A 115,343-nucleotide genomic window follows, 5' to 3' on the forward strand; every position below is an offset into this window, starting at 1 on the left:
TGAGAAACCCATGGGTGCCATATTTCCGGGAACTCACTCAAGAAATGGATACTCGCTTCTTCACCATCCGCTTGGTTGTCTTCCATCCAAGCAAGAAGTGAGTTCATTTTGTCGTTAGTGAAACCACGTTTAGTGAAATAGTCGTAAGCCTCTGGTGCTCTCGATGCGAAGTCTTCTGTAGTGACTGTGTGCACTGGTGAAGGCGGGTACATGGTCGCTTTAGGTGAATCACAGTCTTCTTTAGTGGTACAAGTTAGGAACTCTTGTTCATTAACACCACTGCCAAAGTCAACTTTAACCATGTCGTATTTACCTAGAACGGCAGTTGGCGCCCAGTAGTAACCAAACCAAGCTTCTTCGCGCTCATAAGCTTTTGCGATAGAGCCAGATAAGCCAGCACTCGAGCCTGGATCAACAATCGTGAAACCACTGTCTTCCAGCTCAAGAGCGTTAAACAAGTTTCCGGCGCTGATCTGACAGTTCCAGCCTGCTGGGCAACTGTAGAATGCTGATGTATCTGGGTCTTCAGGGTGCTTAAATAAGCTAGCGTTTTTACGTACACCTTCGATGGTTGCCATCTCTGGGTATTGTTTAACTAAGTAAGCTGGAACCCAAAAGCCTTCTTCACCGCCATTCACAAGTGCTTTACCTGCGTAGCGAAGACGTTTTTCTTGGACACCTTTGTCCAATGCATCTTTTAAGCTGTTGCTCCAAAGCTCAGGTGCAACGTCAGGCTGACCTTTTTCAATCATGGATGTGCCTGTTGGCATGGTGTCGCCAGGGATAAGTTCAGCATCACACCCATAACCATGTTCTAGGATGAATTGGTCGATATTGGCGATCAGTGTTGCAGAGTTCCAGTTCATATCTGCGATTGTTACGCTGCCACATTCTCCAGCGTTAGCATTACCGCTGGCTGCTGCTACTAACAAAAATACGGAGCTTAACTTGTATTTCATATTGAGTTTCCTTTCTCTTTAATAATACAACTAAGGTAACCAAGGTAAATTGATTATCTAAATTGCTCGATGGTGATCCTTTCCGTGTATTTGAACCATTTGAGCAGAAGGAGGGATGGGTGAAGTTTGAATAGATAAACGTGCAAAGTCAGTGAAGTGTGATTTGCCAATTTATCCACTGTGTTTCAACAGCCATCGGATAACTTTGTCAAACTATTACAAATTCGTCAAAAACCACCTCTATTTATAATCTTAGGGAATAATCGTACGAATTCCATCTTTGATGCGATTTACATGGCACTTTAACCGTCTGTGTCACATTACCGCTAAAGTTAGGCATAGGGCTGTTGATTTCTGAAGGGATTTAAAGGTGGTAAGACCATGGTTGGCGTGTGTGAAATGCGTTGAATGGTTTTTAAAATCTTATTTTCAATAATAATTTCGCCAAAAACACCCAATTTGGTTTTGGGGTATTTAGAGCTGTCACGGCATGAAATTTAATAGGATAGGTGGCTGTCATGGTATCAATGACAGCCATACAGTTGCGTAAGAAACTTATAGTTGTACAAGAAGCTATAGTTGTACAAGAAGCTATAGTGGCACGAAAAAGTTACATCGGCAGGTTTAAAAACTCATTTTGATACAGCTTGTTTGCCAAGCTATCGCGAAGTTTAGTTGGAAGGAATTTCATTCGATTGATTTGTCTTACCAACTCTTGTGCAAAGCTAGGAGTTTGTTTCATGTTCATCACACTACCCATTAGGTTGATACTCTGTGCATCAAGCAGCTTTTTCGCTTGTTCTAGGTGGTGAGTTGACGTTTCACCATAGGCGACAACCATCAATGTGCTGTCACAGGCACTCGCAACAGACTGTGCAGGGATATTCCCTTTGTTAATGTTGAGAAGCGGTGAGGTATCAATGATGACTCTATCGTATTTCTCTAACCATTTGTTCACTACTGTTTGTAGCGTTGTCGGGTCTTTATAAGCAAGCTGTGTTGATGCCACTTGAGGTGCCGGGACACCAATGAACATCCGGTGAGACTCAACATGTTCTATTAACTGCCCCTGTTGACTGTCTTCTAACATGTTCAAATCTTTGAAAGCGGGGTTGTATAAGTTGAGGTCAACATAAAGCGTGGAGTGACCAGCAAGAAGAAAACGTTCCGCTAATGCAGTTGCAACAGAGGTTACCCCGTCACCTGAGTGACAGGCCGTCACACAAATCGATTTCTGTCCGTTAAGTTCAGAAGCTAAATACAGTTGCTCGACTTCGGCATGGGTTGCTGAAATAGTCATTATAAAGCTCCTATTAGTACGATGGTGGTCGTAATACGTAGTATGTCATCTAATCCGACACGTGCTTTTTCGATAAAGCTTTCACGACGATCTGGGATGTAAATGGTGTCACCAGCGCGTAGCACCGGTAAGTTGTAAATATTGGCTGTTTTGCTGAACTCAACAAGGTCGAAGGTACGAGCTTGACCTTGGCAACAAGACATATTCACAATGGTAATTTTCTCTACGTAAGCATTGTCAGTAGGGCCTGCCGCTTCTGCCAATATATCTAGAATGGTCATGTTGTCGTTAAACACATAGCGACCTGGGTTGTTAATCGCACCAAGCACACGAACTGTTTCTTCTTTCGGTGTGTCTAACCAGTTCTTACCTTTCTCTGGGATATAAATGGTGTCACCGGTGGTTACATTGGGCAGTAATGATTCGTCACCGGTTTCAAAGTACAGTGAAAGATTGAGTTTGCTTACTTTAGAGTAGGTTTTATCACGATGCGTGACACGAACGTTGTGTATATCGGCATCCTTAGTAGGGCCGTCAGCCGCAGACAAGATATCAAGGAAGTGCATGTCTTTGGTGAAGCGGTAACGACCCGGTGCATTCACTTGTCCAAAGATATAGATCGAAGCATCAGAGCTTTGACGTACCCATTGAGATTTATTGTCTGAAGGGTCTTGTGGTAAGTCGTGGACACGGACGATAGAGCCTGCTCGAATTTGCGGCATTAGATCTCGTGGCGCGCCATTTCTGATGAAATCATCAAGATTAAACACAACCATCTTTCTACCCGTCACAACTTCAATTTTTGAGGTGTCCGCTCGTAACGTAGGACCGCCGACGTGAGCCAATAATCCCATGAAGTTCATTTCATCTGACCATTCAATACGACCAGGTCGGTTTACTTCACCGATAACGTTAACCGCTCTATCTGGCGCAATTTTCAACCAGGACTTCTCGTTCATGTCGGTTTTCTCTGGAACGAAAATAGCGTCACCGGCTTTAATGCTCGGTGGGTTAGAATTAGGTAGACCTTCTGTGTAAGCCGCTAAATCGAATTTAAGGACTCTGCCATCCGCCTTGATCACACGTATTTGGCGCGATTCTGCAAATCGAGTCGGACCGCCAGCATTCGCAAGGATATCCATGAAGGTGGCGTCTCTTTTTCCTTCAAAAGCACCGGGAGCGGCAACTTCACCCATGACGTAAACCATGTTTGCGCCGGATTTGATCTCTTCTTCTTGCTTCGGCACAAAAATGGTTGCACCCGGGCGTAAGATTGGAAGTAGGCTTTCGTCACCAGAATCTAAATAACGTTTAAGGTTGAATAGCGTAGGCGTGTTGTTTGAAATTACTCGTATTTGCTCAACACTGGCATAACGAGTCACACCGCCCGAGCGCATTAGTACGTCGACAAGATCGGTGCTCTCTTTATAAGTGAACGAACCCGGTGCGTTGACCTCGCCAAATACTTTGATTGAATTACGAGAGTCAGCACTATCACCAGAGTTAGCAAGCTTGGCAGCGTCGAACTCTTGTTCAATATTGCCTACTAATGGCGATGCTGGAACAAAAAGCGAATCCAGTGATTGCAGAGTAGGTAGCGTTGATTCGTCACCTGAATCAAGGAAACGTTTGTAGTTAAACTCTTTCTTGTCCGCGCCTCGCTTAAGAATCAATTTGTCCAGTTGTGCTCCCGGACGTAATCCACCGGCTGCGTAAAGCGCCATTTGGATGCTAGAGCCCAATGACAGTGTGTATTCGCCAGGCTGTTCTACATAACCTTGAACGTAAATAATGATTTGTTGTTCTTTGACGTACACCGAAGCATTCGAAAGATCTTTATAAGCGGTTGCCAGTGATTCTAGAACGACTTTGTTAAGCTGCTCACTGTCATAACCGGCAACAAATACGGCGCCAACTTCAGGAAGTGTAATGCGGCCACGTTTATCCACTTGGAACCCTGTGTTTAACGTACTTTCACCGGGTACGTTAACTTGGATAAGGTCACCGACTTGAACCGCGTCTGAAAACTCTTCGCTCGCATTCACGACATTCGTAAAGCATAACGATAGAGTGATGATAAAAGCGAGCAATGATTTCATAATCCACCTCCCATCTTCTCGGCATTTTTAGGGGAGATAACTTCGATACTTACTCGACGGTTCGTTAAACGAGTGCCGTCTGACTCACCTTCAAAAAGGGGGACGGTTTCACCAACAGATACTGCCTTGATTCGCTGAGCACCTAAGCCAAAAATAGTCAGGTAGCGTTCGACTTGTTTAGCACGTCCAAGTGCCAAATCATCGTTAAATTTTTCGGTACCCGTGGCATCGGCATGACCCGTAACTACAAGGTCTAGAGATTTATGCTCTTTCAATAGTGTGGTCGCCTCGGCAAGTCGTCCCATGTACTTGGGATTGACTTCGGTAGAGTTTTCTGCGAATTGGTTGTCAACGTTAAGCAGGTCGTACAACTGTTCGATAACCGACAATTGCATTCTAAATTGGTTTTCATTTTTTGGTGGTTCACAGCGGGCTTGTGAGGTCACATAGTCCAGTTGGACTTCAAGTTCATTTAAGCGTTTTCTTTGAATGACTAGGTCGTTGGCCGCATCTAGAAGCAGGCCACCTTGCAGTTCACGAGCGATACGATTTTGCTTCTCTATCGCTTGCACAACAGCAGCGGGGAAGCACCAACGGGCGCCTTCTTGAATCAAGGCATCAAGATGTAATTTAGCCAGTTGCCAATCAAAACGTAGTCCGTGTTCAGGACCAAGAGGTTCGTCTGGCATCACAGGAGAAAAGTCAGAATTTTGATAACTAATAGAGTCATAACTTTCAGCCAAACCGCCGGTGCCTTGTTCAGGGTAGCTAGTACAGCCACCTAGAACCAAAGCAGACAGAGAAAGGGCTATGTAGTTTTTCAGTATTTTCATGCCAACGTCCTATGTTTTTACTTTTTATTATTATGTTTTGTTACTTCTAGCTTAGTGGATCTTCATGAATTTGTAGGATTTTTTGAATTTACTGGGATAGCGTGGCCAATACGTAGCAAGTTCATAATTTCAAGAGGCTGGCCAGTCACATTTTCAAGTCGCATGTTGCGCTCACGCTCAGTTAGGCGTTTGAACATGTAAACAATCGCGCCAACACCAGATGAGTCTAAAAACTCAACTTGGCTAAAATCAACTTCGATTTCAGGGTGGCCATCATTTGAGATTACATCGTCAATATCGGTCTGAGCATCACGGCTACCTGCTGCATCTAAATCACCGAAAATAGAAAGAGTCAGTGTCGTTGTATTTAAATCAATCTTACGTAGTTCCATAGCGATATCTCCTTTTGAGTATGTATGGACAATTGCACTGAATATGCCAACTTTTATGTTTATATTTTTCAATAACTTAAATAAAACGCTAATCTCTATCTCATATTGAGAAAGTCGGTTTCTCAATATGAGAACTAAAAATGGGTGAACATTTGAGACCCATAAGTCATTAATTATATGAATGAAATTGAAAGTTAAATAAGGTTGATGTGTGGATCGCATCTTCTAGCAAAGGTTGTCTACCTACGTGTCAGAACGCTTAGGATTAAAGGCGTTTGTTGACCACTACAGATATCAATACGGAGCAGATGATGAGATTAACTAAATTGGCGATAGCAACTCTATGGGCGTGTTCGCTTTCTTCTCATTCATCCTATTTACCTCCCGACCATTTGGTACTCGCCAATACATACCAGCAAGGCATTGATGTTTCTGAATACTGGAAGAGTGAAAAGCTTGATGGGATTCGGGCTCTTTGGGACGGACAACACCTTTATACTCGAAACGGGAATCGCATTTACTCACCGAAGTGGTTTACAAAAAACTTGCCTAAGGTACATCTCGAAGGGGAGTTGTGGGCAGGAAGAGGTAAGTTCCATTTAGTCCAATCTACCGTCCTTGATCATACGCCTAGTGACGTAGCGTGGCGCCAAATAGATTTCATGTTGTTTGATATGCCAGGGGCAGCTGGTGATTATCAAAAGCGCTATTACAACATCTTGCATTGGGTAAGCACGATTGGAGAACCCCATGTCAGCTACATCGAACATGTACCGATTCACAATGAAGAAGCTCTTTTCCATCAACTCGATAATGTCGATGAGAGTAATGGTGAAGGTTTGATGCTTCGTAAGATCACCAGTCGCTATCAAGCCGGTCGAAGTAATGACCTTTTAAAGCTTAAAAGGCATCACGATGCAGAAGCCACGGTTATTGGTTACAAAGGCGGAACAGGGAAGTATAAAGGGATGATGGGTTCGATTTTGGTTCACACAGAAGAGGGTGTTGAATTTTATATTGGAAGCGGGTTCAGTGACCAGATGAGACTTGCACCGCCTGAAATTGGCAGTCAAATCACCTTCCGGTATAACGGCTTTACGCAAAACGGAAAGCCCAAGTTTGCGCGCTTTGTTCGAGAAAAGAGTGAGTATTAATCTCCTGAGTATAAACTAATCGCCCCTAAATTATTTACAGCCGTAAGCGAAAAGAGCCCTGAAAATCAGAGCTCTTTTTGTATGTAATAACGGCGATACCGGTTTAGCGAGTACGAATCTAACGAGAGCTAAATTCTAGCTGAACATCATCGTCTTGTTTATGCATCCAATGCAAACGCATACCCAGCATAATGGCAGCTGATGTTAGGCCGACAATGAAACCAATCCAGAAGCCATGTGCGCCCATAGGTTCAACAATCCAATCTTTCATTCCTAAGATGTAGCCGATAGGAAGACCAAGTAACCAATACGCTACGAAGGTAATGTTGAAGATCGAACGCATGTCTTTGTATCCACGCAAAGCACCTGCAGCGATAACTTGGATTGCATCGGTACATTGATAAACCGCAGCGAACAATAGCAATTGCATTGCAACGGTAACTACTGCCGTGTTCTCCGTGTAAAGTAACGAAACCTGCTCTCTAAACAATACTGTTAATGCCGCTGTCATAAAGGCGGTTACCAAACCGACGATGATACCCACGTGTGTTGCGATCTTCGCACCTTCAGTGTTGTTTTCACCCAACTTATGGCCAACACGAATACTCACGGCGGCACCGATACTCATTGGAATCATAAATACGAGAGAAGAGAAGTTAATCGCGACTTGGTGTGCGGCAACAACCAATGAACCTAATGGGGCAACTAATAAGGAAACCACAGCGAATAGCGTGACCTCGAAGAAGATAGCGGCAGCAACTGGAAAACCAAGTCTAAACAAACGAATTTGAGCTTTAAGTTGAGGTTTGTGGAACGTCCCGAAGATGTTGATTTTAGCCAAACGCTTTGATGTTAAAACATAAGCGAACAACAGTGCAAACATCACCCAATAGACGATAGCCGTTGCAACGCCACAGCCAACACCACCAAGAGCAGGGGCTCCAAGTTTCCCGTATACGAACATCCAGTTTAGCGGAATGTTTAATAGCAAGCCGATAAAACCGATCACCATGGCAGGCTTAGTTAAAGACATGCCATCCGTAAAACTTCTCAATGTTTGGAACAGCAAAAACGCAGGCACAGCAAACATCACCGCGTTCATATAGCCGATGGTCTTATCTGCCATGAGTTGCTCAATGTCCATCCATTCCAATATCAGCTGCGTTTGGAACAGCACGCCAATGATAGGTAACGAGATGACGAGTGCCAAAAATGCACCTTGCTGAATCTCAAATGGGATTTTGACTTGGCGGCCTGAACCGTTCAGTTGTGCAACAACAGGAACCAACGCCATCAAAAGACCTACACCAAATAAGATTGATGGTAGCCAGATACTTGCTGCAATCGAAACCGCTGCCATATCGATAGCACTTACACCACCGGCCATCACGGTATCAACAAAACCCATTCCAGTTTGTGCAACAGATGCGATCAATACTGGGGTCGCAAGTTTGATTAGATTCGAGGATTCTTCTTTGTAACGATGCACAAACAACTCCAAATAAGAGGGAAAATTAGAATAATAGTGTAGGAAAGGACATTCTGAAGGAATCAGAGGCAATGATCTTAAGCTTCCACTGGACGAATCATAAAGAAATGTCACAATAACTGCTATGAAAAACTGTTATTAGGGCGTGTTGATCGTTCGAGCTGATTTTTGCAGCGAATTGCTGGGTATTAATACAAGGCAGAGGCTTTGATGTGTAGCTAGCCTACATGAGAAGCCGATAACGTAGTATAAATGACCAGCAAACGCTGCCCGAAGGGTTCGGCTAAAAGCGTTTTACTCTTTGTTGAGGGAGATTTGCTTAGGATGCTAGGCTACTTCCCCCTCGCCGCGATTAAAACGCTTTTATCTCGAACAAAATTTAACCGCGAAAGGTCAACACGCCCTAGAATGCTAAATAGGAATCTTATGTTTACAGGTATCGTTCAAGGCATGGCAACACTGGTTGCAATAAACAAAAAAGAGCTGTTTCAGACTCATACCATTGAGTTAACAGATGAAATGGTTGAGGGATTAGCAATTGGTGCCTCAGTAGCTCATAACGGTTGTTGCTTAACGGTAACGGAAATTTCGGGCAATCAGATTGCTTTTGATTTAATGCAAGCCACATTGCGATTGACGAACTTGGGCCAACTGAATGTTGGTGACAAAGTGAATGTTGAGCGTGCAGCAAAGTTTGGTGACGAAATTGGCGGACATAGTATGTCTGGCCACATTACTCTGATGGCTAACCTCGTTGATGTGATTAAGACAGAAAATAACTGTACGCTTTGGTTTGAGCTGCCGCAAGAATCAATGAAGTATGTGTTGAGCAAGGGCTACATCGGCGTTGATGGTTGTTCATTGACAATCGGTGAAGTGGAAGATAACCGCTTCTCTGTTCACCTGATCCCAGAAACGCTGAATCGCACTCTGTTTGGCGGCCGTGAAGTAGGCGACCAAGTAAACATTGAGTTTGATCCTCAAACACAAGCGATTGTTGATACTGTTGAACGCGTACTAGCAAAGCAGAAATAGTAGTGACGGTTTATCAATAGCATTTGCCCCCAAAGCGACACCAAGTAAAAGTCGAAGATATTAAAAAAGAGCACATTAGGTGCTCTTTTTCTATTTTTGTCTATTTGTGTTTTTCTAGGCTAGCCTCAAAATCGAGGGGAAGCTCTAAATCGAAGCGTAGCTCCAACTCGACAAGAGAGTAGGTGTTAGAAGACTTGTTCGTCGTCTGCATCAATCGAGAGATTAATTCTGTCTCTGACTTCATCTACCTGCATATCGAGATGAATGGCATTGCAACACGCCGGACAATCGTCATAAAAATCTTGGTTCCCATTAGAAGCATCGAGCATTATGCTGATTGCATGCCCACAGTGGGGGCACGAGACATGTTTCTCTGTGTATTTATGCATGGCTAATTCTCCTCACTGTATCTTGTCCAAATCGTATTAGCTTTAAAGATCGCAGTAGCTTGTATAGATCGCAACAGCTAGCTGTGATTGGTATTAAACGGCCTGTATCTTCTGAATACACGCCTCAGTTTGTGCTAAATATTCGCCGCCAAATTGATTGCAGTGGTTAAGAAGATGGTACAAGTTGTAAATGTCTTTCCGATCAGTATAGCCAACGTCGAGTGGATTGACGCTCTGGTAACCTTCATAAAACTCTTTTGGAAACCCATCAAACAATTCCGTTAACGCTAAGTCACATTCATGATCGCCCCAATAACAAGCGGGGTCGTAACAGATTGGCCCAAAGGCTGAATTCGCTACGTTGCCATTCCATAGGTCACCATGAAGTAAAGAAGGGCGAGGATTGTGGCCAGCAAGACGCATGTTCACCACATCAACGATGTCATCAATATCGCCGAATTCAATGCCTTTCTCTTTTAGCAATTGCAGTTGGAAGCCGATGCGTTGCTCAGAGAAAAAGCGACCCCATTTCTTATGCCAAGGGTTAGGCTGAAGCGTACTACCGATATAATTATCTTGGTCACAACCAAACTCTTTTTGCTCGCCCCATTTATGAAGCTGAGCAAGCTGCACGCCGAAATCAAAGCTGTTATTACCTGTATCAAGCGGCTTAGTTGGCAAGTAATTGAGAATAATGAATGAGCATTCTTTGGTTTTACCAATCAGTACCAACTCAGGCACATAAACGGTGGAAGTTTCTCTTAACAAGCGTAAGTTCTCAGCTTCGATTTCAAACTTAGGTAAAAATTCTCGCTGGTTCACTTTTACGAAGTAGCGTTCATTACCATCGCTAATCATATAGCAATCGTTAATGTCACCACCAGAAACCTTGGTACGTTCAGTAATCTGAAAGTTGAATAGAAGAGTATCTGAAAGTTGTTGAGAAATGGCCTGCCACATAGGAAATCCTCAAAGACTGAAAGTTAAAAAATTGAAGGTTAGAAATACTGTTTGTTAGCCATAGTTTAGGATAAATTTGAGCAATTTATAGACGTACTCGTCAATGTTCTTATCTGTTCTTGATCTTATGTAGAAGCAATTGGCTGATTTGTGAACTCGGGCTGATTCAAGCTCTTTGAAATACAAACAGAAATTGGCAAGGCAAAGTTATAGAATTGTTTGGAACTGGCCTCACAATCGAAACGGTTTTGGTCGAAACAAACTGGAAAAGTAGTTGGAGCTTGTTATTGTCTACGCATCAACTTAAATGTGCTATTAGAGTAGGTTGAAACGACTATAGTTAACGATAGGGCACGTGATCATCTCAACTTGCTAGCTAGCTCTCTATAACTCTTTAAGAGCCGAGTAATGATGGCGTGCTGAGTCTGCAAGTATCTTGACCAACAGACATCTAGCGACACGTATATATTCAGCTATTGGTTTAATATTTAAGCTGAAACACTAACTAGGATCATTTTAATACGGTTTTTGGTAATAAAGTGATGACAAATCGCTTCATTTACATAGTATTAAGCAAGTACGTATTAATCTGCTCTTGAGCTTAAAACGGAGATTTATTGTGGTTGTAGAAACCGATGGCTATTTGGCTCTGATCGAGCACTTATCGTTTAATCTGGATGTCTTTACAAATAGTAATGGCGATACAGGCAATGAGAGTGTTGAAGACATCATCACAGACATGATTTCAACAAACATCATGGCTATTTTTGAGCAAAATCCAGAGTTGCATTCGAGTGTTCGTTTTCAACTTTTGAAAGAAGCCGATGCTGTGGTAGCGGATTTAGGCGAAGTATTAGCGGGTGTATGGGCTAAGAAAGCGACCAACGAGCAAATTGTATTTCTAGATGAATACATCGCGCTAGTGAAGAATCTATTTGATTCTGCTGTTGCTAAATACGACTAACTATTTGTCCATTTCCTCATTAGTCATTTTTTCACGATGATTATGTTCACGATGATAGGCGTTTACGTCGTAGCTTTAAAAGTGACTTCGTTTAGCGGTTAAGACTTTAAACCGCTATAAACGCCTAAAGTGCCAAAACTTAGAAGCCCAATAAGGGTTATCCAACCTCGATATGATGACACCTTTCGATGTCGAAGCATGTAGGAATTGATTATTTCCTAAATACACACCTACGTGTCGTACCGTCATCGATGTTTTGAAAAATACCAAATCACCGCTTGTTGCTTGACCATACGCTATTTCTTTTCCCTTTTTGCTCTGATCTTTTGTGGTTCTCGGTAGGGCTTGTTGTGTCGCATTTTGCACGGCAATTTGAACAAAAGCGGAGCAATCTACGCCTCGAAATGATGTTCCACCAAAATGGTATGGCACACCTTTCCACTGTTCATACACACTCATATAAGCGTTTGTAGTCAATTGTTCTGACTTTGATAAGGGTTTCTGTGCGGTTTGACTAAGCTGAGAAGGCGATGGTGACGAGCTACAAGCAGCCAATGTTGCTAAAGTTATTGTAACTACAGCCATTTTTCTGAATTTCATATGTAACTCTTCTGACAAAAAACTGAAATAAAAACGTCATCAAGGACTTCTAGTATACGAACTAACTTAAGGATATCTCTTTTCGTAGTCAAACTGGATTTCACATGCCCGACACAAATTTATCAATAAAACCCTCACGTTATACATTCTCGCTCATTCAAACCGTCACTGCTGTATTTATTTCCATTCTTTTACTCGTTAGTTTTTTATCATTGGTTAGCATTCGGGGAGTTGAACGAGTCGGAGGACATTTTGACGCACTTTCAGAACAAGCTTTACCCCTTGCTTTACACAATGCCGAATTAACGCAAAGCGTATTAGAGCAAGTAAAACTTCTCACCTATAGCACCCAGTCAACCGACTTAGATGCGCTGAATTCGACAAGGGTTTCAATTGACCAACTCGCAACAGAGAGTAATACCACGCTTGAGGAACTCCTTTTTATCTCCCAATCTTTTCCTGATGCGATCTCTTTAGAGCAACAACAAAACCTTATTGATGATATGGCGCAACTGCAAACCATGACTAATACGGTATTGCTGGCGCAGATTGAGATTCAAAGTAAGCAAAATCTGATCGACAGTAAAATGGGCGAGTTCCGTTATGGCGTTGGATCTATCGGACCAGAAATGAACCGAATCAGCTCATTCTTGGTTGAAGACAACCCAGAAGCGAGCGATGCAGCGAACCGATTTACATCCAGTGCGTCTGCTATGGCGAACACCTTCTTGATGTTGATGATGCAATCTGACATTGATAAAGCACAAGACGAATACCGTCAATTGAGAAACCGAATCGCAGGCCTTAACTTGGCTTACAGCGATTTTGCCGATTGGCACCCAGACATTGCTGAGTTCGCGAGCTTGACGGCGCCTTACGAGATGGTTAAAGAAGGCTTCACCGAGCAAGGGATAATCAAACAAATCCTCTTGAAACTCGAACTGGTTCAGCAGCAAGAGCAAAACTTAACGCAAGTCATCACCCTAGCGAATACCGTCATCAGCACACTGAATCAGTTGTCTTCTACAGCCTCCCAACTGATTGATGAAAGTGAACTCGTTGTAAATCAAACCATCACCAACATTGATCGTGTGTTGTTTATCAGCGGGCTAGTGATAGCCATAATCATCGTGCTCTCATGGTTTGTATTACGTCGCTGGATGAATAAAGGGCTTAAAAACATTACTCAACAACTGAGTTCGCTGGCAGATCATGATTTCTCTAAACAAAGTGAACTACTGGGGCCGCTAGAGCTACAGGTTATTACTTCGAAACTAAATACGGTCGTAAATTCCACCGCGGACTCGGTTCGTTTAGTAACGCGTAACTGTGAAACGCTTTATCAAACGGCTGAAGTAAGCCATGACGCCGCAGAGCAAACCAATTCAAGCTTGAATGAGCAGAACGAATCGCTACAGAATATGATCACCACAATTACAGAACTTGAAGCGTCCATTGGTGAGATTGCTCGTATCTCTAACGCATCGAATGACGACGCGCAGATAGCAGAAAACGAATCAGTTAATGGTAGCCAAGTGATCGGCCTAAATCAGAAGCGATTACAAGCACTTGAGCAATCTCTTAGCCTGAATCAAGAATCGATGACGGACTTGGATATTCGCGTTAAACAGATTCGTGAAATGGTTGACGTGATCAGTGGTATTGCTGAAAACACCAACTTACTCGCATTGAATGCCGCAATAGAAGCAGCGCGAGCAGGGGACCAAGGTCGCGGGTTTGCCGTGGTTGCCGATGAAGTACGAAAACTGGCGAGTGGTACCTCTCAGCAAACCACTAATATTCGTAATATGATGAACGAATTGGTGGCGGCGGCTGATCGCTCACGTGCTTCTGTAACAGAATCGAGAAGCGAAATGGCGAATGCACTGAAAACCAGTGGCGATGTAAAACAAGCCTTCGAGAAAATCGAATTCGCGGTTAGCCAGATCAAAGGCCGTGTTGAACAAATCATGGTGGCAACCGAACAACAAGCCCGTGCGACTGTCGATGTAACGCATTCTATCACTCGCGTGTCTGAGCAGGGTGAGAATACTAAGCTGCAACTTGAATCTATGATCGAGAGTTCAGAGCAAGTTGGTGAGATAGCAGGGCACCAACAAGCTATGCTTCATAAATATGTACTGAAATAAAAAAGCGTGCTCAAATAAACAAGCGTGCTCAAATAAACGTGCGTGCTCAAATAAACGTGCGTGATAGTTAAGTTAGTGTGCGCAAGAGCTTAAGCACTAACAGCACTTAATCACTAACTACGCTTATAACGACTATCGATACAGAAGCGCCCTTAAATTCTCACAAGAATCTAAGGGCGTTTTGTTTTGGCATTCAGCTAAGTTTGTATTTAAGCTAACTTCGTTATTAAGATAAGTTTGGTCTCAAGATAAGCTTGAGCCTCAAACGAATTCAAACCTAGTTTTTCGTCGTCGGGAATTGAGTAAATGGCTGACGTAGCATCAGATCTAACCGTTGTTCTTTACCATCTTGAATCTCTGGAACGCCAATCTGAACGTTATCGTGACCAAGCTTTGGTTGAGCGCGGTAAGTCTTAAACCAGATGTCCCACACAGATAAAAAGAAACCGAAGTTTGAGTGGGTTTCTTTCACGATAACCGAGTGATGAACGCGGTGCATGTCTGGGGTCACAATCACTTTTCTCAATCGCTTATCCATCCACAGCGGAAGACGTGCATTACTGTGGTTAAACATCGCACTCGCATTAAGAACAATTTCAAATATCACGACCGCAATGACAGGGACACCAAGTGCGATTACCAAACTCACTTTGATGAGCATTGAAAGAATCATCTCAATAGGGTGAAAGCGCGTTCCGGTTGTGACATCGATATCTAGGTCCGCATGGTGAACTCGATGTAGCTTCCACAACCAAGGAACACGGTGAAACACCAAGTGCTGCAGGTAAATGGCGCAATCTAACAGTAATACGCAGATCAGAATGGTGAGTTCTTTCGGAAGTGACAGGGTATTGAACAGACCCCATTGGTTTTCTTGCGCAATGACCGCCGCTTGGAATGCTGCAATAGGAATTAGAGTGGCTAATAGAAAGCTGTTCAAAGCAACCAACGCAAAGTTATTCCCCCAACGAAACCATTTGCTTTGAGTCAGTGTTTTACGCGGGAAACGGTATTCCCAAAGCGCACACAATCCAAAAACGACAATAAAACAAACAAGGCGAAGCAGTGATGGGTCTTGCATGGGAATTCCTTCTATCATTCTAAGGACACTGTAAGTACAATCGTGCCACTTTTCTAGAGTTATCGTTATTGTCCATGAGAATCCACGCTTTTCACCGTTTATATCAACATCGTTTGTCCATTGCTACCAAACCGTTTAATGCGCGCGGGTGTAAAGTCGTGCGATGTGAATTCTGTAAAATCAAACAAGACAGCTGTATCTGTGAGCATCAACCTAACGTTGATACGAACGTCGCGACTATGTTGATCTTGTCAGACAACGAAATCTTAAAGCCAAGTAACACTGGCCGTTTGATTGTTGATACGGTTAAAGACAGTTACGCCTACCTTTGGCATCGTACTGAGCCAAATCAAGAGATGTTGGATGTCCTCAAAGATGACAAATACCAACCTGTGATCGTATTCCCTGAAGACTATACCGACGACAAAACACGCGTAGTTCAAGATCTGCCACAAATGCGTGACCCAAACAAAACACTGTTGCTGATTTTCATTGATGGCAGTTGGCGCGAAGCACGACGTATCTTCCGTCGTTCAGAGTATCTGCAAGATTTACCGGTGTTGTCGATTGAACCGGAATCGGTTTCTCAATACATGATGCGTAAGTCAGACAACGAACAACATCTATCAACGGCCGAAGTCGCGAGCTTAGTTTTGAAACAAGCCGGTGAAGAGCAGGGCGCTAAGACTTTACAGCTATGGTTTGAAGCATTTCGTGAAAGCTACATGTTGAGTAAGACACGTTATAAATCGGATCCAACCAAACCAAGCCTGAATGCTTTCATAGAGCATACTAAAAGTGAGACGTCACTCTAACCTTTAACCGCTTTGTGCTGACTTGTTGTTCAAACAGATTCGAACACGAGATAAGTTTGTTATCTATCACGGTTTGTAGGGGGAGTGTTATGGATAATGCTTCCTAGTTGTTTAATTTAAAAATTTTATTTGCCCGAATTTAGGGAAAAATTGGAGAGATTTCATGTATTACGGCTTTGATGTTGGCGGCACAAAAATTGAGTTTGGTGCGTTCAATGAAAAACTTGAGCGAGTAGCAACCGAACGCGTACCAACGCCTACTGAAGATTATCAACTGCTACTTGATACGATTGCCGGTTTGGTCAAAAAGTACGATAGCGAATTCTCTTGCGAAGGCAAAATTGGCCTTGGTCTTCCTGGTATGGAAGATGCGGACGACGGCACCATGCTTGTTGTTAACGTACCGGCTTCAACAGGTAAGCCATTACGCAAAGACTTAGAAGCGTTGATTGGTCGTAGTGTTAAAATCGAGAACGATGCGAACTGTTTTGCGCTGTCTGAAGCGTGGGACGATGAACTGAAAGATGAACCATCAGTAGCTGGCCTAATTCTAGGTACTGGTTTTGGTGGTGGTTTGGTTTTTGATGGCAAAGTATTCTCAGGACGTAACCACGTTGCTGGCGAGCTCGGCCATATGCGTCTTCCTATTGATGCATGGTTCCACCTTGGCGACAACGCACCGTTACTAGGCTGTGGTTGTGGCAAGAAAGGTTGTTTAGACAGCTACCTATCTGGTCGCGGCTTTGAACTGATTTATGAGCACTACTTCGGTGAGAAAAAGAAAGCGATTGAAATCATCCAAGCGTACAACGAAGGCGAAGCAAAAGCAGCTGAGCACGTTGACCGTTTCATGGAGCTATTGGCTATCTGTTTCGCAAACCTATTTACTGCACTTGACCCGCATGTCGTAGCACTAGGTGGTGGACTTTCAAACTTCGAACTTATCTACGAAGAGATGCCAAAGCGTGTTCCTAAATACCTATTGTCTGTAGCGAAATGTCCAAAGATCATCAAAGCGAAGCACGGTGATTCAGGCGGCGTTCGTGGCGCAGCATTCCTTAACATTAAGTAATCGTTACTTACCGTTAAGCGAATTAAGGTTAGATAGTTAAAAGCATAAATAAAAATGCCGCAATCTCAAAAGAGGTTGCGGCATTTTTTATTGTTCAGTGTTTTCGTTTCTTTAGCTCTTAATTTCTTAACTTCTTAGTTCTCAAGTCAAAACGCAAAGCTAGAAACTACAGATCGAGAAAAAGAAGCCAGAGGGCTTATTTCTTCTTTTTTCCAACACCAAGGTTGTCTTTTTGCTTCAACGTAAGCTTAGTGAAGCCTAGCTTACGGAAATAGTTGTCTTGGTAGTTACGAACCGCTTTAGTATCAGAAATAAACTCAAGCTGTTGCTCAGTTTTTAGATACTCAGTGATGTCGATACCTTCAGCTGCAGCTACAGCTTCTTGGATCGTGCGGTGTTCTTGTTTCGAAAACAGTAACTCTTTGTCTTCGTCTTTGTAAGTGTACAGAATGGTACGAGCCATGATGCTCTCCAATAGAATTATTACTTTGCGCGCACTCTACATAAAAACAGTACGTGGCTCAAGGTTATGATAAAAAATCTTAAGATTATCGTTCTTCAGGCCTATCGCTATTTAAGCTTTCTGTCTTTTAAGGAACGAACTGGTTGTCTTTTACGAAACGAAAAGAAAGCCCCGTAACATCGAAAGCTCGATAGAAGAGGCTTCATCTATGTTCTGGCAAAGAGCGCTTCTAAGTCGATTAAAAAGCAGCTAAGTTAATTAAAGATCTGGTAAGTCAACTTAGCTGATTAAGCTTTGAATTAAACGCGCCCCTGCAGAGGAATGATCGTCACTGTCTCACCAACTTTCACCGTATCAACCGCTGGTGAGATTTCAATTAAACAGTTTGCTTCGCTCATTGAACGCAGGATACCTGAACCTTGCTTACCCGTCGTTTTCACCTCAAGCACACCCGATTCATTCATCGAGAACACACCACGGCTGAACTCGGTACGACCTTGGCGTGAACGCAACTGTTCGGTCGCTACCGCGTTCGCTTTAACTGGTGTCCAGTTGGTTTGACCTTGTAGCTTACGGATCGCTGGCTCTACAAAGTTAATGAACGACACCATCACAGCAACTGGGTTACCCGGTAAACCGAAGAAAGGTTTGTCTTCAATTTTGCCGTAAGCAAGAGGGCGACCCGGACGCATGTTGATGCGCCAGAAGTTAATCTCACCCAGCTTATCTAATGCGAGTTTGATGTAGTCAGCATCACCGACAGACACACCACCTGAAGTCAGAACCATATCGGTCTCTAACGACGCAGCGTGAAGTACATCCATCATCTTTTGTTCGTCATCTTCAATGATGCCGTAGTCAACAATGTCACAACCTAGCTTTTGAAGCATGCCGATGATCGTAAAACGGTTCGAGTCGTAGATAGAGTTCGGCTTCTGCTCGCTACCCGGTGCTTGAACTTCATCACCCGTAGAGAACACACCGACTTTTACCTTACGTAGAACAGGGCAGCTACCAAAACCTAACGACGCCATCATGCCCATTTCAGGTGCTTCGATGCGTGTACCACGAGTAAAGACAGGTTGGCCGATTTCTAAATCTTCACCAGCCATACGGACATTTTGTCCAATTGAGATTTTCGCACCTGGGAAGCTAACCTTATCGCCATCTTGGACGGCTTGTTCGCGCATCACAACAACATCAACGCCTTCAGGCATTGGTGCACCCGTCATGATCTTAACGGCTTCACCTTGTTGAACAGTTTGCTCGTAGCTGTGACCAGCCATAACTTCAGCAACCAGTTGGTAACTATCCAGTTCTAAATCTTCACTACGAATTGCGTAGCCGTCCATTGCTGAGTTGGTGTTTTGAGGCACATTGATTGGCGAGATTATATCTTCAGCCAAAACACGACCATAGCCCTGCAATAGTTCAACACTCTCTGTGAGGTCGAGCGCGTCAATGCTATCAACAATCTTTTGTTGGCCTTGAGTAACGGTTAAACCAGCAGGAGAGAACGAATCACAACACACTGCGGGCGTGTTGTCTCTTGAAGACGAACAAGAAGCGGTTTCGCTTATTTTCGAGGAACCGTCAAACGACTGAGCATATTCAATAATGAAATCACGAATCGCTTCTAAGTCACTGATCGCCATTTGTGGCAGTTCGGATTCCACTTGGCTGTCTGCAGCAATGGCAATAATGTTGTCATCGTTCGGGTATAACCAAGGTTTACCGACTTCATCTCTGTGCAATTCAATTTTAGGGAAAGCAATGTTCTTGCAGCCTTCAACCAGAATCAAGTCCAGCGTGTTGGTATCGAAACGTGTCAGAAGGTAATCAAAATCAGCTTCGGCTTCTGGCGTTTCTGTCATCATCACGTGACGGTTACGAGAAGCGATCAACATTTGATTCGCGCCCGCTTTACGTAAGCGGTAACTGTCTTTACCCGGCTTATCGACATCAAAATCGTGGTGTGCATGTTTAAGAACACCCACTTTTAAACCCGCATCAGTCAACAGCGGAAGCAGAGCTTCAAGTACGGTCGTTTTGCCTGTACCGCTATAAGCAGCAAAGCCCAATAGAGGAAGGTTAGGGCGTTGTTTTGAATCTTTCATTATTGAAGCGTTCCGAATTGGGTGAGTTCTTCTGGCGTGTTCAGATTAACAAAGCAGTTAGGAGAATCGCTAAAATCGACATATTCCGTGACACATTCTTTGTATAGCAAGATGATTTTACGATCACCACGCTCCAAAAACGCTTCTAGCTTTGGCAGAACACGTTTGTGGAATAGGGTGAATACAGGTTGCTTAAATTCGCCATCATGCGCGACAAGAATGTCGCTGTTTTCTTTAACTGCAGAACAAAAACGCTCAACAAGGTCGTCACTGATTTGTGGGCTGTCGCAAGGGACAAAGCCGACCCAGTCTGTACTCGCGTTTTTAAGGCCAGCATGAATGCCGCCCAATGGACCTGGATAGTCAGGGAAGGAATCGGAAACAACCGGAGCAAATGCTTGGTAACTGTCTAAGTTACGGTTGGCATTGATAGTGATGCTGACATCTTGCTGTGACAGCTTGTTTATAACGTATTGAATAAGCGGAGAACCGTTGAGCTCAACAAGTCCTTTATCTTTTCCGCCCATGCGGCTGGCCTGTCCGCCAGCCAAAATAACCCAACTAGTTTGCGTTGGAAGCAGCATAAATATTCTCTTGTGCTTTATCTTTCTGAATAACTTGCAGAAGCGGCGATTCGGTCAAAGTATTGTCTTTGATCCACCATTGCTTCTTACATAAGTCGGTTAACGCGTTAGTTTGGTGGCTAGTGATGACTAAACTCGCGCCTCTTTGAAGAAGATCTTCGGCCATTATCACCAATCTTTCAATAGATTCTTTGTCTAAAGAGGCACTTGGTTCATCCATAAGCAAGATTGACGGCTTAAGAATCCAGGCTCGTGCCATTGCAACGCGTTGACGCTCACCACCAGACAACACAGAAATGTGTTCATCTGCCAAGGTTTCTAAACCTACCATTCTCAGCGCATTAATTATTTGAGCTCGCTTATCTTTTTGGCTCTCTTTGTTAAAGCGAATGCCATAAGCGACATTTTGGTACACCGAACCATCAAAAAGATAGGGGGTTTGATGCAGGTAGATAATGTCTTTGAACTTGAGCCTAGGGAATAAGATCTGCTGCCAGCTTTGTGTCGGAGACTTAATGCGGCCAGAGCTTGGCTGAATCAATCCAGACAATATTTTAAGTAGGGTCGTTTTACCCACACCATTATCTCCTTTGAGATAAACGGCATCGTTGGGGCCGATCGACAATTCGGGAATATGGAACAAAACACGCTCTTTGTAGCGCATTGAAATTTGCTGCGTTGTTATTTTTATACTCATGACAGCGTTCCTAAGTTCTTAAATAGCCTTTTCCTCTCACACTGGAAAGGAAAAAGTTAAGGGCTAATGCCAATGCTAATAACACCATACCGAGGGCGACGCCTTGAGCGAATGCGCCTTTGTGGCTTTCCATAGCGATAGCTGTTGGGATGTTTCTTGTCATCCCCATAATGTTGCCACCGACCATCATTGAACAACCAACCTCAGTGACGATACGAGAGAAGGCAGCTATAGTTGCCGCTAAAAGAGGGAAGCGCGTTTCCCAAATTAAGGTACATGCCACACGTGTTGTTGATACACCAAGCGTGCGCGCCGTTTCAACTGCTCGGCGGTCACTGGCTTGGAGAGCGCCGTGCATCATCGCGACTAGGATTGGGAAACAGATCAGCATCTGACCTAGAATCATCGCCTTTTGGGTGAACAGTAATTCCCAATCACCGAGTGGGCCAGAACGAGAGAGCATCATGTACATCAACAAACCGATAACCACGGTTGGGATAGCTTGCAGGGTGTTGATCACCGATAACAATGCCCACTTCCCGGGGAACTCGGTATAAGCCAATAAGAAAGCCATAAGGATTGCAGGAACAATCACTAATGAGATGGCGGACAAAGATACGCTGAAAGATACCGCGACGATTTTCCACAATTCGTGGTCAAAACTCACTAGTAGGTTCATTGCATCAATCGTTGTTTGCCATAGGGTCATGAAGTATCTCGTGTGAATCGATAATAGGTCTTTATCGGTAATGACTGATGTTAATCATAGCTGACACAAACTATTTGAGCTTGAATTGGCCAGCTATTGTTTTTAAGAGTGTTTCGTTAACTGTTTAGCTAAGTGTAGTGCTTGTTGGTTTTGGCTAGACCTTCAACGCTACGCTTTACTTACAACCAACGACTCATTGCTTACAACCAACTGTTCTGCGCTCGCAACAAACTATTCTGCGCTCGCAACAAACAGCTGCTTGCCGTGCAGTTTAAAGTCGTTAATCAATTTCTGACCTTTAGGGTTAACCAGCCAGTCACTGAATACTTTCGCAGCTTGGTAGTTGATGCTCGGGTAGCGTTCTGGGTTAACAAGAATCACTTGGTAAGGGTTAAACAGGTTCTTGTCACCTTGGAAAAGGATTTTAAGATCCAATTTGTTTTGGTAAGCCAACCAAGTACCACGGTCTGTCATGGTGTAGCCTTGCATCTCTGACGCCATGTTCAGAGTAGGGCCCATGCCTTGACCAACACTGCGATAACCACCGAAGTTTGGTTCCATTTTAGTTTGTGCCCAAATACCCATCTCTTTCTTATGAGTACCAGAGTCGTCACCACGAGAAACGAAGGTCACGTTATTGTTCGCGATTGCTTTGAACACATCAGTCACTGCTTTTTGAGATTCAATCTTCGCCGGATCGCTTTGAGGACCAACAATGACAAAGTCGTTGTACATCAGCTTGCGAGGTAGAACCCCGTAACCTTGTTCAACGAAATTCGCTTCAGCCTTTGGTGCGTGAGTCATCACTAGGTCTACATCGCCATTCTCACCCATACGAAGTGATTTACCTGTACCCGCCGCTAGAACATCAACTTTGATACCAGAATCTTTTTCGAACTCAGGCAATAAGTAGTCAAGTAGACCTGAGTGGTAGGTACTTGTGGTTGTTGCCAATTTGATATGGGTGGTGTCTTCCGCGCTGCTAGCCGTGTAACTGACGATAGATAGAGCTGCAATAGTTATGGGAATTGCTTTCATTATTATTATGTCCATTCTGTTATAAATGAATGACATGCCTTCAGTTTTAAAGGGCTCAAAAAAGGGCATGTGCATAAGACGCTAATTGTTGTAATTAGAAATCTACACCTTATAAGCAATCTTAATGCCAATAAATAATGCATCAGATCTCATTAAATTGCTGTTATTTCGGACAAAACTGCGTCATTTAGCCCTCTAAAATGAATCAAAACATGAGCTAGGACAAAATGTCGCACATTGTCCCTGTTGCACAAAAGGTTAATTGGTACACTCTGTCCCAACTTTCCCCACCGGCTAATCATTATGTCTTTACCTAGTTCATCTGCACCCAACCTCAACCCGAACACATTGACTCAATATCAAGCGTTTTCCGTCTTGGTTGTGGATGATGAAATAGGTATGCAAGCTATTTTAAAGAAAGCACTGGGTAAGTTCTTTGGCAAGGTATCGAGTGCGGGGTCGGTTGAAGAAGCCGAAATACTGCGTTCGAGCGAGCATTTTGATCTGATTGTTCTTGATATCAACCTGCCAGGTCGGTCTGGTATTGAGTGGGAAGAGGCGTTTAACGACAACGACAAACGTGCCGATGTGATTTTCATGACAGGTTATGCTGATTTAGAGATGACGATATCTGCGCTTAAGCTTGGTGCTTCAGATTTTATTCTTAAGCCGTTCAACCTCGAACAAATGATACAAGCGGTTCTGCGTTGTATGGACAAGCGCCTTGACCAAAGAATGCAGTATGCGTTGAAGCGTGATGTTAGCCGTCATATCAAGACCGAATTGATCGGCAATTCAGACAAGACTAAACAGCTCAAATTGCTGATCAGTCAATTTGCACCGTCGAGAGCATCAGTTCTTATAGAAGGTGAGTCAGGTACAGGTAAAGAGCTGGTTGCTCGTGGTGTACATGAAGCCAGCAAGCGTAGTGGCCCATTTGTGCCAATCAACTGTGGTGCAATTGCGCCTGAACTTCTAGAAAGTGAGCTATTCGGGCATACCTCTGGCGCATTTACCGGCGCGAAGAAAAACCGTGAAGGTCTATTCAGAGTCGCAAGTGGTGGCACCTTGTTCCTTGATGAAATAGGTGAAATGCCACTGCCAATGCAAGCAGCGCTGTTACGCGTACTAGAGCAACGTACTATTCGTCCAGTTGGCAGTGAGAAAGAAATTGCCGTTGACGTACGTGTGGTGGCGGCGACTAACCGAAACCTTCAAGAAGAAGTCGATAAAGGCCACTTCCGTCGCGATCTGTTCTACCGACTCAATGTACTTAAGATTGATGTTGTGCCATTGAGAGAACGACCGTCTGATCTGATAGAGCTTGTTCCATACTTCACTCGTCTTTTATCAAGTGAACTGGGTATGCCGGTTCCAAACTGGGCACATGAAGATATCTTGGCAATGAATGAATACGAATGGCCGGGAAATATTCGCGAACTTAAGAACCTAGTCGAAAGATGCATTCTTTTAGACAAGCCACCAGCACACTATTGGCGCGAAATTAATGGTGATCCAGCCCCAATCAGCATTTCAGTGACGGTGTCACATGGAGCAGAAATACCAAACTTGAATAATGTAGACGCTGCTGAGGGTTACCCGAACACTTGGACACTCAAAGAAGTAGAAAAATCTCACATAGAACAACTGGTGAGTTTCCATGATGGCAATAAGTCTGCAGCTGCGAGAGATCTCGGTGTGGCGCGTAAAACACTAGAGCGTAAGTACAAAGAGTGGAACACAGAAGGCTCAGAATATGCCGATTAGACGTCATTGGTGGACAAAGTGGGCGTTCAGGTTCAAAACCATGGTGCGTTATCGCCTGCTATTTCTAACATCCGCTCCCATCATTCTTACCTTGTGTGCGCTTGTCGCTATAACACTGTATTGGTCAGTACATTACACGTGGCAGGGTGCTCTGATTGATGTCGATGAACGTTTGGATGTTGCCGACAACAGTATCCATCTAATTCAGAACCAACAGGCCTATAACGTTCAAGCATTTGCTGAGTCTTACAACTTCCGAATCAAACTCACGAGTGATATTTCGAAAGAAGAGCTCACACGTTGGGTTTCTGAAAACAAATCTCGCTATGAACTCGATTTCCTGCGCTGGCGTAGCGTCGAGAGCATGGAAAAAAAACTTGAATACCTCAATATGACACACAAAGAATCGTTCTTTAGTGTATTGAGCAAAAACGAACTCAACGATTTAGACCAAAACCTTGCCAGGCAAGCCGAAGTCCCAATGCTCAATAGTCAAAACGTTGAAACTCGGGGTTTGGTTAGCCGCACCGTTGTGTCGATTCGTGACAAGAATGATCACGTAATTGGTTTTCTTGATGGGGGGATCCTCCTTAATAACAGCACACAGTTGGTTGATCAGATCAGCAATCTCATTTATCCGCAACGCGAGGGGTTCAATCGTCGTATTGGCACCGTTACTGTGTTTCTTGATGACCTACGTGTCAGCACTAATGTACCGTTAAGCAGCGAAGAAAGTGCAGGGCGCGCCATTGGTACTCGTGTTTCTCACGAGGTTCATTCTAAAGTATTGAATGAAGGCAAAGAGTGGCTAGATAGAGCGTATGTTTACGACGCTTGGTACATTACTGCGTATCAACCGATTCATGACCAATTCGATAACGTCATCGGCATGCTTTATACCGGTTATCTGATTTGGCCATTAGTGGAAACATACTTGACTAACCTTGGCGAAATCAGCATTACGATTGTGTTGTTGTTACTGGCTTCTGGTTTGATCGTTCACCGTGGTGCTCGTGATCTTTTCAATCCCATTGAACGCATTCATAAAGTCGTCAAGCTAGTGCAGATGGGGCAAGACAAGCGAATTGGTACTCTTGGTTTGAACGATCAACACGAGCTGACTTTGCTCGCTAAACAATTCGACAAGATGTTAGATTTGCTGCACGAACGTAATCAAGAGATCCAACAAGCTGCTTCAGAACTCGAATGTAAGGTTCATTCTCGAACTGCTAGCTTGAAAGAGAAAACCGAAGAATTAGAACTGCATATCAAGCTGTTGAATCAAGCTCGAGACAAGCTGGTGGTCAATGAAAAGTTAGCCGCGCTAGGAGAATTAACCGCGGGCATTGCCCATGAGATTAATAACCCTACAGCGGTGATTCTTGGCAATGTCGAATTAATGAAGTTTGAACTCGGTGACGAAGTCGCTCGTGTAGACGAAGAAGTCCACGCCATCATGGAGCAGATTGACCGAATCCGAAACATCACACGAAGCCTGCTTCAATATAGCCGTCATGGTGGTGTACAAGATGAGATTACTTGGCAACACATCAATCCAATCGTTGATGAGAGTATTACGCTTGTCAAAACGGGGGCTAAGAAGAAGGGCATTGTGTACGTATCCCAACTGCACGCGAAAACGTCTGTCGAAGTGAACCGCAACCAATTGCTGCAGATTCTGGTTAATCTACAGATGAACGCGATTCACGCTATGGACGGAAAGGGCACATTAACTATTTCAAGTGAAGACTGGGTTGAAAATGGCGTGTCTCATGGGGCTATTGTTCATGTTGAAGACGAAGGCTGTGGTATCAAAGAAGAGCAACTGAAACGTATTTTCTCGCCTTTCTATACCACCAAACGAGACGGTACAGGTTTAGGTTTGTCAGTATCTCAAAGTATCTTGAGTCAAACAGGTGGCGAGATACGTGTCGAATCAGAAGTAGGCAAGGGAAGCCGCTTTAGTATCTACCTTCAGCAAAAAGCGACACCACAGTTGTTGGTCTCAAACCTATAAGTTTTAGCTTTAAGATCGAATCCAACCATATTATCACCTGATAATATTTCTATTGCGCTTGGGCGGTTACATGAACGTTTCAGCCCAAGCACGAAAATTCCGCACTACTAAACTATCGCCAACTAAATCTCAACCTCTGCCCGTTTGACGAGCACCTCCTTTTGGTTATGTAACACAGTGTATATCTTTTGATCTTGATGCATATCATCTGAACTGTACGAATTTTTGATACATTGACCCCAAATTCATAATCAAAAAATATAATAAAGTCAGTCAGCTATGAAATTAAGTAATCTATCTATTAAATCAAAACTTATCTCCATCGTCATTTTATCGGTTGTTCTATTGGTAATGGCGTCATCTTTCAACCTAATGCAACAACGTGAAAGCTCAATGCAAGAGCGCCAAGATAAACTCAGTGCTCAAGTCGAAACCGCGGTCAGCTTAGCGAGCTATTATTACAGCCAACGTAACGTGCTCGGTGAAGAAGTAGCAAAGAAACAAGCGCTGCAAGCGATTGAAACGCTTCGTTACGACACCACTAATTATTTCTGGATCTTAAACCAACAACTCAACGTTGTTATCCATCCATTAAAACCTGAACTCAATGGCAAGAACGCAGGTAACTTTAAAGATGGTGCAGGTAAACACCACTGGCGTGAGATGGTCAACATTTCACGTACCCCAGAGGAGAAAGGGTTTCTTGATTATCAATGGATGAGCCCGCAAGGTGAACTCAAAGACAAGATCTCATATGTACAGCTATTCCCTGAGTGGAATTGGATTGTTGGCTCGGGAATCTTAGTTGCGGATATTCAAGACGCTTTCTATGCATTAGCGCTCAAAGAAGGACTGGTCGCGGTTGTATTATCAGGCCTGTTGTTTGCTATGGGCTACGCGATTTCTAACAATATCCTTGTGCCACTTAACAAGCTTATCGACAACACCCATAAGATTGCAGATGGGGATCTTCGTGTACGCATGAACATGAAACGTAAAGATGAACTGGGCGATATGAGTAATCAAATTGATACCATGCTCAACAAGTTACAAAGCACGCTTCGTACAGCGAATGAATCAGCAGATTTATCCAGTAATATGGCGAGTCACATTGCACAAGCCAGTGAAGAGGCTGCGACCAGTGTTAACTCACAGCATGCTCAACTTGAGTTGTTGTCGACAGCGATGACAGAAATGAGTGCCACCATTTCTGATGTCGCTGTTAATGCTGAAAATACTGCCGCAAGCACCAATAAGGTTGTCGAGCACGCAAATCAGAACGACCAGAACATGCAAGTAACGTCTAAAACCATATCTCAAGTTTCAGAAAACATTTCGACCGCGAACGATCTCGTCAGAGACTTGCAATCTGGTGTCACAGAGATAAGCCAAGTGGTGAGCGTGATACGTGATGTATCTGAGCAAACTAACTTGTTAGCGCTTAATGCGGCAATAGAAGCAGCCCGAGCAGGTGAGCAAGGAAGAGGGTTCGCGGTAGTCGCAGATGAAGTCCGTAACCTCGCAAGCCGCACTCAAAACTCAACCAATGAAGTTCAATCGACGATTGAAAAACTGACTCAGCAAGCCGAGCGTACCTTTAAAGCAATGCAAAGCAGCAATGAGAAAGTCGATCACAGTGTTGTCGCGTCTAACGAAACTCGCCAACAACTCGATGTGATAGTGAATGAGCTTCATAACGCCAACGACATGGTCGCACAGATCGCCGCCGCATCGGAGCAACAAAGCACGGTAGCAACCGAAATGAGTGCAAGTGTCACAGGGATTCATCTTGCGGCTAACGAAGTACTGCAAGCTTCACAGTCGTTAGCTGAGGATAGTCAGAAAATGGCCAACACTACCGAGCACCTAACCGATCAGTTGAAGTACTTTAAGGTTTAACCGCTAAGGTTTTTCATAATGAACTATGCCAGTCACAGGTTTCTTATCTTCAAGAGATGAATCCGAGAAGCCCATAACAAGACACCTCCGCACTTGAGACAAGTTCGGAGGTGTTTTTGTTTGTAGATGACTGGATTGCTAACTCGCTCAACAAAAGAAGAGCATTAAGCCAATCTTGTTAATGTGCAGTCACTGAAATCTTCGGAGGGTTGATATTGTGTTTTCTAAACTCTTTCATCACACGCAAGGTAATATCGGTTTCAAACAGCTTCTCATACGCCGTGTCGACCACATAGGCCTTACAAGTTAGCTGTATCGCCAAGTAATTATCCGTGATCGTCTGTTTGACCAGAACCGTAACAGGCTTCGGCAAATGGATGTAACGACTAGAAGACGCCGCTTCTTGAATCAAGTCTCGAGCTAGGGTGATGTCTTCATTCATACCGACATAAAATGGAATCACCACCTGCATATCCAGCGCGCCATAGTTACCACTGGTCGTTACTTCGTTTAAGAACTTGTTGTTCGGGATCGTGATGATGTCATCGTTCAGGGTTCTCATTCGAACAGAACGCAAACCGATGGTAATGATGTCGCCATAGTTACCTTCAAACGTGACGCGGTCACCAACTTGAAAAGGTCTGTCAATCATCACAGTGATACCGGCGATGAATGATGCTGCCAAGTCTTTAAGCGCAAAGCCGACCGACACGGCGAGGGTACCACCAATCAAAGCCAGTATTTGATCGTTGATTCGAAAGCTCATCATGAACACGATAAGGCCGGTGCTCACGTAAATAAAGAATTGAGTAAACGACTGCAGTTTTTGTAGCAGCATTCGATATTGCACGAACTGACTACCAAAACTGGTCACCAACGAATTGATGAACTTAAGCAACAACCACATTGCGGCAATAACGATCATGGAGAAGAACACGCCGCTCCAACGCACTAAACTCGCAATCTTTGAGATGTTTTCTACGTTAGCTAACTCTTCCGTCGCGAAGGTCGGGAAACTGACAACACTTGCCAAGCCAACAAATAGTAGGATAAATAACTTCTTCATTTTACTTCACCAGTAGATGTTGACGGTCGAGAACATTAGTAATGTGGCGGAACCAGTGCTCAGAAATTCGAGCCTTTTCTTCATGCCAACCAATATAACCACGGCTTTCAAAATAACGTAGAATCCCGGTTATCTCTGCAATGCTCAGCTGAGTACATTCAGACAACACTTCCGGAGACGCTATCTCCAGTTGTACGATAGAGCGAAGTACAGCCAGCATAGGTTTTGGCATATTCTCTAGTTCCTGCGCTTCAGGAACATGGAACAGACGCACCACGGCTTGATCTGTCTCTTTATTGCGGTTCAAAGAGAGCCTAAAGAATCGCAGCGCAACGGTAGGGTTGCCATCAGAGTAGTGCCATAAGATTCGATAGAAGCCTTGGCGTGCACGTTCTTCTTCACTCATGTCATCTTGATCCCACTGCTTAGGGACAACTAAACCATCAAACGATAACGGCTTTTCAAGATCGGTATTGATGCGGCTAGTCAGTAGCTCACCAACTTGTTTCTCTGTCCAACGTGGTAGGAAACACACCAAGTCAAACAGCAGACGCTCGCCACGCGCTCTATCAACAAATCGCCAGCTTGATTTGGCAATCGATATCACGACACGGTGATTCTTTTTAGAACGACGGAGAAGGTTGGTTAAACGAATCAAATCAGACAAGCCACCGACCATTGGCTTAACCAATCGTTGGGCATTATCAATCGCAATTAGGTACGTGGTGTTACTTTTACGTAGGTGCGCCAAGATCTGAATCTCAGTCGCTTCTTCTTCCAAGCCGATGCTCACGGCTAGATGCGCTAAGAGCTCTTGGTAACCCGCGTAAGGGCAACTCACGTAAACAGGCTCTGCGTTGGATACTTTATGCAGCAAGGTATAAAGCAGCGTTGTTGCACCCACACCACGTTCGCCTGAAACAATACAAATAGCAGGGCTGTCCGACATCAAATAACGAGAGAGTTGCTTAACCTCATCACCCGCGTAATCAATTAAGGTGCTATCGATATTACCCGGCAGAATGTACTCATAGGTTTTGTCTCCTTTGATTCGAACCAAGTTTTGTTGGTTTTTATCAAGATCAGACTGCTTAGCCACTTCGATTCGAAAGAGATAGGCTAAGGCCTGACTAAACAACGTGTAACTAGAAAGCAATGCCATGATTCGATGTTGGAAGTTGTAAACACTCAACCAGACGATTCCAATTGCCGTCGCCAGTATATTAAGTAAGAAGGTTTCCTTGCGGTTTACCGCCCAGTTAACCCACACCGGACGATCGGAGATGTGTTGCAGCGTATCGAAGACTTTCGCTCTCCATAATCTAAGTACCGATATCGTGACCAGCACGAACCAGAAAAACAGCGCACTGTAGATCCAGCTGTAAATGGTGCCTTTACCCAGTGTGATGCTCGATATCTGCAAAGTCAGACCTGCAACAATAATACTCCAAACATAGCGACGAATAGTCGATAGTCTCAGCGCGATGACTTCTTGATTTGATGTGCGACCCAAGCGATACGCAAATTCAAGAATAAAGCTGATAGCAATCGAACCACCTAGAATCCACCACGTGAATATTTCTAGGAAAATCAGGTGCTGCAGGCTAGGGATGCTAGAAAGCACTCTCAAAGAAAGTGTGATAGCGATTAACCAAGCAATCGCACGCTCAGCGCGGCTGATATACCAAATCACACGAACCAGAAAAGGAGGGTTCGTTTTCGCTTCGAGAAAGTTAACTCTAAACAACTCAATCAAGCGAGTGCTGTTGGCAAGCCACCATACTAAACCGAAGTAAATGAACAGCACCTTTAGAGAAGCCCAAATGACAGGCACTGGAGAAATAAAAATGTCTTTAACTAATGCTTTAAAGCTACGAATTTGGAAGTAAACAAGATACTCAATATTGAGCTTGGTTAATTCCCACTCTTGTTTAAATTGAGTCACGCCGTATGGGCCAAAACCGGTTAAGCGCTCTTTATTCGCGGAGTTGGTCTGCTCTAACAGGTGCTGCTTACTTACGTTCAAGCTATTCAATGTGACGTAGCTCGTTTGCACGGCAAACCATTGATCGGCGTCGTTGTTATCTCTATAGGCTTTTACCTGTTGCTCGAAGGTTTTGATTTCCAGCTTTTGAACTCGCAGAACTTCGGCAAGTAAAATGTTGACTTGGCGTCTGTCCGACTGCTCCATAAAGAGGGGATCAGGTAGGGAATCAATACGCTTATCCAGATCTACAGCACTATTAGATACCTGAGGCTGAGATTGTAAGTCATATTCCAAGTTGGCATGACTCGGCCAAGAGAGAATGGCCAAAGTGAAGATTAAGAAGCGCGAAAGTGAACGCATAAAAGTCTCTTAGAATTATGAGGTTAGGATTACTATAGTTAGTTAATCTTACTTTGTGAAATCCAACCCCGTATCGGGGGCGAGTACTTTATTCCCGTTTCGGCTGATTTTGTCATGAAATTGTCAGAGATTAGGCTAGTCTTGCCTATGTCTGTTGTTGCTTTGATCGGGTTAGTTTTACTGTGACCAATCAGCATACGATATATTCAATGGTTGGCATGATTTGGGACGTTATATACCGCCCATTATAGGGCGCTGTTCGATATTTTGTTTTTCCTGAAAATAGATGGTTTTTTAACGACAAATAGAAAATCAAAAATGTGAGTCAGCTCAAACTATGATTTGGCTAGGTTATCACTCACTTAATGGCGAGTAATTGCAATCAAGACTTGCAGTTAAAGCCCCGAAGAAGTAACGTTGCGGCGTTTTTCACATTAAAAAGGTAACGGCATTGATCTCCACAGCAAATATCACCCAACAATTCGGCGCTAAGCCACTTTTCGAAAATATTTCAGTTAAGTTCGGCGAAGGCAACCGCTACGGTTTAATCGGCGCGAATGGCTGTGGTAAATCGACGTTCATGAAGATCCTATCTGGTGAACTTGAGCCAAGTGCAGGTAACGTAAGCTACGATCCAAATGAGCGCGTTGCTAAGCTAAACCAAGATCAGTTTGCTTATGAAGAATTCACGGTAATCGACACGGTTATCATGGGTCACAAAGAGCTTTGGGCGATTAAGCAAGAGCGTGACCGTATTTACTCTTTGCCTGAAATGAGCGAAGAAGACGGCATGAAAGTGGCTGACCTTGAAGTTCAGTTCGCTGAAATGGACGGTTACATGGCAGAAGCGAAAGCGGGTGAGCTTCTTCTTGCTGTAGGTATTGAAGAATCACTGCACTTCGGTCTAATGAGCGAAGTGGCACCAGGTTGGAAACTTCGTGTTCTATTGTCTCAAGTACTGTTTGCAGACCCGCATATCATGCTTCTTGACGAACCAACGAACAACCTGGACATGGACACCATCAAGTGGTTGGAAGATACGCTAAACCAACGTAACTGCACAATGATCATCATTTCGCATGACCGTCACTTCCTAAACTCAGTTTGTACACACATGGCTGACCTTGATTACGGCGCACTTCGTCTGTTCCCTGGTAACTACGATGAGTACATGACAGCAGCGACACAAGCTCGTGAACGTCTACTTTCTGATAACGCGAAGAAGAAAGCACAAATTGCTGAACTTCAAACGTTCGTTTCTCGTTTCTCTGCTAACGCATCTAAAGCGAAACAAGCGACATCTCGTGCTAAACAGATCGACAAGATTCAACTAGATGAAGTAAAAGCGTCTAGCCGTCAAAACCCATTCATCCGTTTCGAACAGTCTAAAGAGCTATTCCGTAACGCACTTGTGGTTGAAAACCTATCTCAAGGTTTTGAAGAAGACCTATACAACAAGTTCGATGCGATTTTCGAAGTTGGTGAGCGTGTTGCTATCATCGGTGAGAACGGTGTGGGTAAAACAACACTACTTAACACACTAGCGGGTGCTCTAGAAGCGCGTACTGGTGAATATAAGTGGTCTGAAAACTCAAACATCGGTTACTACGCTCAAGATCACGCACATGATTTTGAAGAAGATCTAAACCTGTTTGATTGGATGAGCCAATGGCGTCAAGAAGGCGAAGACGAGCAAGTTGTTCGTAGCTTCCTAGGTCGTATGCTGTTTGGCCAAGACGACATCAAGAAGTCGGTAAAGGTTATCTCTGGTGGTGAGCAAGGTCGTATGCTTCTTGGCAAGATCATGATGCACAAACCAAACATCCTGCTAATGGATGAACCAACGAACCACATGGATATGGAATCTATCGAAGCACTTAACTTGGCTCTTGAGAACTACAAAGGCACATTGTTCTTCGTTTCTCACGACCGTGTATTCGTAGACTCTCTAGCGACTCGTGTTCTTGAAATCAAAGACGGCAAGATCAACGACTTCCGCGGTACTTACGCTGAGTTCTTGAAAGCACGCGCTTAGTACGCATTAAACATGAATACGTAATACAACGTTAGTACGTATCCCTGATTAAAAAGGCCTCTATCTTTATGAATAAGATAGAGGCCTTTTGTTTATTTATATCACTTCACTTGTATCAGTTTTTCCATCGCAAATACGCCGAGCGGTGGTCTCAAATGCTTGCTGCTAATCAATATTTAAACTGCGCCACAATCTTCTCTAGCTTCACACTCACGTTCGATACTTGTTCACTGCAACGAACAGACCCAGATACCACTGTATGAGTATCACTCGCTAAGTGCGCGATATCAGTGATGCTGCGGTCAATCTCCGCTGATACCATGGATTGTTCTTCAGACGCTGTGGCAATCTGGCTGTTTAAGTCGAACATCTCGCCAACCTGAAAGTGTATCCCTTCAATCGCATTTACCACATCTTTGGTTTGGTGTTTAACTAACCCCGTTTGTTCTAGGCTTACCGACATCTTAGCGACCGTTTTTGCTATTCCAGACGTTAGGCCATGAATAGTCGATTCAATTTGATGGGTTGAATCGTTAGTCATTAGCGAAAGTTCTCTTACTTCAGACGCCACGACTGCAAACCCACGTCCATGATCACCAGCACGCGCAGCTTCTATCGCTGCATTTAGCGCGAGTAGGTTAGTTTGTTCCGCAATGCCCTGAATCGTAGTAACGACTTGGTTGATTTCACGACTCTGATCTTCGAGCTGAACAATTAGGTTTTGAGACTCTGCAATATTCTCGGCCAGCACATTAATGCTGTCATTGGTTGCGTGGGTTTCTTGTAATGCCTGATGTGCATTGTCTTTGATCTTCTCAGCGTTCATCGCCGCATTTTCTATGTTCGCCGTCACTTCATTACTGGTCATCACCAACTCATTAACTGCCGTCGCTACTGATTCAGATTGTTGCTTCTGCTTTTCAGCATTGCTCATACTTTTGATTGCCGCTTCTTCAGAGCTACACGAACTATCGGTCAACACTGTCATCACGCCAGACAGCTCTTTAATATTGCCATGCAGTTTATTGATGAAGGTATCGAAGGAGTGCGCCAACTGAGCAAGTTCATCATTGCCTTTGGCATTCATGCGCACGGTTAAGTCACCATCTCCATTGGCAATTGATTCCATCATCACGTTTATCGCTTTGATTCGCGCAAGTATGTTGCGACCAATAAACACCAACAGCAAAGAGAGCAGCGCAACAATCGCCGCACCAAAAAGGTGTAGTGTGTTTTTGGTATGTGTACTTGCCGCTGTGATAGCTTGGCTTATCTCGGTTTGTACGGCTTCAATGGCTTGTTCTGTTTGGTGGACGTTGCTACGTAAGGCACCTCTAAGACCGAGTTCTGCCGACAAACCTAAATTTGTGTTGGCCAATAGGAGCGTTTCAACCGCAGCTTTGTAGTCCGAATAGGCTTGCTCTGTTGCAACCGACGTTTGAGAGTAGGGTTCAAACTCTTTAAGAGCATCAGCTAGCGCCATATGTGTTTGGTCATTGATATGAGCGAGATAATGGAAGTCTTTTTCAATCAACTCCAACAACGCAAGCTCTAAAGCCAAACTTGATTCAGATTCGATCGCTGATTTTAACGCGGTTCTTTTGCCATCTAACGCAGCGACGAAACCTAAAGGCGCGGTCGTACGTTCAATGTTATTTACTTGTTCGACAATTTGGTGAAACTGCTTTTGATATTGATGAAGAGTGTCCGAAATCCGTGTCATTTGGTCAGACAAGTGAAGCTCGTGTGAAGCTAGAGTTTGGTTCAAAGTCACCAATCGTTGATTCAGGGTGTTGGCGGTTTTGTCAAAGCGTTTTGCGTATTTGTTATCGTGGCGAGACAAGAAATCTTTTTCGTGTCGCCTCAGGGTGAGTAGGTCAACAGAGCTCCTCAAATTTTCAGTAGCAGCACGTTCCAAAGATTCAAGCTTGTCTAAGCTGAACTGCTCATAGATGGCATAGATAAAGACTGAAACAAACAGGGTGAGGTTGATTAGAATGAATTTACTGCGTATTGAAAGAGACAGCGAATGACGCTGAGGTTCTGATGGATTACTCATGGTTAATTCCCTTTAAGCCAGTGACGTTAATATTCATCTTTGTTTTGTAATTAATAGATTCATTAAAATGATGAATATGTAACTAATAGCCTATCAGGTTGTTAAAGCAAGATTCGTTTACAACTAAGGTCGAGGGAGCCGTTATTTATCTACAAGCGAAAATCAGTGGGCACCGTTGATAGAAACCTCCAAGCTATATAGCTTACTAGGCATATCTTGAAATAAACTTTGAACAAATAAAAAATGCCACTCATCAAGGTTGTGAGCGGCATTGTTGTTTAGCTATATTGTTCGCCTAAAATCAACTTTAATTAGGCATGAGCTGGGCTTTTGAATCTAGCTTTCAGACGAAGCCTGTTCGCCTTTTACATCGAATTCAATCTTCTCTGCGCCAGTGAACACTTGGAAACGCAGGCCTTTAGCGCGAGCAATGGTTGTGATACCAAATTGCTGAGCCAAGTCTAAGCCCATTTGCGTTACGCCAGAGCGTGATAGCAGAACAGGAATACCCATCTGCGCCACTTTGATGACCATTTCAGAAGTCAGGCGGCCAGTAGTGTAAAAAATCTTATCTTCACCAGACTCTTTGTTAAGCCACATCTCACCAGCTAACGTATCTACCGCATTGTGACGGCCAACATCTTCAACAAACGATAGAACCTTGTCGTCTTTGCAAACAGCGCAACCATGTACCGCGCCAGCTTTCTTGTAGGTGTCGTTGTAATGAGTCAGTGCTTCTAAAGCCGTGTAAATTTCAGATTGCTTAATCTTGGTCTGAGGCACTTGGTAATCTTCCAACTGCTTCATCACGTTACCAAACATGGTGCCCTGACCACAGCCAGAGGTCACCGTCTTCTTCTTAAGCGCTTGCTCAAGTTGGCTCGTATCTTCTTTGGTGATAACCGCTGCAGAGCTGGTTTCCCAATCGATGATGATAGATTCAACCGCTTCAGGGTCAGAAAGGAAGCTTTGGTTCTTCAAATAACCCAAGACTAAAGATTCAGGGCGCGAGCCAAGCGTCATCAGGGTTACGATCTCTTTCCAGTTCAACATAACGGTAAGAGGGCGTTCACAAGCGATCTGTTTGGTTAGCTTCTCACCATATTCATCAAACACTTCAACTTCGATTGTTTGAAGTGGGTTTTCGCTAGTTTTTATTATGTTTGGTTTTACCACAATCACTTCCTACTTAATGAGATAGGGTTGTAACAAGAGGGTCTAACGCCGTTCTTGTTCATCGATTCTTTAACTCATGCTTAAAGCAAATCTTATTCCAAAATAACGGGTATTCAGGAAAACATGAAGCATTCGATTAAAATAGCGCAAAATATGAGAGTTCACCGAGTGGAGTTGTCTGAAATAACCAGTATCGACTAACGTTATAGTGACAACTTGATAACGAACGCTATAGATACGCTCTCGCAGTTAATCCGTATTGGCGTGTTTATTGCTTTATGGGGTGTATATGATTGCGCACAGTACAAAATGTCCTAAGTGCATTCAGACCAAAGAAAATCAATTGGGTGAAGTATGTCTGAGATAAAAGAATTCAAAGAACAATATGAAAAAACAGAAGCAGCTTGGCCAATCGGTGTCCAAAGAATAGAGAAAGAGATCAAAACAGGTATCTGGGTAACGACACAATGGGAATTGAAGGGGTTTGAACTGTCGCCAGAAGACGATGCCCAAGACGTTTGTTTACTCCAATTACATAAAGACGAGCGTACAGACTATCGTTTCAACCTAAGCTCTCAGCAACCTAAGCTTTTCTTAGTGATGGATAATGTCGATTCTGGTGTTAAGCCAGTTATTCAGTTACTTACAGCATCACAAACTGTTGCAGGGCAATACATGGACGGTGACAACCAAGTCCTTTCATACGACATTCCGCTACCTGTGCAAGCTTGGATGGAAGCCTTCATAGGCCGTCATGGTGAGTTGCTAGAAGCAAGACGTAAGAAACGTAAAGGTGCGGGTAGATCAAATGGCAACTAACTTCTTTAGCCGTTGGTCTCAACGAAAGCTTGACGAATCCACTGACGAAGCTTTGGAAGTAGAGCAAACACTGGAAGCACCGGAACTCACTTCCTCTGATTCTTCATCTTCTGAGATTTCGTCTGCTGATCTTTCTTCTGAAATGGAAGCAGCAGCGCCTCAGTCTTTAGATAGTGATCCTTTAGAAACCAATGAAGAAGTTCATGCTGCTGACGTTCAAGATCCCGCACCAGAAGCCACTGAAGACTTGTCTGTTGCTCAATTATTGGTATCAGAAGCCTCAGAAAGCGTAAAAAAAGCCGCATTGCGTAAATTATTCCTCTCAGAAGAATTCAATGTTCGTGATGGTTTAGATGATTACGACGACGATTACAGTAATTTAAAGTCTCTTTCTGAAGGGGTTGCGGAAACCCTGCGTGATTGGGTTAAAGATAAAACGGAAGAAGACACTACGCCAGAAGAAGACCAAGTCATTGATAATAAAGATGAAGGCTCAGTTTTAGAAACTTCTGAAAGCGATCTTGAGGCATCTGATAATGAACTTGAAACTTCAGAAAGTGCCGAAATAACCGAACAAGAAAAAGGACTGTATAAAAACACAGTATTAGATAAAAGCGCTACCACATCAGACGAAGATGACCTGAAAGAGATGGGACAAAATATACCACACAAAGAATAGGTACATTTTGACTAAATACTCAATGAACCGCTTGCGACAAAATGTCCCAAGCGGTTTTTTTATACGCACAATAAACGCTATAAAGAATTAAACTACTGATATATAAGGTTTATTAAATTGGCATGGCATTTGCTAAATAACGTTTATTATCAACTTTTTTGTAGATAGACGAATTCATAGTCTGACGAGCGAGACACTGGCTAAAGGGTTAGTTGTTAACGGATTACTCAGCAAGTTCTCTATCGCTTACTACAATGAAGGTTGAACAGATTATCCATGTCCAAAGATGGAACTGAGCAATGCTTAAACAATTATTAGAACAAGCAACTTCAAATAACGCTAAAGCAAGACTGTATGCATTTGAAAATACAGTTGAGTTAACAAATCTGATTCCACCTACTGTTAGCTACGAAAGCGGCGGTAATACTCTTGTTATTGGTCCAACTGCGATCATTGAAAGTGCTGCGGCTCAATTACCTCAATTGACGAGCTTAACCTTATTGTCGACAGACGGCGAAAAGGGCAAAAACCCAGAACTGTACTTCGCGAATTCGGTTCAAGTATCCGGTTTCCTTGGTACGTTTGAAGTTATGATTGAGAGTAAAGGCACATCAAGCAACTTAGCGAAAATCGCGATTAATCACGATTGTTTCGATGTTGTTCTAGACCTATGTCTGAATAGCTGCATGACAGAAGAAGTGCCTGTACCGGGTTATTACCCAGTGGGTCGAGGCTATCCAAAACTGGCCGAAGCACTGGAAGAGATTCCAACGCTAATGGGTACATTTGATAAGCCTAAGTTCTTCCGTTTAGACACTGACCTTTGTGCGCACAGTTCTCGTGGCGTAAAAGGGTGTGAACGTTGTGTTGATGCTTGTCCTGCTGGCGCGCTATCAAGTGAAGGCTCAGACAAAACAGGTCACAAGATCGAGATTAACCCTTATCTATGTCAAGGCGTCGGAACTTGTGCAACAAGCTGTCCTACAGAAGCGATTACCTATGCGCTTCCAAACCCTGACGATACTCAAAAGTTCATTGAACGTACGCTAGCTAACTATGAACATGCGGGCGGTCTGGATCCAATCGTACTTATCTGTAGCTCTCGTCATGAGACTTACAATGTAATGGCGCTAAAAGCACTACCAGATAACGTTATTCCAATCGTTGTTGAAGAACTGCCTTCTATTGGTATTGATACTTGGTTTGCAGCGCTTGTGAATGGTGCGACTCAGGTTCTGTTTGCTGCTTCTCGTTTTATGCCAGAGACGATCATTCGAGTTCTGAATAACGAAGTAGGGATTGCTCAAGAGCTACTAGACCAAATCGGTGTTCCAAAAGAAACCATCGATATCCTGTATTTAGAATCTCTCCGTGAAGGGCCTCCAGCACTGTGCGTTGATTCTTTCGACCTTGCACTTGGCGATCTTCAAGGCAACAAACGTCAACGTCTATTCACTGCACTCGATGCGATGTCTTCATCTCGAATTCCTGTAGAGAATATCGTTGAACTTCCTTCGAATGCACCATACGGCACGGTTTCGTGTGAAAGCAAAGATTGTACGTTATGCATGAGTTGTGTTGCGGTTTGTCCTACACGTGCTCTTCATACCGACGGTGCTTCTCCATCACTTAAGTTTGTAGAACAAGACTGTATTCAATGCGGTCTGTGTGAAAAGGCATGTCCTGAGAATGTTCTTACTCTGACACCTCGTATGAATTGGGTGAAAGAAGAACGTCAACAAGCAGTTGTGATTCATGAAGAGAAAGCGGCGGAATGTTTACGCTGCCATAAGCCATTCGCTCCACAGTCTATGATTGACATGTTACAGAACAAGTTACGCGGTCACTCTCATTTTTCAGATGAAACTGCGATTAATCGTATTGCGATGTGTGAAGACTGTCGTGTAGTGGACATGTTCGACTCAATGGCTCAAGACCCATTGAATCAATTGAAATACTAGGAGTTGGCATTGGATACTAATTTGGATCAGGCACAAGAGCCTGAGCTCGCAAAAGAATTAAAGCAAGAACAGACACTAAGAACTGAAATCTATTTGGTTCTTTCTGCATTGTTCCGTAGCGCACCTTCTGAAGAGGTCATTGATTTCCTAAAGACGTTAGACATTGAAGCGTCTGAGAGTGCAATGCAAAAAGCTTGGATTGCCATTCAACAAGCGGCAACGGAATCAAATCGCGAAGCGTTAGAAGACGAATATCAAGATCTGTTCATTGGCATTGGCCGTGGAGAGATAGTTCCATTTGGTTCTTGGCATAGAACTGGCGCCATGATGGAAAAACCATTAGCAGAGATTCGTCATGATTTAGAGCTTTTAGGCATTGAACGTGATGATCAAGTGAAAGAGCCAGAAGATCATATTGCTGCATTGTGTGAAGTAATGGCAATGCTAACTGGTGAAGAAGAAGCGCTTCAACAAGCCGTTTTCAATAAGCATCTTGGCCCTTGGTTTAACTCTTTTACGCGTCAGCTTGAAAGTGCAGAAAGTGCGAACTTCTACAAATCGGCAGCTCAGCTGTGTGAAGCATTCCTAACGTTAGAGCAAGTGCGTTTTAGCGTTAATACAAAAAGCAGTAAACATAAATTAAAAATTGATGTGAAAAACGTCACTGATTACGAGTAATCGAGCAGTACGCGATTATATCGATAGAGGGGCATTAAGCCTCCAAAAAGATCTACCGCAAGGTAAGGAAGCAATGATGAAAGATAATAAAGAAATAAACACAAGCCGTAGGGACTTACTCAAAGGCTTAACAACTGCAGCCGTAGCGGGTGCAGTTGTCGCTGGAACAACGAAGGTGGCAACTGCTTCAGAAACGGTTGAAATGCCGAAAGAAGACATGAAGAAGACGGGCTATCGTGAAACGCAACACATTCGCGATTACTACGACACGCTTTAGGAGATAACGGATGAAACTTGTCAAACGCTCCGATAGTGTGAGCAAAGAAACCAATCAACTGGGTGTGTCTCGACGTGCCTTCATGAAAAACACCTCTCTAGCGGCTGGTGGTGCGGTAGTAGGCGCTGGTCTATTCGCTCCGGGTATGATGAAAAAGGCGGAAGCTAAGTCAGTCGACCCTGAAGCGAAAACAGAAGTGAAACGCACTATCTGTTCTCACTGTTCTGTGGGTTGTGGCATTTACGCTGAAGTTCAAAACGGTGTTTGGACGGGTCAAGAGCCTGCATTCGATCACCCATTCAACGCTGGTGGACATTGTGCGAAAGGCGCAGCTCTGCGTGAGCACGGCCACGGTGAGCGTCGCCTTAAGTACCCAATGAAATTGGAAGGCGGTAAGTGGAAGAAGCTTTCTTGGGAACAAGCGATTGAAGAGATCGGTAATAAAGCGCTAGAACTTCGTAAAGAGTCTGGTCCTGATTCCGTTTACTTCTTGGGTAGTGCAAAACACAGTAACGAGCAAGCTTACGCATTCCGTAAGATGGCGTCGCTTTGGGGCACCAACAACGTTGACCACCAAGCGCGTATTTGTCACTCAACCACAGTAGCCGGTGTTGCAAACACTTGGGGTTACGGCGCGATGACAAACTCGTTCAATGACATGCACAACTGTAAGTCGATGCTGTTCATTGGTTCGAACCCTGCAGAAGCTCACCCGGTTGCGATGCAACACATCCTAATCGCGAAAGAGAAGAACAACTGTAAGATCGTTGTTGCGGATCCTCGTCGTACGCGTACTGCTGCGAAATCTGATCACTATGTTTCTCTACGCCCGGGTTCAGATGTTGCGTTTATCTGGGGTCTGTTATGGCATGTCTTTGCTAACAAATGGGAAGACCAAGAGTTCATCCGCCAACGTGTATTCGGCATGGACGAGATCCGTGAAGAAGTTGCGAAGTGGAACCCAGCAGAAGTTGAGCGTGTAACAGGCGTTAGCGAAGAAGACGTTTACCACACTGCAAAACTGCTTTCAGAGAACCGTCCGGGTTGTATCGTTTGGTGTATGGGTGGTACTCAACATACTACGGGTAACAACAACACACGCGCTTACTGTGTACTTGAGCTTGCGCTAGGTAACATAGGTAAATCAGGTGGCGGTGCAAACATTTTCCGTGGTCACGATAACGTACAAGGCGCAACTGACCTTGGCGTACTATCAGACACGCTACCGGGTTACTACGGCTTGTCTGAAGGTTCTTGGCGCCATTGGTCTAAAGTTTGGGATATCGACTTTGACTGGGTCAAAGGACGTTTTGACGACAACGCATACGGTGGTCAAAAGCCAATGAACAGTGCAGGTATTCCTGTCTCTCGTTGGGTTGATGGCGTGCTTGAAGACAAAGACAAGATTCGCCAACGCGAAAACATCCGCGCCATGTTCTACTGGGGTCACGCGGTGAACTCTCAGACTCGTGGTCCAGAGATGAAGAAGGCGATGCAGAAGCTGGATATGATGGTTATCGTTGACCCATACCCAACAGTAGCAGCAGTAATGAACGATCGCACCGATGGCGTTTACTTGCTTCCAGCAACCACTCAATTTGAAACCTACGGCAGTGTAACGGCGTCAAACCGTTCTCTACAGTGGCGTGACAAGGTTGTTGATCCTCTGTTCGAATCTAAGCCTGACCACGAAATCATGTACCTTCTTTCTAAGAAGCTTGGTTTCTCTGATCAACTGTTCAAAAACATCCGTGTTGAGAACAACCAACCATTGATTGAAGACATCACTCGTGAATTCAACAAAGGTATGTGGACGATCGGCTATACAGGTCAAAGCCCAGAGCGTTTGAAAGAACACCAACAAAACTGGCACACGTTCCACAAAACAACGCTTGCTGCAGAAGGCGGCCCAGCGAATGGCGAGACTTACGGTCTGCCTTGGCCATGCTGGGGCAACCCAGAGATGAAACACCCAGGTACGCATATCCTTTACGATACGTCTAAACCTGTTGCTGAGGGCGGCGGTAACTTCCGTACTCGTTTCGGTGTCGAATTTGAAGGTCAAAGCCTATTGGCTGAAGACAGCTACTCAAAAGGCAGCGAAATCAAAGATGGTTACCCAGAGTTCAGTGACAAACTGCTGAAACAACTGGGTTGGTGGGACGACCTAACAGCAGAAGAAAAAGCCGCTGCTGAAGGTAAAAACTGGAAAACTGACGTTTCTGGTGGCATCCAACGTGTTGCCATTAAGCATGGTTGTATTCCGTTTGGTAATGCGAAAGCGCGTGCGATTGTTTGGACATTCCCAGACCGCGTACCACTGCACCGTGAGCCACTTTACACGCCACGTCGCGACTTAGTTGCTGATTACCCAACTTGGGATGACAAAGAAGCGATTTTCCGTGTTCCTACGCTTTACAAGTCGATTCAAGACCAAGACAAGTCTGGTGAATACCCGATTATTCTTACTTCTGGTCGTCTGGTTGAGTACGAAGGAGGTGGTGAAGAAACCCGTTCAAACCCATGGCTAGCCGAACTTCAACAAGAGATGTTCGTTGAAGTGAACCCGAAAGATGCGAACGACATCGGTTTCAAAGATGGTGATGATGTTTGGGTTGAAGGTGCTGAGAAAGGTCGAATTAAGGTGAAAGCGATGGTTACTCGTCGTGTGAAACCTGGCCTAGCATTCCTACCATTCCACTTCGGTGGCAAGTTCCAAGGCGAAGATTTGCGTTCTAAGTATCCAGAAGGCACTGATCCTTACGTTATTGGTGAAGCTGCAAACACAGCAACCACATACGGTTACGACCCTGTCACGTTGATGCAGGAAACGAAAGTAACCCTTTGTAATATTCGTAAAGCGTAAGGAGTCTTAAAATGGCTAGAATGAAATTTCTTTGTGACACCAAACGTTGTATCGAATGTAACGGTTGTGTCACTGCATGTAAGAACGAAAATGATGATGCTCTGGAATGGGGTATTCAACGTCGCCGCGTTGTAACACTGAACGACGGTGAACCGGGTGAAAACTCTATCTCAGTAGCGTGTATGCACTGTACTGATGCACCTTGTATGGCAGTTTGCCCAGCAGACTGTTTTGAACATACAGAAGACGGCATCGTACTTCACAATAAAGATCTATGTATCGGTTGTGGTTACTGCTTGTTTGCTTGTCCGTTTGGCGCACCTCAATTTCCTAAACAGGAAGCCTTTGGTGAGCGCGGTAAAATGGACAAATGTACCTTCTGTGCTGGCGGTCCAGAAACAGAGCCAGGTTCTGTGGAAGAGCGTCAGAAGTACGGTGCGAACCGTATTGCTGAAGGCAAGCTACCAATGTGTGCTTCTTTATGTTCAACCAAAGCACTGCTAGCGGGTGATGCAGAGAAAGTCTCTGATGTATTCCGTCAGCGTGTTGTTGAGCGTGGTGCGAAGGGGGCAGGCTGGACAGACGGCAATGACCTTTCTTACGATGCGATGAAGAGCTAGTTAGGAGAGACATATGCTTACAATGTTTAAGCGTCTCTTCCTTGTTGTGCTGCCAATGTTGGCAGCACTAACAATGCTGTCTCCTATGAGCCATGCATCAGAGACTAACGCTTCACAAACTCAATCGAGTAGTGCAGAAAGAGAAATCACACAACTTGCTGGCGCCGATTTTTGGCGACAAGTAAGAAACGGTGAAGAAGGTTACACCACATCTCAATCTGCTGAGCACGGTGTGTTGATCAGTACTCCAGGTCAAACGTGGTACATATTGAAGGAGAAGTGGATGTCACCAGCCGGTGCTGTCGCTATCTTTGGCAGTATTGCTTTCGTTACCTTAATGTACGTTGTGATTGGCCCACTAATGCTGAGTGCGCCAAGAACGGGTCGTAAGATCAAACGTTGGTCGCGACTTGACCGCGCACTGCACTGGAGTATGGCGTTTACCTTCTTAACACTGGCTTTCAGTGGTTTGATGTTGGTTTACGGTAAACACTTCTTGAAACCTTATATCCCAACCGATTTATGGGGCTTCATCGTTCTATTGGCGAAGCAATACCACAACTACATCGGCCCGATTTTCTATGTGCTGTTGATGGCTGTTCTTATCAAGTGGTGGCGCAAGTCGATCTTCAAAATGGTCGATATCCAGTGGTTTATAAAACTGGGTGGTATGGTCGGGAAACATAAAGGTTCTCATCCATCTGCAGAGTTTTCTAACGCGGGTGAGAAAGCGCTATTCTGGCTATTGATTGTTATGGGTAGTGTCGCTGCGATCAGTGGCTTGGTGTTAGATTTCCCAATCTTTGGCCAAACACGACGTGATATGGAGCTTTCGAACTTAGTTCACATGCTTGCTGCTCTGATCCTTATCTGCGGCTTTGTGTTCCACATCTACATCGGCTTGTTCGGTATGGAAGGTGCACTTGAGGGTATGGTAACAGGCGAAGTTGATGAAACTTGGGCTAAAGAACACCATGACCTTTGGTACAAAGAAGTGATGGAACAAGAGAAAAATGGCGCTGAGCAAAGCGCAAATGTAGCAACAGAGAAAACGGAAGGGGTGAATAAGAATGAACAAACCTCATAAAGGTATTTGGGTCGCTTACATCCTAAGCTGCTTTACACCATTTACTTGTCTTCTCTCTGGTGTGGTCGCGATTATCTACGCAGGCTATCGTTTAGATAAAGGGGAAGACGGCGAAGTCGTGGATACGCATTATTACGGCTTAATTCGCTCTTTCTTCTTGAACCTGACGTTCTTTGTTGTGCTTATCGTAACGGTAGCGACCTCTAATGGCGTGTTGATCGGTGTGAACGATTACTGGTATCAAAACCATATAATCGATGATATCGCTTACTACATTCCCTATGTCGGTATGTTGTTTGGTGGTGTGGCGATTGTGGTGTGGTTTATTCGTATGTATCAAGGCATGCAGCGCTTAAGTCAAAACCTACCGCAAAACCCGACAACAGGACCAAACCTGTAGTGAGTATCAGACGAACTAGATAACAACTTATCTAGAACGATTTACTCAAAGCAACCATCGTATAGAAAGCCCAGTGATTCGAGTCACTGGGCTTTTTTTATCCACCTAAAACAAGTGTCTAGTCAACTTAGAAGAAGATTTTTAGCTAATTCTTCAAAATATTTGGGGTAGCTCTAAAACAGAACCAAACCTGATATTGACCGCGCCAATATGGTGCAACTCCCTTAATTGGTGCAATTAATTTTAAACATCCCTCCATATCAAATATCCAAAAAAGTGCAGTGGTAATTTTAACCCTTTTAAATCATAAGCTTAGAATAAAAACTTGTTGCACGGAAATTACGTGAGCGTGTTGGAACGCATCTTGCGTTCACTGTTGAGTCTTTAATTAATTACGACATCAATTCGCACGGTTCTAGTGCAATTGAGACAAAGCTAAGGGAGAGAGCTTTAATGAGTCAAACGGTTACCCAAGTTCATAGCGCAGTAGAGAGCTTGACGCAGAGTTCAGACACTCTATTTTTATTATTAGGCGCCATCATGGTCTTCTTAATGCACGCAGGCTTTGCATTTTTGGAAGTCGGTACAGTAAGAAAGAAAAACCAAGTCAATGCGCTGGTTAAGATCCTTTCGGATTTCGGCGTTTCTGCCATTGCCTATTTCTTTATCGGTTACTGGGTGGCTTACGGTGCGCATTTCTTTGCAGATGCAGAAACCTTATCGCAAGGTAATGGTTACGAGCTGGTGAAGTTTTTCTTCTTGATGACGTTTGCAGCGGCGATTCCAGCGATCGTTTCTGGTGGTATCGCTGAGCGTGCACGTTTCTATCCAATACTCATCGCAACACTTTTCACCGTTGGGTTTGTTTATCCATTCTTTGAAGGCATCATTTGGAATGGTAATTTTGGTTTCCAAGATTGGCTTGAAGCACAATTCGGTTATGGCTTCCATGACTTCGCAGGCTCTGTAGTTGTTCACGGCGTTGGCGGTTGGATTGCTTTGGTCGCGGTTTACTTCTTAGGTATGCGTAAAGGTCGTATTCGTGCAGGTAAACACACTAACTTCGCACCATCTAACATCCCATTCTTAGCACTGGGTTCTTGGATCCTATGTGTGGGTTGGTTTGGCTTCAACGTGATGTCAGCTCAAGCTATCAATGGCATCAGCGGCCTAGTAGCCATGAACTCACTTATGGCGATGGTCGGCGGCATTCTAGCGGCTTTAGTCGCAGGTAAAAATGACCCAGGCTTCATCCACAATGGTCCTTTGGCTGGTCTCGTAGCGATTTGTGCAGGTTCAGACTTAATGCACCCACTTGGCGCTCTCGTTACGGGTGGTGTAGCGGGCGCATTGTTCGTTTACCTGTTTACTTACATGCAGAACAAAACACAGATTGATGATGTGCTGGGTGTATGGCCATTGCACGGCGTGTGTGGCGCTTGGGGGGCATTGCAGCTGGCATCTTCGGCCAACAAGCACTCTGGGGACTAGGTGGCGTGAGCTTTGGTGCGCAAATCATGGGAACACTTGCAGGTATTATCGTCGCTCTAGTCGGTGCATTGGTTGTATACGGTGTTCTAAGTAAAGTGACAGGCCTACGTTTAAGTGAAGAAGACGAGTTCAACGGTGCGGATCTTTCAATCCATAAGATCTCTTCGATTAACGAAGACTAACGTCATCAATCTTGATGAGTGTTAAGCCCATGCTAGACACAAATTAAATTATAACTAAGCGGCTTCGGCCGCTTTTTTGCGTTTATGGGAAATAGAAAGCAATACGAGTCAGTCAGAAAGGAGATTGAGAAAGAACGAAGGAGAACAAGCGAGTTATGTCACAAATAATCAATGAATTCAGTTGGCTAAGACTATGGTCTAATCCCTAAAACTATTGTTGGAATTTGAACAGTGCTAAGCTGTTACAAAGTGACATATTGAAAAGGACGTTATATGCATTTCCCATATCGAAATATCGTAATTCTTACTGGCGCCGGCATCTCTGCGGAATCAGGAATACAAACATTCCGAGCACAAGACGGATTATGGGAAAACCATAAAATCGAAGACGTTGCGACACCTGAAGGGTTCGAGAAAGATCCGGATTTGGTACAAGCGTTCTATAACAAGCGTCGTCACGGCCTGCAAAGCGAAAGCATCCAACCAAATTCGGCCCATAAGGCGCTAGGTGAGCTCGAAGAGAAGCTAGATGGCAAAGTAACGATCATCACTCAAAACATCGACAACCTGCACGAGAGAGGCGGTAGCAACAATATTATTCACATGCATGGTGAACTTCTTAAGGCACGTTGCAGCGAATCAAACCAAGTTCTAGAGCACAAAGACGATATCCATACCGGTGAATTGTGCCATTGTTGCCAGATTCCCGCGCAAATGCGTCCACATATTGTTTGGTTTGGTGAAATGCCATTGAGAATGGGCGACATTTATTCAGCGTTAGAAGAAGCGGATTTGTTTATCTCGATCGGCACATCAGGTGTGGTTTATCCAGCCGCAGGTTTTGTGCATGACGCGAGAATGCATGGTGCGCATACCATCGAGATAAATCTCGAACCTAGTGCGGTTGAAAGTGAGTTTAAAGAGAAACGCTACGGTAAAGCCAGTATTGAAGTGCCGAAATTAGTGGGTGAGCTGTTGTGTTCAGAGAAGGGCTCTTTAACCGCTTAACTAATCTTTATCCACTATATATGGCAAATGTACATTGACCTAAAGAGAATTAGAGTCGTATGTATGTTTGCCTTTTTTGTCTCTATTTTTTACCTGTCTTACGGCCAAATCAGCCACTAAATAATGGAGTAATTAAGCTCGTTGATCTGTTCGCTGCGCTTTTTTCATTTCGTACATCGCTTTATCTGACTCATCAAGCGCCTGTTTAAAGTTCTCTCGACTCGTTACTTCAATACCGTAAGAGAAGCCGATGTTCTCTCCATGTAATAGGTTCGTCACTTGGGTTACAAACTCGCCACCACGGCCAAGTTGTGCAGTCGCGACAAACTCATCACCGCCAACACGAAACACCATTTCATCTTCTAAGGCGGCTTGGTTGAGCGCTTGAGAGAAGCGAACGATCATTAGATCGCCAACTTTATGGCCTTTACGGTCATTGACTCGCTTTAACCCATCCAAATCGAAATATATGAGTTCGAATTCTTTCAGCGTGATTGCGTCAAACTTCTTACGATTATACAAGCCTGTCAGCTCATCTTGCTTGCTTTGATCTTTCAATTTGGTTGTAAGTTCAGTTATACCGTAAGCAATAAGTAGGAAGGCTATTTGCAACAATCCATCTTCAAGAAAGGTGTCGAGTAACTCGTTTCGGTCGGCCCATTCATCGAGGTGTTTGAGCTCTGTGAACACATCATAAAGCAAGTTAAAAATAAGTAGTAAAGCACCATAGCGAAGGGCTTTATGAGGGCGAATAGCATGACGAGCAACGTAGTAGATGTACATTATAATCACGAGCGTGTTCGTTTCAAAAAACAGATCGTAATTGGAATCTATGTGAATAAAAGAACTCAGCCCAAGCATCAAGAATGACGCGAGAAGCATCAGTGTCACAACCAATAAAATAGGGTTTGTTGGCATATTAAATCGCACTCTATATTGTTTGATGCAATCCTATATAAAGTGTAGATAAAAATAAAGCGGCTTACGCCGCTTTATTAACCTATCAGTAACAATCTAGTTGTTTACTTTAAGTTTTTGGAAGTACTCGTCATAAATAACGCTCGCTTCGCCAACTTCATCTTGCCAAACGCCGTTATCCATCACTGATTGCGGTGGGAAAACGTTCTTATCTTCAGCAAATTCTTTAGGAAGAAGAGGGTAAGCCGTTTTAACTGGCGTCGGGTAACCGATCTCTAGAGCAATCTTAGCGGCGTTTTCAGGGCGAAGAAGGAAGTCGATCATCTTATGTGCCGCTTCAGTGTTCTTAGCGCCTGCTGGAATCGCTAAGCTGTCCATCCAGAAGATAGCGCCTTTCTCTGGCCAGATGATGTCAATCGTTGCGCCTTCTTGACGTGCCATGTAAGCAGAGCCATTCCAAAGCATACCAAGAGACACTTCACCCGCTAGGTAAGGGTTCGCAGGGAAGTCTGAGTTAAATACCAATACGTTTGGCATTAGCTTACGAAGTTCTTCGTACGCTTCTTTGATTTCTTCAGGGTTCGTTGTGTTTGGAGAGTAACCCAGTTTAGACAGTGCGATATGGAAAACCTCACGAGAGTCATCCATCATCATCAGTTGACCTTCCCATTGTGTATCCCACAGATCGCCCCAGTTTTTAATTGAAGACTTGTCTAGCATATCTGAGTTGATACCAATACCCGTTGCGCCCCAGATGTATGGGATCGAGTAGTTGTTGTTTGGGTCAAATGGCTTATCTAAGTAATTTAGGTCCAAATCTGCAAAGTGGCTTAGCTTAGTTTTATCAAGCTCTTGAAGCATGCCTTCTTTACGCATCTTAGAAACGAAGTAAGTAGAAGGAACCACTAAGTCGTAACCCGTACCTTGAGTTTTTAACTTAGCGTACATGCTTTCGTTAGACTCATAAGTTGAGTAATAGACTTTAATGCCAGTCTCTTCTGTGAAGTCTTCTAGTACTTCATTTGGAATATATTCAGACCAGTTGTAAAAATACAGTTCTTGGTCAGCTGCGAAAGAGGGTGTAGAAAGTAAAGTAGCAGCACACAATGCGCCGGTATACAGTGTTTTTTTCATTACTGTTCCGTTCATTTGTTTGATTTGGAGCTGGGTATTGAACCCAAAGTAAATGGATTTCTAAAAATCGCGCTAAATTATAGCAGTGATATAACAAAATAGGCAGCCTAAGCTGCCTATTCGTTGATATTCTTATTTTTAACTTGTTGATTACCTAACTAGGCTTGTTAAGTAAACCAGTTACTTATTAGCCTCTGTTGACCAGAGCAATTAGATAACGAACTCGTTTACTGACCGGCTTTAAGCTTCATGAAGTAATCTTCGTACTTCACTGTCTTATCGCCAACCGCAGCTTGCCATTCCACACGGTCAAGGTCTTCTTGTGATGGGAACAAAGCAGGGCTGTCTTTGAACTTCTCGTTAGACGCTTTAACTGCCGTTAGGTAGCCTGTGTCACGAGATATTTGCTCTGCGATTTCTGGGCGAAGTAGGAAGTCGATCATCTTATGAGCCGCTTCTACATTTACTGCGCCAGAACTGATAGCGAAGTTATCAACCCAACCGATGCCGCCTTCTTTAGGGAAAACCAGTTTAATCGGCAGACCTTCATTTTGCGCTGCAGCAGCAGAACCGTTCCAAAGCATACCAAGACCCACTTCACCAGACATGTATGGCGCGCCAGGGTTATCTGAGTTAAACACAAGAACGTTTGGCATCAGCTTACGCAGTTCAGCGTAGGCTTCGTCGATTTCTTGCTCGTTAGTCGTGTTACCTGAGTAACCTAACTTACGCAGTGCGATGTGGAACACTTCACGCGTGTCGTCCATCATCATCAGTTGACCTTCAAGCTCTGGCTTCCATAGATCAGCCCAGCTTTGGAAATCTTCTGGATCGTACATGTCTGTGTTAACAGCTAGGCCAGTGATCGCCACTACGTGTGGAATAGAGTAGTCATTGTTCGGATCATATGGCTTATCTAAGTAGTTTGTATCTAGATTCGCAAAATTGTTCAGCTTGGTTTTGTCGATCTTTTGAAGCATGCCTTCGTCGCGCATTTTAGACACGAAGTAGGTTGAAGGAACCACAAGGTCGTAACCTTTATTGTGCGTTTTCAATTTTGCGTACAAAGTTTCATTCGACTCGTAAGTCGAGTAAATCACTTTGATGCCAGTCTCATCCGTGAACTGTTCTAAGATCTCACTGTTGATGTAAGGTCCCCAGTTCATGAATACCAATTCTTTGTTATCTTTTGCAAACGATGGTGCAGATAACATTGAAAGCGCACATGCACTACCAGCTAATAGAGTAGCCCATTTTTTCATTGACGTTAGCTCCAAACTAAACGTTGCCCGAAGGCACTAGATAGAAAAACAGAATGGCAATTTACCATTCTGTTTATGAATAACACTTTTGTTAAACTTGAATCTTATCAAGTCCGTCTCAGTAAAGAGTAGGAGACTTACTTGATTTTTTCTCTCGCTAATAACTGAGAAATAATCACCAGTATTAACGACACCACTAACATTACTGTTGCTAGAGCGTTGACCTCTGGAGATATACCGACTTTAACCATCGAGTAAATCTTCAGTGGCAAGATTTCATAGGTTGGGCCCGTTACGAAAGAGCTAATGATCACATCGTCCAAAGACAGAGTGAAGCTCAATAACCAACCCGCAGCCACCGCTGGCTTAGCAAGAGGCAGGATGATCTGTTTTAGAATCGTCCATTCACTTGCACCTAAATCTTTTGCGGCTTCTAACATCTTCACATCAAAGCCATTCAAGCGACTGTAGACCGTGACAACAACGAACGGCAGACAGAAAGTAATGTGCGCTGCAAGTAGGGTAAAGAACCCAAGTTGCACACCCATTACCAAGAATAGCGCAAGAAGCGAAATCGCCATTACGATATCTGGTGACATCATCACGATGAACAACATGCCATTGACGATGCCTTTACCTTTAAATTGGTAACGGAATAGGGCTACTGCTGTCAGGCTGCCAACAATCGTTGCGGCAGTTGCTGAGAACACCGCGACGTTGATCGAGTGCCACGCAGCCTGCATTAGGCTATCGTTGTTAATCAGCGCGTCATACCACTTGGTGGTAAAGCCACCCCATTTCATACCAAACTTATTGGCATTAAAAGAGTTGGCAATTAATACGATAATAGGTAGGTATAGAAAAGCGTATACCAGCGCCATAAAGCTGAACTTAACTGTGCGACCCATTAGTCTAGCTCCACTTTCTTATTCAATAACTTGCCTGCACGGTAGTAGGCATAAAGCATCACGGCCATAGCGGTAGTCAGTGCAATACTGGTTGCGGCGCCAAACGGCCAATCACGGGCATTAAGCACTTGGCTCTTAATGACGTTACCGATCAACAGGTTCTTAGCACCGCCCAACAAGTCTGAAATGTAGAACATTCCAAGCGCAGGGAGCAATACAAGTAAACAACCACCGATAATACCTGGCATCGTTAGGGGTAGAACAACCTTCAATAGCGTTTGAAGTTTGTTTGCACCTAAGTCTTTAGCCGCTTCTAAATAAGTATCGTCTAGCTTTTCGATAGCTGAGTACAACGGCAAAATCATGAACGGGAGTAGGATATACACTAAACCGATCATTACTGCCGTTTCTGAATACATGATACGAAGTGGCTTATCAATAATGTCTAACGCCAACAAACCTTTGTTCAACACACCTTGAGTACCCAGAACCACTTTTAATCCGTAAGTACGAATTAAAGAATTTGTCCAGAATGGCACAATCACTAAAAACAACATGATTGGACGCCATTTCGCAGGCATTTTTGCCACGATGTAGGCAAATGGGTAACCAATAATTAAACAAAGTAGGGTTGCGACTATCGCCATATAGAAAGAGTGCATCAGCACTTTAAAATACAGCGGATCAGCCAAACGCAGGTAGTTGTCGAGAGTGAAGGTCATCTCGATCAAGTTCGCTTCGTCACGAGTTAGAAAGCTAGTGCCGATGATCATGATGTTTGGAATCATCACGAACAGCACTAACCAACCTGTGATTAAAGCAACAATCGCGTTTTGTAAATTAAACTTCTTGCTCATCTTCTAACACCACTTCCCAGCTCTCAACCCAAGTTACTGCAACTTTTTGGCCCAGTGAGTGATCAACATCAGGGTCATCTTCGTTGAAGAATTCGCTAACCATGACACGCATACCTGATTCAAGTTCTACGACTGAATCTAATGTCATGCCTTTGTAGGTTCGCTCGACAATGTGGCCGACAATACCGCTTTGGTCCGACTCTTTAATTTCTTCGATACGAAGATCTTCAGGGCGAAGTAGTACTTGCAGTTTTTGGCCCGGTGCTACGTCTTTACCATGATAGATAATTGACTCTTCACCTTCGATTGTCGCAACAATGCGCTTTTCATCTTGACGAGATTTCGCTGTCGCTTCGAATACGTTAATTTCACCAATGAAACGAGCAACAAATAAGTTCTTAGGCTCTTCGTAGATTTCTCTTGGTGTTCCGTCTTGTTCAATCACGCCATCACGCATAACAATAATACGATCAGACATGGACAATGCTTCTTCTTGGTCATGCGTTACAAAAATGAACGTGATACCAAGTTGACGTTGCAGTTGTTTAAGCTCAATTTGCATCTGTTTACGTAGTTTGTAATCTAGAGCAGACAGAGACTCATCCAACAAAAGAACTTTAGGCTTATTAACGACAGCACGAGCGATTGCGATACGTTGCTGTTGGCCACCGGATAGCTGGTGTGGCTTTCGTTGTGCCATTTGTTCTAGGCGCACCATTTTTAAAGCATCCATGACACGAGGTTCAATCTCGGTGTTTGGCACTTTTTGCATGCGTAAACCAAATGCCACATTGTCGAAAACGGTCATATGTGGGAATAGGGCATAGCTTTGGAATACAGTGTTAACATGCCTTTGTTCAGCAGGAACTTGGGTTACATTCTGTTGAGCTAATAGTATTTCACCACTATCTGCCGTTTCAAACCCTGCAATCATTCTTAGTACCGTGGTTTTACCGCAACCGGACGGGCCTAATATCGTGAGAAACTCACCATGATTTACGTTTAGATCAAGATTGCCGATGACTTCCTTACCATCGAAACTTTTACTAATGCCAGTTAACTGTACGACTGGCTTTCCTACTGATTTTTTAGCGTTCAACGTCTGTTTTTCTCCACCTTGGTTCTATTTGAGACCTGTTGCTATACACCTTTAAGGCGCGCATCATAATCACCAAAAACGTGAATTCAAAGCATTTTTTACCATTCATAGATAAAAAAATTCGCAGGTAAAAGTAAACATCCTTTACCATACTGTTATTTATTGGGTTCTCACCCTAACAAGTGTCTAATTATTAACCATTAAGACGCAAAAGCAAGCCTTGTTACAGATTCATATTTTAGTTTGCAGCCGACATATGGGTATAATGAAGGCAATTTTTTATCAATAAGTTAGGTGGCTTCGTTTAGTTGGCGCACCTAGGTATCAATATGAACAACGACATCGAAAAAGATTTTAATTTGGGCGGTAGTATCGACCGTGCACTTTCCGGCGATTATGAGCTCAAAGCAACGGCTGTATTCCAAGAAGCTTGGAAACATACGATAAGTCACTTTCTTTCGTTTTCCCCTGCGATTGTTGCGCTGATGTTCGTGCAATTGGCTATCTTTTATATCGCACTAAAACTGCAGCTTGGTGACCCCGCGATTATCTTAGACGCGGTTATCGACCCAGAGGCATTTACACCACAGGTCGTTGAATCCATTTTTATTGCTAACTTCAGCTACGAAGTAATCAGCGCGCCTATCTATGCTGGCATCTGTTTAATGGCAATGAGCCACGCCGCAGGCTTACAAACCAAAGTACGTCATATCGGAAAAGGTTTACAGTTCACGGTTCCAGTCATTCTCGTTACTTTGTTCAGCCTCATGCTTCAAGGCATTGCAGGTATGCTTTTGCCATTTTTGTCTATCTACTTCTCACTAGCATTCAGCAATTCAATTCTGCTGATTTGTGATAAGAAAGTACCGCCAATGCAATCGCTGCTGCTTTCTCTAAGAGCGGTAAATAAGAAAATCTTCGTCGTCGCATCTATCTACTTAATGGTTATGCTGATGTTCATTGTGGCGGCAATGATGTACGGCATTGGCTTGATATTCGTTCTTCCGTTTTTCTTTCATGTGAAAGGCATCATCTACCGTGAAATGTTTGGTATCAAACTGAAGGTTATTGCGTCAGATCGACATAATAGTGATGACGACAACAGCAACGGTGACAGTAATAACGACGGCAACAACAGTAACGATGGTAACAAAAACAAAAACCCTCAGGTGTTCGATGCGTAATAATGTCAAAGGCAGCGCAAGTAAATCACTTGCGCTAAAGGTAACTGCACTGGCGATCGTGGGTTCTATCTCACTGGTTGGTCCATACATTTACCAAGAAGAAGAGCGCCGACGTTCAGCAGACCAAAGTTCAAATACATCAAGTGAGTTTGGTGATTTGACCGTGGCTTCAGATCGACCAAATTTTGCTGCTATCGAAGATGTGAACGTGAAAAAAGACACATTCTTTTCGTTCCTTCGCCCAAGCATCAATATTGAAAACAAACGTATCACCAAAGAACGCGCGTTTTTAACTAAGCTATCTGAATCTGGTTTGAGCAATATTGACTCTGAAGACGCGTCTTATGCGAAAAGGCTAGGGAAGTTGTACAGCTTACCAGTGCCTAGTGAAGGTTTAGATCAGGCATGGCTGACAGAGATGCTGAGCCGTGTCAACGTACTGCCAGAGGCGCTAGTACTGACACAGGCTGCTAATGAATCGGCTTGGGGGACATCGCGTTTCGCCACCAAAGCCAACAACTATTTCGGACACTGGTGTTACACCAAAGGTTGTGGACTTGTTCCGCTACAACGTAACGAAGGTAGTTCGCATGAAGTGGCTACATTCTCTTCAAGCCAAGAATCGGTTCATCGTTACTTCATGAACTTGAATCGTAATCGTGCTTATGCCGATTTAAGAGCGATTCGAGCAAAACTGGCTACTCAGGGCGACGATTTGTTAACTACTGAATCTGCGACAGAGCTAACCAACGGCTTGCTAAAATATTCTGAGCGAGGTTCAGACTATGTGACTGATTTACAAGCTATGATCCGTCACAACGAGGTATACTGGAAAAAGTAACTCGATTTGGTCTCAGTTTGGTTAACCACGAAAGTAAGTTATCATCCAAACGGCATCACACAAAGAGCAGCTAACGGCTGCTCTTTTTAATTATGAACGCTCAACTTCGACAAGATTATAATAATGAAAAAGACAGTACTCGCTCTATTAGCCACTTTAAGCCTTGGCGTTTCTCTTCCTGCTTCGGCGCAAGAATACATGTTCACGTATTCTAAACTCTATACTCAGCTGAAAAACAACACCAAAGAAGGGCACGATGATGTCAAAGTTGCGGTCTTCTTTGTTGACCAACAAGCACAGAAAACCTGTCACATCAGCAAAGCTTGGATGGAGAAAGAAGAGCATTACGAAGAGTTGAAAGTGTCTCCTGCGAATGAGCTGCTTCTACCGGTAGATAAAAACCTACGCTCAGCAAACCCTCTTATCTTTGTACAAACCCAAGAACAAGAATGTGCGTATTCGCTCGTCGTAATGACTCAGGAGCCTTTGGCTGGAACGGTTGAGGTTACACAGTTAGAAAACCTTTTACCACAGATGCAAGCGATGCTAGAAGACGTCAGCGGCATGTTCTCTAGTTGGTTCACTCCTGATATTCAAGGTTTGACGCTAGAATTTGATAGTAAACTTGAAGGCAACATTACTCTGTCTAATGGTAAGCAAATCCCAATCAAAGAAGGGCGTGCGAAATTCACGCTGGACGAACTGAATGGAAGTAACAGCATCACGTTACCAGAAGCCACAGTTCGTGTTTTGCCTTACATCCCTGCGCAATAATAACTACCGGCCAGAAGCTGTTTGCTCAGCTTAAGATCTTGACGAAACAGCCTGTTCTTCTTTGAACAGGCTGTTTTCGTTTAAAGTCTTAAACCTAAACCTTTAAATCTTGCCAAATCACACATCTCAACGGCCTTTCATCTTTGATTCTTACCTCTTATTGCGACATATTTTTCTCACCGCTAGAGGACAGATCGTATGATAAGGCGGAATCTTTCTCCTGCTTGGCTTGTTTATCCTGTCGTTACTGTTCCAACCTGAAATAAAAATCCGTATAATCCACGCCCTAAAACAGTCCCACTAGCAATCTACAGTCGGTAATACGACGGTGTGAGAGTCGCAATGAACCAAAACGAAAATAAAAAAGATACACTTGAATTCAACAAGCTTCAGAAACTTCTAAGAAGAAATGTTGGGAATGCCATCGTCGACTACAACATGATCGAAGAGAATGACGTAGTAATGGCGTGTATTAGTGGCGGTAAAGATTCATTTGCGATGCTAGACATTTTGCTACGTTTGCGTGAAGCAGCACCCATCAAATTTGATGTTGTTGCCGTAAACCTAGACCAAAAACAACCGGGGTTCCCTGAGCATATTCTTCCTGAGTACTTTGAAACTCTGAACATTCCTTACTACATTGTAGATAAAGATACGTACTCAGTGGTAAAAGAAAAAGTGCCAGAAGGTAAGACAACTTGTGGCCTTTGTTCACGTCTGCGTCGCGGTACTTTGTACTCGTTTGCAGAGAAGATTGGCGCAACGAAGATTGCTCTAGGTCACCACCTAGACGACATTGTTGAGACTATGTTCCTGAACATGTTCCACGGTGCTCGCCTTAAGGCTATGCCACCTAAGCTTCGCTCTGACGATGGTCGTAACGTTGTAATCCGTCCTCTGACTTACTGTCGCGAAACGGACCTAATCAAATACGCAGAGCATAAAGAGTTTCCGATCATTCCGTGTAACCTGTGTGGTTCTCAAGAAAACCTGCAACGTCAAAACATCAAAGCGATGCTAATTGATTGGGATAAACAGACTCCAGGCCGTGTTGAGAAGGTCTTCAAGTCAATTCAGAACGTGAGCCCAAGCCAATTGGCTGACCGTGAGTTGTTTGATTTCATTAACCTTCCACTGGATCGTAGCGAAGATCGCAAAGCATACGAATTCGAAGAAGCTGAAATCTCGTCTTCAAACATTGATGAGTCAATGTTCATCGACGTAACTAACCTATAACGCGATATAAACGATTCTGTTGTTGGAATCGCGTAAGCTTTAGATAAACAAAAACGCCTCAAGCATTGCTTGAGGCGTTTTTTAATTATAAAAAAACCAACTATTTAGACAGGTTCGGATCGAGCGGGCTAACGTAACCTGACGGTTTAAGAGCCAGTACATCGCAGTTAATCTTATCGATGACATGTTCCGCAGTATTGCCGATAAACACGGCAGACAAGCCAGTACGACCAGTTGTACCAAGGATAACCATAGCCGCATTGTGTTCAGACGCTACACGAGGAATAACATCTTCAGGCAAGCCTTGCTCAACCACGGTTTGCTCTTCACACATACCGTGTTTCTGGCGTAGTGCTTTCATCGCGGTTAAGTGATGGCCACGAACCGCATCAGTATAAGAGGTTGGGTCAAACTCTGGCAATTCGATTGTGATATTCGCAGGTGTCACCGGGTAGGCGTTCACCAAGAACGGTTCAGCATCCAAACGACCAGTGATCTCAAGTAATCTGTCGACCATCGTATCATTGAGCTCTAAGTGAGCTTCTGTTTCAGAGCCAACATGAACGGAAGCGTAGATCTTCGCGTGTTCTGGCCAGAAATCATTTTTAACCAACAGCACTGGGCTAGGGCACTTTCTTAATAGGTGCCAGTCGGTTGGAGTAAAGATGACCGATTCTAAGGTATCGTGCTTACGCGTGCCTTTGATCAAAATGTCATGCTCGCCACTGTAAACCTCAGCAATGATCGCTTCATACGGGCGATTATGCCAAACCACTTGTACGTTAAATTCAATAGAATCATCAAGGTAAGGAGCAGCAACCTTATTCATCCAAATTTCACGCTGATGAATTACGCCTTTGCGCATTGCGTCTCTCTCATCGACAGAGAGCATAGATGTCATTTCATACGAGAAGTCGTAGATCGACAAAAAGAAAGTGATGTGGCTTGTTGAAGTGCTTTTCTTGGCAAGTTGGATAGCACGAACTAGAGCAGGTTGCTCATCGTGATTAATGTCTGCGACAACTAAAATTTTGTTATAGATACTCATAACTAAGCCTACTTTTCAGACCGAACATATAAATAATGTAGCGTAGTTATGGAGAGAATAAGAGAAATATAAGAGGTTTTAAGAGAGAAACATGATGTAGCTCATTATTGAACTACATCATTGATATCTAGACTATTCTTTTGAAACGCCAGCAAGTTCCATCAACGCATCGTGATCTTCGATAGTGATGTATTTACCTTTAACGCTCAAGATGTCCGCTTTTTGGAAACGACCTAACAGACGGCTGATTGTTTCAACAGTCAAACCAAGGTAGTTACCAATATCGCCACGAGTCATCGTTAAGCGGAACTCACGAGGGCTGAAGCCACGCTGAGAGAAGCGAGTTGAAAGGTTGTAAAGGAATGCCGCAAGGCGCTCTTCCGCGTTCTTTTTAGAAAGAAGCAGAATCATTTCCTGGTCACCTTTAATCTCATTACTCATCAAACGCATAATCTGCTGACGCAATTTAGGCATTTTCCCTGATAAATCATCGAGAATCTCATATGGAATTTCACATACCATAGAAGTTTCCAAAGCTTGAGCGAAACTAGGGTGTTCGTCACCCGTGATCGCGTCAAAGCCAACAAGATCGCCCGCTAAGTGGAATGCAGTAATCTGCTCATCACCTTGCTCGGTAATCGTATAGCTTTTAATCGTTCCAGAGCGAATAGCATAAAGAGACTTAAGTTCGTCTCCCGCTTTAAATAGCTCTTGGCCTTTTTGAATAGGTTTCTTTCTTTCAATGATCTGATCAAGTTGATCTAGCTCAGATTCATTCAAAGTAAATGGGATACAGAGTTGGCTAATACTACAATCTTGGCAGTGGATCGCACAGCCACCAGACTGAACTCGTTTCGTCACAGGCTTTTCAGAAATCATAACAATCTTTCACTATTTGATATACGTCAATATTTTAGCATTCCTTAATCCTAAAGGGTAGTAAAAAAACCGGATTAAAGACACCACTATACGGTATAAATAATGAGCTGTAGCGCCATATAACCGGTATAGAAGCCGTAAATGAGGATTAAAATTGCGCCAAACTGGCGAAATAAGTCAGCTTGTTGCAGTTTTTTGAGGAAATTGGCGCCCATTCCAACCGTGAGCATCGCTGGAAGAGTACCTAAACCGAAAGCAAGCATGATACCAGATCCGTTATACCAACTTCCTGACACTGCCGCCCACGTTAGCATTGAGTAAACAAGACCACATGGAAGCCAACCCCAGATAAAACCAAAAGGTAAAGCATGGCTAGGGTGCTTCAATGGTAGAAATGATTTGCCTAAAGGTGAGATATAACGCCATAGCTTCTGTCCAACTTTTTCAAAGAACAACAAGCCAAACCACCATTTACCAATATACAAACCTAAGACGATCATAAAACCAGCCGCAAACAAACGCAGCCAGCCCAGCAGAGCATTAAAATCGCTCAGCTGACCTATCGAAGAGATTGCACCACCAATCACACCGCCAATCACAGCATAGCTTAGCAAGCGCCCTAAGTTATAAAGCAGGGGAATGACAGGGGAAGGTTTACTGTTGCCAATCGAAAGAAGCGACGCAATACCACCACACATTCCCATGCAATGGCCTGCGCCGATCAACCCAACAACAAAGGCTCCGATCCAATCAGGCGTCATCGTTCTTTTTGTCTAAGTTAGTTTGGATTTCTACGTTAGCTTTCTCATTATTGACAGGTTTACTATCAGAATGATGATGAACATTAGTATCTTCATCAAACAGAATGTTATGGCCTTGGCGTTCAAGGTCTTCAAACTGCTCGCTCTTCACTGCCCATAGAAAGATTCCAACAGCAATGCACACAAGTACGATCGCAATTGGAATGAGTATGTATAAACTTTCCATTATTTACCTTGCTCTTTTAAAAGCCTTAACGAGTTAGATACTACAATAATAGAGCTAGCAGACATGCCAACAACGGCAATGTATGGAGCAACCAAACCTGCGACAGCCAAAGGAAGAATAAGTAAGTTATATCCTAGTGACCAAGCTAGGTTTTCACGGATTATCCTACGCGTTTTTAGCGCTAAAGTACGGGACTTAAGTAATCTATCGAGCTTATCACCCAATAGCACCATATCCGCAGAGGCTTTCGCCACATCAGTACCGCCGCCCATAGCAACAGACAGGTGAGCACCGGCAAGAATAGGGGCGTCATTGATACCGTCACCAACCATCATGGTGATGTCACTTGCGTCTCTAGAGTTTAAATAAGCCAGCTTGTCTTCCGGCTTCGCGTTAGCAACAATGTCAGTAATACCAATCTCTGCAGCAACAGGCTTCGCATTAATCAAAGAGTCGCCAGTCAGCAGCGTGGTTTTGATTCCCGCTTCTTTGAATTGCTTAATAAACTCGATACTTTCTTTGCGAATCGGATCTTCATAAGTGAATGTTGCAATATGACGACCAGACATCGACAAGTAAATACCGTTACTTTCAGATGGCTGAGCTTCACCTAGAATGAACTCGCTGCTACCAATCGCCACTTCTTGCCCATTCAACTCGCCAGTAATGCCCGAGCCAATCACGTTGTTTACCGACTCCACTTCGATATCATCAGAAATATAAGTTTTGAACGCTTTAGCGATAGGGTGGTTAGCGTGTTGCTCTAGGCTTGCTGCAGCTTGCAAACAAGTGTCTTTATCAAGGTCAGCAAACGTCTCGACTTTACTGATACGAATATCACCTTCAGTCAGAGTGCCCGTTTTATCGATGATTAAGTGGTTTACCTTGCACAAGGTTTCAAACACATGGCCTTTGCGCAGCAAGATACCGAAGTTACCCATGCGAGAAGTTGAGCAAGTAATCGCGGTCGGCGTCGCAAGAGACAGAGCGCAAGGGCAGGTCGCCACTAATACTGAAAGCATGATCCAGAAAGCGTCTTCTGGTCGTGTTTGATGCCAGTAGAACCAAGTCCCGAATGAAATGATTAAGATAACCGCGACAAAGTATCGAGCCACCACATCGGCGATTTCAGCAATTCGGGGTTTAGACAATTGAGCTTCATCTTGAAGACGAACGATATTAGAAATAACCGAATCCGCTTTAGAGGTCATCACTTCCAATTCAAACGATTCATCACCATTCAATGTGCCAGCAAAGACCGTATCACCTTCATTCTTGACCACATGGATAGATTCGCCAGTCAGCATGGATTCATCGATATGAATTCTGCCAGACAATACTTTGCCATCTGCGGGAATATGTTCACCCGGTAGAACGCGAATCTGGTCGCCAACTTTTAAGGTTTTTACCGGTACTTGCTCACCGTCTAGCGTTGTCGCCATCGCAGGAACGAGCTTAAGCAGGTTACCGCTAGCTGCTGCAGCTTTACGACGCGCGCGCATCTCAAGGAAACGACCAAGCAACAAGAAGAAGGTGAACATCGAGATAGATTCAAAGAACACTTCACCTTGCTCTGTCACTGTTGCCACTAAACTCGCAACGTAAGCAAATAGCAGAGCGATCGAAACGGGTACATCCATACCCAATGTTCGGCCTTTAATACTGCGCCACGCATTAATATAGAAAGGTAACGCAGAGTATAGGAGAACAGGTGTTGCGAAGATCAAACTTACCCAACGGAAGTAACTTTTGAATTCAGGTTCAAGGCTGCCAAATACTTCGAGGTAGAGCGCTACAGCTAACATCATGACTTGCATGGTCGCTAAACCAGCAATACCAAGACGATAGAGATAATTCTTCATCGATCGATGATAGGCGGCTTCTTGTTGATCAGCCTCGAATGGAGCGGCTTTGTAGCCTAGGGTATGGATTGCAGACAACAGCTCGCTCAGTTTAGCCTGAGTGTTGTCCCAGCTGAGCAGGGCGCGGTTAGTCGTGGTATTAACACGAATGCTAACAACCCCTAACTTTGAAGAGACTTGCTTTTCAATAAGCCATGCACAAGCAGCACAAGAGACACCTTCGAGTGACAATGTCACTTCAGATGTATTTTCAGAGTTACGGACGAACTCCAATTGAACATCTTCGTTGTCGTAATGACTGAGTGCCAGAAGTTGCTCTGGAACTAGATCCGCTTTTTCAGCCGGAGCGGTACGATATTGGTAATAAGAGACCAAACCGCTATCAACGATTGTCTGGGCTACGGTTTCGCAACCTGGACAACACATCGGTCGAACCGATCCTAAGATTTCCACTTTAAAATCCGTTTCCGCTGGTACATCTTCACCGCAGTGATAACAGGATTCACACATAAGCTTTAGTTCGTTAGTTGAGTAGGAGTATCAATTGGGAAGTTCATGCGACCTTGCACTAACCATTCAGAATCATGCGGAGAAAGCTCGATAAACCATGGACCTTGCATTTCATGGTCCAGAGTCAACGTGTAGTTCCCGCTCGCATCAGCGGTCAGTAGCTGAGTAAAATCACGGTCAGGGAGCGTTCGGTGCACGAACATTGCACTAATAGCAGGGAAGTGGTCTAGCTTGCCTTTGTCTAGGGTAATGATAACTGAATTACCTTTCTCGCTAACTGAAGCTGATAGGCCAAGCTCTTTAGCAACGTTTACTTTTGAAATGTCGACATTAATACCTTTACCTTTTTTATAGTAATCTTCAGTGACAACGTTAACTGAATGGTTGGTAAGTATCGCGACTCGAACCAATGTTAGCATAGAAACGCCAACGGTTAGGAAGATCAAAAACCACGGCCAAAACTGCTTATACCAAGGTTGTACCATATTATTATTCTCAATATATCCAATGAAATAAAACTAATTTTTACAAACACTTAAGGTTATAACTGTAAAAGAAAGACAGCCCCTTAAGAAGGGGCTGTTATTATTATGTTACTCTTTATCTGAGTTGCTGAGGCTCCAGACGTAGGCAGCGACGAGCTGAACCTTATCCTCACCGAGGATGTCCTTCCAAGCCGGCATTACACCAGAACGACCGTTCATTACTGTTTCAGTTACATCAGCACGAGAATCGCCAAACAACCAATCGCGGTCTGTTAGGTCAGGAGCACCAACAGCAGGGTTACCCTTGCCATCTGTACCGTGACACGCAGCACACACTACGAAACGTGCTTTACCAGCTTCTGCTTCACGTACGTTCACGCTACGACCAGAAAGGCTAAGAGTGTAGCTAACCACTTCTTTAACGCCTTCTTCGCCAAGTGCGTCTTTCCACGCTGGCATTTGACCGACACGACCATGCATGATGGTAGTAACGATCGCTTGTGGTTCACCGCCATATAGCCATGCATCGTCAGTCAAGTTAGGGAAGCCCTTTTGACCACGAGCATCAGAACCATGACACTGAGAACAGTTTTGCAGGAACAAGCGTTGACCAACTTTGATTGCGTCAGCATCTGATGCAATGTCAGGAACAGAACGAAGACCGTTCTCATCATGAGCTAGCTTCTTAAATGCTTCGCCAAAGTAAGTGTTCGCGTCATCAAGCTCTTTTGCGTACTCATCTAACTGTTTGTTAGCTTGAGCTGCCGCGATTGCAGAGCGAGACTCTTCTACGCTACGAACTGTTTGGTTTGAACTCGTCCAACCTAGTAGACCTTTAAAGTTGCCAAGGCCCGGGTATAGAGCAAGATAAACAGCTGCAAACACAATTGTGCTAACGAAAAGGTATGTCCACCATTTAGGTAGTGGGTTATTAAGCTCACGAATACCATCGTATTCATGGCCCATGTCATGACCTTCTTCTACACCTGTTTTATCGTTGGAACACCAACGAAGTAAGGCTGCACAGCCAATCAACGTACCGATTGTGATGACTGTTACCCAAATACTCCAGAATGTACTCATTACTTCGTCACTCCTTGATTTTTATCTTTCGCAGGTGCTTCATCAGCGAACACTAGGTTTGCATCTTCGTCGAAGCGCGACTTACGATTTTTACCGAAAGCCCACCAAACGATGCCGATGAAACAAGCAAAAACAGTAACAGTCCAAACACTTTGAAATGTAATAATGTCCATAATTATTCCTTATTTCATTGCGTGGCCAAGCGATTGAAGGTAAGCGATGATTGCATCCATCTCTGTTTTTCCTTCAACATCTTGTTTAGCGTTAGCAATTTGTTCGTCTGTGTAAGGAACACCAAATTGATTACGGAAGATTTCAAGCTTCTGCTTAGTCAATTTGCCATCAAGTACATTCTCAGCAAGCCATGGGAAACCAGGCATGTTTGATTCAGGAACAAGTTCGCGAGGGTCGAGAAGGTGAACACGGTGCCACTCATCAGAGTAACGATCACCAACACGCGCTAGATCTGGGCCAGTACGCTTAGAACCCCATAGGAATGGATGTTCCCAAACACTTTCGCCAGCTACAGAGTAGTGACCGTAACGTTCAGTTTCAGAGCGGAAAGGACGAATCATTTGGCTGTGACATACGTTACAACCTTCACGAATGTAAATATCACGACCTTCCATTTCCAGAGCAGAGTAAACGCGTAGGTTTTCTACAGGTTCAGTCGTTTGCTTTTGGAAAATAAGCGGGGTGATTTCTACTAAAGCACCAAAGCTGATTGCGATAACAATTAAGATCGCGAGTAGACCAACGTTTTTCTCGACCAACTCATGGCGATTATTTGAATTTGAGCTCATTCTAAATCTCCTTAAGCCGGTTGAGGGATAGCTTTAAGGCTATCTTTAGGTGCAGAAACAGTTTTGTACGTGTTGTATGCCAGTAAGAACATACCAGATAGGAAGATAAGACCACCTAAGAAACGTACAAAGTAGAACGGGTAAGAAGCTTCTACAGACTCTACGAAGCTGTAAGTCAATGTACCGTCAGAGTTAACTGCACGCCACATCAGACCTTGCATCACACCAGAGATCCACATTGCAACAATGTAGAAAACTGTACCAATCGTTGCTAACCAGAAGTGAACATTGATTAGAGATACAGAGTACATACGCTCTTGACCAAATAGTTTAGGAACTAAGTGGTAAACCGAACCAATTGAAACCATAGCAACCCAACCTAACGCACCAGAGTGAACGTGACCGATGGTCCAGTCCGTGTAGTGAGATAGTGCGTTAACCGTTTTAATTGCCATCATAGGGCCTTCGAAAGTCGACATGCCGTAGAATGATAGAGAAACGATAAGGAAACGTAGGATTGGGTCGTAGCGAAGCTTATGCCACGCGCCAGATAGAGTCATAATACCGTTGATCATGCCACCCCAAGATGGAGCAAACAGAACCAAAGACATAACCATACCTAGAGACTGAGTCCAGTCTGGAAGTGCAGTGTAGTGTAGGTGGTGAGGACCAGCCCAGATATACAGTGACACAAGAGCCCAGAAGTGAACAATCGACAAACGGTAAGAGTAAACAGGGCGACCAGCTTGTTTAGGAACGAAGTAATACATCATACCTAGGAAACCAGCTGTCAATAGGAAGCCTACCGCATTGTGTCCGTACCACCATTGCACCATTGCATCGATCGCTCCGGAATAAATCGAGTACGATTTAAACGCAGATACAGGAACAGCTAGGCTGTTAACGATGTGCAACACGGCAACCGTGATGATGAAGGCTCCGAAGAACCAGTTAGCTACATAAATGTGCGATGTCTTACGCTTAATCATGGTTCCGAAGAACACGACCGCATAAGCTACCCACACAAGAGTAATAGCAATATCGATTGGCCATTCAAGTTCTGCGTATTCTTTACCAGAGGTTAGACCTAACGGTAAAGTAATTGCAGCGGACAGGATAATCGCTTGCCAACCCCAAAAGGTAAAGGCTACGAGAGGGCCACCAAAGAGACGCGTCTGACAGGTACGTTGTACAACATAATATGATGTTGCAAACAGCGCACTTGTACCGAACGCAAAAATAACCGCATTAGTATGCAGGGGACGTAAACGACTGTACGTCAGCCACGGCGTATCAAAGTTTAGCTGTGGCCAAACTAATTGAGCGGCAATCAAAACACCAACGCCCATACCGACAATACCCCACAAAATTGTAACGAGGGTAAATTGACGGACGACCGTATAGTTGTAGTTTTGTTCAAGCTGCTTTTCTTGGCTCATTTGCATGCTTCCAATTTCTTATTTACTACACTTTACTTCCAACACGACTCACGTCGTAATGCCACCCAAATTAGAAAAGGAAATTCAGCCTATTCAGGGCTTTATTTCCACTTGCTGATTTTAAAAAAAAGTGGCATTTTCAACGCGACACTATACTTGAATTAACAAATCAATGACAGAGTAGTAACCTTACGCTTGGTCTGGAATTGGATTTTTATTTAAAAACTTTGAACTTTGTAACAAGGAGTAAAGATTATAATGGCGGCACAAAAGCTAACAAAAGGCAGGCTTGTTCAAATTATCGTCATGTTGGTTATTTTAATAGCGGCATTTACTTGGAGAACAGTAACATACGATAATCACGAAACAGTAAGCTGTATAATTTCAAAACCGTGTGAATTTGGTATTGATAATCATAATGTTTTAATTTCGGGCGATAGATCAGGGTATTCAATCGAAACATCTAAAACTGGCAAATTTATCATTAGCTACAATGAGAGTGGAATTCTAGAAGAAAAAGGGCCATCGAATTGGCTGTTACAAACTAATGATAAGACCTCCTCAATAACAGTTACATTTCCACAACAGATAAGCACGTTTTCCGTAAACCTTTCTAAAGAGTAATAGAGGGAAAACTGAGTCACGCCTCGGTTCTTTTGATAGAAATATGTACCAAATCAGTGAAACACCATGCATTAAAGTGTTATAAAGAGGACATTAACAAAGTTTCCCGGAATCTATGAAATTTCTATCAAAAGTCTCTTATTCCCTAGACGATAAAATCGCAGTAGATGAGTTGCTCAGTGGAGTAGAAAACCCTGACGATATTGCCTGTCTTATTTGCTACTGCACAGAAGAGTACTCAACACTCGCTGTGCAGAGATATTTCGTAGATGCTCTCCCTAACACCCCAATACATGGCTGCACCACTTGTCACGGCATTATGACCGAAACTGGGTTCCACTCCGGCCCAGTGATAGGCGTACTCATCATCTATGACTCTGGGATCAACGCCTATGGTACGGGTATCGAGCATTTTAGCGACTCCATAAACCAAAGTACCTTTAGCGCCATCGATAAAGCACTTAAGAACGCCAACCGAGAAGGTGAAATCCCTGATCTTATCTTACTGCATTCCACTCCAGGCAATGAAGAGAAGGTGATGGCGGCTATCGATAAGAAGTTTGGTACTGAGGTACCTGTTATTGGCGGCAGCGCGGCGGACAATCAGGTTTCTGGAAACTGGAGTATCTTTACCGAAGAGTCACTCTCTATCAATGGCGTATCTTTAACTGTGGTATTTGCATCTCAGTCCATCTATTCGTCTTTTAGTGCAGGCCATACGCCCACTCGCTATTCTGGGACCGTGACCAAAGTAAGAAACCGAATATTGTTGGAGATTGACCATAGACCAGCCGTCACCGTTTATAACGAATGGACCAATTTCCATCTAGGTGGTAGTGATGATGGCTATATATTCGAAAAGTCGTCCGTGTATCCGCTAGGGCGAAAAGTTGGCTCTTCATACGACTACCCATATTTCAAATTGTCCCACTCAATCAGAGAAACAGAGTGCAATGGAATCGAGCTATTCACAGATATCAGTGAAGGCGACACCATTTATTTGATGCAGGGCTCTAAACAGCAATTGATAAGCCGTGCCGCTAATATTATTCACTCTTCTTACTACAACGACATGGATTTAGAAGAGAAACTAGGTGCGATCAACATCTTCTGTGCAGGTCCAATGTTGAACCTTAAGCAAGATATGGACGAAGTATGCGATCAAATAAATCAAGCACTTAACGGACTCCCATACATATGCCCATTCACCTTTGGTGAACAAGGAAGGTTATCTGGCGGTGAGAGTGCGCACGGAAATTTAATGGTATCGTCTGCAACGTTTTATAGGTTGAAAAAATAATGGGCTCTGAAGGTCAAGAAGCGCTGCAAGAAGCACGTATTGAACTGCAAAAACTAAAAGCCCGTGAGCGAAAACTGGCTGAAGAGAACAGGGTGATCTTATCAACCATCTCTGCGATCAGTAAGGCAAGTAACATATCTGAGATATTTTATAGTCTTGAATTTGTGCTCAAAAAATACATTAAGTTTGATGACTTTATCGTAATATCTAGGGTAGGGAACGAAGGCAATTTCAAAACCCTACTAACCAATAACAAAGTCTTCGAACAAATGAATTGGAGTGATTGTGGCAAGCTATCTCGAGTGATCAATGGAGAATGCGCCATCCTTTTTGAACCCAAGTCTCTAGGTGAATTCAATTCCTTACATCCTATTATCCTCGATCAAATCAACTCTGTTCTAATTACTGGTATCGATAGCGGGCTAACACAATCCGTCATCATCTTTATCCACTCCAATACCAAGCACTTTAGTGTTGAAACCAAAGCAACCCTAAACCGCTTTAGACCACTGATTGAGCGTGCGGTTTTCGATATTGAAAACAAAGAAAAGCTTGAAGCAACCGTTCGAGAACGAACAGCAGAGCTTGTCACAGCAAGAAAAGACGCAGAAAGAGCCAACAAGGCCAAGTCTGAATTCCTCGCAATGATGAGTCATGAATTAAGAACACCGCTAAATGCCATCATTGGCTTGATAGACACGCTGAAATCCACACCTCTGAACGACGAACAACAGTCTATACTGCTTAATATGAGCACATCATCTGAGCTTCTACTGGCAATTATCAGTGACGTATTGGATTTTTCTAAGATTGAATCTGGATGTTTCTCACTAGCACCTCAATGGAGCAATGTAAGAGACACTGTAACTTTTGTATTGTCTGAACAAAAGAAGACAGCAGACGATAAAGGGTTGGCGCTAACGGTAGCTAGCGATATCCCTGAAGGTGAACTTCATTACATCGACCCAAGTCGCTTAGCACAAATCCTATTTAATTTGATCGGTAACGCGATAAAATTCACTGAACGCGGGCATGTTCATGTTTCTATCAAATACCTGCAGAGCTCATTCTATATAACAGTAGAAGACACCGGGATTGGCATTAGCTCACAACAACTTTCGTCGCTATTCAGCCCATTCGTGCAAGCTGATAGTACAATCACACGCAGATTTGGTGGCACCGGTTTAGGCCTTGCGATAACCAAGCGACTGGTAGAACTGATGCGAGGACGCATATCTGTAGAGAGTGAACCCGGAAAAGGTTCTAAATTCGAAGTGCAGTTACCAGTGCTTACCAGAGTCACGAACAATCTAGCTCACAGTGAAGAGGACAAATCTTCAAGAGAACTCAGAAGTCGCTATTCAGTTTTAGTTGTCGAAGACAATCCTACAAATCAAATGGTGATTAAATTGATTCTAACGCGACAAGGCCACGAAGTTTTTATCGCAAGTAACGGTGAAGAAGCAATTGGATTTGTTGAAAGAGGAAACGACTCGATAGATATTATCTTGATGGATGTGTCGATGCCCGTAATGGATGGCCTAACGACAACTAAATACATGAGAGACGCGAACATCAAAACGCCAATCGTCGCGCTAACAGCACACACATCACTAGAAGATAAATATTCCTGCTTAGATGTAGGCATGAATGATTTCGTCACCAAACCAGTAAGAACCAAAGAGATCACAGAGGCTATCGATCGATTAATGCTTGAAATCTAATAAACGTATTCTTAATCGAAGATTAGGATATATGTTTATTAGGTATTTTATGGTAAATAGCCTTACTGTTAAATAGAACGTCAATTTGGTAGATAAACAAGAGGCAGGGCATCACACAAAGATACCTGCCTTATAAACGCCAAACTAAATTTAACATAATATACATAATACGCAGTGACTGTGTTAGAGCAATTTAGTAATGCCCGGTTTGAGCCATTTTAAAATGTCCTCCTAAGCTTTCCTATATTGGTCTGCTTAGGAGTTATCCGGATGCTTATTACTATGAGTGAAAAAGATATTCATCGATTCAAGGTGCTTACTGACGTACGTGAAAAACGACTACGCCAAGTTGACGCTGCTATCATTTTGAATCTGTCTGCGCGTCATATCCGACGTTTGGTAAACAAACTGGTCTCTCTTGGCGCTCAAAGTCTTACACACGCAGCGCGTGGACGCCCAAGTAATCGACGCTACTCAGAACATTTCAGAATTGAAATACTGAAACTTATCCGTGAGCATTACTCTGACTTCTCACCAACGTTCGCTCTGGAAAAACTGACTGAACGACACAATCTATCCGTCTCTAAAGAAACACTCCGTCAATGGATGATCGCCGACGGACTGTGGCTTCCGCATTCACAACGCAGACCTCAGGTCTATCAGCCTCGTTACCGACGTGACTGTCTTGGAGAATTGATTCAGATAGATGGCTCCCATCATGACTGGTTTGAAGGCCGCTGTGACAAATGCTGCCTATTGGTGTTCATTGATGATGCGACTGGCCGTCTGATGAACCTAAGATTCAGCGAGACAAAATCCGCGTTTGACCACATGATGACCACGCGTGAATACCTCAATGAGCACGGCAAGCACTCGATTTTTCGAGTGAATCAGGAGAAACACAAACAAGTTGGCCAAACTCAATACGGCCGCGTGTTGAAAGAACTGGCCATAGAACTCATCTATGCCAACAGCTCCCAAGCCAAAGGCCGCGTTGAGCGAGCCAACCTTACGCAGCAAGACCGACTGGTTAAAGAGATGCGCTTACAAGGTATCGACACCATCGAACAAGCCAACGCCTGGCTTCCCTACTTCATCACCGATTTTAACCATCGCTTTGCCAAGCCCGCACAGTCCCCGAAAAACATGCATCGTCCGGTTCGAGAGTCAAAGCAGAACTCGACGATACTTTCAAGTGCAAGAAACCCTCAAGAGTCAACTAGAACACTTCCTTTATTAAATTAACCTTACGATTCTCAAATACAGGCTCTAAGCCATTTAGTCCAAACAAAAAGGTTACGTTGTATCTTATTTTCAACTAACCTACTTTAGTTCGCTATTGCTTAACTGCAAAACAAACCACTTAAACCGGTCACTATTTCGTGTTTAAATTTTGATCTATCAAACAGTTGTGCCAATAAATTTGGTGATTGAGCAATCAAATGCTATGCATTCGGGTATGAGTAAGGAATTAAAGTGTTAACATCAAGCAATGTTGTAAACTAGGTGTTTAATATGTTGCCTAAACTTTATAAGTTCAGATCTCTCCACGACAGAAACATACAATCTATTGCCGAATGTTCGTTATGGTTTGATTACGCTAAGACCTTTAATAACCCATTTGAGTCTAACCATCTGCTCGACAAAGAACTTCAGAACGATTTCAAGGTTATGTGTTTTTCTCAGTCGAGTGACCACCCAATACTATGGTCTCAGTATGGCGACAACTTTAAAGGCATGTGCATCGAGTATGATCTCAATTGTTATAATGGTGAGGCCAAGCTCAATTGCTTTGAAGTCCAGTATGAAGACGACCCAAACATGTTCCACTTAGAATCGTTGAATGAATTCCAAACATCTGAATTGGAAGCAGAAATATTTAAGATCAAGCATTCTAATTGGCGTTACGAAAAGGAATATCGCTGGGTGTTACCTAATGAGGAGATACTCGGCAATAAGCTGTACCTTAATAGAGAATGCCTAAGTTCTGTGATCCTCTCTGAACACGCTCCTGCCGACAGGAAGCTTAAAGTTCTGATGACTTGCCAACGCCTTGGTATTCCCGTTAAACATGCAACAGCCAAACAAGAGTCGTTTACATTCGAAGTGGTCATTTAAAATAACACACCAACTGATCCAGTAACCGCCCAAAGGTTACTGCGTAACAAAAAGGGAGCCACATTAATGTAGCTCCCTTTTCCTTTACATGTTCGTCGTCAGTTGTCCAGGCACTCTACACTGCATTTGTTCAATTGTCGTTATAGACATTTGAACTGTGGAAAACCAATAAGGGCGATGCTTAACGTTAAACAATTCGCTGTTATCCAACGCTTCGAAAATAGAAAACTTTCGACCTTGGGCGAGAGCCGCGCCATAAACTGTTCGCTCAAGCACGGGGATATCATTCACTTCCTCTAGAAGCGCCCTCTTAATGAACAGATTACTTGGGCTCCAATCTACAAATTCAACGATATTTTTTAGTAGCTTAAGCTCCAATTTCTCTACCATTACTTCGAGAAACTGTGTGTTTGGTATCACCTCTGTACAAGCATAATATTCATCATGCTTGTCACTTGCTTCACGATAACCAAGCATCGTTTTTACCAATGCATCTTCAAAAGTTGAAGAAAAGTGGTTACAAATCAAGAATAAAGGCAGAACTCTCAAAACACCCAGTAGAATACCGACGTTAGGATCTTTTACCGACGTTTCTTGAAGTCGAATTCGAGTCGCATTTGAAGTCACTACCAGATGCTGCCAAACCTTAGGCGAGATGTGCTTGATGTTGCCATCACTCCATTTAATAAGCTGTTGGCTCATCAGCAATGGAAACAACAAACGACAGTTTCTCGATACCTATTTGGCGCGCTGCAACTTTAGGATCGAGAATTACCTTGGATTTTTTACCATACTTTTCAGTGAACTCACGATTGGAAACAAACTCGATTAAGCTTGAACTTAATGCACTACTTTTGGCTGATATTTCATGAAGCTTAGAAAAGTTTAAGGATGGCGAATAGCCAACATTAGCGAACTGGTTGTAGTCTGGTAGCTCTGAAAACAATGTGCTTATTAAGGTCCCTTGAAGCTTCTCAAGCATAAGCTCCGAGGCTGCATTACTTACATCATCGACCACGTAACGCAGTGTTTGTTGCTTCGCGACGACTTTCTCACGATGAGCGTTAACTCTATCTTGTTCACAACGCAATAAAATACGTTGATTGTGAGATATTCGGTCAGATTCATCAAAAATAACGCTATCACAGTATCTATTTTCCAAACTCAGTAATGTATCTACCGTAGATTGTTCGAGTTTATACTCCGGAGAGATCAGCCACCGATTAAAGCGAGCCTCAACATTGATAGAGACTTTTCTAGATATCTCAATCACTTCAGGGGGGTAATTTTTATGTGCTAACAACAACAGTGACTTTCCTTTGCCCTAAATGCTCTTTTGTCGGCATATCCTGCCTTTATAATAAAACTAATATTAATAGAAATTAGAGATTGGTTCACGTAATTGTTTCAATAAAATTAAGGTTATTTAGTTATAGTGCATGACATCGGATTATTATGTGATATGGAGGCGGATGTACTTTTCAGGAAAGCTGTATTTGAACTTTTTCTTCCTCGGTAAGTGCTTTTTAGCTTGTTTGCATGCTTTGCTATCGCCAGATGTCCTAACCTTTTTAATTCTTGCATAACCTTTAGAGTGCTTCATTTCTATCATCAGGTCGCAATAACCATCAAAATCAATATTATTCTTGTTGAGCCCTTTCAGCATTGTGGCTTTGATTTTTTTGGCTACGGGGTTAACCAATGCATCGTCGGCAAAAACAAATGGGGATAAAAAAAACGACAAGAATATTAGATATCTCATACTGCTCTCTCTTTATTGGGGTTGAGAACAGTATGCTTACAGTTAAGGGGGATGAAGAATTAACTAAGTATGACGTTTTACTAGATAACGCGTAATTCTCGACAATTACGCTTTCTTTGAACCTTTGGATTTAAATCCATTATGCGGAAATACGTTACGAATACGTTGTTGAACGCTTTTAGGTACATCTTTAGTAAATTTGAGATTGTAACCAGAGCGTTTAGCATACACTTTCAGTTCGCCCTTGAAGGAATTATTGTGGCCAATTTCTTGAAGGTTGTGCTTAAAGCTCGGTGGAAGATGACCTTTAACTTGTTCGATCGCCCCGTAACTAAACTTGATTTTCAATACCGGCCGATCAACTGCGACTAACCAAAAAACCAACGCTGCACCAATTAAGATTACATACATCATAATGTCACCACTACTGTTGACGGTTATTTATCGTCAGAAAGGAGCTTACTCAAATCTTCTTTAAGACTAGTAACCGTCTTGCTGGCCTGCTCACTTCGAGACGCTTCGCTAACCAAATACTCTATCGCATCAGATAACGTACAACCGAGTTCGTTTGCTCGTTGAGATAACTTCTCCCAGACTCGATAATCAAGATCGATAGACTTCTTTTTAGTATGAACTTGCTCAGCGTTGAAATGGCGCTTACGTTTGGCTCTGATCGCTTGCTTGAGCTTGTTATCAAGCTCAGGCGACATGTTATTTGAGATCCACTCAAGAACCCCTGTAGGTTGGTGTTCTAGCTCCAACAAAGCTTTCACGGCAACATCAGCTTCACTTGAATCAATATGGCACGTGATCGAATCACCTTCTTTCCATTTTTTTACCAAGTAGTTCCATTTCCAACCACATTCTAAATTTTCAAGCTGCTGATATTTCATGTCTAATCTCGAGAGTTAACCTAGTGACAGCGTAACCCATAATAGGTCACTTAACAATTATTGTCTTGAAAGAATAGACCAAGATCATACTTATATTAGCTTAGTGTTTAGTAACTACAACATAGACCTATATGAGTCCTCGGTTTTTCTATATACTCCCTACCTTATTATCATAATCAGACATTTAAATGACTCAAGTAGATTGGCGACATGTTACGCCTCAGTACGATGAATATAGCGCTCAACTAGAGCAATTTCCTGACATATCTCCTTTCACATTCTCAGATATTCAACATAGATTTAGAGATGCGCTAACCCGTTTTGTACGCCTATCCAATCTTTCACGAGTTCTACTTGTTAATGCGCCTGACAACTCAATCTATCGTCAACTTATCGTTGAATCTTTGACGACAGAGTTAAAAGACGATGCTCAGCCTGTTATAAAAACCGAATCTTTAAATGCAGCCGCTTTATTTGACCAAGTTCAGTCTAAAAATGGTGAAATTGTAGCGACAAAGCCAGGTCTACTTTCTAGAGCGAACAATGGTTACCTCGTTGTCTCAGCGAATCTGATCCTTGCAAATCCAGGAAGTTGGTTGTTATTGAAATCCGCACTTCTCGGTGAAGCAGTCGAACCAATTAGCAGTTTTCCAGAGCATCTAAATCAAACGCCTATCGCTGCACTGACATACAACATTAAGTTGATTGTTGTCGGAGACCGCGCTCAACTTGGTGATCTGGATTATCTAGATGGCGATATTCAAACAGGGTTTTGCCTATTCAGTGAAATAGAACAAGATATTAAGCTTTCACACGATACTTTGACCCAATATCTTGGGTATCTAAGATGGCTTCAGCAACGTTATAACCTCCCATATATTACGCAACAGGCACTAATTGGGATTCTTACCGCTGGCGCGCGTGAGACTGAAGATCAGAGCTATATCCCTTTATGCCCTATTTGGCACAATGCGCTATTGAGCGAAGCTTTGGTTGAAGCGGACAATGGTGACATTGATATTCACCATATTCAGCAAGCTCAACAACATAAATACAACCGCGAGTCTTACCTTCCTGAACGTGCTCTCGATGATATTCGAGATGGCCAAGTCATCATCGAAACAGAGGGTGAGCAAGTAGGACAAGTTAACGGCCTGACGGTTATTGACGTTCCTGGACACCCTATTTCTTATGGTGAACCAGCTCGTATTTCCTGTGTTATTCACTTTGGCGATGGTGACATTACCGATGTAGAAAGAAAAGCAGAGCTTGGTGGCAACCTTCACGCTAAAGGCATGATGATCATGCAAGCGTTTGTAAGTAGCGCGCTAAACCTTGAAGATCCGTTGCCATATGCTGCTTCTGTTGTGTTTGAGCAATCATACTGCGAAGTTGATGGCGATAGTGCTTCTCTTGCTGAGCTTTGCTCTCTGGTAAGTGCTTTGTCGGAATACCCTATCAATCAACAAATAGCGGTAACAGGCGCAGTTGACCAATTCGGTCGTGTACAAGCCGTTGGTGGGCTAAACGAGAAAATCGAAGGCTTCTACCATGTGTGTAAACACAACGGGCTAACTGGCGAACAAGGTGTGATCCTTCCTAGATCTAACTTAAGACACCTTGCTCTGAAGCCAGACCTAATTGAAAGCATCAAAAACAAAGAGTTCCATATCTGGTCTGTGTCTAATGTAGATGAAGCGATTCCTCTTATTATGAACGCACCATTTAGGGACGAAGAACAAGAAAGCGTTCTGAGTAAAATCGCGGAACGTATTGAAAACTTTGAAAGACATGAGCACCCTATTGGAATCGTTGGACGCATTAAAAACTGGTTTGTCTAGTACTGATCGGACTTGTTTAGCGTACACCTGTTCACTAATATGCACCTATCAAAAATCGGAGTAATTGATAATGCAAAACAAACGTGATTCTTACACTCGCGAAGATCTTCTAGCATCAAGCCAAGGCGAACTATGGCCAGAAGGTCCTCAACTACCAGCACCGAACATGTTGATGATGGATCGCATCACTAAAATGTCTGAGACTGAAGGTGATTTCGGTAAAGGTTTGATTCTTGCTGAACTGGATATTACTCCTGACCTATGGTTCTTCGACTGTCACTTCCCTGGCGACCCAGTAATGCCTGGTTGTCTAGGCCTTGATGCAATGTGGCAGCTTGTTGGCTTCTACCTTGGTTGGGTTGGCGGCAAAGGCAAAGGCCGTGCTCTAGGTGTTGGTGAAGTTAAGTTCACTGGCCAAATCTTACCTACGGCTAAAAAAGTAACTTACGAAATTCACATGAAGCGTGTTGTTAACCGTCGCCTAGTAATGGGCCTTGCAGACGGTCGCGTTCTTGTTGATGGTAAAGAGATCTATGTTGCTAAAGATTTGAAAGTTGGTCTTTTCCAAGACACATCAGCATTCTAGTCTAATAGTTAGATTTTTAATAAAGCAGCCAATGGTTGCTTTATTTTCATTCCAACGCATTTAGTTATAGTGCACTAAGATGTGACTAAATAACTCTCATCAATTATATATCCACCAGCAAAACAACCTTAAATCAACTTCTAATCAGCAAGTTCTCGGTTTATAAGGCCTTGTATGGTTCTCAGAAATTAACAAGGCTCCAGCTGTTATACAACATGGAGCCTTGACCTTTGAATATGTTCGCCCTATCTACTTATAGAGACCTGAATGCTTATCATCTTTGGCATCACGCCAACCACCTAACCAATACGATTTAGAATCCATTTGGCTATATGGGCAAGCTTCTTGTGACCTGCCGTTTAAACCAGCTTTGTAACCTTGAGATTGTGCTCGTTCTAGGCGATCACGCTTTTGTCTCTTCATAGTGCAGTCCTCATACGGGTGTTCGTTTACTAACATACAATGATTACAACTTCGTGGAGTTTTGTTGACTCCAACTTTAAGAATCGACCACTTTTGCACTTTTCTCAAGGCGAAAAAAAGCCCGAGTTCAGAATTGTGAACTCGGGCTCAAGAGATAAAATTATTTAAATTTTCTACGGAACCCTAATAGGCCAAGTACAGTCAAACCCAACCAACCTAGGCTACCGCCTTGACGATCAACTTTCTCTGTATCAGCACTACGAGTTTGGATATCGGCTTTACCTTTACCAGCGATAGGAATCAACTTAACAGCAACAACCTCTTCAACTGCATTAGATGCTGCACCGCCACAATATGAGTTATGTGACGTTGTATCATATGCTTGTGTTGTTCCACCAACGGTACACTTGATAGCGGTGGCTGAGATCACACCCGCATCATTGATATCGGAAGCATCAATAATTCGGAACTTGTTGTTTTCTCCAGAAGCGTTACCATCATTTGTTAGATCATCTAACCACCAAGCTTTGCTCTCAAACAGCGCAATCCTTGATGCATCAGTGCCAGTCGCTTGATATGGGTAAATAAAACCACGGTGTCTACGCTCACTACCATCTACTTCACGAGTCGTCTCAGCATCAATCTGGCCAACAAACTCATTGAAGTTGTTAACAGCTTTAGCTTCACCGCTCGAACCATCAAAGAAAATGCCACCAGACAAGTATGTTGCAGTAGGAGTAGATGCTGATGCATCAGTTACAACGAAAATCTTATTACCTGCGCTACCATTTTCAGGAACTCGACCATTACGCTTAGAGTTACCAACAACAAACAAGTTGTCGTTAATATCGGTCGCAACAGAGTTACTGTATTTGTAATCGTTAGACGAGTTAGAGTTGACCTTAGCCCCCTCAATTGATTTGGTCGTCCAAGTATTCGCGCTGTCAGCTAAGTCCAGAGATTTACTGATGAATACAGATGCATTCATATCTTGCAGATCGCCACTACCATCAACAGTATTGTAGCCTACGCCATAAAACTTAGTACCCGACTCAGTAATTGAACGCATGCTGCCTTGGGCGAAGTAATCGCCTTGTTGGGCGTTGCCACTTCTGATCCAATCAATTTCTTTTGTTGTAGTACCATCCCAAATTGCTGCTTTTGAACTAAACGTTGTATCTGAAGTGTCTGTTTTAGGGCCTTTCGTAGATACACTACCTACGTTATAAACAGTACCGTTACTTGCTGTTATAGCTTTCCATGCACGAGTTTCTGAGGTACCTGTAGGCCCAACTGTAGTTGTGAACATCGCATTACTACGGATGTTACCATCAGACTTAACACCTAATGGTTTAGCCTTATCATCTAAAGAGTTAATGACCGTATTGCGGTTCTCAAACGTAGACCCACCCTCAACAAATGCTTTTGCATTTACATAACTTAGGTCGTTTTTTTCCTTGCTCCAGGTATCATTCCAGCGGTTTTCTGCCCAACTTTCACACGTAGAGTATTGCAGCTCAAGTTTACAATAGTTTTCGAAATCATCGCGCTCTTGGATATATTGAAATGGAGCGTCCATTGCGAATGGTACTTCTTCACGATAACTTACAGCTTCAAGAGTATTGCGACTTTCGCCAGCAAGCTTAAATGTACTATCCGCACAGTTAGTTGCATTAGAATCAAAGCAACCTAGAGGTAACTCATCATCAGGTAATGCTGCGTTAGCGTTGACAGCTTTACCAGGCTGAATCGCAACACCAAATATTTCAGAAGCACCAGTAATAGAAGGCGTTACTTCAACTACCTTGTAAAGCGCAGCATTCGCATTAGTTGCAGCAAAAACTAATGCTGCAACTGTTGTTAATTTAAATTTAGTACAAGTCATTATTACTTCTTAACTTTCCTGTTGTAGTGCCTCGAGCTCTTCCCAGCGCTCAAAAGCAACTTCAAGCTCCTGCTCTACTGCAGATAGCTTATCTAAAACTGGTTGTGTCTGCTCTACAGATTTTGAGAAGAAGTCTGGATCATTAACTTCTTGCTGCAGAGTTTCAATCTCGGTTTCCAATTCTTCCAAACGCAAAGGTAACGTTTCTAATTCTCGTTGTAGCTTATACGATAACTTCTTAGGTTTAGCTTTAACTGGCGCAGTTTTGGGAGTTTCCTCAACAACTTTCTCCGCCTTTGCTGGCTTTTCAGCCTGACGATACTCCAGCGCTTGTGCTCTTTGTTTCTGAGCATCATGGTAACCACCAACAAACTCTTCCACTACGCCGTTACCTTCAAAGATCCAACTTGTCATAACCGTGTTATCAACAAACTGACGATCGTGGCTCACTAAAAGAAGCGTACCCTGATAGTTGGCAAGCAAATCTTCTAAAAGTTCCAAAGTTTCGATATCTAGATCGTTGGTTGGCTCATCGAGAATCAATAAGTTATTCGATTTAAGGAAAATACGAGCTAATAACAGACGGTTTTTCTCACCACCAGACAGTGCCTTCACAGGAGTACGAGCACGTTTAGGAGAGAACAAGAAATCTTGTAGGTAGCTCAGTGCATGACGCTCACGGCCGCCTACTGTCACTTCTTGCTTACCATCCGCTAGGTTGTCAATTACTGACTTCTCAGGGTCTAGGATTTCGCGGTATTGGTCGAAGTAAGCCACTTCAAGTTTAGTACCACAGTGCAGACGGCCTGAGTCAGGCTTAAGCTGATCAAGAAGCAGTTTAAGGACAGTACTCTTACCACAGCCATTAGGGCCGATCAGAGCAATACGATCGCCACGCATAATGTTGAAGCTGAAGTCCTTAACAATCTCTTTGCCTTCAAAGCCAAAGTTAAGATTCTCTGCTTCGAATACAATCTTGCCTGAACGTTGGCCATCGTCAATTTGGATAATCGCTTTACCCTGCACTTCACGACGATTGATGCGCTCTTCACGTAACTTCTTAAGGGCACGTACACGGCCTTCGTTACGCGTTCGACGAGCTTTAATACCCTGACGAATCCAAACTTCTTCTTGAGCAAGCTTTTTATCGAATTCAGCGTTCTGCATCTCTTCGACACGTAACGCTTCTTCTTTCTCTAGCAAGTAGTTTTCGTAATCGCCAGGGAACGAGCTCAGCTTGCCGCGATCAAGATCAACAATGCGTGTTGCCATCGATTTGATGAAAGCACGGTCATGCGAGATAAAGATGATTGAACCACGGAAGTCTTTCAGGAAGCCTTCTAACCATTCGATTGTCGCAACATCCAGGTGGTTAGTCGGTTCGTCGAGTAGAAGCACGTCAGGGTCACATACAAGCGCACGAGCGAGCGCCGCTTTACGTTGCCAACCACCAGACAAATCGGTCAGTTTTGTTTCAGCAGTGAGTTTAAGCGCCGCCATTACGTTACTTACGCGATCTTCGAAACGCCATGCGTTGGCATGATCCAACTGCTCTTGCACACGAGTAAGACGATTTAAGTTCTTTTCGCTAGGGTCAGTACCAATGAGATCCAAAAGATCATGGTAGATCTTCAGCTGTTCGCCGATTTCCGCTAGGCCACCAGCAACGTAATCATAAACGGTGCCTTCTTCATTACGCGGTGGATCTTGCTCAAGGCGAGAGACAACCACATCTTGTGTGATTTGCATCTTACCGTCGTCCATGATGATGTTCCCTGACAGGATTTTCATCAACGTAGACTTACCCGCACCATTGCGCCCTACTAAACACACACGTTCGTTTTCTTGCAGTGCAAAGTCCGCACGATCTAATAACGGGTGATCGCCAAATGCTAATTGCCCGTTATGAATTGTAAGTAATGCCATTCTTTTTTAACCAATCATTAAGTTCTAACAAGCCAAATGGCCAGTTAAGCTCTGAGCTTTGAGAAAAGTCAGAGCTTTCAAATTTGAGCACAGGAATAGTGACCCCGTAACGGGAAAAGAGCTCATCATCAAATGCAATGTCGACAACGTTGACGTGATGGCTAATGTTTAACTGTTCCGTGAGTTTGAATGCCATCTCACATAGATGGCACCCTTCTGTACTGTAGAGAGTCAGCACGCTATATCCTTATACAATCTCTTAATTACTTATGTGTAATCAACCAGCAGTTATGAATGTGCTTGTTACGAGAGAAGTCCAATGGAAGCGTTTTAGCTGAGATGTTCTGAGCTTTAAGACCTAACTCCTCTAGGCCTTCTACATCCATTTTGAAGTGACGCTTGTTGTTAGAGAACACAATCGTGCCTTCTTCACGAAGAAGACGCTTGAGGTTTTCCATCAATTGAATGTGATCACGCTGAACATCGAAAGATTGATCCATACGCTTAGAGTTTGAGAACGTTGGTGGATCAATGAAGATCAGGTCGTAAGAGCCCTGCTCTTTAACCAACCACTGTAAGCAGTCAGCTTGAACAAACTGATGTTGACGACCAACACGGCCATTCAGCTCCATGTTCTGCTTTGCCCACTCAAGGTAGGTATTAGACATATCAACCGTTGTTGTAGAGCGTGCACCACCCACAGCAGCATGAACAGAAGCACTGCCAGTGTAAGCAAACAAGTTAAGGAAATCTTTACCTGCAGCCATTTCACCGATACGACGACGAGTGATCTTATGATCTAAGAACAAGCCCGTATCTAAGTAGTCGTGAAGATTAACAATCAGCTTAACGCCGTATTCGTTCACTTCTAGGTTAGAGGAGTCTTGAGCCATTTTTTGATATTGAGAGCGGCCTTTCTGCTTCTGACGAACCTTAAGAACCACGTTGTTTGCTTCAACGCCAGTGACTTGAATAGAAGCACGGATGATATCGGTTAAGCGACGTTTTGCTTTCTCTTCCGGTACATCTTTAGGTGCTGCGTATTCTTGAATCACTAGGTGACCTGGGTATACGTCAATCGCTACATTGTATTCTGGTAAGTCCGCATCGTAGATACGGTAACAATCTAATTGCTCTTTCTTAGCCCACTTGCCAATTTTACCGATGTTCTTTTTAAGACGGTTTGCGAAGTCTGGAGCAATAAGTTGCTCTTGTTCACCCGTTGGACGCTCTGACATCGGACGATCAGAGATTGAGTAGTTCTTTTGGTGACACGGTAACGCACCATTGTTCAATTTGAACTGTTTGTCTGCACGCATACGTAGGCAGCTAAGCAGTTCGTCTGAACTAGAGAAGATAGACGCGTTACAACCGCCAAATTCCGCTTTAAGTTGTGCACCGAATGCCGTGTAAAGTGCAATAAGACCCGGCTCTGTACCAAGACGCTCACCATAAGGTGGGTTAGAAACAATCACACCATCAGCAAACTCTGTAGGACGCTTAAGCTTTGCTGCATCACCTACTTCGAATTCAATCAGCTCTTCAACACCAGCACGACGAGCATTGTCACGCGCTGTTTTGATCATGCGCTCGTCATTGTCGTAGCCATAGAACTTACATTCTACTTTCTTAACGCCACGACGGCCTTGAACGTTCGCTTCAGCTTTTACTTCAGCCCACAGCTCTGGTTCAAAATCTTCTAGAGATTCAAAACACCACTTCTGGCGTTTAACACCCGGTGCCATGTTTGCAGCCATCATTGCTGCTTCAATCACTAACGTACCTGAACCACACATTGGGTCTAGGAAAGGCTTAGTCGCATCCCAGCCACTACGAAGAAGAATCGCTGCAGCAAGGGTTTCACGCAATGGTGCGCGACCTGATTCTGGACGGTAACCACGTTGGTGAAGACCGCTACCTACCATATCAACACCAAGAATCGCTTTGTCACGATGTAGACGAACGTGAATACGAATATCTGGATTTTCTTTGCTGATAGACGGACGAGGCAAAGACTTTTTCTCAAAGCTATCAACAACGGCATCTTTTACTTTCATCGCACCGTATTGGCTATTACGGATTTCGTTGTTCGTACCATTGAAATCAACAACGAAACGCTTAGTGCTATGGAATTGATTTACCCAGTTAACCGCAGTGGTCGATAGGTAAAGATCCATGTCATCCATACAAGTGAATTCTGAAAGGACACGTACAAATCGAGAAGCCAAACGGCTCCACAAACAACAACGATAAATTTGCTCATTGGTGGCTTTGAATTTAACACCTGCTTGAACAGGTTTTGCGTTTGTAATCCCTAGTTGGGTTAGTTCTTCAACTAATAAATTCTCAAGGCCATTTGAGGTAACCGCTAGATATTGATTCATAGTGTTCTTTTATTGATAAAAATGAGCTCGATTATACCTGAATTTGTTACCAGAGCATCACACTAAACTCGTCTTTTCATTGAATCTTTCGACTAACTGCTTAGCAAATGGTCAGTCATGAAGCGATCGCTTACCCGCACTCCCTTACAACACAACAACTCTCAATCTCACAGAAATAACACTCATCGATAGGCTTAAACCATTAAATGCATTTATATTCACCCTTAAACTGGTATATACCAAACCGAAATTTAGGTTGAAATTTAACAACAAAAGACCCAAAACAGGGAATAAACAGAGGAAATCCGCTATCGATAGTGGGAGAATCGGTCGAAATTGAGGTTAAAAAAGATACGTTTTTTACAAATTAAATAAGTGAACAACGTCATTCAAATGAATGAACTACGTCGTATTTATTGAGATAGGCTTTTTTAGGCACAAAAAAATCGGCTATTAAGCCGATTATGGGGAAGGTATTACAGGTTTATTCGTAGCGATATTTGGTCGAAATAGTGCTCTATTAACGCTCTAGGTTAGAGGTTAACCCACCATCGCAATATGCGTTTGATGAAGGATAGCATTTGCGTCAGTCATTCTATCGTGCATGACTTTAATCGAGTCTCCAAATCGTAACCCTTTTGAAGGCGTTAGGAGGAACTCTTCTAGGTCTACAAATGCACATAAGCTCGCACACTCTCCTACTTCTAATACAATGAAGTAACCAAGGCTATGCTCGTTATGCATTTGTACAATATCCCCTTCTTGAGGATATTCATGGCCAACGCCTTGTGAGTCGAAGAACCAGCTTTTAGGCTGTACAGGCTTATGAAAACGCTTCGCGGCCACACAATAAAGTGCAAGCTCGGCTTGTCGTGGCTCAGACAGTTCTAAGCCAGAAATTTGTTCTTTGAAGGTTTGGTAGGAAGATGCATCATCAACAGTGAATTCATTATCTTTAAAAGCGCAGTCCACCAGCTTATTGCGGACCAGATTCGTTTTAAAAATCATATCCTCTCCGAGGTTTAGCATCAATGAACATTGCTGCTCATCGTAATACCAACTCCATGTATCGCTAGGTTTAAGCATCATTTCGTCTCACACTGTTGAACCATTCCATTAGGTAAAACGCAAAATTACCTTCAATTACAGTAATTTTACTGTGCGATAGGCAAAAAAAAAGAGGAAATGAATTCCTCTTTCTTATTGCTTTTCTCTACAACTCAGTGAGTTACAGTGTCTCTTTTATTAAGACGATGCCGGATTGTAGTCTTTGGACTAAGATCGTTTTTACGAACTATAGATTTTTGACGATGTCGCCTACAAGGCCTGGACCTTTGTAGATAAAACCAGAGTAAACTTGTACAAGCTTCGCGCCCGCCATCATTTTCTCTTTTGCAGCAACGTAAGAGTCAACGCCACCTACCCCGATGATCGGTAGTTGGTCACCCAGCTCCTCGTGAAGTTTGCGAACAACTTCAGTACTGCGAGATTGAACTGGACGTCCGCTTAGGCCACCCGCTTCATCGCAATGCTTCATGCCTTCAACGATACTGCGATCCAATGTCGTGTTGGTTGCGATCACACCATCGATCTTATTTTTGATCAATGATTCGCAAATCTGACTGATTTCGTCATCACTTAGATCCGGCGCGATCTTAAGAGCAAGCGGGACATATTTGCCATGCTTCGCTTCTAATTCAGATTGCTTGGTTTTTAGTTCAGACAACAAATCATCAAGTGCTTCGCCATATTGTAGTGAACGAAGTCCTGGAGTATTTGGTGAAGAGATATTTACCGCAATGTAACCCGCGTATTGGTAAACCTTCTCCATACAGATAATGTAATCTTCTGCGCCCTTTTCAATTGGCGTGTCTTTGTTCTTACCAATATTGATACCTAAGATGCCGTCATAGTTCGACTTCTTAACATTCTCAATTAGGTTATCTACACCTAGGTTGTTAAAACCCATGCGATTGATAATACCTTCGGCTTCAACAAGACGGAACAGACGTGGTTTGTCATTACCTGCTTGTGGACGAGGAGTCACAGTCCCTACTTCTACAAAACCAAAACCCATTGCGCCAAATGCATCAATACATTCGCCGTTTTTGTCTAGGCCGGCAGCAAGGCCAACTGGGTTTTTAAAAGTAAGACCCATGCACTCTACAGGTCGGTGAGGTAATTGTTGGCGATACAAAAGATCAATAGGTGTGCCTGTGAAGCGTTTGAAATTTTGAATTGCAAGATCATGAGCCTTTTCGGCATCAAGTTGGAAAAAGCCAGTTCTGGCTAGACGGTAAAGCATTGTGCCTCCGATAGAAAAAAGCGCCGTGTAAACGGGGCGATATTATTTACTTATTTACCCAACTATTCAATCTATTACTGTCTGTAAGGGTAAGATAATCGAGTTTGCTAACGAATGAGGTTTATTATTAAGCAAACGTTACCGTATCCTCCGGCGAATCACCCATTTGACTATCATTCGTGTAACGAGCATCAATTAGAAGCTAACTTGACTAACCATAAGTGACTCAATGAAATAATTGGACACGTCATTCACTATTCAGCCAAATGACACTATTCTCCTAAATAACATTGTTCTGCCAAATAACACTGCTCTGCCAAACGAAAAAGGCAGACCTAATGGCCTGCCCTTGTTTCTTTTCGTTTTTATCTAATCGCTAGTCTGTCGACGTGCAGTTTAGATTCAATAGCATCAATTCACGTAGTGCTACTGAGAACTTAGCAAACTCATGAACCGAACCTACTTTGAATTCGTTCAAGATGCTTTCCCAACGATGTAGAGAAACCGAATTGCTTTCCATCCAATCATCAAGCGCTTTAATCACATCAATATCTGAGGCACAACCGCAGTTAAGTACTTGGCCAGTTAGCTGACGTTGCTGCCAATCCAGATCTTCTCTGAATGCTGCACGCGCCAGTGCTTGCCAGTTGTTGTCTACTGCTTGGCCATTGATTTGCTTCAAGAACCAGTGCAAAGACAAGCGATCACCAAGATTGAAGTAAAGCTTAGACGCCTGTTGTACTGTTTTACCTGTTTCACGAGCTACTGTGGATATATCCAGTGCTGAGTACAAGCTAGACAAACGTGCGACGGAATTGGCTAACTCAGCGTTTACGCCTTGGTCAATCCATAGCTGTGCCATTGCGTTATGCTCTTCTACTTCAGAAGCCACTAGGTTTTCATCCAGTTTCTCTGTGATAGTAAGAACATCACCTTGGTAAAGTTCAATCAGAGCTTTCACTGACTGTTTACCAGTACGGTTTCTTAGCAACCAACGAGCCAAACGACGAAGTGTACGACGAACATGGTAGATCAATTCGTATTGAGCTTCGGAACTTGAAACATTGTCCAGTTCACGGATGCTCTTCAGAACTTTACCAAGACCGTAGATTTCACGAGATGCTGCGTAAGCATTTGCAATATCAACGATATTTGCACCCGTCTCTTCTTGCAGACGAGTAACAAAGTTACAACCCATTTCGTTAACCATTTGGTTAGCCAGTGCCGTCGCAATGATTTCAGAGCGTAGTGGATGGTTATCCATGTGCTGAGAATAGTTACGACGTAACGCTGTTGGGAAGTATTGCATAAGCTGTTGAGCATGGAATTCATCATTAGCGATATCATCACTAACAAGATCTTCTTTAAGCACCATTTTTCCGTAAGCAACAAGTACAGAAAGCTCTGGTCTTGTTAGGCCTTGGCCCTGCTTTTCACGCTCAAGTAGTGTTTCGTCGTCTGGAATGTATTCCAAACCACGATCCAAGTACCCTGCTTTTTCCATTGTATGAATAAAGCGGATTTGCTCTTTGACTAAGCCAACACCTTGATGCTCAGTAACCGAAATAGACTCAGCTTGGCAATATGCGTCGTCTAGTACGATTTCGCCAACTTCATCTTCCATCGATTCAAGCACTTGGTTACGTTGCTTAACGGTTAGATCACCATTAGATACTAACCCGTTCAGGAAGATCTTAATGTTTACTTCATTATCCGAACAGTCAACACCACCAACGTTATCAACGAAGTCGGTATTAACGCGGCCACCCGTCAGCGCGTATTCAATACGACCCAATTGAGTCATACCCAAGTTACCACCTTCACCAACAACCTTAGCTTTCAGGTCACGGCCATCGATACGAAGCACGTCATTTGCACGGTCACCAACATCAGTATGAGTCTCGTTTGAAGACTTAACGTAAGTACCGATACCGCCATTCCAAAGAAGATCAACCTGCATAGACAAGATCGCTTTGATCAAGTCATTTGGTGCCATTGATGCTTTCTTGGTACCCAGCATTTTCTGAATTTCAGGCGTCAAAGGAATCGACTTCGCTCTACGAGAGAAGATGCCACCACCTTGAGAGATAAGGTCTTTGTTGTAATCTTCCCAGCTTGAACGAGGCAGATTAAACAAACGATCACGCTCTACCCAGCTTGATGCTGATTCTGGATTCGGGTCAATGAAGATATGCATGTGGTTAAACGCAGCTTGCATGCGAATATGCTTAGACAACAGCATGCCGTTACCAAACACATCGCCCGCCATATCACCTACACCAATAGCAGTGAAATCCGTTGTTTGACAGTTGATGCCCATCTCACGGAAGTGACGCTTAACAGATTCCCAACCACCTTTCGCGGTAATACCCATCGCTTTATGGTCGTAACCGTTAGAACCACCAGAGGCAAACGCATCGCCTAACCAGAAGTTGTACTCATCAGACACTGAGTTTGCGAGATCTGAGAACGTTGCTGTACCTTTATCGGCAGCAACAACCAAGTACGGATCATCTTCATCGTGACGAACAACACTCTTCGGTGGGATAACCTCACCTTCAATAATGTTGTCTGATACATCTAGTAGTGCACGAATGAAACGCTTGTAACAACGTTGACCTTCAGCGAAGATTTCATCACGGCCAGACATCATGTGCTGACGCTTACAAACGAAACCACCCTTTGCACCAACCGGTACAATTACAGTGTTCTTAACTTGTTGTGCTTTAACTAGGCCTAGAATCTCAGTACGGAAATCCTCTTGGCGATCTGACCAACGTAAACCACCACGAGCGACTTTACCGCCACGTAGATGCACACCTTCAATGTCTGGTGCGTAAACAAAGATCTCAAACGCAGGAACCGGCGCTGGAATATCTGGAATCTCGCTTGGTCTCATTTTCAGAGCCAACCAAGGTTTAGACTGTTTGTTGTCATCTAACTGATAGTAGTTAGTACGAAGCGTTGCTGTGATCATTTCCATGTAGCGACGAATGATACGATCATCATCCAAGCTTTCTACATGATCCAACTGTTCAGTGATCTTCTTAATAAGATCTTGTTGGCCTTTCGCGCTGCCCTTCAATTTAGGATCAAAACGCTTGCCGAATAAGCTCACTAACCCTTTCGCTAGATCTGGGTAATGAGACAATGTGTCTTCAATGTATTGTTGGCTGAATGGGAAACCAACTTGGCGCATGTAACGCGCATACGCACGTAAGATTGAGATTTCACGTCCAGAAAGACCTGCACCCAATACCAAACGGTTGAAACCATCGCTGTCTAACTCACCCGCCCAAATCGCAGCAAAGGCTTGTTGGAATAGATCGCGAGCTTCACGAAGATCAATCGTCTTGTCACTCTTATGCAGCATCGAGAAATCAAGGATCCAATAAGTCACCCCATTGGTCTTGCGCACTTCATAAGGTGATTCACCAATAACGCGCAGGCCAAAGTTTTCAAGCATTGGCATCACATCAGACAAGTGAATCGGCTCATCACTGTGGTAGAACAATTTCAAACGAACGGCTTTAGAGTCTACCGCTTCTTCTTGAGGGCGGTAGAAAAGCATGCCAAGTTTGTTGTCTTCACTTAGTGCCTCTAGACGCTCGATATCTGCAACAGCAGAACCAGGCATCATGTCTTCTTTGTACGAACGTGGGAATGCACGCATGTACTCTTTCGATAATGGAAGACCTTTGCTCTCACCGAAGTTAGCAACGATTGATTCAGACAGGCGGTCATCCCACGTAGACGATACTTCCATTAAATTTTGCTCAATTGTTTTCACGTCCACATCCATGTTGTTGTTATCAACACGAACAATATAGTGCGTTCTTGCCAGTGGGCTTTCAGAGAAGTATGTCGTGAATTCGACTTCTTCTTCGCAACCAAAGTATTGCTTCAAGATGCGCTGGGTTTGACGACGAAGCTCGGTGTTGTAACGATCTTTTGTGACGTAAACCATACAGCTGAAGAAACGGCCAAACGGGTCTTTGCGAACGAACAAGCGCAGAAGATCACGATCTTGCATTTGTACAACGCCCGTACCGACTTCAAGTAGCTCTTCTTCTCGAGCTTGAAGCAGTTCATCACGCGGATAGTTTTCTAGAATATTGTGCAGTGCTTTGTAAGAATATGAACCCTTACGGTAACCACTTGCATCTAAAATACGCTCTACTTTCTCGCGAACTAGAGGAATGGTTTCAACGGTCTGGTTATAAACGGCAGAAGTGTAAAGACCGGTAAAGCGGTGCTCACCGATGACCTTGCCGTTTTTATCAAACTTCTTGATACCGATGTAATCATTGTAAGCTGGGCGGTGAATGCGTGAAGCCGTGTTGCCCTTGGTTACGATCAATACATACGGTTTTTTCGCTTCTAAGCGTGCCGAGTCAGAAAACTCAGACAGCTTAACGTTACGTACACGATCTGAATTTGCGAACAAACCAAGGCCTTGCTCCTTGGTAGGTTGTAGTTCAGTGTCGCCATTCACAGAAACAAGGTCGTATTCCTTGTAGCCCATAAACGTAAAGTTGTGCTCGCCTAACCAACGAAGGAACGCCAGAGTTTCATCAAAACGCTGACTATCAACTGGGATCGTCTCTTTTTGCTGTTCAACTTGATTGGTTACTTCTTCAAGTCTTTCTACCATTTGTAGCCAGTCATTAACCACAAGGCCAGTATCGGTAAATATATCCAGCAGCTCGGTTTTAAGCGCTGTCATTTCAGCTTTGCTACTAAGACGGTCAACCTCAATATGGAAAAGCGATTGGAATGCACCTTCATTGTTGCTGACACCAACAACACTTCCCTTATCAGAACGGGAGATTTGTGTTGGGTTGTGAAGCATAAGGTGAGAAGAGAGGTCGAGGCGAGTTAATGCCATTTTTACAGAATCAACGAGGAATGGGCTATCTGGTACCACTATCTCGACGATAGTGTGAGTAGATTGCCAGCCTTGGCGACTTACTGTCGGGTTAAAAACACGGACAGAGATTTCGTCGGCTTTCTTTTCATTGATGTGATGCCATAAGCTAACTACAGCACCGTATAAATCAGATTCGTTTCTCTGAGTCAGGTCGTCGTGAGAAACGTTACTAAACAAGTGTTGAGCAAGTTGAGTTACGAGAGGTCGATGAGCAAGGTCAAGTTTGTCTTGAATCAGTTTGTACACTTTTTCAAGTAAAACTGGAACCACAGTTTCACGTGCGGTCATAGTCACACTCCACAATTAGAATTATATTTTATTATTAGGGGGCTTACTTAAGCTAGTGTTTGAATTGAGCCGTTGAGCTCTTTCCTACTAACGAGTTAAGCAAAGGTAATGCATTCATTTATTGTAAAAGCATTATTGATAAATAGTTAATTGTTTTGGAGGTGGTAAGAGGTGAAATGTTTGATTATGTGATTAAGATTCCTTTTAACTCACTAGGCACGCTAAGGTTTACAGAGCTTCCAACTTAATAAACTTATTTTTTTGGTCAGTTGTCAGTCTAAACTGCCCTCTAACCCCTATTTGTGTAAGAAAAGGTCTGAACCGAGTTGCAGGTAACTGTAGGCGTAATCCAGTAGTCGTTATCACTTGGACTTTACTTGCCGCACCAGAATAGCTGGCCAAAAACTGCTGATATGAGATGTTAAGTTGGAAAATATAGCGATTCATACAATACCTGTGTAAATATACAGTGCCAGTACTTTTTGGCACTTAACGATGTCTGACTGTACAACTGAGCTTGAAACTGCTCTAGCTTATCGAAAATTCGATAACCCAGAAACAAAAAAATCAGTGGCAGATATTATCTACCACTGATGACTTTTTGTTATTAGTAAACCGTTTGTTAGCAAGCCGCTTATTAGCAAACCTCTTATTAACAAACAGTTACGTGAATGAGCGCGAGCTTAAGCCTCTAGTGCTTTTGCCACTTTCTCTAATAAGTCATTCGCTAGGTTGTCCATGTTCTTCAGCGTCTCAAGTTCTTTCTTGATTAGAGCTTGGCGTTCATCATCATATTTACGGAACTTAAGCAGCGGGTCAATCAAGCGCGAAGCCACTTGCGGGTTGCTGCTATTCAGCTCACGTAGGATCTCGCCAGCAAACGCATAACCTTGTCCTGACTTGTTGTGGAATTGAACCGGGTTCATATTTAAGAACGAACCAACCAAGTTGCGAGTACGGTTCGGGTTCTTCAAACTGAATGCTTGGTGTGACATAGACGCCTTGATCACCTCAAGTGCATTTGAACTTGGGTTTGTTCCTTGAAGAGCAAACCATTTGTCCATGACAAGACCATCATGTTTCCACTTGTCGCTGTAATCCGCCATTAAAGTTTCACGACATGGGAGTTGTGCACTGTTCGCCGCGCCCATTGCTGCCATTGTGTCTGTCATGTTGTTTGCTTGCTGGTACATAGCGACAACCAAGTCATCACCCTTTTCAGTATGAGCCAAGTAACTTAGACAAACTTTACGCAGAGTTCGCTTACCAATTGAATCATGGTCAATCGTGTATTCTGTTAATGCGTGAATGTGGTAAACCGCAGCAAGTTCATCTTCGAGCTCTTTCGCTAGAGTCACTTTCATCGCTTTCAATACAGATGCAACCGCATCGATATCGACACGCTCATACCAACCAGACACTTCATTATGACTTGGTAGAGAAAGCATCTCTGCAATAAACGCAGGTTCTAACGAATCGCTGAGTAATACACCACGGAATGCATCAACGACTTCAGAAGAAAGTGCAAACTTTTGACCTTGTTGAACGTTATCTACGTTGCTACGGATGTATTTCGCTAGCAGCATTTGCCCTGCATCCCAACGAGAGAATTCGTTACGAGCATTCACCATCAAGAAGATCAGCTCTTCGTCTGAATAATTGTATTCAAGTTTCACTGGCGCAGAAAACTCACGCAGCAGAGATGGAACTGGTTGCTCTGAAACGTTTTCAAACACGAACGTTTGTTCCGCTTCTTTCACATCTAATACATTGTGAACTGGCTGACCGTTACATTGTAACTCAATCACTTCACCTGACGCTGTGTATAGCTCGATATCTAAAGGGATATGCAGAGCTTGCTTTTCAGTTTGCTCATGAGTTGGCGCTGTTACTTGGCGAGTCGTTAACGTGTATTCTTTTTTCTCTGCGTCGTAATGGCTTTCAACAGAAAGTGTCGGGGTACCTGATTGTCTATACCATAAACGGAACTGAGACAGGTCAACACCCGATGCATCCTCCATTGCCGCTACGAAGTCTTCACACGTTGCAGCCGTGCCATCGTGACGTTCAAAGTACAGCTTCATGCCTTTCTGGAAACCTTCCTCACCCAACAATGTGTGGATCATTCGGATCACTTCACTGCCCTTTTCGTATACCGTCAATGTGTAGAAGTTGTTCATTTCTATCACTTTTTCAGGGCGAATTGGGTGAGACATTGGGCTCGCATCTTCAGCGAATTGTGGGCCGCGAATAATACGAACGTTATTGATGCGGTTTACTGCACGAGAACCAAGATCAGAAGAAAACTCTTGGTCACGGAATACCGTTAAACCTTCTTTCAAGCTTAACTGGAACCAATCGCGACACGTTACTCGGTTGCCAGTCCAGTTATGGAAATATTCGTGACCGATAACCGCTTCTATACCTAGGTAATCTGTATCAGTTGCTGTTTGGTCATTTGCTAAAACGAACTTAGAGTTGAATACGTTCAGGCCTTTGTTTTCCATCGCACCCATGTTGAAGAAATCAACGGCTACGATCATGTAGATGTCTAAGTCATACTCAAGATTGAAACGCTCTTCGTCCCACTTCATTGAGTTAATCAAAGAAACCATCGCGTGGTTTGCGCGGTCTAGATTGCCTTTGTCGACAAATATTTCTAGATCAACATTACGACCTGATTGTGTGGTGTATGCGTCACGAAGTACATCGAAGTCACCCGCAACTAAAGCAAACAAGTACGCTGGTTTTGGATGTGGGTCTTGCCATTTCACCCAGTGACGACCGTTTTCAGCTTCGCCTTCATCGACACGGTTACCATTACTTAATAAGAATGGGTTTTCAGCTTTGTCTGCGATGACTGTTGTCGTGAATTTCGCCAACACATCTGGGCGATCCATGTAGTAAGTAATTCGGCGGAAACCTTCAGCTTCACATTGAGTACAGAACGCACCACCCGATTTGTACAGACCTTCAAGTGCGCTGTTCCCTTCAGGGTCAACTTCCGTAACGATCGTTAATGTAAAATCTTTCGGAAGATCATTCAAAGTAAGTAGAGTTTCAGACTGTTCGAACTGCGCCCACTCCTTACCTTCAACCAAAACAGACACCAACTTCAAGCCTTCACCATCAAGTACTAATGTCGAGCTTTCCTTCTCCTGCTTAACACTAGAAACAGCGGTAATGATGGATGCTGAATCGTACAAATCGAAAGTAAGATCGATTTCAGAAATAGTGTGAGATGGTGATTGATAATCTTTACGATACTTGGCTTGAGGTGTATGTGCCATGACGGGTTCCTTTTGATCGTTATACGTAATTATTTTTTAACTGTATATATCTAAAGGTTGAGCGCCAATAAAACAAGGGGAATATTAAAAAAAGGAGGCATTGTAGGAAAATGCCTCCATGTTTTGCTATTTTATCAATCAAATCAGACAGGAACGGCTAAGAAATGAACTGTGAACCATATTATCAACGAGCCCGACTTTACAGCGAGATATAGTGCTTAACGAATGCGATTGAGCACCGCAAACATGTCTCCTTCTTCACCTTGAAGCGTCAACACATCACTGTTCAGTGTGTAACGAGTACCGTGTTCGCCATTTTCATACAGCAGTACTAACTGGTCGCCTTCGGTGTAATACACTCCGCGACGAATGACTTCCCCCCCTTCTTCATCGGACACTCGGAACATGAAGATAAAGTCAGGCTGAAGCACTAAATCCATTTTTTGAATGTTACTGGCACGCAAATCGCTCCCGGAAAGTTCTGCGCTTGACCATATTCCCGCCAGGGCGTTGGGCAAGGCTTTGGTGAACATCACACCGTTGAGATTCAGCATATTGTGATTACTGCTGTAAGCGTAAACCTGAGGCTCAGAAGTATTTAAACCCAAAATAATCGTGTCTTCATTGGCGTTATACAAACCTTCCCAATGGTCGACACTATAGTCTTTCTTCTGAATATCAATAGAGAAAGAGTAGTTTGAATCGAGAGTCAGTTTGATTGCTCTAAAGTTTTCAGTACCTTGCTCAGGATCTGGGTTCATCAAATACCAATCACCAAGCAACAGAGGTAGGTCAAAATGAGATAGATTGCTATCACTTTTTGGTTGTTGATCGCTCGAAGCAGCTACCTCACTCCCAAAAGCAACAAAACTTAAACAAGATAAAAATAGTAGAATCCATTTCATACGCGCCCCCTCGTTTTCTTTAAGCTTAGGCACGTAATGAATAGAAAGCGAAAAAATATGATCCAAGTCACTAAATTTTAAGTGCAAAGTAACTTAAATGTCATTATTCGATGCAAAGTAGAGCTAAATGACCCTGAGTATTGAGTGTTCTTTGCGACAATCTCAACGGTTACAATCAGGTATTCCTGTCAAATCATAGACACAAAAAAAGCGAGCCTAGGCTCGCTTTTTAAATTGTGCATCTTTAAACAATCACCTTTAACAGATATTTGCTCTATTTCTTGATCATATCCAGCATGATAGCAACAGACTCATCAAGATAAGCATCCGGGGCTTCATAGTCTTTAGGAATATCATCTAACGTTTTAAATGCCTCTAATTTAGCGGCCTTTTGACGTTGGTTAATACGATCTAGACGAAGCGTATCCGCATCATCGCTCTCTTGCTGACGTACCTTTTCATTCAAAGAAAGGTCGTTATCGTCTTTATCTGCCTTATATTTTTCAATATCTTGCGCAATAAAGCCGAATTCCATGTCAGTAGCAATGCGAGCTTGATGTTGGGCAGTCAAAGCAATTATTTCTTCATCGTTACGCTGTAACACTGAATAATTTGCTTTATCAATACTGTCCCAAGGCAGAGCATTATCTTCAACACTTTCACCGGTATCAGCAGGATCAATTGGCGTTGGGTAAGCAATATCAGGCACTACACCTTTGTTTTGCGTACTGCCACCATTGATTCGATAGAATTTCTGGATTGTGTATTGAACATAGCCCAACTCTTTATCGAATAAATCATAGATATGATTCAAAGAGCGATGTTGTTGCACCGTTCCTTTACCGAAAGAGTTTTCGCCAAGAATGATTGCACGACCGTAATCTTGCATCGCTGCCGCAAAGATCTCAGAAGCTGAAGCACTGTAGCGATTGACCAATACCGTTAGTGGGCCTTGGTAACTAATTTCGCCATCAGTATCACTGTTCACTTTGACACGACCGTAGCTATCACGCACCTGAACAACGGGTCCCTCTTTGATAAACAAACCAGAGAGTTCAGTTGCTTCAGTGAGTGCACCACCACCGTTGTTTCTCAGATCAACAATAATGCCTTCAACACCTTGCCCTTTAAGCTCAGTGATCAGTTTGTCTGTATCTTTAGAAAGACCAACATAGAAGCTGGGTACTTCTAGTACACCAATCTTCTTGCCATCTTTCTCGATAACTTCTGATTTAACAGCGCGGTCTTCTAAACGAATCTTATCGCGTACAATTGTGACAACGTGACTTTTTGCATCTTTACCATCTGGCAGGATCTGTAGCTTAACTTTGGTCCCTTTCGGTCCTTTGATTAATTGCACTACATCGTCTAAACGCCAGCCGATAACATCAACAATCTCTTCGCCATCTTGACCAACACCAACAATACGATCGCCGTCGCTCAATTGCTTGCTGTTTGACGCAGGGCCACCAGCAACGAGAGATCGAATAACGGTGTAGTCGTCAGTCATCTGAAGTACAGCACCAATACCTTCTAGAGATAGATTCATCTCTGATTGGAATTGCTCTGCATTTCTTGGAGAAAGGTAGCTGGTGTGAGGATCAACTTCACGCGCAAATGCGTTCATGTAGATTTGGAAAGCATCTTCATTATGCGACTGCGTGATACGCTTCATCGCATTGTTGTAACGCTTTTCCAAAACTTCTTGAATCTCTGGCCATTCTTTACCAGTAAGTTTTAGGTTCAACGCATCGTATTTAACACGCTTCCTCCAAAGCTCATTCACTTCGGCGATATCTTTTGGCCATTTCGCTTCATTGCGATTGAGCTCAATACTTTCATCGGTATCAAACTTAATCTCAGTGTCTAGCAAAGACAGCGCATACTGAAAACGTTCAAAACGCTTCTGCATAGAAAGATTATAAACATCGAAAGCAATCTGGTTATTACCCGCTTTCAGCTGATCATCAATTTGAACAGATGATGAGGAGAAAGAGTCAATATCAGCTTGAGTGAAGATATTACGATTATAATCCAGCATCTCTAAATAACGATTAAAGATAGCTTGAGAGAAATCATCGTTGAGATTGAAGTGTTTATAGTGAGAACGAGTAAATCGAGAAGTAACACGTTTACTAGCAGTTTCGTGTTGGGCCTCAGGAACGAGTAAAGGTAAATCGTCCTGATCTAATTTGGCTTCAAGAGCCTGAGCTGAAGCTGCTAGACAAAAGCTAGCAGCAATCAGTGTCAATTTTGAACGGCATTTCATGCGTAGGAGTATCTCCTTTAAGCGCGCAAGTGCTCCGCTTTAACAACCATTTGTAGGCCGTTTGCTAACTGAACACGCACATCTTCCTTATTGATTTCAACAATGGTCGCAGCCATGTTTCCTGTGCCCATGTTCACATTTACTTCTTTGCCAGCGATGAATTCGTCAGCGTTCAAAGCGCGTGTTTCTACAGGCTTTTCTACTTTCGGTGCTTTAGGCGCTTGACGACGAGGCTGTTGAGCTTTCTTCGCCTTAGCTTTCGCTTTGCCTTCTTCACGAGCTTTCTGTGCTTGTTCTTTACGACGAGCCTGAACTTTCGCTTTGCTTTCTGCAAGTGTAGCCTTAGCGTGCTCAACGTGCTCTTCTTCTAATGTGCCACACGCGTTGCCGTCTAGGTCAACACGATCTGCACCAGCTTTTACGCCGTGCAGGTAACGCCATGATGATGTGTACTGTCTTAACGCTGCACGAAGCTGAGTCTTACTTACTTTTTCGTCTTCATTTAGACGTTCAGCAAGATCTTGAAAAATACCAATTTTAAGTGGTTTTGCTTCACCTTCTAGAGTAAAGCATTTAGGGAAACATTCAGCAATATATGCGATAACTTCTTTGCTGTTTTTTAACTTTTCAGTGTTTTCCATGTGGGTTCCTGGTTTTTGCGGTTTTCCGCGAGCATTAAGAAAATATTTTTACGTATTATAGAGAGATGCTTGGGAAAAACCACAGTAAGAGAATAATTTATGCCTTGTTCGCGTGCGAATTAAGCACCTTTTCCACTTCAGCCATAAAAAATGTCAATCCGTCTTCATCAATTTGAGAAAAACGACCAATATTTGGACTATCGATATCAAGAACACCCACAACTTTGCCATCAATAGAGAATGGAATAACGATTTCTGAGTTACTTGCCGCGTCACAAGCGATGTGACCTTCGAACTCATGCACATCATGAATACGCTGAACTGTATTTGTCGCAACCGCAGTTCCACACACACCGCGCCCTACCGGAATTCGAACACAGGCAGGTTGACCTTGGAATGGACCCAGAACTAGTTCGTCTTTTTCCTTAGCTAGGTCTTGCTTGATTAAATAGAAACCCGCCCAATTCAGTTCATCCAATTCCATGAATAATAATGAACTAATGTTTGCAAGATTTGCAATTAGATCGGTTTCAGATTCAATTAATGCAACGGCTTGTTTGGTTAAGCGTTGGTAATGTTCTATTTTCATATTAACTTCCAATTAAATTGAGACTTCCATTATCAAGAGAACGCAGTAAAATGCGGTCATCAAACTAAATAGGACTTATTCTCATTACAATGAACAATTCAGAAGACACTATTAGCCGTTCTTGGTTGATAACTCAAGTAAAAAAACACAAGTCCAAATTACTGTTTGCTAACTTTGTTGCCATTATTGCAACCCTAATTAGCGTCCCTATCCCTCTACTTATGCCACTCATGGTCGATGAAGTTTTGCTTGATAAGCCAGCTTCAGGGTTAGAGATGATGAATCAGCTACTTCCAGTCTCATTGCAAACGCCGACTGGTTATATTGCGCTTACTCTCTTGTTGGTTATCTTAATGCGCTCGGCCAGCCAAGCGCTGAATATTCTACAAGGTCGCCAATTTACTTTGGTTTCCAAAACGATCACCTACCAGATGCGTAGCAAGATGATCGATAAACTTGGCCGCATTAGCATCCGACAATATGAGACCAAGGGCAGCGGCGGTATTAATGCCCACCTAATTACAGACATAGAGACCATTGATAAGTTCATTGGCTCGACCCTTTCTAAATTTATCATCAGTTTCTTAACGGTATTCGGAACCGCTATCGTCCTACTATGGTTAGAGTGGCGACTTGGGCTATTTATTTTACTCGTCAATCCTGTTGTTATTTATTTTTCTCGTAAACTCGGCAGCCGAGTTAAACACCTCAAAAAATATGAGAACCAGTCTTTTGAGCGTTTTCAGAATCGCTTAGTGGAAACCTTGGATGGCATCTATCAACTCCGCGCCGCTAATAAGGAGCGTATCTTTCTTGATGAACTTAAAGTTCAAGCAAACCAAGTAAGAATTGATGCTGATAAATACGCTTGGCAATCGGAAGCTGCCGGCCGTGTTTCGTTTCTACTGTTCCTATTAGGTTTTGAACTATTCCGTGCCGTCGCAATGCTAATGGTGTTATTCAGTGACTTGACGATAGGTCAGATTTTTGCGGTGTTCGGCTATTTATGGTTCATGTTAGGCCCTGTCCAAGAATTGCTAGGGATTCAATTCTCTTGGTATAGCGCGAAAGCAGCGCTGCAACGTATTAACGACCTACTGCAACTAGAAGAAGAACATCGCCCTGTTAGCAAGGTAAACCCTTTTGATGACCATAAAGAAGTGACAGTCGACATTGAAGACGTTACATTCTCTTACACATTAGAAAACACTGTTTTAAACAGGCTATCGCTACACATTCCAGCAGGAAAAAAAGTCGCCTTAGTGGGTGCTAGCGGTGGTGGTAAATCAACGTTGATCCAGTTGTTAATCGGGGTTTATCAAGCCGACTCTGGTTGTATACGCTTTAATGGTGAAACAACGGACGACATCAGCTTTGACATAATACGCAGTCAAATTGCCGTTGTTTTACAACAACCTATACTCTTTAACGATACATTAAGGCATAATCTGACCCTTGGTGCTGAATACGATGAAATGTCGTTGTGGCGGGCGCTTGAAGTCTCTCAAATGCAAGATGTAATCAAACAGCTGAGTAATGGCTTGGATACGCAAATTGGTAGGAATGGCGTTCGACTGTCTGGCGGTCAACGACAACGCTTAGCGATCGCCCGCATGGTGCTGAGTAATCCTAAGTTTGTTATTCTTGACGAAGCGACATCTGCCTTGGATACAGCAACAGAGTCAGCACTGCATAAAGCACTAAGCGAGTTTTTGAAAGATCGCACAACTTTGATAGTGGCTCATCGATTATCAGCGGTGAAACAGGCCGATCTAATCTATGTTTTAGAAGATGGGCAAGTCACACAGACGGGAACGCATGGTGAATTGGTTGAACAACAAGGACTATATCAAACACTCTATGGCAGTGTGCAATCGCACGCCTGATGTTTATTGTTCTAGAGATTTAAGTCAGTGTAGTTCTAGGCATTTAAATCAGCTTAAAGGTCTGATTAGTGTTTCAACTTGGGAGGTCGCGTGACCTCCCCATCCGAAACCAACTCTTTATCGACTCAGCACCAGTTGTCAACTGAGTCTCCGTTGACAACTAAGTCTCCGTTAAGAACCGAGCACCAGTGCGACAGCAGCTCTGTACGTCTGTGCCAGGGCTGCGAACTCCCTGTTGATAAAATGGATATCCCTCTGGGGAAATCCGCATATTGTCCAAGGTGTGGCACCCAGCTTTACCGAGGCGGTACACCTAGCCTGTCTGGAAACCTAGCAATCGCGATTACCTGCTTATTGCTATTTATCCCCTCACACTTTTTTGAATTTATCAGTATTCGTCTGATTGGCGTCATGATACCTGCGACGTTACCATCAGGTGTCTTTACTTTAATGGGTGAAGGCTTCCCTCTACTAGGCCTACTCATCCTATTCTGTAGTTCGATCGCCCCGTTACTCGTTTGCACCTCTGTGCTCGTCACTCATGCAGCACTGCGCTTTAAGATTTTCACGCCATTTAGGTATGCGTTATCCATCATCCAGACATTAAAGCATTGGATGATGTTGGATGTATTTCTGGTAAGTTTGGCTGTCTCATGCTTCAAACTGCAGGATTACTCAGATATTTTTGTCGGCCCTGGTTTAGTTGGATTGATTTTACTGCAGCTTTTCAGTGTATTACTGGTAAGCCGTATCAGTGTGCGTCGCTATTGGGAAGCTTGGGCTCAAGAGTCTGATTACTCTTTTGTAGAAAGTAAGAACGTACACTGCCACAACTGCCATCTTTCTCAACCTGACGGTCATACTTGCGTACGTTGTCACCATGACTTATATCACCGTAAACCCTACTCTATACAGAAGACATGGGCTCTACTGTTTGCTGCGTCAGTGGCTATCGTACCAGCCAACGTTATTCCTATTTCTATCCTTATTACAAACGGACAAAGGCTAGAAGACACAATAATTTCTGGTGTCGCTTCGCTAATCAATAGCGACATGTATGGCATCGCAGCGATCATTTTTATTGCCAGTATCGTCGTACCTGTTGCGAAAATACTTGGCCTAACGTACATCTTAATTTGTATCAAGATGAAGCGCGCGGTTTACCATAGGCAGCGCATGACCATCTATTTCATTGTGAAGTGGGTGGGAAAATGGTCGGTGATGGATCTGTTCGTTATTTCGATCATGATGACCTTGGTCGACCGTGGACAGATTTTAAACTTTACACCAGGTTATGGTGCAGTCGCTTTTGGTGTCGTTGTTGTTCTCACGATGCTGGCAGCAGAAAGCTTAGATCCTAGGCTAATTTGGGATAACTACACCTCTAAAGATGAGTCAGTGAATGAACAACGATAACCAATCACAAATGTCATATTCACCAGAAGTAAGGAAAAACAAAGGCATTTCACCTTTGTGGATTCTGCCGATATTAACCGTCGCATTAGCCGGTTGGTTAGTCATGAAATCGATACACGATGCAGGGCAACGTGTGCAGATATACTTCTCAGATGCCGCAGGTTTGGTCGCAGGTCGAACAACGATTCGTTACCAAGGCTTAGAGGTGGGTATGGTGCGCGACATCACCTTGTCCAAAGATTTATCGAGCATCTATGTCGATGCTGACATCTACCCAGAAGCGAAGAAGCTACTTTCAAAGGGCACACGTTTCTGGCTCGTAAAACCAACGGCGAGTTTGTCTGGTATCTCAGGGTTAGACGCGCTTGTTTCGGGTAACTACATTGCTATTCATCCTAGCGAAACCAAAGAAGAACCAGAAACCGTTTTCCAAGCTCTAGAATCCTCCCCTTCTGATTTATTGGCCTCTGAAGGTCTAAATATCTCACTGACGACCAAAGATCTGGGCGGTGTGTCTGTTGGCTCTCAAATCGTTTATCGTAAAATTCCAATTGGTGAGGTTTACAACTACCAGTTAAACGACAACGCGAAGTCCGTTACGATCCAAGCGTCGATTAAAGATGAATACAGCCATATCATTACCGACCAAAGCCGTTTTTGGAATGTCAGTGGCTTAGGTGCCAGTATTGGATTTTCAGGCGTCGACGTGCGCTTAGAAAGCCTAAGCGCGCTGCTTGGCGGTTCAATTGCGGTTGACTCTCCCGGAGAAGGTCAGCCCGTCGAGATGAACACCAAGTTCAAGCTCTACCCAGATTTGAAAACTGCCGGTCGTGGCATCTCTATCAAAATCGCCGTGCCAGATGACAATAAGATCAGCGCAACTGGCGCTCCGATCATGTATCGAGGCATAGAAATCGGTCAGATCACTGATTTATCTTTAAGCGAAGGTCGCGAAAACGTGGTTGCATCTGCCGCTATCCAACCGGCATTCAGCGACTTTTTAAATAGCGGGAGTAAATTCGTTTTAGAAGAAGCTGAATTGTCACTCACTGGTATGAAAAACATTGCCAACTTAGTGACAGGTAACTTTTTAACCTTAGTACCGGGCGAAGGTGAAAAGGCACGTCGATTTACTGCGATTCGTAAAAACGAGTTCAGTCAGGAACAAGAAAAGTCAGTTGCGATTCGCTTAACATCAAACAACTCATACGGATTGGATGTCGGTACACAACTGCTCTACAAAGGCATTGCCGTTGGCTCTATCATTCAAGTTGGCTTAGTTGATGGTGTTGGTACTGGCTCTGACAAGCACGAAGTGTTTATGGATGCGCTTATCGATAACGAATATGCGCACCTAATCAAAAGTCACAACCGTTTCTTTGTGACAGGCAGTGCGACCGCAGAGCTGACCGAATCAGGTCTAAGTGTTACTGTTCCACCGGCAAAACAGCTTCTTACTGGCTCGATCAGCTTTGTGAGTGAAGGTAAACCTGAAGCTCGAACTGACTACCAACTTTTCCAAAGTAAGTCGTTAGCAGAAATCGCTAAGTTTAATCAGTCAGGCTCAAAGACGCTTTCGTTATTTGCTAGTGAGTTACCTTCAATTTCTAAAGGCAGCCCACTGCTCTACCGTAACCTACAAGTGGGTAGCATTTCGGATTTTCAGCTTGCTGATGGTGGTGTAAGAATCAAAGTCACGATCGAAAATCGTTACACGCACTTACTCAATAAACATACCGTTTTTTGGAACCGCTCAGGCGTTGAGATTGATGCTTCGCTATCGGGTATTAGTATTAAAGCGGCACCCGTTAAAACGCTAATTCAGGGTGGTATTGCTTTTGATTCGCTTCCCGGTATAGACAATAAGCTTGGCGATGTGTGGAAGCTGTACAAAGATTCTAAATCCGCTCGAAAATTTGGCCGCGCGATTACGATTACCTCTTCTGGCGATCAAGAAGTCAGCAAGGGTATGGCGATCAAATACCAAGGTGTCACTGTAGGTGAGGTCACTTTGGTGATCCCTAACTTCAATAAAGGCGGCATTGAAATTACCGCGCGAATCTTACCTGAGTACGTTGACAAGATTGCCGTGGCGAACAGTCACTTCTGGTTGGCAGAACCTGAGATCGGCCTTAATGGCATCAAAAACGTCTCTGCGCTTCTCTCTAAGCACATCAACGTAGATCCGGGCAATGGTGACAGAAGTACGAAATTTAAGCTTAGCAAAGGACCAGTGCAGCCTGAAGGCAAGATATTCCAGCTACAAAGCGAAACGCGAGGCTCGGTGTCTGAAGGCACACCTATCCTATTCCGTGAGCTAGAAATCGGTAGTGTTATCGATGTTCAACTAGGCGAGTTTGCTGATCGCATCATCTCTACGATTCAAATAGAACCTGACTACGCGTATCTGATCCGCGCAAACACTGTGTTCTGGAACGTGTCGGGTGTCGATGTTTCTATCGGCCTCTCTGGTGCAAACATCAAAGCCGGAACGGTAGACAGTTTATTAAGAGGCGGAATTACCTTCTCAACGCCACCGACGAGTGAACTTCAGCCTGTGGCAAGCGAAGATCAGTCTTTCTACCTATACCCTCAAGCAGAAGATGAGTGGAAATCATGGAGAACCGCGATTCCTCGTCCATAGAGTGAATCCTCAGAAGCCCCATGCAAATTAATACAGCTTAACGAAGATTAATTCTTCATCAAAATGCAGCCATTCGGCTGCATTTTTGTTGTTTGCCGTAAATATGGTTTAGGACGACCTCATTTTGCTTTAAACTCCCCGCATTAATGCAATAATTCGAGATACTCTTTTGCACGCTAACGTATATATTCCTGAAGAATTCCTAACGCACATCGAAGCGATCATGCCTAGTCACCTAGATATGGCTTCTTTTGTTGCCTCATGCCAAAAACCACTTCGTAAAAGTATTCGAGTCAACACACTGAAAATCAGTGTTGAAGACTTCCTAGTACGAGCAAAAGAGAAAGGCTGGGAACTGGAACCTGTACCTTGGTGTGAAACAGGTTTTTGGATTACAGCCGATGAAAGTGAAGCGCCTCTAGGTAATACGGCAGAACACATGTCTGGTCTTTTCTACATCCAAGAAGCCAGTTCTATGATGCCACCTTCTGCACTTTTCCAAGGCGAAGCTGATTACCAAGCCGTGCTAGATACTGCTGCTGCCCCCGGTTCTAAAACAACGCAAATCGCTGCGCTAATGAATAATCGCGGCGTGTTGGTTGCCAATGAATACGCTGCAAGCCGTGTGAAAGTACTTCACGCCAACATCGAACGTTGTGGCGTTCGTAATGCCGCACTCAGTAACTTCGATGGTCGAGTTTTCGGTGGTTGGTTGCCAGAACAGTTTGATGCTGTCTTGCTGGATGCACCCTGCTCTGGCGAAGGTACCATTCGTAAAGACGCTGATGCGATGAAGAACTGGACGTATCAATCTGTAGTCGATATTGCTGACACGCAAAAAGACCTGATTGAAAGTGCATTCCATGCTCTTAAACCTAATGGTGTTTTGGTTTACTCAACATGTACGTTAAGCACCGAAGAGAACCAACAAGTGTGCCATCACCTAAAAGAAACCTTTGGTGATGCGGTTGAGTTTGAATCTCTTGAATCACTATTCGACAACGCAAAAGCAACGACTACTGAAGAAGGCTTTCTTCACATCTTCCCTCAGGTGTATGACTCTGAAGGTTTCTTTGTTGCACGTATCCGTAAACTAGCGTCTGTGACTCCACCAGAAGTTAAAAAACGCATGGGTAAATTCCCATTTGAAAAAACGTCAAAGAAAGCTCAGCAAGAAGTCGCTGAACAACTGCTGGGCGCACTCGATATCGAACTACCAAGTGATACTCAAGTTTGGATCCGAGATAAAGACGTTTGGCTATTCCCTGAGGCGCTTGAGCCTATGATCGGTGCATTCCGTTTCTCTCGTATGGGCATCAAGATCGCTGAGACCCATAAAAAAGGTTACCGATGGCAACACCAAGTCGCGACAACGCTCGCGACAGGTCATGAAGCTAACATTGTAGACCTCAGCATCGAAGATGCTCGAGAATGGTTCATGGGCCGAGACGTTCGTCCAGAAGGCTTATCCGGCAAAGGCGAAGTGCTAGTAAAATACAACGGCGCAATCATCGGCCTTGGTAAATGGGTAGGTAACCGAGTGAAGAATGGCTTACCAAGAGAGCTAGTACGCGACAAAAACCTTTTCTAGTCGTTCGATTAAAGCTCTCACTGTACTGAGAAAAACAAAAAGCCCAAACAACATTCATTGTTTGGGCTTTTTCTATTCTTGTCGGCTAGCTCATTTCAAGGGAAGCACTGAAAAATCAACACTTAATTATACAAATATCAATTCAAGTCGCTATTTCCAATAACAAAAATCGCTTATTAGGGAATTTAAACTAGACTTCAGTCTAACAGTCAAAGAATTAAAACGATTAGCGTAGGCTCTTCGGAGCCCTTTCCCCTAAGCCCAAACAGGAAGGTTTGGGCTTTTTTTTAACCGACAAGCTCGCTTATTTAACTAGGCTGATGCCTTCTTTGTCGATAGTGATCTTGCCAGACTTGTACAAACCACCAATTGTCTTCTTGAACGTACCTTTGCTGGTTCTGAATGCAGAGAAAATAACTTCCGGAGAAGATTTATCATTCAAAGGTAAGTAACCACCTTTCTTCTCAAGCAGATCGAGAACCTTAGTGCTTAGGTCATCCATTTTAGCCACACCAATTTTCTGAAGAGACAAGTCAATCTTACCGTCTTCTTCACGAACGTTTTTAATGTAGCCTTTTAGCGCTTTACCTATGAACAGCTTACCGATGATGTCTGATGGGAAAATCATGCCCCAATGCTCACCGTTAACGATCGCTTTGTAACCTAACTGGCTGCGCTCAGCGATAATGAGATCCACTTGCTCGTTTTGCTTATAAGTCGCAGGCGTGTTGTCTAACCACTTGTTGAACTTTGTTGTACCTACAATGCGGCTAGATGCTTTATCAATATACACATATACTAAGATTGACTGACCTTCGTTTAAACGGCCACGTTGCTCGCTGAAAGGAACAAGAAGGTCTTTACCTTTCACGCCCCAGCTCATGAATGCACCGGTGCTGTTTACGCCTTCAACCGTCATCAAGCCAAACTGCCCCACTTGAGCAATTGGTTTTTCAGTCGTTGCAGCGATCTGGTTGTCAGAATCAATGTATAAGAAAACATCCAGTTTTTGACCAATTTCAACACCTTCAGGAGTAAATCGTTTTGGCAGCAACACGGTTCCATAGTCGCTAGCGTCAAGGAATACACCGAAGTCGGCTTGCTTTACTACTTCTAAGTTGTTTATTTGACCAATATTAATCATCAAGATTTTCTCTACTTTAAATTTGGCGGTGATTATACGTGATCTCTGATATGCTTTCGCTAGTTTCATTCATATTTTTACATTCTAGGAGACATCGTTGATCACCGTTGATAAACAAGATGCGATAACACTCAAAATTAACCATGCAATGGCGAAGACCAAAAAGCTCGACATGGACGTTTATCTATTCATTCCCGGTGAACTCGGACTCACTCCCGAAGTACTTTCTGAAAGTGCCTTTTTCTACAGCTCAATTACTCAAAAGCGCGCCTACTACAGTGACAAGACACTGTTACCTTTGGTACACAGTCGCTTGGCAAAACGTGGACGCTTATCAACGACACAGTATCGTGTGAGTTTGAGTTTGTTCGCATATCAATATGTTATTGCTTTAGATAAAGCCGTGAGCAGTTTAAATAAGACTGATAGTGACGACGTAACAGCGGATGAGGTTGATGAAGTCATTGAGCTCGCGTTAGACATCTTGAAGAAGCTTCGCCGAAGTATTCCTTATGAAGAAAACCTCAAACGCTACTACGCAAACATTGATAACTATCTTTCTTGGTACACAGAGCAAAAATTCTTATCTCTGGTCTCTCATATGCCGCGTGGCAGTGAGTACTCGACGATAAAAGAGCGACTCTTGACGCTGTGTGACAAAGAGACAGCCCATCGTAAACTTAATCGCTATAACTCAGCCAAAGTTCGTGAAGACGTAACGCGCCTGAGTAACAAGATGCGACTGCTGCGACGTTTGATAGAACACCCTATCGTACTCAAGGAGAAGACCACCTCCATGGGTAAAAACGTTAAGCGTGCCGTTAAAGGTATTGCGACAGGCTTAGTCATGGTGGTCGTGACGACAACCGTCATATTGGCTCGTGATTTTCTAGGAGAGATTACCGCTTCTTTCATCGTGTCGATGTCATTTATCTACGCACTGCGTGAAATATTTAAAGATGACTTGAGAGACATCCTTTGGCGTTGGCTTCGTAAAGGCAAACCCAAGTGGAAGCGTCGCTACTTTGACCCAACAACCAATAAATCTGTCGGCCACAAGCTTGAATGGTTGGACTATGCGAACTTTTCCAAGTTAGCTGACCGTATTCAATCAATACGCAAGAAACGTGTCGTTCAGCGTGAAGAGCAAGTCTTGCACTATCGTTCACATACCGAGATGTCGACGTCAACATTCATGAGTGGTTACGAGGAGACTCGTGAAACGTTATCGATCAGCCTGAGAGCGCTGACACGCTTGATGGACAAGGGGTCAAATAACGTATATCGCCTGAATGAAGGGCAAGTAAGCCGTGAGTCTGTCGAAAAGCGTCACCTGCTCAACCTGATCATTAAGGAGAACAATCACGATACTGAACCGACCTATTACCGTTGGAAAATCGTAATGAACCGTTCAAAGATCGTTGATATCGAGCAAATCACCCAAGAGTCATAGCGTTGTTACGGTATGTGGATACTAGATTCACATACCGCTCTTCCACTTGTTCTACGAATGCCTTCAGTTGAACTATGATCTTCAGATTTAGATTCCGACCAACCTTATACTTCCGAGCTATTTTCTAGAAGGAACTTTCTTAATCGAAAGCGTTAGCGTGAACTCCGCCATTGGTTCATCGCCATGCAAAGACGGACATGTCGCGATTATGGTCACGGGTTGATTCACACGCTCGCCAGTAGACATAGTTTCAGCCAGCATAGTGTTGATCAGCTCACCATCGTTACAAGTGAAGTGTACGTCACCTTCCGGGCGCTTCAAGAAGTTACCTGTCACCTCTTTAAATGCCAACGAGATCTTTTCGCCTTGCTGCTGGGATTTACTCATTGCAAGAAAGCCCCCCGCCACATCAGCACCTACTGCTAACACACCAAAGTACATGCTATTGAGGTGGTTCTTAGTTCGTCTTTTGAGAGGAATTTTCACTTCAACATGTTGATTATCCAGCGCGAGCAGTTTTGGTCGGCATAGCCAGATCAGAGGCACTTTGAAAAAGCCAAACATGCTCAAGTAGAAATTTGCTTTTTGTAGAGGGGTCAACATTCGAGTTACCTAGTCAAATAAGTCATCAGACCAGTTAATCGATTAGCGCTCGAGATGTCAAAAAAATGTTACAAAAAAGAGATATCATCGCATAATGATATCTCTTTCATTCTCAAAGCTTTATTGCTTTAAATAAACTCATACAGCAAGTTGATTTATTTAGACAATAAGCTGGTCTATGCAGTAACGACTGTCTCAACACCGTCAAGATCAGCGATAAAGCCTTGTAGACGCGGGTAGTCCACCAAGCCTTGAGTCACAAGCAGGACGGGCTTCTTCGCGTTCAGCGTTGCTTTAACAATCATACTCAACAAGGTAATAACCGCCTCGTTTTGTGGATCAAAAGCATGTTGCTGAGCTTCATTGTGCTTGTCCACGCCTAAAGTGAAAGACGCTAAGCTATCAACGTTCACTACAACACCATCAAAGTAATGCAGCAATCTTTCGCTTAGTAGCACTGCAGACGGCACATCGCACGAGAACAGTACTTTCAAACCATTAAGGCCTCGCGGTAAGCCTTGCTCCGCAAGCAAATCAATAATCTTAGCGGCATCGCTTAATGCTCGTACATACGGTACAACCACTTCAACGTTAATACCCTGCTCTCGCAACGCTTTAATTACCTGACACTCTAAAGCGAATGCTTTGCTGTACTCTGATGTTGCATAACGAGCAACCCCACGAACACCTAGTGCCGGGTTTATCTCTTCGGCTTCACAGCTACCACCAAGTAGTGAACGGAAGCCATAGCTGTCAGCACTACTTAACGCGATACGAACAGAAGTATGATTTGGCTGAACGGCAGCTTGGATGGCAATCACTAAGGTTGAAACAAAATGCTCATCGACTGTTTTATCGCCAAGGATCGCATCTAAAGAGGTTTTTTCGATATCAGTCAGTGTATCTAAGTGACTTTCAATACTTGGGTGATAGAAGATACGATCCATAACCAATTCAGATAATGAAACGTATAAGTGGTTAGAATTATTATTATCGTTGTAAGAAGGCAGCACATCACCTAAGACTAGTTCTGGGTGCAAAGTGCTTTGATTTTCTTGAGTCATTGCTGCTCCAGCATTTTTATGTTGTGTTCAAACGAAAATACCGATAGCTGCCTGTTAATACAAGTGAAAATCCCTTATTTGACGCTGGCCTGCTGATAAAAATAAGAATATTAGCAATAACAGAGATAACTTTGACTTAAGAGAGTTTATTCCTCTGTTCAATTCCGTTATCTTAACCACTTCGCAATAGAATAAAAAAGCCATCACATGCCATTAAAAACTGATGAGTTGAGAACCCAAGCTCTGGGTCCTATGCCAACTCCTGCCGAACTAGGCAATGCACATCCTATTACTGACGACGTTGCTGAGCGCATTAAAAATTCTCGCCGCCAAATCGAAGATATTCTAACAGGTCGTGATAACCGCCTATTAGTTATCGTAGGCCCTTGCTCTGTTCACGATACAGAAGCGGCACTTGATTACGCTGAGCGTCTAAGTCAGATTCAAGACCAGTACAAAGATGAACTGTTCGTTGTAATGAGAACCTACTTCGAGAAACCTCGTACTGTTGTAGGTTGGAAGGGTTTGATTACCGATCCTAACCTTGATGGGTCATATGCACTTGAAACAGGCTTGAACAAAGCTCGTAAACTTCTACTAGATATCAATAAGCTTGGCCTAGCTACCGCGACTGAATTCCTTGATATGATCACCGGTCAGTACATTGCAGACCTTATCACTTGGGGCGCAATTGGCGCTCGTACGACTGAATCTCAGATTCACCGTGAAATGGCTTCTGCACTGTCTTGCCCAGTTGGTTTCAAGAACGCAACTAACGGCAACATCAAAATTGCTATTGATGCGATTCGTGCTGCGCATGCATCACACTACTTCTACTCTCCAGATAAGAACGGCCGTATGACGGTTTACCGTACTTCTGGCAACCCATACGGTCACGTAATTCTACGTGGTGGTGATAAAGGCCCTAACTTTGATGCTGAATCTGTAGATAACGCATGTAAGCAACTGGCTGAATTCGATCTACCTCAACGTTTGGTTGTAGACTTTAGCCACGCTAACTGTCAGAAACAGCACCGTAAACAGTTAGAAGTTGCACAAGACATTTGTGAGCAAATCAATTCTAACAAGAATCAAATTGCAGGCATCATGGCAGAAAGCTTCATTGTTGAAGGTAACCAGCCAATGACAGATATCAACAACCTAGAATACGGCAAGTCTATTACTGACCCATGCCTAAGCTGGGAAGATACTGCAACAATGCTAGATATGCTTGCAACAGCAATTAAAGATAGAAACTTAGCTTAAGGAAACAACACAATGCCATCATTTGACATTATCTCTGAAGTAGAAGCAGTAGAACTGCGTAACGCGGTAGACAACGCAAACCGTGAACTGTCGACTCGTTTCGATTTTCGCGGCGTTGAAGCAAGCTTTGATTACAAAGATGAATCAGTAAAATTGACTGCTCAAGACGATTTTCAACTGAAGCAAATGCGCGATATCCTTCGTAGCAACCTGACAAAGCGTAATGTTGATCCTAACGCGATGGAAGCGAAATCGGCAGACCAAACAGGTCGCACTTGGCACCAAACGGTTATCTTTAAGCAAGGTATCGAAACGGATGTAGCTAAGAAAATCGTTAAGCTAATCAAAGACAACAAAGTTAAGGTTCAAGCTTCTATCCAAGGCGACAAAGTTCGTGTAACCGGTAAGAAGCGTGATGACCTACAAGCTGTTATGGCTCTAGTTCGCAGCGGTGAACTTGGTCAACCTTTCCAGTTTGACAACTTCCGCGACTAATTTTTGAGTTTGAGCGACCGCTTACTTTAGGTTGCTCATTCATCAGCACAATGTCGTGTTCGAAATAGCAAAAAGCCACTTCTTTGGGAAGTGGCTTTTTATTTATCGAGTCAGTCTTATTCAGCGTCTCTAGCCGATTTCAAACAACTAGAAAGCGCTCACTTCAACTAAAATCTATCAACTCAACTGAGCACTTTGGCAACAGACAGTTTAAGGTCTTTGCCGGCCAGTAAATTGAACTCAACACTCGCTGGTGGAATAAAGACACACACTCGCAATTTCTCGGCTCTCGCTTGCTCAAGCTTGGTCGACAGCTCTCCACTGTCAGCATAACCTTCTCTTTCTGCGTCTCGGCGGCACAGGTCGACAAATTCAAATGGACAATCGCTCGGTGAAAGCACTAACTCTGCTTCTTGCATCAAACGTAGGGCCTTCATAGGCAATAACTCAACGTC

94 protein-coding genes and 3 pseudogenes (2 of these 97 only partly in view) are annotated in these 115,343 nt (G+C 43.5%); 39 read left to right on the forward strand and 58 right to left on the reverse strand.

Annotated elements, in window-relative coordinates:
* The 5 genes from DUN60_RS06540 to DUN60_RS06560 all read right to left on the reverse strand — a co-directional run.
* On the reverse strand, positions 1–959 hold the 5' portion of the coding sequence (locus DUN60_RS06540) for an ABC transporter substrate-binding protein (RefSeq protein WP_065205217.1). The gene continues 34 nt to the left of window position 1, outside the view; only the first 959 of its 993 coding nucleotides appear in the window; it begins with the start codon at positions 957–959; its stop codon lies beyond the left edge, outside the window.
* A gap of 610 nt (positions 960–1,569) precedes the next feature.
* On the reverse strand, positions 1,570–2,259 hold the full coding sequence (locus tag DUN60_RS06545) for a P-loop NTPase family protein (protein ID WP_065205216.1): 690 nt from the start codon (positions 2,257–2,259) through the stop codon (positions 1,570–1,572).
* Positions 2,259–4,358, reverse strand: coding sequence for an SLBB domain-containing protein (locus tag DUN60_RS06550; protein ID WP_114633543.1), 2,100 nt, complete (start codon positions 4,356–4,358; stop codon positions 2,259–2,261). The genes DUN60_RS06545 and DUN60_RS06550 overlap by 1 nt, the downstream gene beginning before the upstream one ends.
* A complete protein-coding gene (locus tag DUN60_RS06555; RefSeq protein ID WP_114633544.1) occupies positions 4,355–5,191 on the reverse strand; it encodes an OmpA family protein in 837 nt (278 codons plus the stop codon). The genes DUN60_RS06550 and DUN60_RS06555 overlap by 4 nt, the downstream gene beginning before the upstream one ends.
* Before the next feature lie 62 nt (positions 5,192–5,253).
* On the reverse strand, positions 5,254–5,583 hold the full coding sequence (locus DUN60_RS06560; protein WP_004733793.1) for an STAS domain-containing protein: 330 nt from the start codon (positions 5,581–5,583) through the stop codon (positions 5,254–5,256).
* A 311-nt stretch (positions 5,584–5,894) separates the two neighbouring features.
* Here DUN60_RS06560 and DUN60_RS06565 point away from each other — a divergent pair, with 311 nt between their 5' ends.
* A complete protein-coding gene (locus tag DUN60_RS06565) occupies positions 5,895–6,737 on the forward strand; it encodes a DNA ligase (RefSeq protein ID WP_114633545.1) in 843 nt (280 codons plus the stop codon).
* A 118-nt stretch (positions 6,738–6,855) separates the two neighbouring features.
* Here the strand turns inward: DUN60_RS06565 and DUN60_RS06570 are convergent, their stop codons facing one another.
* Complete coding sequence (locus DUN60_RS06570; protein ID WP_004733791.1) at positions 6,856–8,226, reverse strand: MATE family efflux transporter; 1,371 nt, start codon at positions 8,224–8,226, stop codon at positions 6,856–6,858.
* 426 nt (positions 8,227–8,652) lie between these two features.
* Here DUN60_RS06570 and DUN60_RS06575 point away from each other — a divergent pair, with 426 nt between their 5' ends.
* Positions 8,653–9,261 carry a riboflavin synthase subunit alpha gene (locus tag DUN60_RS06575; RefSeq protein ID WP_114633546.1) on the forward strand — a complete coding sequence of 203 codons (609 nt, stop codon included), beginning with the start codon at positions 8,653–8,655 and terminating at the stop codon, positions 9,259–9,261.
* A 185-nt stretch (positions 9,262–9,446) separates the two neighbouring features.
* Here the strand turns inward: DUN60_RS06575 and DUN60_RS06580 are convergent, their stop codons facing one another.
* Positions 9,447–9,650, reverse strand: coding sequence for a CPXCG motif-containing cysteine-rich protein (locus tag DUN60_RS06580; RefSeq protein ID WP_114633547.1), 204 nt, complete (start codon positions 9,648–9,650; stop codon positions 9,447–9,449).
* A 93-nt stretch (positions 9,651–9,743) separates the two neighbouring features.
* Entirely contained in the window at positions 9,744–10,610 is an 867-nt protein-coding gene (locus DUN60_RS06585) for a fructosamine kinase family protein (RefSeq protein ID WP_054547752.1), read from the reverse strand.
* A gap of 619 nt (positions 10,611–11,229) precedes the next feature.
* Here DUN60_RS06585 and DUN60_RS06590 point away from each other — a divergent pair.
* Positions 11,230–11,574: a DUF3802 family protein gene (locus tag DUN60_RS06590; protein ID WP_004733787.1), complete on the forward strand. Its 345-nt coding sequence runs from the start codon at positions 11,230–11,232 to the stop codon at positions 11,572–11,574.
* A 114-nt stretch (positions 11,575–11,688) separates the two neighbouring features.
* Here DUN60_RS06590 and DUN60_RS06595 read toward each other — a convergent pair whose 3' ends face one another.
* Entirely contained in the window at positions 11,689–12,174 is a 486-nt protein-coding gene (locus tag DUN60_RS06595; RefSeq protein ID WP_017083653.1) for a C40 family peptidase, read from the reverse strand.
* Between the two features lie 104 nt (positions 12,175–12,278).
* Here DUN60_RS06595 and DUN60_RS06600 point away from each other — a divergent pair, with 104 nt between their 5' ends.
* On the forward strand, positions 12,279–14,324 hold the full coding sequence (locus DUN60_RS06600; RefSeq protein ID WP_114633548.1) for a methyl-accepting chemotaxis protein: 2,046 nt from the start codon (positions 12,279–12,281) through the stop codon (positions 14,322–14,324).
* A gap of 277 nt (positions 14,325–14,601) precedes the next feature.
* Here the strand turns inward: DUN60_RS06600 and DUN60_RS06605 are convergent, their stop codons facing one another.
* Positions 14,602–15,405, reverse strand: a complete 804-nt coding sequence (locus DUN60_RS06605) for a sterol desaturase family protein (RefSeq protein ID WP_114633549.1) — start codon at positions 15,403–15,405, stop codon at positions 14,602–14,604.
* A gap of 68 nt (positions 15,406–15,473) precedes the next feature.
* Between DUN60_RS06605 and DUN60_RS06610 the strand changes: the two genes are divergently transcribed.
* Entirely contained in the window at positions 15,474–16,220 is a 747-nt protein-coding gene (locus DUN60_RS06610) for a tRNA-uridine aminocarboxypropyltransferase (RefSeq protein WP_017080483.1), read from the forward strand.
* 163 nt (positions 16,221–16,383) lie between these two features.
* On the forward strand, positions 16,384–17,292 hold the full coding sequence (nagK, locus tag DUN60_RS06615; protein WP_004733781.1) for an N-acetylglucosamine kinase: 909 nt from the start codon (positions 16,384–16,386) through the stop codon (positions 17,290–17,292).
* Between the two features lie 196 nt (positions 17,293–17,488).
* On the opposite strand, the gene DUN60_RS06620 is transcribed toward nagK, so the two are convergent.
* The 6 genes from DUN60_RS06620 to DUN60_RS06645 all read right to left on the reverse strand — a co-directional run bounded on the left by DUN60_RS06620 (position 17,489) and on the right by DUN60_RS06645 (position 22,900).
* Positions 17,489–17,755: a DUF2960 family protein gene (locus DUN60_RS06620; protein ID WP_004733780.1), complete on the reverse strand. Its 267-nt coding sequence runs from the start codon at positions 17,753–17,755 to the stop codon at positions 17,489–17,491.
* 299 nt (positions 17,756–18,054) lie between these two features.
* Positions 18,055–19,872 (reverse strand): bifunctional molybdopterin-guanine dinucleotide biosynthesis adaptor protein MobB/molybdopterin molybdotransferase MoeA, encoded by a 1,818-nt coding sequence (locus DUN60_RS06625; RefSeq protein WP_114633550.1) that lies wholly within the window; start codon positions 19,870–19,872, stop codon positions 18,055–18,057.
* Positions 19,872–20,456, reverse strand: coding sequence for a molybdenum cofactor guanylyltransferase MobA (gene mobA / locus DUN60_RS06630; RefSeq protein WP_114633551.1), 585 nt, complete (start codon positions 20,454–20,456; stop codon positions 19,872–19,874). Before mobA ends, DUN60_RS06625 begins: the two co-directional genes overlap by 1 nt.
* A complete protein-coding gene (locus DUN60_RS06635; RefSeq protein WP_114633552.1) occupies positions 20,434–21,153 on the reverse strand; it encodes an energy-coupling factor ABC transporter ATP-binding protein in 720 nt (239 codons plus the stop codon). Before DUN60_RS06635 ends, mobA begins: the two co-directional genes overlap by 23 nt.
* 10 nt (positions 21,154–21,163) lie before the next feature.
* Positions 21,164–21,862, reverse strand: coding sequence for an ABC transporter permease (locus DUN60_RS06640; protein WP_017068184.1), 699 nt, complete (start codon positions 21,860–21,862; stop codon positions 21,164–21,166).
* A 231-nt stretch (positions 21,863–22,093) separates the two neighbouring features.
* Positions 22,094–22,900: an ABC transporter substrate-binding protein gene (locus tag DUN60_RS06645; RefSeq protein ID WP_114633553.1), complete on the reverse strand. Its 807-nt coding sequence runs from the start codon at positions 22,898–22,900 to the stop codon at positions 22,094–22,096.
* 303 nt (positions 22,901–23,203) lie between these two features.
* On the opposite strand from DUN60_RS06645, the gene DUN60_RS06650 reads away from it, so the two are divergent.
* From DUN60_RS06650 to DUN60_RS06660, 3 genes are all read left to right on the forward strand, one after another.
* Entirely contained in the window at positions 23,204–24,667 is a 1,464-nt protein-coding gene (locus tag DUN60_RS06650) for a sigma-54-dependent transcriptional regulator (RefSeq protein ID WP_114633554.1), read from the forward strand.
* A complete protein-coding gene (locus DUN60_RS06655; RefSeq protein WP_114633555.1) occupies positions 24,657–26,684 on the forward strand; it encodes a sensor histidine kinase in 2,028 nt (675 codons plus the stop codon). The genes DUN60_RS06650 and DUN60_RS06655 overlap by 11 nt, the downstream gene beginning before the upstream one ends.
* 279 nt (positions 26,685–26,963) lie before the next feature.
* Entirely contained in the window at positions 26,964–28,583 is a 1,620-nt protein-coding gene (locus DUN60_RS06660) for a methyl-accepting chemotaxis protein (protein WP_114633556.1), read from the forward strand.
* Between the two features lie 178 nt (positions 28,584–28,761).
* Here the strand turns inward: DUN60_RS06660 and DUN60_RS06665 are convergent, their stop codons facing one another.
* The gene (locus DUN60_RS06665) at positions 28,762–29,649 is read right to left on the reverse strand and encodes a mechanosensitive ion channel family protein (protein WP_017077251.1); all 888 of its coding nucleotides are present in this window, start codon (positions 29,647–29,649) and stop codon (positions 28,762–28,764) included.
* 1 nt (position 29,650) lies between these two features.
* Positions 29,651–31,996 (reverse strand): ATP-binding protein, encoded by a 2,346-nt coding sequence (locus DUN60_RS06670; RefSeq protein ID WP_054547742.1) that lies wholly within the window; start codon positions 31,994–31,996, stop codon positions 29,651–29,653.
* A 451-nt stretch (positions 31,997–32,447) separates the two neighbouring features.
* Here DUN60_RS06670 and DUN60_RS06675 point away from each other — a divergent pair, with 451 nt between their 5' ends.
* Positions 32,448–34,031 (forward strand): ABC-F family ATPase, encoded by a 1,584-nt coding sequence (locus DUN60_RS06675; protein WP_017077249.1) that lies wholly within the window; start codon positions 32,448–32,450, stop codon positions 34,029–34,031.
* A 169-nt stretch (positions 34,032–34,200) separates the two neighbouring features.
* Here DUN60_RS06675 and DUN60_RS06680 read toward each other — a convergent pair whose 3' ends face one another.
* Positions 34,201–36,090, reverse strand: coding sequence for a methyl-accepting chemotaxis protein (locus DUN60_RS06680; RefSeq protein ID WP_114633557.1), 1,890 nt, complete (start codon positions 36,088–36,090; stop codon positions 34,201–34,203).
* Between the two features lie 336 nt (positions 36,091–36,426).
* Positions 36,427–37,266, reverse strand: coding sequence for a formate dehydrogenase accessory sulfurtransferase FdhD (gene fdhD, locus DUN60_RS06685; RefSeq protein WP_065205200.1), 840 nt, complete (start codon positions 37,264–37,266; stop codon positions 36,427–36,429).
* A gap of 354 nt (positions 37,267–37,620) precedes the next feature.
* On the opposite strand from fdhD, the gene DUN60_RS06690 reads away from it, so the two are divergent.
* The 11 genes and pseudogenes from DUN60_RS06690 to cobB all read left to right on the forward strand — a co-directional run bounded on the left by DUN60_RS06690 (position 37,621) and on the right by cobB (position 49,334).
* Positions 37,621–38,085, forward strand: coding sequence for a DUF3305 domain-containing protein (locus tag DUN60_RS06690; protein ID WP_016788660.1), 465 nt, complete (start codon positions 37,621–37,623; stop codon positions 38,083–38,085).
* Positions 38,075–38,764, forward strand: coding sequence for a DUF3306 domain-containing protein (locus DUN60_RS06695; RefSeq protein ID WP_114633558.1), 690 nt, complete (start codon positions 38,075–38,077; stop codon positions 38,762–38,764). The genes DUN60_RS06690 and DUN60_RS06695 overlap by 11 nt, the downstream gene beginning before the upstream one ends.
* 299 nt (positions 38,765–39,063) lie before the next feature.
* The gene (locus DUN60_RS06700) at positions 39,064–40,725 is read left to right on the forward strand and encodes a 4Fe-4S binding protein (RefSeq protein WP_114633559.1); all 1,662 of its coding nucleotides are present in this window, start codon (positions 39,064–39,066) and stop codon (positions 40,723–40,725) included.
* A 9-nt stretch (positions 40,726–40,734) separates the two neighbouring features.
* Positions 40,735–41,403 carry a TorD/DmsD family molecular chaperone gene (locus DUN60_RS06705; RefSeq protein WP_004733730.1) on the forward strand — a complete coding sequence of 223 codons (669 nt, stop codon included), beginning with the start codon at positions 40,735–40,737 and terminating at the stop codon, positions 41,401–41,403.
* A gap of 76 nt (positions 41,404–41,479) precedes the next feature.
* Positions 41,480–41,680, forward strand: a complete 201-nt coding sequence (locus DUN60_RS06710) for a twin-arginine translocation signal domain-containing protein (RefSeq protein WP_004733728.1) — start codon at positions 41,480–41,482, stop codon at positions 41,678–41,680.
* Between the two features lie 10 nt (positions 41,681–41,690).
* Positions 41,691–44,546 (forward strand): formate dehydrogenase subunit alpha, encoded by a 2,856-nt coding sequence (locus tag DUN60_RS06715; protein WP_114633560.1) that lies wholly within the window; start codon positions 41,691–41,693, stop codon positions 44,544–44,546.
* An 11-nt stretch (positions 44,547–44,557) separates the two neighbouring features.
* Positions 44,558–45,166, forward strand: coding sequence for a formate dehydrogenase FDH3 subunit beta (gene fdh3B, locus DUN60_RS06720; protein WP_004733723.1), 609 nt, complete (start codon positions 44,558–44,560; stop codon positions 45,164–45,166).
* Between the two features lie 13 nt (positions 45,167–45,179).
* The gene (locus DUN60_RS06725; protein ID WP_114633561.1) at positions 45,180–46,253 is read left to right on the forward strand and encodes a formate dehydrogenase subunit gamma; all 1,074 of its coding nucleotides are present in this window, start codon (positions 45,180–45,182) and stop codon (positions 46,251–46,253) included.
* Positions 46,237–46,653 (forward strand): hypothetical protein, encoded by a 417-nt coding sequence (locus tag DUN60_RS06730; RefSeq protein ID WP_017059624.1) that lies wholly within the window; start codon positions 46,237–46,239, stop codon positions 46,651–46,653. The genes DUN60_RS06725 and DUN60_RS06730 overlap by 17 nt, the downstream gene beginning before the upstream one ends.
* A gap of 453 nt (positions 46,654–47,106) precedes the next feature.
* Positions 47,107–48,326, forward strand: a pseudogene (locus DUN60_RS06735) (ammonium transporter).
* A 273-nt stretch (positions 48,327–48,599) separates the two neighbouring features.
* Positions 48,600–49,334: a Sir2 family NAD+-dependent deacetylase gene (gene cobB / locus DUN60_RS06740; protein WP_114633562.1), complete on the forward strand. Its 735-nt coding sequence runs from the start codon at positions 48,600–48,602 to the stop codon at positions 49,332–49,334.
* 132 nt (positions 49,335–49,466) lie between these two features.
* Here the strand turns inward: cobB and DUN60_RS06745 are convergent, their stop codons facing one another.
* The 6 genes from DUN60_RS06745 to potA form a co-directional block, all read right to left on the reverse strand.
* Positions 49,467–50,252, reverse strand: coding sequence for a GGDEF domain-containing protein (locus DUN60_RS06745; protein ID WP_422641387.1), 786 nt, complete (start codon positions 50,250–50,252; stop codon positions 49,467–49,469).
* Between the two features lie 96 nt (positions 50,253–50,348).
* Entirely contained in the window at positions 50,349–51,386 is a 1,038-nt protein-coding gene (locus DUN60_RS06750; RefSeq protein WP_114633564.1) for an extracellular solute-binding protein, read from the reverse strand.
* Positions 51,387–51,613: 227 nt separating this feature from the next.
* Entirely contained in the window at positions 51,614–52,648 is a 1,035-nt protein-coding gene (locus DUN60_RS06755) for an extracellular solute-binding protein (protein WP_017107107.1), read from the reverse strand.
* A 137-nt stretch (positions 52,649–52,785) separates the two neighbouring features.
* Positions 52,786–53,556, reverse strand: coding sequence for a spermidine/putrescine ABC transporter permease PotC (potC, locus tag DUN60_RS06760; RefSeq protein ID WP_004733706.1), 771 nt, complete (start codon positions 53,554–53,556; stop codon positions 52,786–52,788).
* Entirely contained in the window at positions 53,556–54,413 is an 858-nt protein-coding gene (gene potB, locus DUN60_RS06765) for a spermidine/putrescine ABC transporter permease PotB (RefSeq protein WP_017107109.1), read from the reverse strand. The genes potC and potB overlap by 1 nt, the downstream gene beginning before the upstream one ends.
* Entirely contained in the window at positions 54,397–55,512 is a 1,116-nt protein-coding gene (potA, locus tag DUN60_RS06770) for a spermidine/putrescine ABC transporter ATP-binding protein PotA (protein WP_114633565.1), read from the reverse strand. The genes potB and potA overlap by 17 nt, the downstream gene beginning before the upstream one ends.
* A 329-nt stretch (positions 55,513–55,841) precedes the next feature.
* Between potA and DUN60_RS06775 the strand changes: the two genes are divergently transcribed.
* The 4 genes from DUN60_RS06775 (at position 55,842) to ttcA (ending at position 59,547) form a co-directional block, all read left to right on the forward strand.
* Positions 55,842–56,696 (forward strand): DUF2189 domain-containing protein, encoded by an 855-nt coding sequence (locus DUN60_RS06775; protein ID WP_114633566.1) that lies wholly within the window; start codon positions 55,842–55,844, stop codon positions 56,694–56,696.
* Positions 56,689–57,537 (forward strand): glucosaminidase domain-containing protein, encoded by an 849-nt coding sequence (locus tag DUN60_RS06780; RefSeq protein WP_114633567.1) that lies wholly within the window; start codon positions 56,689–56,691, stop codon positions 57,535–57,537. The genes DUN60_RS06775 and DUN60_RS06780 overlap by 8 nt, the downstream gene beginning before the upstream one ends.
* A 123-nt stretch (positions 57,538–57,660) precedes the next feature.
* Entirely contained in the window at positions 57,661–58,311 is a 651-nt protein-coding gene (locus DUN60_RS06785; RefSeq protein WP_114633568.1) for a DUF2987 domain-containing protein, read from the forward strand.
* Positions 58,312–58,653: 342 nt separating this feature from the next.
* Entirely contained in the window at positions 58,654–59,547 is an 894-nt protein-coding gene (ttcA, locus tag DUN60_RS06790; RefSeq protein ID WP_054547728.1) for a tRNA 2-thiocytidine(32) synthetase TtcA, read from the forward strand.
* A gap of 100 nt (positions 59,548–59,647) precedes the next feature.
* On the opposite strand, the gene uspE is transcribed toward ttcA, so the two are convergent.
* The 10 genes from uspE to ccoN form a co-directional block, all read right to left on the reverse strand.
* Complete coding sequence (gene uspE / locus DUN60_RS06795; protein ID WP_004733693.1) at positions 59,648–60,595, reverse strand: universal stress protein UspE; 948 nt, start codon at positions 60,593–60,595, stop codon at positions 59,648–59,650.
* Positions 60,596–60,727: 132 nt separating this feature from the next.
* On the reverse strand, positions 60,728–61,474 hold the full coding sequence (locus DUN60_RS06800) for an FNR family transcription factor (RefSeq protein ID WP_004733691.1): 747 nt from the start codon (positions 61,472–61,474) through the stop codon (positions 60,728–60,730).
* Positions 61,475–61,560: 86 nt separating this feature from the next.
* Positions 61,561–62,235 (reverse strand): sulfite exporter TauE/SafE family protein, encoded by a 675-nt coding sequence (locus DUN60_RS06805; RefSeq protein WP_114633569.1) that lies wholly within the window; start codon positions 62,233–62,235, stop codon positions 61,561–61,563.
* Positions 62,225–62,461, reverse strand: coding sequence for a cbb3-type cytochrome oxidase assembly protein CcoS (ccoS, locus tag DUN60_RS06810; protein WP_114633570.1), 237 nt, complete (start codon positions 62,459–62,461; stop codon positions 62,225–62,227). The genes DUN60_RS06805 and ccoS overlap by 11 nt, the downstream gene beginning before the upstream one ends.
* On the reverse strand, positions 62,461–64,833 hold the full coding sequence (locus DUN60_RS06815; RefSeq protein ID WP_114633571.1) for a heavy metal translocating P-type ATPase: 2,373 nt from the start codon (positions 64,831–64,833) through the stop codon (positions 62,461–62,463). The genes ccoS and DUN60_RS06815 overlap by 1 nt, the downstream gene beginning before the upstream one ends.
* Positions 64,834–64,838: 5 nt before the next feature.
* Positions 64,839–65,318, reverse strand: a complete 480-nt coding sequence (locus DUN60_RS06820; RefSeq protein WP_017074288.1) for a FixH family protein — start codon at positions 65,316–65,318, stop codon at positions 64,839–64,841.
* A gap of 108 nt (positions 65,319–65,426) precedes the next feature.
* Positions 65,427–66,401: a cytochrome-c oxidase, cbb3-type subunit III gene (ccoP, locus tag DUN60_RS06825; protein WP_004733681.1), complete on the reverse strand. Its 975-nt coding sequence runs from the start codon at positions 66,399–66,401 to the stop codon at positions 65,427–65,429.
* On the reverse strand, positions 66,401–66,574 hold the full coding sequence (locus tag DUN60_RS06830; protein WP_004733679.1) for a CcoQ/FixQ family Cbb3-type cytochrome c oxidase assembly chaperone: 174 nt from the start codon (positions 66,572–66,574) through the stop codon (positions 66,401–66,403). The genes ccoP and DUN60_RS06830 overlap by 1 nt, the downstream gene beginning before the upstream one ends.
* A 9-nt stretch (positions 66,575–66,583) precedes the next feature.
* Complete coding sequence (gene ccoO, locus DUN60_RS06835) at positions 66,584–67,204, reverse strand: cytochrome-c oxidase, cbb3-type subunit II (RefSeq protein WP_004733677.1); 621 nt, start codon at positions 67,202–67,204, stop codon at positions 66,584–66,586.
* 11 nt (positions 67,205–67,215) lie between these two features.
* Positions 67,216–68,649, reverse strand: coding sequence for a cytochrome-c oxidase, cbb3-type subunit I (ccoN, locus tag DUN60_RS06840; RefSeq protein WP_102437077.1), 1,434 nt, complete (start codon positions 68,647–68,649; stop codon positions 67,216–67,218).
* A 252-nt stretch (positions 68,650–68,901) separates the two neighbouring features.
* Between ccoN and DUN60_RS06845 the strand changes: the two genes are divergently transcribed.
* From DUN60_RS06845 to DUN60_RS06865, 5 genes and pseudogenes are all read left to right on the forward strand, one after another.
* The gene (locus DUN60_RS06845; RefSeq protein ID WP_017080464.1) at positions 68,902–69,267 is read left to right on the forward strand and encodes a hypothetical protein; all 366 of its coding nucleotides are present in this window, start codon (positions 68,902–68,904) and stop codon (positions 69,265–69,267) included.
* A gap of 115 nt (positions 69,268–69,382) precedes the next feature.
* Positions 69,383–70,567: an FIST signal transduction protein gene (locus tag DUN60_RS06850; protein ID WP_102557215.1), complete on the forward strand. Its 1,185-nt coding sequence runs from the start codon at positions 69,383–69,385 to the stop codon at positions 70,565–70,567.
* On the forward strand, positions 70,567–72,291 hold the full coding sequence (locus tag DUN60_RS06855) for an ATP-binding protein (RefSeq protein ID WP_114633572.1): 1,725 nt from the start codon (positions 70,567–70,569) through the stop codon (positions 72,289–72,291). The genes DUN60_RS06850 and DUN60_RS06855 overlap by 1 nt, the downstream gene beginning before the upstream one ends.
* Before the next feature lie 282 nt (positions 72,292–72,573).
* Positions 72,574–73,461: pseudogene (locus tag DUN60_RS06860) on the forward strand (ISNCY family transposase); the annotation flags it as partial.
* Between the two features lie 345 nt (positions 73,462–73,806).
* Complete coding sequence (locus tag DUN60_RS06865) at positions 73,807–74,409, forward strand: DUF2971 domain-containing protein (protein ID WP_114633573.1); 603 nt, start codon at positions 73,807–73,809, stop codon at positions 74,407–74,409.
* Positions 74,410–74,493: 84 nt separating this feature from the next.
* Here the strand turns inward: DUN60_RS06865 and DUN60_RS06870 are convergent.
* The 4 genes and pseudogenes from DUN60_RS06870 to matP form a co-directional block, all read right to left on the reverse strand.
* Positions 74,494–75,715: pseudogene (locus tag DUN60_RS06870) on the reverse strand (hypothetical protein).
* Between the two features lie 147 nt (positions 75,716–75,862).
* Complete coding sequence (locus tag DUN60_RS06875) at positions 75,863–76,171, reverse strand: hypothetical protein (protein WP_114633574.1); 309 nt, start codon at positions 76,169–76,171, stop codon at positions 75,863–75,865.
* 105 nt (positions 76,172–76,276) lie between these two features.
* Positions 76,277–76,585 (reverse strand): DUF3634 family protein, encoded by a 309-nt coding sequence (locus tag DUN60_RS06880; RefSeq protein ID WP_114633575.1) that lies wholly within the window; start codon positions 76,583–76,585, stop codon positions 76,277–76,279.
* A gap of 23 nt (positions 76,586–76,608) precedes the next feature.
* Positions 76,609–77,064 (reverse strand): macrodomain Ter protein MatP, encoded by a 456-nt coding sequence (matP, locus tag DUN60_RS06885; RefSeq protein ID WP_004733655.1) that lies wholly within the window; start codon positions 77,062–77,064, stop codon positions 76,609–76,611.
* A gap of 188 nt (positions 77,065–77,252) precedes the next feature.
* Here matP and DUN60_RS06890 point away from each other — a divergent pair, with 188 nt between their 5' ends.
* Both DUN60_RS06890 and fabA read left to right on the forward strand, forming a co-directional pair.
* The gene (locus DUN60_RS06890; protein WP_114633576.1) at positions 77,253–78,905 is read left to right on the forward strand and encodes an AAA family ATPase; all 1,653 of its coding nucleotides are present in this window, start codon (positions 77,253–77,255) and stop codon (positions 78,903–78,905) included.
* A 70-nt stretch (positions 78,906–78,975) separates the two neighbouring features.
* Complete coding sequence (gene fabA, locus DUN60_RS06895) at positions 78,976–79,491, forward strand: bifunctional 3-hydroxydecanoyl-ACP dehydratase/trans-2-decenoyl-ACP isomerase (protein WP_010440782.1); 516 nt, start codon at positions 78,976–78,978, stop codon at positions 79,489–79,491.
* Positions 79,492–79,740: 249 nt separating this feature from the next.
* On the opposite strand, the gene rmf is transcribed toward fabA, so the two are convergent.
* The 14 genes from rmf to DUN60_RS06965 form a co-directional block, all read right to left on the reverse strand.
* Entirely contained in the window at positions 79,741–79,914 is a 174-nt protein-coding gene (gene rmf / locus DUN60_RS06900) for a ribosome modulation factor (protein WP_017074275.1), read from the reverse strand.
* Between the two features lie 160 nt (positions 79,915–80,074).
* Positions 80,075–81,799 carry a DUF3466 family protein gene (locus tag DUN60_RS06905; protein ID WP_114633577.1) on the reverse strand — a complete coding sequence of 575 codons (1,725 nt, stop codon included), beginning with the start codon at positions 81,797–81,799 and terminating at the stop codon, positions 80,075–80,077.
* Positions 81,800–81,808: 9 nt separating this feature from the next.
* Entirely contained in the window at positions 81,809–83,725 is a 1,917-nt protein-coding gene (locus DUN60_RS06910; protein WP_114633578.1) for an ABC transporter ATP-binding protein, read from the reverse strand.
* Positions 83,703–83,921: a glutaredoxin family protein gene (locus tag DUN60_RS06915; protein ID WP_009846663.1), complete on the reverse strand. Its 219-nt coding sequence runs from the start codon at positions 83,919–83,921 to the stop codon at positions 83,703–83,705. Before DUN60_RS06915 ends, DUN60_RS06910 begins: the two co-directional genes overlap by 23 nt.
* A 67-nt stretch (positions 83,922–83,988) precedes the next feature.
* Positions 83,989–86,109, reverse strand: coding sequence for a bifunctional 23S rRNA (guanine(2069)-N(7))-methyltransferase RlmK/23S rRNA (guanine(2445)-N(2))-methyltransferase RlmL (rlmKL, locus tag DUN60_RS06920; protein WP_114633579.1), 2,121 nt, complete (start codon positions 86,107–86,109; stop codon positions 83,989–83,991).
* A gap of 540 nt (positions 86,110–86,649) precedes the next feature.
* The gene (locus DUN60_RS06925; RefSeq protein ID WP_114633580.1) at positions 86,650–87,198 is read right to left on the reverse strand and encodes a cell division protein ZapC; all 549 of its coding nucleotides are present in this window, start codon (positions 87,196–87,198) and stop codon (positions 86,650–86,652) included.
* 205 nt (positions 87,199–87,403) lie between these two features.
* Positions 87,404–88,414, reverse strand: coding sequence for a quinone-dependent dihydroorotate dehydrogenase (gene pyrD, locus DUN60_RS06930; protein ID WP_017077215.1), 1,011 nt, complete (start codon positions 88,412–88,414; stop codon positions 87,404–87,406).
* Positions 88,415–88,790: 376 nt separating this feature from the next.
* The gene (locus DUN60_RS06935) at positions 88,791–93,632 is read right to left on the reverse strand and encodes an NAD-glutamate dehydrogenase (protein WP_114633581.1); all 4,842 of its coding nucleotides are present in this window, start codon (positions 93,630–93,632) and stop codon (positions 88,791–88,793) included.
* A gap of 228 nt (positions 93,633–93,860) precedes the next feature.
* Complete coding sequence (locus DUN60_RS06940; protein WP_004733645.1) at positions 93,861–94,079, reverse strand: DUF2835 domain-containing protein; 219 nt, start codon at positions 94,077–94,079, stop codon at positions 93,861–93,863.
* Between the two features lie 236 nt (positions 94,080–94,315).
* The gene (gene pepN / locus DUN60_RS06945; protein ID WP_114633582.1) at positions 94,316–96,922 is read right to left on the reverse strand and encodes an aminopeptidase N; all 2,607 of its coding nucleotides are present in this window, start codon (positions 96,920–96,922) and stop codon (positions 94,316–94,318) included.
* A gap of 218 nt (positions 96,923–97,140) precedes the next feature.
* Complete coding sequence (locus DUN60_RS06950; RefSeq protein WP_065205175.1) at positions 97,141–97,827, reverse strand: hypothetical protein; 687 nt, start codon at positions 97,825–97,827, stop codon at positions 97,141–97,143.
* 274 nt (positions 97,828–98,101) lie between these two features.
* Positions 98,102–100,096: a carboxy terminal-processing peptidase gene (gene prc / locus DUN60_RS06955; RefSeq protein WP_065205174.1), complete on the reverse strand. Its 1,995-nt coding sequence runs from the start codon at positions 100,094–100,096 to the stop codon at positions 98,102–98,104.
* Positions 100,097–100,113: 17 nt separating this feature from the next.
* Complete coding sequence (gene proQ, locus DUN60_RS06960) at positions 100,114–100,737, reverse strand: RNA chaperone ProQ (protein ID WP_054547712.1); 624 nt, start codon at positions 100,735–100,737, stop codon at positions 100,114–100,116.
* Between the two features lie 97 nt (positions 100,738–100,834).
* Positions 100,835–101,326, reverse strand: coding sequence for a GAF domain-containing protein (locus DUN60_RS06965; protein WP_017077212.1), 492 nt, complete (start codon positions 101,324–101,326; stop codon positions 100,835–100,837).
* 89 nt (positions 101,327–101,415) lie between these two features.
* On the opposite strand from DUN60_RS06965, the gene DUN60_RS06970 reads away from it, so the two are divergent.
* From DUN60_RS06970 to rsmF, 4 genes are all read left to right on the forward strand, one after another.
* The gene (locus tag DUN60_RS06970; RefSeq protein WP_114633583.1) at positions 101,416–103,212 is read left to right on the forward strand and encodes an ABC transporter ATP-binding protein; all 1,797 of its coding nucleotides are present in this window, start codon (positions 101,416–101,418) and stop codon (positions 103,210–103,212) included.
* Between the two features lie 78 nt (positions 103,213–103,290).
* The gene (locus DUN60_RS06975; protein ID WP_108189849.1) at positions 103,291–104,628 is read left to right on the forward strand and encodes a paraquat-inducible protein A; all 1,338 of its coding nucleotides are present in this window, start codon (positions 103,291–103,293) and stop codon (positions 104,626–104,628) included.
* A complete protein-coding gene (locus DUN60_RS06980; protein ID WP_114633584.1) occupies positions 104,615–107,272 on the forward strand; it encodes an MlaD family protein in 2,658 nt (885 codons plus the stop codon). The genes DUN60_RS06975 and DUN60_RS06980 overlap by 14 nt, the downstream gene beginning before the upstream one ends.
* Before the next feature lie 169 nt (positions 107,273–107,441).
* Positions 107,442–108,863 carry a 16S rRNA (cytosine(1407)-C(5))-methyltransferase RsmF gene (gene rsmF / locus DUN60_RS06985; RefSeq protein ID WP_114633585.1) on the forward strand — a complete coding sequence of 474 codons (1,422 nt, stop codon included), beginning with the start codon at positions 107,442–107,444 and terminating at the stop codon, positions 108,861–108,863.
* Positions 108,864–109,167: 304 nt separating this feature from the next.
* Here the strand turns inward: rsmF and DUN60_RS06990 are convergent, their stop codons facing one another.
* Positions 109,168–110,076 (reverse strand): CvfB family protein, encoded by a 909-nt coding sequence (locus DUN60_RS06990; protein ID WP_004733627.1) that lies wholly within the window; start codon positions 110,074–110,076, stop codon positions 109,168–109,170.
* A 28-nt stretch (positions 110,077–110,104) separates the two neighbouring features.
* Here DUN60_RS06990 and DUN60_RS06995 point away from each other — a divergent pair, with 28 nt between their 5' ends.
* Positions 110,105–111,460 (forward strand): hypothetical protein, encoded by a 1,356-nt coding sequence (locus tag DUN60_RS06995; RefSeq protein ID WP_004733628.1) that lies wholly within the window; start codon positions 110,105–110,107, stop codon positions 111,458–111,460.
* A gap of 117 nt (positions 111,461–111,577) precedes the next feature.
* Here DUN60_RS06995 and DUN60_RS07000 read toward each other — a convergent pair whose 3' ends face one another.
* Together DUN60_RS07000 and DUN60_RS07005 are read right to left on the reverse strand one after the other, a co-directional pair.
* Complete coding sequence (locus DUN60_RS07000; protein ID WP_017082222.1) at positions 111,578–112,063, reverse strand: PaaI family thioesterase; 486 nt, start codon at positions 112,061–112,063, stop codon at positions 111,578–111,580.
* 176 nt (positions 112,064–112,239) lie between these two features.
* Positions 112,240–113,127 (reverse strand): putative PEP-binding protein, encoded by an 888-nt coding sequence (locus DUN60_RS07005; protein WP_004733630.1) that lies wholly within the window; start codon positions 113,125–113,127, stop codon positions 112,240–112,242.
* A 207-nt stretch (positions 113,128–113,334) separates the two neighbouring features.
* Here DUN60_RS07005 and DUN60_RS07010 point away from each other — a divergent pair, with 207 nt between their 5' ends.
* Together DUN60_RS07010 and DUN60_RS07015 are read left to right on the forward strand one after the other, a co-directional pair.
* Positions 113,335–114,393 carry a 3-deoxy-7-phosphoheptulonate synthase gene (locus DUN60_RS07010; protein WP_114633586.1) on the forward strand — a complete coding sequence of 353 codons (1,059 nt, stop codon included), beginning with the start codon at positions 113,335–113,337 and terminating at the stop codon, positions 114,391–114,393.
* A gap of 12 nt (positions 114,394–114,405) precedes the next feature.
* The gene (locus DUN60_RS07015) at positions 114,406–114,888 is read left to right on the forward strand and encodes a YajQ family cyclic di-GMP-binding protein (protein ID WP_114633587.1); all 483 of its coding nucleotides are present in this window, start codon (positions 114,406–114,408) and stop codon (positions 114,886–114,888) included.
* 182 nt (positions 114,889–115,070) lie between these two features.
* Here the strand turns inward: DUN60_RS07015 and DUN60_RS07020 are convergent, their stop codons facing one another.
* Positions 115,071–115,343 carry the 3' portion of a precorrin-2 dehydrogenase/sirohydrochlorin ferrochelatase family protein gene (locus tag DUN60_RS07020; protein ID WP_017082223.1) on the reverse strand. It continues 669 nt past the right edge of the window, so only the last 273 of its 942 coding nucleotides appear in the window; its start codon lies beyond the right edge, outside the window; the stop codon is at positions 115,071–115,073.

Origin of the sequence: Vibrio splendidus (assembly GCF_003345295.1) — a bacterium.
Lineage (GTDB): Bacteria > Pseudomonadota > Gammaproteobacteria > Enterobacterales > Vibrionaceae > Vibrio > Vibrio splendidus_K.

Coding starts and splice junctions, on each gene's coding strand:
- DUN60_RS06730 (WP_017059624.1), top strand. CDS start 46,237: ATGAACAAACCTCATAAAGGTATTTGGGTCGCTTACATCCTAAGCTGC.
- DUN60_RS06670 (WP_054547742.1), bottom strand. CDS start 31,996: ATGCGTTCACTTTCGCGCTTCTTAATCTTCACTTTGGCCATTCTCTCT.
- fabA (WP_010440782.1), top strand. CDS start 78,976: ATGCAAAACAAACGTGATTCTTACACTCGCGAAGATCTTCTAGCATCA.
- DUN60_RS06575 (WP_114633546.1), top strand. CDS start 8,653: ATGTTTACAGGTATCGTTCAAGGCATGGCAACACTGGTTGCAATAAAC.
- DUN60_RS06940 (WP_004733645.1), bottom strand. CDS start 94,079: ATGAATCGCTATATTTTCCAACTTAACATCTCATATCAGCAGTTTTTG.
- DUN60_RS06970 (WP_114633583.1), top strand. CDS start 101,416: ATGAACAATTCAGAAGACACTATTAGCCGTTCTTGGTTGATAACTCAA.
- DUN60_RS06800 (WP_004733691.1), bottom strand. CDS start 61,474: ATGATTTCTGAAAAGCCTGTGACGAAACGAGTTCAGTCTGGTGGCTGT.
- DUN60_RS06655 (WP_114633555.1), top strand. CDS start 24,657: ATGCCGATTAGACGTCATTGGTGGACAAAGTGGGCGTTCAGGTTCAAA.
- nagK (WP_004733781.1), top strand. CDS start 16,384: ATGTATTACGGCTTTGATGTTGGCGGCACAAAAATTGAGTTTGGTGCG.
- DUN60_RS06805 (WP_114633569.1), bottom strand. CDS start 62,235: ATGACGCCTGATTGGATCGGAGCCTTTGTTGTTGGGTTGATCGGCGCA.
- prc (WP_065205174.1), bottom strand. CDS start 100,096: ATGAAATGCCGTTCAAAATTGACACTGATTGCTGCTAGCTTTTGTCTA.
- DUN60_RS06635 (WP_114633552.1), bottom strand. CDS start 21,153: ATGAGTATAAAAATAACAACGCAGCAAATTTCAATGCGCTACAAAGAG.
- DUN60_RS07015 (WP_114633587.1), top strand. CDS start 114,406: ATGCCATCATTTGACATTATCTCTGAAGTAGAAGCAGTAGAACTGCGT.
- DUN60_RS06725 (WP_114633561.1), top strand. CDS start 45,180: ATGCTTACAATGTTTAAGCGTCTCTTCCTTGTTGTGCTGCCAATGTTG.
- DUN60_RS06550 (WP_114633543.1), bottom strand. CDS start 4,358: ATGAAATCATTGCTCGCTTTTATCATCACTCTATCGTTATGCTTTACG.
- DUN60_RS06585 (WP_054547752.1), bottom strand. CDS start 10,610: ATGTGGCAGGCCATTTCTCAACAACTTTCAGATACTCTTCTATTCAAC.
- uspE (WP_004733693.1), bottom strand. CDS start 60,595: ATGAGTATCTATAACAAAATTTTAGTTGTCGCAGACATTAATCACGAT.
- DUN60_RS07000 (WP_017082222.1), bottom strand. CDS start 112,063: ATGTTGACCCCTCTACAAAAAGCAAATTTCTACTTGAGCATGTTTGGC.
- DUN60_RS06755 (WP_017107107.1), bottom strand. CDS start 52,648: ATGAAAAAATGGGCTACTCTATTAGCTGGTAGTGCATGTGCGCTTTCA.
- DUN60_RS06875 (WP_114633574.1), bottom strand. CDS start 76,171: ATGAGATATCTAATATTCTTGTCGTTTTTTTTATCCCCATTTGTTTTT.
- DUN60_RS06965 (WP_017077212.1), bottom strand. CDS start 101,326: ATGAAAATAGAACATTACCAACGCTTAACCAAACAAGCCGTTGCATTA.
- fdh3B (WP_004733723.1), top strand. CDS start 44,558: ATGGCTAGAATGAAATTTCTTTGTGACACCAAACGTTGTATCGAATGT.
- DUN60_RS06980 (WP_114633584.1), top strand. CDS start 104,615: ATGAACAACGATAACCAATCACAAATGTCATATTCACCAGAAGTAAGG.
- DUN60_RS06775 (WP_114633566.1), top strand. CDS start 55,842: ATGAACAACGACATCGAAAAAGATTTTAATTTGGGCGGTAGTATCGAC.
- DUN60_RS06830 (WP_004733679.1), bottom strand. CDS start 66,574: ATGGACATTATTACATTTCAAAGTGTTTGGACTGTTACTGTTTTTGCT.
- DUN60_RS06745 (WP_422641387.1), bottom strand. CDS start 50,252: ATGCCAACAAACCCTATTTTATTGGTTGTGACACTGATGCTTCTCGCG.
- DUN60_RS06905 (WP_114633577.1), bottom strand. CDS start 81,799: ATGACTTGTACTAAATTTAAATTAACAACAGTTGCAGCATTAGTTTTT.
- DUN60_RS06555 (WP_114633544.1), bottom strand. CDS start 5,191: ATGAAAATACTGAAAAACTACATAGCCCTTTCTCTGTCTGCTTTGGTT.
- ccoS (WP_114633570.1), bottom strand. CDS start 62,461: ATGGAAAGTTTATACATACTCATTCCAATTGCGATCGTACTTGTGTGC.
- DUN60_RS06660 (WP_114633556.1), top strand. CDS start 26,964: ATGAAATTAAGTAATCTATCTATTAAATCAAAACTTATCTCCATCGTC.
- DUN60_RS06785 (WP_114633568.1), top strand. CDS start 57,661: ATGAAAAAGACAGTACTCGCTCTATTAGCCACTTTAAGCCTTGGCGTT.
- DUN60_RS06650 (WP_114633554.1), top strand. CDS start 23,204: ATGTCTTTACCTAGTTCATCTGCACCCAACCTCAACCCGAACACATTG.
- DUN60_RS06640 (WP_017068184.1), bottom strand. CDS start 21,862: ATGACCCTATGGCAAACAACGATTGATGCAATGAACCTACTAGTGAGT.
- DUN60_RS06565 (WP_114633545.1), top strand. CDS start 5,895: ATGAGATTAACTAAATTGGCGATAGCAACTCTATGGGCGTGTTCGCTT.
- DUN60_RS06620 (WP_004733780.1), bottom strand. CDS start 17,755: ATGGCTCGTACCATTCTGTACACTTACAAAGACGAAGACAAAGAGTTA.
- cobB (WP_114633562.1), top strand. CDS start 48,600: ATGCATTTCCCATATCGAAATATCGTAATTCTTACTGGCGCCGGCATC.
- DUN60_RS06595 (WP_017083653.1), bottom strand. CDS start 12,174: ATGAAATTCAGAAAAATGGCTGTAGTTACAATAACTTTAGCAACATTG.
- DUN60_RS06560 (WP_004733793.1), bottom strand. CDS start 5,583: ATGGAACTACGTAAGATTGATTTAAATACAACGACACTGACTCTTTCT.
- ccoO (WP_004733677.1), bottom strand. CDS start 67,204: ATGAGCTCAAATTCAAATAATCGCCATGAGTTGGTCGAGAAAAACGTT.
- DUN60_RS07010 (WP_114633586.1), top strand. CDS start 113,335: ATGCCATTAAAAACTGATGAGTTGAGAACCCAAGCTCTGGGTCCTATG.
- rlmKL (WP_114633579.1), bottom strand. CDS start 86,109: ATGAATCAATATCTAGCGGTTACCTCAAATGGCCTTGAGAATTTATTA.
- DUN60_RS07005 (WP_004733630.1), bottom strand. CDS start 113,127: ATGACTCAAGAAAATCAAAGCACTTTGCACCCAGAACTAGTCTTAGGT.
- pyrD (WP_017077215.1), bottom strand. CDS start 88,414: ATGCTTTACCGTCTAGCCAGAACTGGCTTTTTCCAACTTGATGCCGAA.
- DUN60_RS06645 (WP_114633553.1), bottom strand. CDS start 22,900: ATGAAAGCAATTCCCATAACTATTGCAGCTCTATCTATCGTCAGTTAC.
- potB (WP_017107109.1), bottom strand. CDS start 54,413: ATGAGCAAGAAGTTTAATTTACAAAACGCGATTGTTGCTTTAATCACA.
- DUN60_RS06605 (WP_114633549.1), bottom strand. CDS start 15,405: ATGCAAGACCCATCACTGCTTCGCCTTGTTTGTTTTATTGTCGTTTTT.
- DUN60_RS06865 (WP_114633573.1), top strand. CDS start 73,807: ATGTTGCCTAAACTTTATAAGTTCAGATCTCTCCACGACAGAAACATA.
- ccoN (WP_102437077.1), bottom strand. CDS start 68,649: ATGCAAATGAGCCAAGAAAAGCAGCTTGAACAAAACTACAACTATACG.
- matP (WP_004733655.1), bottom strand. CDS start 77,064: ATGAAATATCAGCAGCTTGAAAATTTAGAATGTGGTTGGAAATGGAAC.
- DUN60_RS06690 (WP_016788660.1), top strand. CDS start 37,621: ATGTCTGAGATAAAAGAATTCAAAGAACAATATGAAAAAACAGAAGCA.
- DUN60_RS06990 (WP_004733627.1), bottom strand. CDS start 110,076: ATGAAACTAGCGAAAGCATATCAGAGATCACGTATAATCACCGCCAAA.
- DUN60_RS06915 (WP_009846663.1), bottom strand. CDS start 83,921: ATGGCATTCAAACTCACGGAACAGTTAAACATTAGCCATCACGTCAAC.
- DUN60_RS06845 (WP_017080464.1), top strand. CDS start 68,902: ATGGCGGCACAAAAGCTAACAAAAGGCAGGCTTGTTCAAATTATCGTC.
- DUN60_RS06935 (WP_114633581.1), bottom strand. CDS start 93,632: ATGACCGCACGTGAAACTGTGGTTCCAGTTTTACTTGAAAAAGTGTAC.
- DUN60_RS06750 (WP_114633564.1), bottom strand. CDS start 51,386: ATGAAAAAAACACTGTATACCGGCGCATTGTGTGCTGCTACTTTACTT.
- DUN60_RS06580 (WP_114633547.1), bottom strand. CDS start 9,650: ATGCATAAATACACAGAGAAACATGTCTCGTGCCCCCACTGTGGGCAT.
- DUN60_RS06680 (WP_114633557.1), bottom strand. CDS start 36,090: ATGAGTAATCCATCAGAACCTCAGCGTCATTCGCTGTCTCTTTCAATA.
- DUN60_RS06855 (WP_114633572.1), top strand. CDS start 70,567: ATGGGCTCTGAAGGTCAAGAAGCGCTGCAAGAAGCACGTATTGAACTG.
- DUN60_RS06910 (WP_114633578.1), bottom strand. CDS start 83,725: ATGGCATTACTTACAATTCATAACGGGCAATTAGCATTTGGCGATCAC.
- potC (WP_004733706.1), bottom strand. CDS start 53,556: ATGGGTCGCACAGTTAAGTTCAGCTTTATGGCGCTGGTATACGCTTTT.
- DUN60_RS06820 (WP_017074288.1), bottom strand. CDS start 65,318: ATGGTACAACCTTGGTATAAGCAGTTTTGGCCGTGGTTTTTGATCTTC.
- DUN60_RS06880 (WP_114633575.1), bottom strand. CDS start 76,585: ATGATGTATGTAATCTTAATTGGTGCAGCGTTGGTTTTTTGGTTAGTC.
- DUN60_RS06710 (WP_004733728.1), top strand. CDS start 41,480: ATGAAAGATAATAAAGAAATAAACACAAGCCGTAGGGACTTACTCAAA.
- ttcA (WP_054547728.1), top strand. CDS start 58,654: ATGAACCAAAACGAAAATAAAAAAGATACACTTGAATTCAACAAGCTT.
- DUN60_RS06700 (WP_114633559.1), top strand. CDS start 39,064: ATGCTTAAACAATTATTAGAACAAGCAACTTCAAATAACGCTAAAGCA.
- DUN60_RS06625 (WP_114633550.1), bottom strand. CDS start 19,872: ATGAAAGATTCAAAACAACGCCCTAACCTTCCTCTATTGGGCTTTGCT.
- pepN (WP_114633582.1), bottom strand. CDS start 96,922: ATGGCACATACACCTCAAGCCAAGTATCGTAAAGATTATCAATCACCA.
- DUN60_RS06780 (WP_114633567.1), top strand. CDS start 56,689: ATGCGTAATAATGTCAAAGGCAGCGCAAGTAAATCACTTGCGCTAAAG.
- DUN60_RS06850 (WP_102557215.1), top strand. CDS start 69,383: ATGAAATTTCTATCAAAAGTCTCTTATTCCCTAGACGATAAAATCGCA.
- DUN60_RS06545 (WP_065205216.1), bottom strand. CDS start 2,259: ATGACTATTTCAGCAACCCATGCCGAAGTCGAGCAACTGTATTTAGCT.
- DUN60_RS06695 (WP_114633558.1), top strand. CDS start 38,075: ATGGCAACTAACTTCTTTAGCCGTTGGTCTCAACGAAAGCTTGACGAA.
- rmf (WP_017074275.1), bottom strand. CDS start 79,914: ATGAAGAGACAAAAGCGTGATCGCCTAGAACGAGCACAATCTCAAGGT.
- DUN60_RS06890 (WP_114633576.1), top strand. CDS start 77,253: ATGACTCAAGTAGATTGGCGACATGTTACGCCTCAGTACGATGAATAT.
- DUN60_RS06665 (WP_017077251.1), bottom strand. CDS start 29,649: ATGAAGAAGTTATTTATCCTACTATTTGTTGGCTTGGCAAGTGTTGTC.
- ccoP (WP_004733681.1), bottom strand. CDS start 66,401: ATGAGTACATTCTGGAGTATTTGGGTAACAGTCATCACAATCGGTACG.
- DUN60_RS06600 (WP_114633548.1), top strand. CDS start 12,279: ATGCCCGACACAAATTTATCAATAAAACCCTCACGTTATACATTCTCG.
- proQ (WP_054547712.1), bottom strand. CDS start 100,737: ATGGAAAACACTGAAAAGTTAAAAAACAGCAAAGAAGTTATCGCATAT.
- mobA (WP_114633551.1), bottom strand. CDS start 20,456: ATGCTGCTTCCAACGCAAACTAGTTGGGTTATTTTGGCTGGCGGACAG.
- DUN60_RS06815 (WP_114633571.1), bottom strand. CDS start 64,833: ATGTGTGAATCCTGTTATCACTGCGGTGAAGATGTACCAGCGGAAACG.
- DUN60_RS06715 (WP_114633560.1), top strand. CDS start 41,691: ATGAAACTTGTCAAACGCTCCGATAGTGTGAGCAAAGAAACCAATCAA.
- DUN60_RS06950 (WP_065205175.1), bottom strand. CDS start 97,827: ATGAAATGGATTCTACTATTTTTATCTTGTTTAAGTTTTGTTGCTTTT.
- DUN60_RS06925 (WP_114633580.1), bottom strand. CDS start 87,198: ATGATGCTTAAACCTAGCGATACATGGAGTTGGTATTACGATGAGCAG.